We start from the raw sequence: 112,153 nt of genomic DNA, 5'->3' as shown, positions 1-112,153 counted from the left end.
TGCGCTGAGGCGGGTTCTCAGCGAGTGGTCCAGCCGCTGCCGCGCGCCTTTGGGCGTGGGGTGGCGGTTGGGCTGTTTCATGGGCAGTTGCGGTCGGGGCCGGCGAGGTGTTGCCGGCGGATGTGGGAGTGGCTGAGATGGCGGACGCTGATCCGTGGCTGGTGATGGGGCTGGGGAATCCGGGCCCGGAGTATGCGCGTAATCGCCACAATGTGGGGTTCATGGTGGCGGATTTGCTGGCGGAACGGATGGGGGGCCGTTTCAAGGCGCACAAGGCGCGGGCGCAGGTGGTGGAGGGGCGTTCTGGTGCGCCGGGTCCGTCGAGTCGTCGTGTGGTGGTCGCGAAGCCGTTGTCCTTCATGAATCTGTCGGGTGGGCCGACGACGGCGTTGCGGGATTTCTACAAGGTGCCGGTCGGCAACATCATTGCGATTCATGATGAGTTGGATATTGATTACGGTGCGTTGCGGCTGAAGCTGGGTGGCGGTGACAACGGTCACAACGGTTTGAAGTCGATCACGAAGTCGCTGGGTGCGGAGTATCACCGGGTGCGGTTCGGGATCGGGCGTCCGCCGGGTCGTATGCAGGTGGCGGATTTCGTGCTGAAGGATTTCTCTTCGGCGGAGCGGCGCGAGCTGGATTACTTCGTGGACCGTGCGGCGGATGCGGTGGAGACGCTGATCGTGGATGGTTTGGAACGGGCGCAGAGTACGTACAACTCCTGAATGGGACAGCGGGGGTCAGGCTCTGACGAACCGTTGTCCGAGGTTGACCGGGTGCGGGTTATGGCCAAGGATCGCCGCCATGTCCACAAGCAGTACGCGCACCAGTTCGGTCAGACGCAGTCGTACCCGGCGGGTCGGGGAGAGCGCCTATGGGGCGCTGCTTCTCGCCCGGGTCGGGCTGATGGGTCTGCTGGCGTTGCTTCTGTTGGTGGCCGGGGTGTGGACGTCGTGGCACACGGCGCAGTACGCGATGCTCGTCAAGGCGCGGGAGCGCGGAATGATGACGGTGTCGGCGTGTGAGGGTGAGCGGTGCACCGGCTCGTATGCGCCGACGGGGGGCGACGGCCGGCCCCTGGCGAAGGTGACGATCGCGCAGGCTGCGGCGCCGGACAAGGGTGAGCGGGTCGAGGTGACGGTCGAGCCGGGTACGACACATGCGGTGCGGACCGGGACGGCCGGGATATTGCATGCGTGGGTGCCGTTCGCGGGATCGTTGCTGCTGGCGGCGCTGGTGGTGGCCGGGGGGATGCGGCTGCGGCGTACGGCGTGGGTGATGGGGTTGTTGGGGGCGGTGTTGTTGGGCGCGGCGTTCGCGGCGCTGTAGGGCAGATAGGGCAGCGGCCCGTCCTCTTCGGTGAGAGGACGGGCCGCTGCCGTGTGCGGGGGTGGGGTCAGCCGGTGTTGCGCAGTCCGGCGGCGACGCCGTTGACGGTGAGCAGCAGGGCCCGGGCGAGGACCGGGTCCGGCTCCTCGCCGCGCTCGGCGGCGCTGCGCTGGCGGTGCAGCAGCGAGACCTGGAGGTAGGAGATCGGGTCGAGGTAGGCGTCGCGGATGTGGAAGGTCTGCCTGAGGACCGCGTTGGAGTCGAGGAGTTCGGTCTCTCCGGTGACGCGCAGGACCTCGGCGACGGTGAGCTCGTGTTCGGCCTTGATGACGTCGAAGACGTGCTTGAGGTGGTCGGGCACGAGGGTGTCGACGTAGTGCTGGGCGATCCGCAGGTCGGTCTTGGCCAGCGTCATGGTGACGTTGGACAGGAAGTTGCGGAAGAAGTGCCAGTGCTCGTGCATCTCGTCGAGGACGCTGTCGAGTCCGGCTTCCCGGGCGGCCTTGAGGCCGGTGCCGACGCCGTACCAGCCGGGGACGATCTGGCGGGACTGGGTCCAGCCGAAGACCCAGGGGATGGCGCGCAGTCCGTCGAGGCCGGCGCCGGAGTCGGGGCGGCGCGACGGGCGCGAGCCCAGGTGGAGCTCGGCGAGCTGGTCGACGGGCGTGGAGGCGAAGAAGTACGCGGGCAGGTCGGGGTCTTCGACGAGCCGGCGGTAGGAGCCGTGGGCCGCCTCGGAGACGGTTTCCATGGCGGCGTCCCAGCGGGCCAGGGCCTCGTCGGACTGCCGGGGGGCGGTGTGCAGGGCGGAGGCCTGGAGCGTGGCGGCGACCGTCAGCTCCAGGTTTTCCCGCGCCAGCGACGGCACGAGGTACTTGTCGGAGATGACCTCGCCCTGTTCGGTGACCTTGATCTCGCCTTCGAGGGTCCCGTAGGGCTGGGCGAGGATCGCGTCGTGGGAGGGGCCGCCCCCGCGGCCGACGGTGCCGCCGCGGCCGTGGAAGAGGCGCAGCCGTACGCCGTGCCGGTGGGCGACGTCGCGCAGCAGGCGCTGGGCGCGGTGGATCTCCCACTGGGAGGTGGTGATGCCGCCGAACTTGGAGGAGTCGGAGTAGCCGAGCATGACCTCCTGGACGTCGCCGCGCAGGGCGACCAGGCGCCGGTAGGAGGGGTCGGCGAGCATCTCGTCCAGCAGCTGGTCGGCGATCTTCAGCTCGTCGGTGGTCTCCAGCAGCGGCACGATGCCGACCTTGGCCCAGCCGGCGTGCAGGTCGATCAGTCCGGCCTCGCGGGCGAGGACGGTGGCGGCGAAGACGTCGTCGGAGCCGGCGCACATGGAGATGATGTAGGACTCGATGACCTCGGGGCCGAAGGTCTCCTTGGCCTTGAGGATGGTGCGGAAGACGCCGAGGGTCTTGGCGCCGGCCTCGTCGAGCGGGGCCGGGGTGGGGGCCAGCGGGCGGCGGGAGCGCAGTTCCTTGGCGAGGAGCTTGCGGCGGTAGTCGCGCGGCATGTCCGCATAACGCCAGGATTCTTCGCCGAGGCGGTCGAAGAGCTGGCCGAGCGCGTGGTGGTGGGCGTCGGCGTGCTCGCGGATGTCCATGGTGGCGAGCTGCAGGCCGAAGGCGGCGATGGTGCGCAGGGTGCGCTCCAGGCGGCCGTCGGCCACCAGACCGCCGCGGTGCTCGCGCAGCGAGGTCTGGATGAGGGCGAGGTCGTCGAGGAGTTCCGCGGTGCCGAGGTAGTCGCGGCCGGGGACGTGGGGCGTGTCGCCGGCGAGGCGTTCGCGGGTGTTGACGAGCTTCTGCCGGATGCAGGTCGCCTTGAGCCGGTAGGGCTCCTCGCTGTTCAGCCGCTTGTAGCGGGGGCTGATCTCCGGGAGGAGGTCGAGGTCGCGCTGGAGGGATTCCAGCAGCTCGTCGGTGGCTCCGCAGTTGCGGATGGAGTTGGACAGGGCGCCGCGCAGCTCGTCGATGTGCTCCAGGGCGTCGGTGATGCCGTGCTCGTGCTGGAGGAGCAGGACGTCCCAGGTCACCTGGGGGGTGACGTTGGGGTTGCCGTCGCGGTCGCCGCCGATCCAGGTGCCGAAGGTGAGCGGGCGGGTGCCGGCGGGCAGCTCGGTGCCGGCCCGCTCCAGCTCGGCGGCCAGGTCTTCGAGGACGTCGCCGACCGCGCCGCGCCCCAGCTCGTCGAGGTAGTAGATGGCGTTGCGGGCCTCGTCGGTCGGCTCGGGGCGGGCGACGCGCAGCTCGTCCGTCTGCCAGATGAGGTCGATGTTCTCGGCCAGGCGGAGGTCGGCGCGGCGGCGCTCGGGGTCGGCGCTGTCCAGCAGCTCGGCGACCTTGCGGAGCTTGGTGAGGACGGAGCGTCGGGCGGCCTCGGTGGGGTGCGCGGTGAAGACGGGGCGCACACCGAGGTGGCGGGCGGTCTCCCGCAGATGCTCGGGGTCGGCGTCCTTGAGCATGTCGGCGGTGCGGGCGAGGATGCCGCCCTCGGCGGCGCGCTTGGCGCCCAGCTCACGGCCGCGGTGGACCTGCTCGCTGACGTTGGCGAGGTGGAAGTACGTGGAGAAGGCGCGCACCAGCTTGGCGGCGGTCGCCAGGTCGGTGTCGCCCAGGAGCCGGGCCGCGGCCTCGCCGTCGGAGCGGGTCAGGGCGCGAACCCGCTCGACGAGGTCGAGGAGGTCCTGACCTTCCTGTCGTACGAGGGTCTCGCCGAGGAGGTCGCCGAGACGGCGGATGTCGGCGCGCAGGGCGACGTTGTCGCTCCGGCCGGGGTCGAGGCTCTCGACGGGCGCGATCTCGGCTGGAGTGTTGTCGGCACGGCTCACAGGTGCGGCTCCTTGCAGCGATCAGGGGCGTCGTACCGCGGCTCGTGGAGGGGTGCCGGCGGGCGACGGGTGGGCAGGTCTGATGCGGGCGGGTTGCGGACCGCGCTGTCCGACGTCCCCAGGATAGGTCTGCCCAGTGTCAGCGGATCACACCGTCCGCTGGGTGGGCATCTGCGTCGCAGGTGGGAGGTGTGGCGCCTGTCACGGCCTTGCCCGTGGCGGCGGCACTGCCATACTTACGAGACCGTAGGTTACGGTCCCGTAGCCGTAGCCGTGCCCCCGAGCCCCCCGACGAGGGACACCATGACCGCTGGTCCTGAAGCCGTAGAAGATCCCCCGATTCCTGCCGATTCGTCCGCCGGTCCCGCCGGCGCCCCGTCCGCGACGCTGGGCGGCGAGCAGCGCCGGTCGGTCGAACAGATCACCCTCCTGCTCTTCATCACCGTCCCGTTCGTGGCGCTGGTCGCCGCGGTCCCGCTGGCCTGGGGCTGGGGGGTGAGCTGGCTGGATCTGGCGCTGATGGTGGCGATGTACTACATCGGCTGCCATGGCATCACGATCGGCTTCCACCGCTACTTCACGCATGGTTCGTTCAAGGCGAAGCGGCCGCTGCGGATCGCGTTGGCGATCATGGGGTCGCTGGCCGTCGAGGGCCCGCTGGTGCGCTGGGTGGCGGATCACCGCAAGCACCACAAGTTCTCCGACGCCGAGGGCGACCCGCACTCCCCGTGGCGCTTCGGCGAGACGGTGCCGGCCCTGACGAAGGGCCTGTGGTGGGCGCACATCGGCTGGATGTTCGACGAGGAGCAGACCTCGCAGCAGAAGTACGCACCGGACCTGATCAGGGACGATGCGATCCGTACGATCTCCCGCCAGTTCGTCCTGTGGACAACGGTGTCGCTGATGATCCCGCCGCTGGTGGGCGGTCTGGTGACCTGGTCCTGGCAGGGTGCGCTGACCGCCTTCTTCTGGGGTTCCCTGGTCCGCGTCGCGCTGCTGCATCACGTCACGTGGTCGATCAACTCCATCTGCCATGCGGTGGGCAAGCGCCCCTTCAAGTCCCGCGACCGCTCCGGGAACGTGTGGTGGCTGGCCGTGCTGTCCTGCGGCGAGTCCTGGCACAACCTGCACCACGCGGACCCCACCTCTGCCCGGCACGGTGTGATGAAGGGGCAGCTGGACTCCAGCGCCCGGCTGATCCGCTGGTTCGAGAAGGCGGGCTGGGCGTATGACGTCCGGTGGCCGGACGCGTCCCGTATCGATGCCCGACGCGCGGAGGTGGCCACCGGGGGTACCTCCCGCCGGTAGGCGGGGAAGGCATGATTGACGGGTGGCGATCGACAACAGCAGCGCGAGCAACAGCAAGGGCAAGCCCTCCTCGGCCGCGGCGGGCACGCGGCGGGCCCGCAGGGTCCGGATGACGGGTGCGGAGCGCCGGGAGCAGCTGCTGGACATCGGTCGCACGCTCTTTGCCGAGCGGGGCTACGAGGGCACCTCGGTGGAGGAGATCGCGGCGAAGGCCGGGGTGTCCAAGCCGGTGGTCTACGAGCACTTCGGCGGCAAGGAGGGCCTGTACGCGGTGGTCGTGGACCGCGAGATGCGGCAGCTGCTGGACATGGTGACCGGCGCGCTGACCGCCGGACACCCCCGCGAACTCCTCGAACAGGCGGCGTTCGCGCTCCTCGACTACATCGAGACGTTCACCGACGGTTTCCGCATTCTGGTCCGCGACTCCCCGGTGGCCCAGTCCACGGGCACCTTCGCCTCGCTCATCAGCGATATCGCCACGCAGGTCGAGGACATCCTGGGCCTGGAATTCAAGGCCCGCGGCTTCGACCCGAAACTGGCTCCGCTCTATGCCCAGGCCCTGGTCGGCATGGTCGCGCTGACCGGCCAGTGGTGGGTGGACGCCCGTAAGCCCAAGAAGGCCGAGGTCGCGGCCCATCTGGTGAATCTGGCCTGGCACGGGCTAGGAAACCTGGAGGCGAAGCCGCGGTTGATAGGGCATCGGAAGAACTGAGCGACCGGGCCGGTGCACGGCCCTGATCGCACGGTGGCCGGCTGAACGGTCCCGTCCGCGCGGGCCGGGGCCCCCGAAAGGTCAGCCCTGCGGCTCCAGGAATTCCAGCCGGTTGCCCACCGGGTCGACCGCGTAGAAGCGCCGGTGGCCCGGCAGATGGTCGTCCCAGGTGACGGTGGCGCCGGCGGCGGCCAGGCGGGCGGCGAGGGCGTCGATGCCGTGGACGCGGAGGCCGGGGTGGGCTTTCTTCGAGGGGCGGAAGTCCGCCTCGACACCCAGGTGGAGCCGGGCCGTACCGGCCTCGAACCAGCATCCCCCGCGGGCCGCGAGCGCCGGGGGCTTCGGGATCTCCGTCATGCCGAGGAGACCCGCGTAGTAGGCGCGCAGGGCGTCTTCGGTGCCGGGGGGTGCGGCGAGCTGGATGTGGTCGAGGCCGGTGATCACGGCGTGTTCACCTCGGAGGGGTCGAGTCGGAGCACAGCGGCGAACTGGTGGGCACGGGGCGTCAGCCGGCCAGCGGTTTCCGGGCGATGGCGAAGATGCGGCGGAACGGGAAGACCGTGCCGTGCGGGCCGGTGGGGTAGGCCTTGCGGAGTGCGTCGCGGTATTCGGCGAGGAAGGCCTCGCGGGCGGCCGGGTCGTTCTCCAGGACGGTCAGTACGGGGCGCAGAGCGGTGCCCTTGACCCAGTCGAGGACCGGGTCGTCGCCCTCCAGGAGCTGGACGTAGGTGGTTTCCCACACATCGGCGGCGCAGCCGAGGTCGGTGAGGCGTTCAAGGTAGTCGGCCGGTTCGAGGATATGGACGAAGCGGCGGCCGTGGGTGGTGAGCCGTTCGCGCCACTGGGGGGCGTCGCACAGCTCGCCGAGGAGGGCGTGGCTGGGTGAGGTGAAGTTGCCGGGGACCTGGAAGGCGAACGTGCCGCCGGGAGCGAGGGCCTCGATCCAACGGGCGAAGGATTCCGGGTGGTTGGGGACCCATTGCAGTGCGGCGTTGGAGGCGATCAGGTCGTAGGTCTCCTCGGGCGCCCAGTCGGCGGCGTCGGCGAGGGCGAAGTCGAGATGGCCGCCGCCCGGGGTGGGGCCGGCGTGGTTCTCGGCTTCCTTGAGCATCTCGGGGGAGTTGTCGTATCCGGTGATGTGGGCATCGGGCCAGCGTGCGGCGAGCTGGGCGGTGACGTTTCCTGGACCGCAGCCGAGGTCGGCGATGCGGGCGGGGCGGTCCTGCCGGTGCAGGTCGGGTATCCGGGCGAGAAGGTCGTGGAAGGGACGGGTACGGTGCCCGGAGTGGCGGAGATATTGCTGCGGATCCCAGGTTGGTGCGTCATGCATGATCGAAACCCCTTTGCCGATGCAGGGCTGATACAAGGCTGGCACGGTCGGATTCGGGCCGTCTCGGCTGGAAACCGAGCCCCCGCCGACGATGCCCCATAGTCCAGTGAAATATATCTCGACGTCAAGAGACTTCATGTCGACAGACCCTTTACACTGATCGTCATGGAGGACGAGGTCGATCGACTGGTCGCAGCATGGCGCCGCGAGCGCCCGGACCTCGACGTGGAACCACTTGAGGTCCTCAGCCGCGTGTCCAGGCTGGCCAGACACCTTGACCGGGCCCGCCGCATCGCCTTTTCCGAGGTGGGCCTGGAGCCCTGGGAGTTCGATGTGCTCACCGCGCTGCGGCGCGCCGGGGCGCCGTATCAGCTCTCCCCCGGGGCGCTGCTGACGCAGACCCTGGTCACCTCGGGCACGATGACCAACCGCATCGACCGGCTCGCCAAGAAGGACCTGGTCGAGCGCCTGCCCGACCCCAGTGACCGGCGCGGAGTGCTGGTCAGACTGACGGCCGAGGGCCGCGACAAGGCCGATCAGTCGCTGGCCGGGCTGCTGATCCAAGAGCGCGCCATCCTCGCCGAGCTCTCCCGCCAGCAGCGCGGCGAACTGGCCGGGCTGCTACGGCGGTTGACGGGGCCTTTCGACAACATTCCGGGCTAGGGCGCGTCTCCGAAGTCCTGCCTGCCGCAGCGTCGGCTGCGGAAAACCAGGGACGAGGGAAACGGCGCGCGCCGCATTTGACGGCGCGTAAGCGGCTCGAATGCGCCCCATAAATCTGTACGCGCCCCTCTCCTCCCTCGTCCCCTTGCCCGCCGCTCGCCTCGTGGGCTTGGATCGCGCCATGAGCCAGCAGCACGCACCGCACCCGGCGAACGGCCCGTACGGCAAGCGGTTCGAGGGCCGTACAGTCCTGGTGACCGGGGCCGCCGCCGGGATCGGGGCGGCCACCGCCGACCGGCTGGCGGCCGAGGGCGCCGGCGTCCTGCTGCTGGACATCGACGACGCGCGCGGCGAACACACCGCGCGGCGGATCCGGGCGGCCGGTGGCCACGCCTCGTACGAGCACTGCGACGTGGCGGGCGAGGACGACTGGCGGCGGGCGGTCGAGGCGGCGCGGCGGCGCTACGGTCCGGTGGACGGGCTGGTCAGCAATGCCTTTCTGCCGTACGTGGCGGCCGCCGACCGCACCTCGCTGACGGACTGGGACCGGCAGCTCGCGGTCAATCTCACCGGCTCGTTCCTCGGCGTACGCGCCGCCCTGGAGGATCTGCGGGCGCGCGGCGGTGCGGTGGTGCTGACCTCGTCCGTGCATGCGCTGATCGGGCTGCCGGGGCGGCCCGCGTACGCCGCGGCCAAGGCCGGGCTGACCGGGCTGGGGCGTCAACTGGCCGTCGAGTACGGGCCGGAGGTACGGGTCAACAGCGTGCTGCCGGGCCCCGTGCTGACGGCGGCCTGGGACGGGATCGGCGAGGAGGAACGGCAGGCCAGCGCCGCGGAGACGGCGGCGGGACGGCTGGGGCGGCCCGAGGAGGTCGCCGCCGCCATCACCTTTCTGCTCTCCCCCGAGGCGTCGTTCATCACGGGCGCGAGCCTCGTCGTCGACGGGGGCTGGAGCGTGTACAAGAACTCTTCGTGAACCGGGCGGCGGGGCCGCGGGCCCCGCCCCGAGCTTCGATGCAGGGGGTCCGATGGGCATCCGATTCGGCGGCGACTACAACCCCGAGCAGTGGCCCGAGGAGGTGTGGGCCGAGGATCTGAAGCTGATGAAGGCGGCCCATGTCACCATGGTCACCGCCGGGATCTTCTCCTGGGCCAAGGTCGAACCCCGGCCCGGGGTATGGGACTTCGACTGGTTCGACCGCGTCATGGACGGGCTGGCGGGCGCCGGTATCGCCGTCTGTCTGGCGACCATGACCGCCTCACCACCACCGTGGCTCTCCCGCGCACACCCTGAGATCCTGCCCGAGGACGCCGACGGCCGGCGCCGCTGGCCCGGCGGCCGGCAGCACTACTGCCCCTCCAGCCCCGTCTACCGCGCCCACGCCGTGCGCCTGGCCGAACAGCTCGCCACCCGCTACGCCGGCCACCCGGCGCTCGCCATGTGGCACGTCGGCAACGAATACGGCTGCCACACCCGCCAGTGCTACTGCGAGGTGTCGGCCGACGACTTCCGGCGCTGGCTGCGCGACCGCTACGGGAGCGTGGCGGCGCTCAACGCCGCCTGGTCGACGGCCTTCTGGTCGCAGGCCTACGGCGACTTCGACGAGGTGCTGCCGCCGCGCACCGCGCCCACCTTCCCCAACCCCGCTCAGCAGCTGGACTATCTGCGCTTCGGCGACGAGGCCCTGCGCGCCTGCTATCTGGCCGAAAAGGCGGTGCTGGAGCGCATCACCCCCCAGGTTCCGGTCACCACCAATCTGATGCCGCAGCACAAGCCCGTCGACGCGTTCGCCTGGTCGGCGCACATGGACGCGATGGCGCTGGACTTCTACCAGGACCCGCATGCGTCCGACGACCACATCCGGGCCGGCTACGTCTTCGACCTGATGCGCTCGGCGCGCTCCGGGCAGCCCTGGATGCTGCTGGAGCAGGCGCCCGGCGCCGTCAACTGGCGGCCCCGCAACGGCCCCAAGCCGCCCGGCGCGATGCGGCTGTGGAGCTGGCAGGCGGTCGCACAGGGCGCGGATGCGGTGCTGTACTTCCAGTGGCGGCAGTCGCTGGGCGGCGCGGAGAAGTTCCACTCGGCGATGCTGCCGCACGGCGGCACCGACACCCGCATCTTCCGCGAAGTGTCCGATCTGGGGCGTGAGTTGGCGTCGTTGCCGGACATCGAGGGGACCCGGTCGCGGGCCGATGTGGCGCTGCTGGCGGACTGGCACAACTGGTGGGCGCTGGAGCTGGACTCCAAGCCGTCGACCGCGCTGGACCACTCCCGTATCGCGCTGGATCATTACCGTCCGCTGTTCGAGGCGGGCGTGGCCTGCGATGTGGTGCCGCCGCAGCGCGAGCTGTCCGGCTACCGGCTGGTCGTGGCGCCCAATCTGTATCTGCTCACCGCGCCCGATGCCGAGCGGCTGGCCGCCTATGTACGTGACGGCGGGCAGCTGCTGGTGTCGTTCTTCTCCGGGATCGTCGATGCGCACGACCGGGTACACCCCGGCGGGTATCCGGCCCCGCTGCGGGAGCTGCTGGGGCTGCGGGTGGAGGAGTTCTGGCCGCTGGACGAGGGCCGGTCGGTGGCGGTCGGCGACGGCAACTACAGCGGGCGGGCGGATCTGTGGTCGGAGGCCATCGACCTCGAAGGGGCCGAGGCGCTCGCCCGCTTCACGGACGGGGACCTCGCCGGCCGGCCCGCGGTGACCCGGCACTCCTACGGGCGGGGCACGGTCTGGTACGCCGGTACCCGGCTGGACGCGGCGCTGATGCGGGCCCTGCTGGACGACGTACGGGCCGCGGCCGGGGTGGCGCCCGTACTGCCGGGGCTGCCGGCGGGCGTCCAGGCCACCGTCCGCGAGGGCGCCGGCCGGCGGTATGTCTTCCTGCTCAACCACGGGGCGGAGACCGTGGAGATCGGGCTGCCGGCACCGATGCGGGATGCGCTGGCGGCGGCGGACGGGACGGGCGGGGCCGAGTCCGGGGCCGTCGACCGGGTCACGCTGGGGTCCCGGGGTGTGGCCGTACTGACGGACCCCGGCGCCACGGGCTAGACGCTCCCACGCTCGCGGCGGCATCGAGGCCCACAACGGGCCCCATGGGCCCCGCGAGCCACGGCCCCCGGTCACCCGGGGGCCGCCCGGCCCTCAGCGCCTCACGGCACCGGCACCGAGGCCGCCGCGGCCGCCGCCTCCAGTTCGACCGGGCCGACCCCGGCCCGGCGGGCCAGCGCGACCGCCGCGAGGGTGGAGTGCACCCCGAGCTTGCCGAGCACGTTCTGCATATGCGTACGCACCGTGTGCGGGGAGAGGAACAGCCGCTCGGCAACCGCCTTGCGGCCCAGGCCCGCCACCATGCAGCGCAGCACCTCGCGCTCGCGCGGGGTCAGCGACTCCACCAGCCGCTCGCTCTCGGAGCGGTGTTTGCGCGCCGCCGTCAGCTCCCGCAGCACACCGGTCAGCAGCGCGGGCGGCAGATGCGTCTCGTCGCGGAGGACCCCGCGGATGACGGCGAGCAGCCGGGAGAGCGAGCAGTCCTTGGCCACCCAGCCGGAGGCCCCGGCCTGCAGCGCGGCGGCCGCGCGGCGCGGGTCGTCTCGATCGGCGAGGACGACGGTGCGCAGATACGGATGGCTGGTGCGCAGGCCGGAGACCAGCGCGATGCCGTCCCGCGGGACGGCGCGCGGCACCGCGTCGCGGGCCGCGCCCTGCGCGGGCACCGCGAGCAGCGGCGCGGCAAGGTCGGCGTCCGCGAGCAGCACGTCGAAGCGGCGGCCGTCGGTGACCGCCCGGTCGAGATTGCGCAGCGCCGCGGGAGCACTGCCCGCGGCCGCGACGTCCACGTCCTGTTCCGCGGCGAGCGCGGCCGCCAGGGATTCGGCGAAGATGCGGTGGTCGTCGACCACCAGAACCCGGATGCGTTGCACAGAGACCCCCTGTCTCGGTGAACGGACCATAGCGGGCACGACGCCCGGATTGAAGATCGCCTCAGCCGCACGGCCGCCGCCGTGCCGACATGACTACCCCACCCCGGGCGCCGTACCCGAACGGTCTCGCCCCCTGATCGGCACCGGCCCCCACCGGTGCAGGATCCCAGCGTACGGACGGGTTGCGGCAAGGGGAGGTGATTGGCGAAACTGCCCCTCCACCCGGGCCGTTCGGCGCCCGTCCGGTGGCCGCGCGCCGCCCGGCACGCCCTACTCGATGCGGTGTGCTCCCGCGCTCGGGACGGCCTCGAAGATCCGCGGGGCGGCATGGCCGGCCGCCGCGAAGGCCTCGGTGACGGCGGCTGCGACGGCCGTCGCGTCGGCCTCCTCGACCAGCACGATCGCCGAGCCGCCGAAGCCGCCGCCGGTCATCCGGGCCCCGAGGGCGCCCGCCGCCCGGGCGGTGTCGACGGCGAGATCGAGTTCGCGGCAGGAGATCTTGAAGTCGTCGCGGAGCGAGGCGTGGCCGGCCGTCAGCAGCGGGCCGATGGCGCGGGTGCGGCCCGCGTCGAGGCGGGCGATGACCTCTTCGACGCGGTGGTTCTCGGTGACGATGTGCCGGACGAGGGCCTGGTCGGCGGGCTCGTCGGCCAACTTGGCCAGGGCCGCGGGCAGATGCGCGTACGGCACATCGCGCAGGGCTCGCACACCGAGCGCCCGCGCGCCGCGCTCACAACCGGCGCGCCGCTCGGCGTATGCGCCGTCGCCCAGCTCATGCTTCACCCGGGTGTCGACGACGAGGAGCCGCAGCCCCTCCCCCGCCAGGTCGAACGGGATCTGACGCCGGGTGAGGTCGCGGGTGTCGAGGAAGAGGGCATGGCCCTCGGTGCAGCAGGCCGCGGCGGTCTGGTCCATGATCCCGCAGGGCACGCCGACGAAGGCGTTCTCGGCCCGCTGGGCGAGCTGGGCCAGCCGCTGCGGCTCCTGGCCGAGCGCATACAGGTCGTTCAGGGCCAGCGCGGTGACGATCTCCAGGGCGGCGGAGGAGGAGAGCCCGGCGCCGGTCGGCACCGTGCTGTCGTAGTGCAGATCCGCGCCGCCGACGGGCAGCCCGGCCTCCCGCATCGCCCAGACGACACCGCCCGGGTAGGCGGCCCAGCCGCCGCTCCGCTGCGCTCCGCCCCGGCTCTGTTCCAGCGCGTCGGAGGCCGAGCCCGGGGCCGGCCGCAGCTCGTCGATGCGCAGTTCGGCGATGCCGCCGTCGGCGCCGCCGGAGTGCAGCCGCAGCACCCCGTCGGTGCGGGCCGAGGCGGCGGCGAGGGTGGTGTGCGGGAGGGCCAGCGGCATCACGAAGCCGTCGTTGTAATCGGTGTGTTCACCGATCAGGTTGACCCGGCCGGGCGCCGCCCAGGTGCCCGTGGGGGCGGCGCCGTACACCGCGGCGAATTCCTCCGCGGCGTGCTGAGCGCTGTGCGGGCGCTCGGTGGTCGGGGTGGCGGCTCCGTGAGCGGTCATCAGGACTCCTTTGTCCGGTCGAGGTGCTGCGCGAACTGCCAGGCATCGGCGACGATTCCGGCGAGGTCGGCGCGGCTGGGCCGCCAGCCGAGGCGGTCGACTGCGGTCCGGGCGGAGGCCACCAGCACGGCGGGGTCGCCGCCGCGGCGCGGCGCGGTGATCTCGGGGATCGGGTGCCCGGTGACCTTGCGGACGGTCTCGATGACCTCGCGGACGGAGAAGCCGTTGCCGTTGCCGAGGTTGCAGATCAGATGCTCGCCCGCGGTGGCGGCGTCGAGGGCGAGGAGGTGGGCCTCGGCGAGGTCGGCGACGTGGATGTAGTCGCGTACGCAGGTGCCGTCGGGGGTGGGGTAGTCCTCGCCGAAGACGGAGATCGCCTCGCGCTTGCCCCGGGCGACCTGGAGGACGAGCGGGATGAGGTGCGACTCGGGGTCGTGGCGCTCGCCGCAGGTGCCGTAGGCGCCGGCGACATTGAAGTAGCGCAGCGAGACGGCGGCCAGGCCGTGGGCCGCGGCCTCACCGCTGATCATGTGGTCGACGGCGAGCTTGCTGGCACCGTACGGGCTGGTGGGCGCGGTCTCGGCGGACTCGGTGATCGGGGTGGACTTCGGCTCGCCGTAGGTGGCGGCGGTGGAGGAGAAGACAAGGGTACGGACCCCGGCGTCGCGCATCGCGGCGAGCAGGTCCATGGTGCCGCCGACGTTGTTGCGCCAGTACTTCTCGGGGTCCACGACGGACTCGCCGACCTGGGAGAAGGCGGCGAAGTGCAGCACCGCGTCGTAGGAGGGGTCGAGCCACTTCGCCGCGTCCTGGATGCGGCCCTCGATGAAGTGGGCACCGGCGGGGATGCCCTCGCGGTGGCCGGTGGACAGGTCGTCCAGCACGGTCACCTCGTGACCGGCTTGCAGCAGATGCGCCGCAACGACGCTGCCGACATATCCCGCACCGCCTGTGACCAGGTACTTCTTGCTCACTCGCTCGCTACCTCTCGCAGTCGCTCGGCCGCGGCCTCCGGCGGCACATCATTGATGAACACGTTCATGCCGGATTCGGAACCCGCGAGGAACTTCAGCTTGCCGGAAGTGCGGCGAATGGTGAAAAGCTCGAGGTGCAGCGCGAAATCGCCCCGGTGCTCGGCGCGCAGCGGCGCCTGGTGCCAGGCCGCGATGTACGGCGTACGGGCGGCGCCGGCCGCCCGGGGACCGCGGACGCCGCCCTCTTCCCTCCCGTCACCCCACCCACCGAAGATCCGGTCGAAGCGCCGCAAGACTTCCAGATAGATCTGTGGGAATTCTGTGCGCGCGGCGTCGTCGAGGGCGAGCAGGTCGGGGACCCGGCGCTTGGGGTAGAGGTGCACCTCGTAGGGCCAGTGGGCGGCGTACGGGACGAAGGCCACCCAGTGCTCGCCTTCGAGGACGACCCGGCGGCCGTCGGCCAGCTCGCCGGCGACCACCTCGTCGAAGAGGTTGCCTCCTCCGGTGGCCGCGCGGTGCTCCGCGAGCGAGGTGAGCATGCGCGCGGTGCGCGGGGTGACGAAGGGGTACGCGTAGATCTGGCCGTGCGGATGGCCCAGGGTGACGCCGATCTCGGCACCGCGGTTCTCGAAGCAGAAGACCTGCTCCACTCCGGGGAGCTGGGACAGCTCCGCGGTCCGGTCGGTCCACGCTTCCAGGACCAGGGCGGCCTGCTCCTCGGTGAGGTCGGCGAAGGAGGCGTCGTGGTCGGAGGTGAAGCAGACGACCTCGCAGCGGCCGCTGTCGCCGGCGAGGGACGGGAAGCGGTTCTCGAAAACGGCGACGTCGTAGTCGGCGGCGGGAATCTCGGAGAACCGCCCGTCACGGGAGGGGCACAGCGGGCACTCGTCGGCCGGGGGGTGGTAGGTGCGGGCCTGGCGGTGTGAGGCGATGGCGACGGAGTCGCCGAGGAGCCGGTCGTGGCGGATCTCGGAGGCGGTGGCCACGGGGTCGAGGGGGCGCCGGTCGACCGCATCGCGTACGACGTCGTCCCGCGAGTCGTAGTAGATGAGCTCCCGGCCGTCCGCCAGCCGGGTCGACGTCTTCTTCACGGGAGCTCCTCACCTCCGACCAAACACAAACAAACACAATGAAGCACAACTAAACAGATGCGTCAACGCGGGGGCCGAGGGCGGCTCCTTGACGAACTCCGGGCAGGCATTCCCGACATACCGGCCACCCCGATCACGAAAGCGCAACTGAACCAAACAAAAGTATTCAGTTTCCCGAGGACCGCGCGTAGCTTTTTGTGCGTTCCGATCGCACAAAGATGTGTCCTCCGGGGGCCGCGCTCCCGGACCCCCGCGAAATGAGTCGCCCATGATCACCCTGGCCGAGGGGCTACGGCTCCCCACCAACGGGCTCGATTACACGATCCTGGCCATCTACTTCGTCGTCGTCCTCGGCATCGGATTCGCGGCCAAACGCAGCGTGAAGACGAGCCTGGACTTCTTCCTCTCCGGGCGGTCCCTGCCTGCCTGGGTCACCGGCCTCGCCTTCGTCGCCGCCAACCTCGGCGCCACCGAGATCCTCGGGATGGCCGCCAACGGTGCGCAGTACGGGGCCTACACCGTGCACTGGTACTGGATCGGCGCCATCCCGGCGATGGTCTTCCTGGGCCTGGTGATGATGCCGTTCTACTACGGCTCCAAGGTCCGCTCGGTGCCCGAGTTCCTGCTGCACCGCTTCGGGCCCTCCTCGCACCTGCTGTCCTCGGTGATCTTCGCCGTCTCCTCGGTGCTGATCGCCGGCGTGAACCTGTACGCCATGGCGATCGTGCTGCAGGCGCTGCTCGGCTGGCCGCAGTGGGTCGCGATCGTCATCGCCGGCGTCTTCGTCCTGGCGTACATCACCATCGGCGGCCTGTCCTCGGCGATCTACAACGAGGTGCTGCAGTTCTTCGTCATCCTCGCCGCGCTGATCCCGCTGACCATCGTCGGCCTCAAGCGCGTCGGCGGCTGGCACGGGCTGACCGACTCGCTGACCTCCTCACACGGGGACGCGTTCCTGACCGCCTGGAAGGGCACCGGCATCGGCGAGGCCAACCCGCTGGGCGCGAACTGGCTCACCATCGTCCTGGGCCTCGGCTTCGTGATGAGCTTCGGCTACTGGACCACCAACTTCGCCGAGGTGCAGCGCGCGCTGTCCGCGAAGAACCTCTCCGCCGCCAAGCGCACCCCGCTGATCGCCGCCTTCCCCAAGATCTTCATCCCGCTGGTGGTGGTCGTCCCCGGCCTGATCGCGCTGGTCATGGAGCCGACGCTGGGCAAGTCCAAGGACGGGCTGCAGTACAACGACGCGATCCCGGTGCTGATGCGGGACCTGCTGCCCAACGGTGTGCTGGGCATCGCGGTGACCGGTCTGCTCGCCGCCTTCATGGCCGGTATGGCCGCCAATGTGTCGTCGTTCAACACGGTCTTCACCAACGACATCTGGGGCGCGTACCTCAAGAAGGGCCGCGAGGACGCGTATTACCTCAAGACGGGGCGCGTGGTCACCGCCGTCGGCGTGCTGATCGGTATGGGCACCGCCTTCATCGCCTCGTCCTTCAGCAACATCATGAACTACCTGCAGACGCTCTTCTCCTTCTTCAACGTGCCCCTGTTCGTCGTCTTCATCATCGGCATGTTCTGGAAGCGGACCAGCGCCGCGGCCGGGTTCTGGGGTCTGCTGTCCGGCACGGCCGCCGCGATGGTCAACTACTTCTGGCTCTACAAGCAGGGCATCATCGCGATCCCCTCCGAGCAGGGCGCCAACTTCGTCTCCTCGATCGTGGCGTTCGTCGTCGGCGCGCTGGTGATGCTGGTCGTCACCCTGATCACCGAGCCCAAGCCGGTCGAGTCGCTGGCGGGCCTGGTCTACGGGTCCCGGTCCCCCGGCATGGAGGAACTGCCGGCCGAGGGCGACGACGCCTGGTACCGCAAGCCGGCCCTGCTGGGCTGGGGTGCGATCGTCCTCGCCGCCATCTGCTACATCCCGTTCTCCTTCTGAACCTGCCTGAACCAGCGGAGTTGACGCACCATGAGTGACTACCAGCACGAGGTCGAGGAGCTGGAACGCGAGTCCGCGACCGCCGCGCGACTCTTCGACGTACGGCGCATCATCGGCGGCCTGTTCGTCGTCTACGGGGTGATCGTCACCATCGCCGGTCTGACGGCCTCGGACGCGGACCTCAAGAAGGCCCAGGACATCAACATCAACCTGTGGACGGGCCTGGGCATGCTCGCCCTCGGCCTGTTCTTCCTCATATGGCTGAAGCTGCGGCCGGCCGTCCCGCCGACGGCCGAGGAACTGCAGGCCGGGATCGAGGACGGGCCCGCCGAAGGCTGAGCGCAGCGCTGTTCAGAGCGGCGGCGGGACCGGCTCGTCCGGACCCGCCGCCGCGGCGCGCGCGGCACGGCCGCCCGCCGCCCGGTCCAGCAGCCCGGTGCGCGCCGCCAGGGCCGCGGCCTCCAGCCGGGAGCCCACCTCCAGCTTCATCAGCACCCGCTGCACATGCGTACGCGCCGTACTCGGCGCGATGTCCATCCCCGCCGCGATCAGCCGGGTGTCCTCGCCGTCCGCGACCCGCATCAACACCTCGACCTCGCGCGGGGTGAGCAGCTCCAGCAGCCGCGCGCCCTCGTCGTCCGGCTGCGCCGCGGGGTGCAGCAGCTCCTCGAAGGCCTGTTGCAACAGCTGCGGCGAGACCGCCGACTCCCCCGCCCGCGCCTTCATCATGGCGCGCTCCACGCCTTCGATCCGCTCGTCGTTACGGACGTACCCGGAGGCCCCGGCCGCGAAGGCGGCGGCGATACCGCGCGGGCTGGGGACCGGCCCCAGCACCACCACCGCGACCTGCGGCCGCTCCTTCTTGATCCGTACGATCGGGTCGAAGGCCCCCGGCCGGGCCGGCGCGGCGGTCCCCAGCAGGCACACCTCGGGCGCCCGGCTCACCACCAGCTCAGCGGCCCCGGCGCTCGGCGCGGCCGCCGCCAGGACACGGTGCCCGCGCAGCTTCAACGCCGAGGCAAGCGCCTCCGCGAGCAGACGATGATCGTCCACCACCATGAGCCGCACGCCCATCGAGCAACCCCCTCCACCCCGGCAGGCCCCGGCGCGACCCCCTGCCGGGCCGCTCGTCCCCGGGAAGCTACACGCTCGGCTGCGATACCGCGCCCCCTACCGGGAAGAAGCCCCCGGAATGCTGGAATCCCGGCCAATCTGGGCTGGTTGCCGCTGTTACGGAGGCCTGTGCCGGGCTCACAGGGCGGGGCGCAGGGCCGGGATTCAAGGCCGGTATGCCGGGCGTTTTCCCGGCACACCGGTGGGACGTTCGCGAACCGTGCCCTGCAGGTGGGTAGCGCACAGGACGACGTATCGGCGGAAAGCGGTTGTTTCCTTGGAGAGTTGAGGGCGCGACAGGCAGCCCTGAGGCAATCCAATAGCGAGCAGGACCGACCGCACACCAGGCGCATCCGCCGCCATGCCGCTCGTCGAACTCCACTCAACCTTGTTGAAGTCAAAAAGAACCAGCGTCCGGTTTTTCGCCGAAGTGCCTTTGCCGGCACTGTCAGTGCCGTATGCGAAAGTAGGTTCGGTAGTTGAGGGGAATCGGGGGAGGGATCGATCCGTCATGTCATTGGCCGACGAAGTAGCGGCAGCTCACGCAGGACATCCGAATCCAGCCGCGCTGGTGGGTGAGTTGCGCCGGACGTCGGTATTGGTCCCGATTGTTAACGACTCACTCATGTCAGCCGAGTTGACCGGTATCCGTTGGTTGTACGCCTTCTCCGACGAGCAGGAACTGGCCCGCTTCGCCGTGGCCCGAGGCGCCGGCCCCGAGGTCGAGCTGCCCTACGTCCGCGCGGTCGGTGCGCGGCTCCTGGACGTCGTCATCCCCGCCATCGAGGGACCGGCGGGCGTGGTGCTGGACGCGGGCAGCGCACAGACGATGGTGTTTCCGCCGGTCAGCGGCATCGTCCCGGACTCCGTGTCAGTCGATCTCACCGAGCCGGGTGAGGCCGGAGGCCGGCCCGGTGCACCCACGGCCGGGGGTGCGGCATGACATCCGCCGAGGGCTACGAGCTCGACCCGGCTGCCCTGAATCAGGTCACCAAGGGCATCCACGACTCGATCGCGGAACTGAAAGAGCTGGGCTTCGACACCAGCGCCCAACTCGGCCAGGGATTCGACAAGCTGACCCTCTCCGGCATGGAGGCCGGGCATGCCGATGTGAGTTCCGTATTCGATTCGTTCTGCGAACGCTGGGGCTGGGGCGTTCGCCTGCTCATCCATGAAGCCAACGAATTCGCGCGCCGTCTTGATTTGACAGCCGGGCTTTATCACGAGCAGGAGCAGTACGTTTCGACGACGTTGAAGGTCGGGGCGAATGCCGTGCTGATGGGTGACCCGACGATGACGGAGGAAAAGCTGAAGCACCGTACGTGGGGGCAAGTCCGCGACGACAACGCGATCACCCAGTTCAAGGACGCGGACTGGGACCCCACCTCGACCGAGTCCCGCAAGGCATTTCAGGAAGTCGGGCAAGCGGCGGACCAGACGGGCAAGGACTTCTCGACGTCCAAGTGGGCGGGCGATGTGGACCACAACTGGGCCTTGCGGCCACTGAAAATGCCCCGTGCCGGCCAGGCGCAGGCCGACGACCACGACGGATCCTGAGTCTCCGTTGCACCGCCACTTCTGCACATCCACTGCTGCACAGCACCACTGGGGGGTTGAGAACCGATGGGCCTCGGCGACATTCTCGGGGACGTCAAGGACGGCATCAATTCCGCGGCCGATACGGTCGGCGGCGCCGTCGATGGCGTAAAGGAAGCGGCCGGCGAGGCGGTCGACTACGCCACGGACAAAACCGCCGACGCTCTCGACTACGTCGGTGCGGACGGTGCGGCCAAGACCGTCCGCTCGGCCGGTGACGACGTCGCCGATGCACTGGGCGCGCAGGTCGATGAGCGGCAGTTGGGCGAGAGTGACGACCCCAAGGAGCTGATCCACGGCGACGTCGCGAAGATCAATGAATCCGCCGCGCACCTGAAGGACTTCTACGCGGCCTTCGAACGCGTCGGCCAGGGAATCCGCAAACTGGACGCCGGATCCTGGAAGGGAAAGGCCGCCGACAGCTTCCACGAGAAGTTCGACGTGCACCCCAAACAGTGGATGCGCACCGCGGACGCCTGTGAGTCGGCGTGGAAGGCCCTCGATTCCTACGCCGAGACGGTCTCCTGGGCCCAGAAGAAGGCCCAGGCGGCCATCGACGCCTGGCAGGCGGCCGAGGACAAGAGCAAGAAGGCGTACGACGCCTACCGCCACAAGGTCGATACATACACCGCGAAGGCCGACGCCTACAACGCCGCGCGGGACCAGGGTTCCGACCCCGGTCCCAAGCCCGACGAGCCCGGCGACTTCGACGACCCCGGCGACCACGGCCGCGAGGCGGCGCAGGAAATCCTCAAGAACGCCCGCAGCCAGCGCAACGAAGCGGCCGCCAAGGCGCAGCACGCTCTCAAGGGTGCCCTGGAACACGCCCCACAGGCACCGAAGTTCACCACCGAGGCGTCCCTCGACACCGTTGACGGCATCGCGGCCGGCGGCATGAACCTGATGCACGTCGTCGGTGGTGTGGGCAAGGGCTTCGTCGAAACGGTCAATCTGGCCCGCACTCTGAACCCGATGGAGCCATACAACATGGCCCATCCCCATATGTACCTGGCCAACGTCGCCAAAACCGGACTGGGCCTGGCCAGTTCAGCCGCCCACCCCGGCCGTCTGGTCAAGGGGATGATCGGCGAGGGCTGGGGCAGCGACCCGGGTGATGCGCTCGGGAAAGTCATCGCCAACGCCATCGGAGGCAAGGGCGCCGGCGCCATCGGCAAGGGCATCGTGAAGGCGGGGGCGAAGGACGCGGTCAAGGGGGCTGCGCGGACGGCGGTCAAGGACGGCGGCAAGCGCACCGTCATGGACCGGGCCCGCAAACTCTGGGAGAGACCGGATTGCGGCGACCCGGTCGACTCAGCCACTGGCCGGATGATCCTCCCGCAGACCGACATCACCCTCCCCGGCAGCCTCCCCCTCACTTTCACGCGTACCTTCGAGTCGTCCTACCGCACCGGCCGCTGGTTCGGCCCTACGTGGATGAGCACCGTCGACCAGCGGCTGGAGATCGACGCCGAAGGCGTCATCCTCATCGGCGAAGAAGGCAGTTTCCTCCTCTACCCGCACCCGGCCGTAGGCGTGCCCACCCTCCCCACCGAGGGCGACGGCCATCCCCTGGAGCGCACCCCGGACGGCGACTACCTCCTCACCGACCCGGTCACCGGCACCCGCCGCTACTTCACCACCTACACCGAAGACCTCGCCGTCCTCGACGAGATATCGGACCGCCGCGGCAACCACCACACCTTCGACTACACCGAAGACGGCACCCCCACCGCCATCACCCACAGCGCCGGCTACCGCCTCCTGCTCACCACGGACGAGGGCCGCATCACGGCCCTGCACCTGGCGGGCGCGGCTCCCGACGGCTCCGACCAATTGCTGATGACGTACGGCTACGACGACGCCGGCAACCTCATCACCACCACCAACTCCTCGGGCCTTCCGCTCCGCTTCACCTACGACGACCACGGTCGGATCACGTCCTGGACCGACACCAACGACACCAGCTACTCCTACACTTACGACGATCAGGACCGCTGCATCTGGCAGAGCGGTGAAGAGGGCCACATGCGCGGCCACTTCGCGTGGGGTGACCCCGACCCCGTAACGGGCCTGCGCACCAACCGTCACCGCAACTCACTGGGGCAGGTCACCACCTACCTGGTCAACGAACGCCACCAGATCGTCGCGGAGACCGACCCCACCGGCTCCACCACCCGCACGGTCCGCGACGCCAAACACCGCATCATCTCCACCACCGATGCCCTCGGCCGCACCACCCGCTTCACCTACGACGACGAGGGCCGCCCTACCGTCGTCGCCCTCCCTGACGGCTCCACCGCCACCACCAGCTACAACGACTTCAGCCTGCCCCTGGCCACCACCGGTCCGGATGGCACCACCTGGGCCCACACCTACGACGCCGACGGCAACCGGACCTCCACCGCCGACCCCACCGGCGCCACCACCACCTACACCCACGACGCCCGTGGCCACGTCTCCTCGGTCACCGACGCCCTCGGCAACACCACCCGCCTCTACTGCAACGAGGCCGGTCTGCCTCTTAGCGTCACCGATCCACTGGGCGCCACCACCCACTACCGCCGCGATGCCTTCGGCCGCACCACCTCCGTCACCGACCCGCTGGGCGAGACAACACACATGGTGTGGACAGTGGAGGGGAAGCTCGCCGCGCGCATCGATGCGTCCGGCGCCACCGAGGAATGGACCTACGACGGTGAGGGCAACCGTCTCACCCACACCGACGCCGTCGGCCAGACCACCCGCTTCGAGTACAGCCACTTCGACCTGCTCACGGCCCGCACCGACCCCGACGGCGTCCGCCACGAGTTCACCCACGACACCGAACTCCGCCTCACCCAGGTCACCAACCCCCAGGGTCTGACCTGGAACTACACCTACGACGGCGCCGGCCACCTCATATCCGAAACCGACTTCGACGACCGCGTCCTGGCCTACACCCATGACGCCGCTGGGCAACTCGCCACCCGCACCAACGCCTTGGGCGAGGTGACGGCCTACACCCGCGACACCCTCGGCCGCATCACCCACAAGGACGCCGCCGGTCTCGTCACCACCTACGTTCACGACACCAGCGGCAACTTGCACCAAGCGGCCAACCCGGACGCCACCGTCACCTACACCCGCGACATCCTGGGCCGCGTCACCGCCGAGACGGTCAACGGCCGCACGATGACGTTCACCTACGACGCCCTGGGCCGCCGCACCTCCCGCACCACCCCCACCGGCCACACCACCACCTACACCTACGACGCCGCCGGCAACCGCACCGCCATGGACGTCGCCGGCCACGTCCTCACCTTCGACCACGACGCCGCCGGCCAAGAACTCACCCGCACCATCGGCGAGAACCTCACCCTCGCCCACGCCTGGGACTCCACCGGCCGCCTCACCAGCCAATCCCTCACCACAGCAGCCACCGGCACACTCCAATCCCCCACCGGGGCAACCGGGCCGGAGAACTCTGCCGCCGCCCAAGCCCAACGGGTCCTCCACCGCGGCTACACCTACCGCCCCGACGGCAACCTCACCGCGATCGACGACTCCCACACCGGCCGCCGCACCTTCGACCTCGACCGCGCCGGCCGCGTCACCGCCGTCCACGCCACCGACTGGACCGAGACCTACGCCTACGACGAAGCCGGCAACCAAACCCACGCCACCTGGCCCGACCGCCACCCCAACCCCTCAGCCCGAGGCGACCGCACCTACACGGGCACTCGGATCACCCGCGCCGGCGCCATCCGCTACGAACATGACGATCTCGGCCGCGTCACCCTGCGCCAGAAAACCCGCGTCTCCCGCAAACCTGATACTTGGCACTACACCTGGAACGCCGAAGACCGTCTCACGTCCGTCATCACCCCTGACGGCACCACCTGGCGATACCTGTACGACCCGTTCGGGCGCCGGGTCGCGAAACAGCACATGGCAAGCAATCTAGTGACGATCGCTGAGCAGGTTGACTTCACCTGGAATGACGCTACCGTCGTCGAACAGGTCACCAACGTTGCCGGCGCACGTGAAGAAATCGCCCTAACTTGGGATCATCAGGGGCTAACCGCTCTGACGCAAAGCGAGCGCAAGATTCTTCGTGCGCAGTCGACCGAAATGCCTCCAGAAGTGGTCGATCAGCGCTTCTTCAGTATCGTCTCCGACCTCGTTGGCGCGCCGACCGAATTGGTCTCAGCTGAAGGCACTGCCTGGCGCCGCTGCGCCACTCTATGGGGAGAAACGTCCTGGCCCACAGAGGCCACGGCATACACGCCCCTCCGTTCCCCTGGGCAGTATTTCGATTCAGAGAGCCAACTCCATTACAACGTACGTCGCTATTACGACCCCACGGCAGCCCGATACCTGTCATCCGACCCACTAGGCCTCCCCCCCGCCCCTAACCCCGTAGCGTATGTGCATAATCCGGTTACTTGGATTGATCCACTGGGCCTAAAGCCATGCAAAATCCGTGTGTCAGCGGTGGATCAAGACTGGGCAACGAAGGGTGCACACGTCCATGTGCCAGCAGGGAAGGGGAAGAAGGTGTGGGAAGATGAAGTGCGAATCACCATCAATCCCGAAGGGGAACTTGTCGGGCACCCGATCCGCATGGCAAGGACGGGTTGGGCCTCAGAAAAGAGCGTAGAGAGGGCTGTCGACGCCTTGCACGACGACCCTAAGCTTCGCGCGGACTTCATCTCGAAAGCCACGGAAGCCCGGCAGCACATGCTGGATCACAACTGGGGATTCGCAGAAAACCGCGGCAACGAAATGAAATCAATCATCGATTACCTGGAAGGCCTGAAGTGAACGGAATTGATTTCCTTTCGGAATTCGTGATGACGGGAAGCCTGTGTGGGCTGAGAGTTGACGATCCGGTGGGCGATGTGGATCGAGCCATACAGGGTGACTACATCGACGCAGTAGACGGCGGAGGTCTAGTGATGCGTCGAGATTACGGGTTTATGGAGTTTGGCTTCAACTCTCACTCGGAATTTGGGTGGGTATTGAAGGGGTGCGGCATCCAACTACACAGGCTCCCGTACAGCCCGGACCTGCTGGAGGAATTGAGAGAAAATATGGGGATTGATTTCCAGCCTTACACCACTTGGGAGGAGCTGAGTCAAGGGATTTCCCGCCGCGGCGGGAAAGGCATGGAAGCCAGCGATCAGGACACCTTCCTTAAGTACCGGATGTCCAGCACAAAGGTTTCCGTAATCGTGAACAACGTGAAAGAGGTACGTGACGATTACGTTGGATACGGCGACGTATGGGCTGTGCATCTAGGGTAGCTCCGGAAGAGTCTCGAGCGATCTGAGCGTATTTTTCCTCGCTGGAACGGGATTCTGAAGGCTGGTTCCCATCTTTGGCCATCCGTCCCCTACGTTCAGCTTGGCACTACCCGAACCCGGGACGGGGTGAGCGGGCCGCGTTCTCGAACGACCACGAGGTGCCGGATATCGACTCCAGGTAGGCGTCGGCGCTGATGACGAAGGCGTTCCAATGGCGCCAAGCACTGCCCGGCACTCGGGAGCCGAGTGGGCTGGCCCGTGACGCCGAGCATGAGGCTCAGGAAGACTGCCAGCCTTCGGACGTCATCAAAATACTGCCGGAGGAGCGGGACCTCGGGGTGAAACTGACATGTTCAACAAGTACTTCTCAGGTTCGGCCGTGCCTCGGAAAAGGAAGAAGTAGATGACAACACCACAGCAGCCACCAAGTGGTCTTGGGCAGGCGCCGGGTTACGGTGCGCCCCAAGGGATGCCGCCGCAACCCGGTCAGCCGGCCGGATATCCGATGGGGGCGGCCCCCGGCGGTCCGGCCCCGTACGGGCAACAGCCTCACCCCGCCGGTCCGGCCCCATACGGGCAGCCGGCGCCCTACGGACAACAGCCCGGGCCTTACGGAATGCCGCAGCAGGCGCCCCCGTTCGGGTACGGCGGGCCCGGTATGCCGCCGCCCATACCGCCCAGGCGGAAAGCCGGGAAGGTGTGGGGGATCATCGGTGCCGTTGCCGGTGTGCTGGTGATCGGGACGCTGGCGTCAGCGGGGGTGTTCCGCGGCGGCGGGAGTTCTTCGGGCGGGTCCGCCGGGCCGAAGTACCGGATCACGGTGCCGCAAACACTGGCAAGCGGGGAGTACAAGCTCGCCAAGGACATATCCCAGCAGGCCGGCAGTGCGGTGCCGCATGACGGGGCCAATGAGCACGGCATCAAGGCAGCGGGCGGGCAGTACTCGTCCGGCACCAAGTCGCTGGTGATGCTGGGTCTCTACGGCGCTATCGACGATCCCGAGACGACCGTCGACCACACGATCCGTGGCATGACGAGCGACGGTAAGACGGAAGTGGCCGTGGCGGACAAGGAGTTCACACCCAGCGGGGGCGGAGATGCGCTCTCCTGCGGTGTGGATGTGCGGACGGAGATGGGACAGAAGGTCACCCTGCCGTTCTGCGTCTGGGCCGATTCCAGCACGAGCGGGAATGTCGCCGAAACCGACGCGGCGCAGCTGGCCAAGGATCCGCGGTCCGTCGACCTTCAGGAATTCGCCGACAAGGCGGCCAGGATTCGCAGTGAGGTCAGGAAACCGCTGGGGTAGCTCCTCGCCGTCGCACGTAGAGCACCTCCCCTGAAAGTGCCACCGATCACCGTGTGGTCACCACGTCGCTTTCCCACGGTGACCAACACGGTGATCGGCGGCGCTTCAGGAGCCGCCGCCCCGTCCGTCCCGCTACGCCTCCTCCGCCAACTCCAGCCACCGCATCTCCAGCTCGTCCTTCTCCGTGCTCAGTTCGCGGAGCTGGGCGTCGAGGCCGGCGACCTTCTCGAAGTCCGTCGCGTTTTCGGCGATCTGGGCGTGGAGCTTGGTCTCCTTGTCGCCGAGCTTGTCCAACTGGCGCTCGATCTTCTGGAGTTCCTTCTGGGCGGCGCGGTTGACGGCGGCGGCCTTCTTGGGGGCCGCGGTCTGCTGGGCGGGCACCGGTGTCGCGGCCTCGATGACCTTACGGCGGCGGTCCAGGTACTCGTCCAGGCCGCGCGGCAGCATCCGCAGGGTGGCGTCGCCGAGCAAGGCGTGGACGCGGTCGGTGGTGCGCTCGATGAAGTAGCGGTCGTGGCTGATGACGATCAGCGAGCCGGGCCAGCTGTCGAGCACGTCCTCCAGCTGGGTCAGGGTCTCGATGTCGAGGTCGTTGGTGGGCTCGTCGAGGAAGAGGACGTTGGGCTCGTCCATGAGGAGGCGGAGGATCTGCAGGCGGCGGCGCTCACCGCCGGAGAGGTCGCCGACCGGGGTCCACTGCTTCTCCTTGGTGAAGCCGAACTTCTCGCACAGCTGGCCGGCGGTCATCTCCCGGCCCTTGCCCAGGTCGACCCGCTCGCGCACCTGCTGGACGGCCTCCAACACCCGCAGCGTCGGGGGGAGTTCGCCGACCTCCTGGGAGAGGTAGGCCAGCTTGACGGTCTTGCCGACGACGACGCGGCCGGCGACGGGCTGCGTCTCGCCCTGCGTCCAGGCCGCCTGGGCCAGCGCCCGCAGCAGCGAGGTCTTGCCGGCGCCGTTGACGCCGACCAGGCCGATCCGGTCGCCGGGGCCCAGCTGCCAGGTCAGATGCTTGAGCAGCAGCTTCGGGCCCGCCTGGATGCTGACGTCCTCCAGCTCGAAGACCGTCTTGCCCAGTCGCGAGCTGGCGAACTTCATCAGTTCGGCGTTGTCGCGGGGCGGCGGGACGTCCGCGATCAGTTCGTTGGCGGCCTCGATGCGGAAGCGGGGCTTGCTGGTGCGGGCGGGGGCGCCGCGCCGCAGCCAGGCCAGCTCCTTGCGCATCAGGTTCTGCCGCTTGACCTCTTCGGTGGCGGCGATCCGCTCCCGCTCGGCCCGTGCGAAGACGTAGTCGCTGTAGCCGCCCTCGTACTCGTGGACATCGCCGCGCTGGACGTCCCACATCCGCGTACAGACCTGGTCGAGGAACCAGCGGTCGTGGGTGACGACCACGAGGGCGGAGCGGCGGGCACGCAGATGGCCGGCCAGCCAGGAGATGCCCTCGACGTCCAGGTGGTTGGTGGGCTCGTCGAGGACGATCAGGTCCTGTTCGGCGATCAGCAGCTTGGCGAGCGCGATGCGGCGGCGCTCACCGCCGGACAGCGGACCGATGACGGTGTCCAGGCCCTGGGTGAAGCCCGGCAGGTGCAGATCGCCGAAGAGACCGGTCAGCACGTCGCGGATCTTGGCGTTGCCGGCCCACTCGTGGTCGGCGAGATCGCCGATGACCTCGTGCCGGATGGTGGCGGCCGGGTCGAGGGAGTCGTGCTGGGTGAGGACACCGAGGCGCAGGCCGCCGTTGTGGGTGACCCGGCCGTTGTCCGGGTCCTCCAGCTTGGCGAGGATCCGGATCAGGGTGGTCTTGCCGTCCCCGTTGCGTCCGACGACGCCGATCCGGTCCCCCTCGTTGATGCCGAGCGAGACACCGTCGAGCAGGGCACGGGTTCCGTACACCTTGCCGACGGCTTCCAGATTGACGAGGTTCGTGGCCATTCCGCTCCTGCACTTCAGATCGATCGACCTTCCCAGCCTAGTCGGCGCAGGGAAGGGCCCCGCCCGGTGCCGGAGATCCCCCATCGGCGGCCGGGCAGACGCGACACATGAGTACGGGGTGAGTACGTCTACCGATGGCAGCGGCGCCCGGTGGGCATACCGTCCCCACATGGGCAATGACCAAGCACCGGCCGCTCTCCCGCCGCTCGACGAGCCCCGGTCCGACGTGGGCTCCTTCGTGCTCCGCTTTCTGGTCGGCACGATCCTGGTGGGGCTGGCCGGGCTCACCGCGCTGACCGCGCCGATGCTGGTGATGGCGAGCGACAGCTGCTTCGTCGGTGACACCCGCATCATCTGTTCCGCCGGCGGCCAGCGGGCCGTCGTGTACATCCCGGTACTCGCCGCCGCTTCGTCCGTGCTGCTGACGGTTCGGGGCCTGGCCCTCCGGCGCCCGGCGACGGTGCTCGCCGCGCTCTGCCTGCTGGTGCTCGGCTGGCTGGCCGCGCTGATCCTCATGGGCGGCTGAGGCGCCGCGGGCCGGGTTGGATACCGTGCCCGCCATGGCATCCGACAGGGACATGGCAGCGGTGACGGAACGCGGGCTGGTGTACGGCCCGAGCGGCAAACAGCTGGACGCCCACCGTCCGGCGGAGGCATCCCGGCCGGCGCCGACCGTGCTGCTGTGGCACGGCATCGGGCCCGACGAGCGCGACGTTCTCGAACCGCTGGCGCGGACGGCGGCGGCGCAGGGGCTGCTGGTCCTCGTACCGGACTGGCGCTCGGACGCCGCGGACGGCGGCCGGGCCCAGCTGCTGGAGTCGCTGGCGTTCGCCCGCAAGGAAGCGGGCGGGCTGGGCGGCGACGGGGAGTCGTTCGTGCTCGCCGGCTGGTCGGCCGGTGCGCCGGCCGCGCTGGGCGTCGCACTGCGGCCCGAGGTGGCGGACGGCCGGCGGCCGGCGGCGGTGGTGGGCCTGGCGGGGCGCTATGACCTCGCGGCCCGCACCACCGGGAGCGTTCCGCTCGACGACCTCGCCGCGGGTCTGGCCCCGGGCGTACCGGTCCATCTCGTCCACGGGGCCCATGACTCCGTCGTGGACCCAGGCCTCTCGCGCGACCTCGCCGGTGCGCTGCGCACCGCGGGCCTGCCGGTGACCTGCCAGGAACCGGAGACCGACCATGCCGGCGTGATCATGACCGAGTACGACCCCGCGCTGAACCGCTGCCGCCCGACGGCGGCGGAACACGCCCTGCGGGCCGGGCAGTTGGTGGCCGGAGTGCTGGCGTCCGCCGTCTGAGACGCCGGCTACACCGGCGTCGCGCCCGGCGCCGGTGAGTCCGCCACCCGCACCGCGCGGCAGGTCCCGGACGCCAGCAGCGCCTGCGCCACCTGCGGTGCCGACTCGGCGTCCTTGACCAGGAAGGCGGTCGTCGGCCCGGAGCCGGAGACCAGCGCGGCCAGCGCGCCGGCGGCGGTGCCGGCTTCCAGGGTCGCGGTCAGGGACGGACGCAACGAGAGCGCAGCGGACTGCAGGTCGTTGGTGAGGGCCGCGGCCAGCGCGGTGGCGTCGCCGGACTCCAGGGCGGCCAGCAGCTCGGGGGCGGCCTCGGGTTCCGGGACCTCGGTCCCGGCCGTCAGCCGGTCGAACTCGCCGTAGACGGCCGGGGTGGACAGCCCGCCGTCGGCGACCGCGAAGACCCAGTGGAAGGCGCCCCCGACGGGGAGCGGGGTCAGCAGCTCGCCGCGGCCGCGGCCCAGGGCCGCGCCGCCCACCAGGCTGAACGGCACATCGCTGCCCAACTCGGCGCAGATGTCGAGGAGTTCGGTTCGGGTGGCGCCGGTGGACCAGAGGGCGTCGCAGGCCAGCAGGGCGCCGGCGGCGTCCGCGCTGCCGCCCGCCATGCCGCCGGCGACGGGGATGTCCTTGGTGATGTGGAGGTGGACGTGCGGCTCGATGCCGTGGCGGGCGGCGAGCAGTTCGGCGGCGCGGGCCGCCAGGTTCGTCCGGTCCAGCGGGATCTGGTCGACGTCATGGCCCTCGGCGGTGATCCGCAGGGTGTCCGCGGGGGTGGCGGTGACCTCGTCGTAGAGGCCGACGGCGAGGAAGACGTTCGCCAGGTCGTGGAAGCCGTCCGCGCGGGCGGCGCCGACGGCCAGCTGGACGTTGACCTTGGCCGGTACCCGGACGGTGATCGAGGTGGCGGTCGTCTCGGTCATGCGGTGGCTCCCCCTGCCTGCCGGATGCCGGGCGCCCCGCCCGGTCCCTTGTGCTCGGCGATCCGCGCGAACTCCTCGACGGTCAGCGCCTCACCGCGGGCCTGCGGCGAGACGCCCGCGGCGACCAGCGCGGCCTCGGCCGCGGCGGCCGAGCCGGCCCAGCCCGACAGCGCGGCCCGCAGTGTCTTACGGCGCTGTGCGAAGGCCGCGTCGACGACGGCGAAGACCTCGTCACGGCTCGCCGAGGTCTCCACCGGCTTGTCGCGCCGGACGAGGGAGACCAGACCGGAGTCGACGTTGGGCGCGGGCCAGAAGACGTTGCGGCCGATGGCGCCGGCCCGCTTGACCTCGGCGTACCAGTTGGCCTTCACCGACGGCACGCCGTAGACCTTGTTGCCGGGGCGGGCGGCCAGCCGGTCGGCGACCTCGGACTGCACCATGACCAGGGTGCGGTCGATGGTGGGGAAGGTCGCGAGCATGTGCAGCAGCACCGGCACGGCGACGTTGTAGGGAAGGTTGGCGACCAGCGCGGTCGGCGCGGGGCCGGGCAGCTCGGTGACGTGCATGGCATCGCTGTGCACCAGCGCGAAGCGGTCGGCGCGCTCGGGCATCCGGGCCGCGACGGTGGACGGCAGCGCGGCCGCCAGCACCTCGTCGATCTCGACGGCGATGACCCGGTCGGCGGCCTCCAGCAGCCCCAGGGTCAGTGAGCCCAGGCCGGGGCCGATCTCGACCACGACATCCTCGGGCCGGACCTCGGCGGTCCGCACGATCCGGCGGACGGTGTTGGCGTCGATGACGAAGTTCTGGCCGCGCTGCTTGGTGGGACGGACACCCAGCGCGGCGGCCAGCTCGCGGATCTCGGCGGCGCCCAGCAGGGGACCGGAATCGTCGGTGGTGCTCTTGCTCATGCCAAACCCTCGCTGCGCTCGTTCACCCGTGAAGCTTACGGCCGCAGACCGGCCACGGGCTCGCCCCCCGGGTGATGTAGAGCTTCTTGGCCCGGTAGGTCTGCTCCCGGGAGGGTGCGTCCTGCGGCCGGCCGCGGCCGCCGAGGGCCCGCCAGGTGGCGACGTCGAACTGGTAGAGCCCGCCGTAGGTGCCCGAGGCATCGACGGCGCCCGGCCGGCCGCGCGCCTCGCACTGCGCCAGCGCATGCCAGGCGAGGTGGTCGGCGCCGCGCACGGAGAGCGGCAGCTCCTTGGTACCGAGGTGCACGATCTGCGGGCGCGGGGCGTGCACGACCTCGGTGTGCAGCCGCTTCGGTTTCTGTTTGACGCCGTTGACGGTGCGGACCCGGTAGGTGACCCGCCGCACGCCGGCCCGGCCCTGCTGGACGACCGCCACGGTGCCGCGGGCCAGCCCGGGGTCGGTCCGCCGGACCGTACGGAAGGGGATCGGCTCCTCGCGGACCTTCTTGGAGCCGGTGATCCGCAGCACGGAGACGGTCTGGCCCTCGCGCGGGAAGCTGTCCGGCGGCACCGAGGTGGTGTCCTGGTCGCGCAGCGCGAGGCCGGCCTCGGCCAGCGCCTCGCGGACGGTGGCGGCATTGGTGCGTACCCGGTGTTCGCGGCCGTCGGCGACGATGACCACCGAGCGTTCGGTGCGTACCGCCAGCTCCATGCCGTGCTGCTCGATCCGCCGGGAGCGGGAGGCCGACAGATAGGCGCCCTCGGCCCGTACGCCGAGCTGGTGGAGCGCGCCGGCGACGGTGTCCGCGGTGGTCCACACCTGGCGGCGCTGTCCGTCGATGGTCAGCACGACCGGGCGGCCGTGCCGGACGACGATCTCGTCACCGCTGCTGAGTCCGGTGCCGGGGGCGGGCGCGACGAGGTCGTGGGCACCGATGCCGAGGTGCTCGTCGGCCAGCAGATCGTCGACGTCGTCGGCGAAGGTGTGCAGGGTGCGCGGGGTGCCGTCGACGGTGAGCCGGACCGCCTTGTCGTGCGCGATGAAGGCGGTGGTGCCGCCGGCGAGGAAGGCGACGACCAGGGCCCGGGGCAGCAGCCGGCGCAGCGCTTCGGGGCGTTCGGCGCGGCGTCTACGACGGCCGCGCGCGGCGCGGTGGCTGCTCTGCGAATGACTCACGGCGCGCTCCACATGCCACGGGATGCGGTTGACGGCCGGAATGTAGCGGAGTGTCGGTGACTCTCCAAAGTCGGTCCGATACGGAAAGTGGCCACATCGGGGGACGCCGGGGGTCCCGCGGCAGGGCCGCGAGGCCGTCAGCGGCCGGTCCGGGCAACGGTGGCGGCCCTTTCAGTAGCCGAAGGCACGCGCCGTGTTCGCCGCGATGGCGGTGGCCAGTGCGTCTTCGGTCATGGCCTTGACGTCGGCCATCGCCCGCAGCGTGACCGGAACGAGGTACGGGGCGTTGGCCCGTCCGCGGTACGGGGCGGGAGTCAGGAAGGGGGCGTCGGTCTCGACCAGGACCAGCTCGGGCGGGGCGACGGCGAGGGCGTCGCGCAGCGGCTGGGCGTTCTTGAAGGTGACGTTGCCGGCGAAGGACATGAAGTAGCCGGCCGCGGCGCAGACCTTGGCCATCTCGGCGTCGCCGGAGTAGCAGTGGAAGACGACCCGTTCGGGGGCGCCCTCCTCACGCAGGATCCGCAGCACATCGTCGTGCGCCTCGCGGTCGTGGATGACCAGGGCCTTGCCGTGCCGCTTGGCGATCTCGATGTGCGCGCGGAAGGACCGCTCCTGGGCGGCCATGCCCTCGGGCCCCGTACGGAAGTGGTCGAGACCGGTCTCGCCGACGCCGCGGACCTGCGGCAGCGCGGCCAGCTCGTCGATCCCGGCGAGCGCGGCATCGAGCGCGGCGTCGCCGCCCGCCTGGCGGGCACCCTGCCGCGACCAGCCATCGGGGTCGCCCAGCACGATCCGTGGGGCTTCATTGGGGTGCAGCGCGACGGTGGCGTGCACGCTCTCGTGCGCGGCCGCGGTATCGGCGGCCCAGCGCGAACCGGCCAGGTCGCAGCCCACCTGCACGACGGTGGTCACTCCGACGGAGGCGGCCTTGGCGAGCGCCTCCTCGACGGTGCTCTCCTGCATGTCGAGGTGGGTGTGCGAATCCGCGACCGCCACCCGAAGCGGTTCGGGCAGCGGCGGCGGGGTGTTCTTGTCCTGCGGTGCCATGGCCGCGATCCTACGAGGGCCGTGGCGCGGACCTCACTTGCGGTGGTGCTGGAAGGGGTGCAGCAGGTCGGAGAGGTGCCAGTGGTGGCGTCCGGGGTCCTCGGCGGTGCCGCCGGCGCGGTCCGGGTCCGCCCCGGGGGCCGGTTCCTTCCTCTTCTCGCTGCCGTGCTGGCGCTGATGCATGCTCGCGATCGCGTCGGAGACCATCGAGACCTGGCCGGAGCGCATGATGCGTACGACGTTGCTGCCGCAGTTCCGGCAGGTGGGGCAGGTCAGCGGGGACGGGACCCGCTCGCCGTCCGCGTAGTAGACGACATGGGTCGCACCCTTGCCGTCGACCTGGTGGACTATCTCGTACGCCTGCTCCCAGCCGTGGCCGCACCGCATGCAGGCGAAGGCATACGCCTCGTGCGCGGCGGCGTCGGGCCGGGGAAGGGGGTGCTCTGCGCCGGTGGTGGAAATGCCGGTGGTCTTGGCGAACTCGCTCATGTGCGCTCCTCTTGTCCGCTGGACAAGGTCTTCGGGAACCGTTCGTCCCTCGTCCAGTGGACGCCTTCGGCGCGCACAGCGCAGCCCTTCACCGACGCTATTGGCCCAGATTTGGCCGACGGTAGGAAAATCACCTCAACGCGCCGACCTGCGCTTTACCTTTCCGGTCAGCCGTTTACCTTCTGATGAGTCGCTTTTCGCCCGGCGCCGCGCATCAATTCTTCGCGGGGTCTTTCGCGGCGTTCTTCGCCGGGGCCTTCTCGGCGTTCTTCGCCGCGACCACCGCGTCGAAGACCTCCCGCTTGGGCAGCCCGGCGTCCGCGGCGACCGCGGCGATGGCCTCCTTGCGGCGCTCCCCGGCCTCCTCACGGACCCGCACCCGGCGCACCAGCTCGTCGGCGTCCAGATCCTGCGGCCCGCTCTCCGGGGCGCCCTCGACGACGATGGTGATCTCGCCGCGTACCCCCTCGGCCGCCCAGGGCACGAGCTCGCCCAGCGGCCCGCGCTTGACCTCCTCGTACGTCTTGGTCAGCTCACGGCACACCGCGGCGCGCCGGTCGGCACCGAAGATCTCGGCCATCGCGGCGAGGGTGTCGTCCAGACGGTGCGGGGCCTCGAAGTAGACGAGGGTGCGCCGCTCGTCGGCGACCTCGCGCAGCCGGGAGCGCCGCTCGCCGGCCTTGCGCGGCGGGAACCCCTCGAAGCAGAAGCGGTCCACCGGCAGACCGGAGACGGCCAGCGCGGTGAGCACCGCGCTGGGGCCCGGTACGGCGGTGACCTTGATGCCGCGCTCGACCGCCGCGGCGACCAGCCGGTAGCCGGGGTCGGAGACGGAGGGCATGCCCGCGTCGGTGACCAGCAGCACCCGTGCCCCGCCGGCCAGCGCGTCGGCCAGCTCGGGTGTCCGCGCCGCCTCGTTGCCCTCGAAGTACGACACGACCCGCCCGGAGGGCTGGACGTCCAGCGCCTGGGTCAGCCGGCGCAGCCGCCGGGTGTCCTCGGCGGCGATCACGTCGGCGGCGGCCAGCTCGGTGGCGAGCCGCGGCGGCGCGTCCGCGATCTCCCCGATGGGCGTCCCTGCAAGTACCAGCGTTCCAGTCACCTGCCCATCCTCCCAGGACGCCGCCGCGCCCCGATCCGTCGGTCTCCCGCGGTGGCGCTCCCCACCGGTCCACAGGCGGCTTCCCTACGATGGGCCGGGTGACGAGTGACACCACCGCGACGGACGCCGCCGCGCAGCACGCCCCGGAGCCGGCCGGGCAGCCCCCCGTGTGGCAGCGGCGACTGCGCCGCTTCGGGTATCCCGTCCGCTCGCGGGCCGATGTCAGCGCGCGGCTGGTCCCCGCCTTCCCCGAGCCGAGCGGTCGCCTGTGGGCGGTGTTCGGCGCGGGCCCGGACGCCGCGGCCCGGCTGGCACGCTGGTCGGGCTGGGCAGGTCCCCTGCTGGTGACGCTGTTCGCCGGGGTGCTGCGGTTCTGGAACCTCGGCAGCCCGCGGAAGGTGATATTCGACGAGACGTACTACCCGAAGGACGCCTGGTCGCTGCTGCAGTACGGCTACGAGGGCACCTGGGCCAAGAACGCCAATGACGCGCTGGTCGGGCATCCGCCGCAGCTCCTGCTCTCGCCCGAGCACTCGTATGTCGTCCATCCGCCGATGGGCAAGTGGCTGATCGCGCTCGGCGAGTGGGCGTTCGGGATGAACCCCTTCGGCTGGCGGTTCATGGTGGCGCTGCTCGGCACCCTCTCGGTGCTGCTGATCTGCCGGATCGGCCGCCGGCTGATGCGGTCGACGGCGCTGGGCTGTCTGGCGGGCGCCCTGCTGGCGGTGGACGGTCTGCACTTCGTGATGAGCCGGACCGCGCTGCTCGATCTGATCGTGATGTTCTGGGTGGTGGCGGCGTTCGGCTGCCTGTTGGTGGACCGGGACCGTACCCGGGCCCGGCTGGCGGCGGCGCTGCCGCTCGGCCCGGACTCCCTGGCCCGCCCGGACGCCGCGGTCGGCGACCGGCTGCGGCTGGGCCTGCGCCCGTGGCGGCTCGCGGCCGGGCTGTGCCTGGGCCTGTCCGCCGCGACGAAGTGGAACGGCCTTTACTACCTCGCGGCGTTCGCCCTGATGTCGGTGCTGTGGGACGTCGCGGCCCGCCGTACGGCAGGCGCCCGGCACCCGTTCCGCTCGGTCGTCCGCCGCGATGCCCTGCCCGCTTTCGGCGCCACCGTCGTCGTCGCCGTCGCCACATATCTCGCGTCGTGGTCGGGCTGGCTCGCCACCAAGGGCGGCTACTACCGCGACTGGGCGACCACACCGGACGGCCGGACGGGCGGCTGGACCTGGCTGCCGGACTGGCTGCGCAGCCTGTGGCACTACCAGACCGAGGTCTACTCCTTCCACACCGGACTGACCACACCGCACACCTATCAGTCCAATCCGTGGAGCTGGCTGGTCCTGGGCCGCCCGGTCTCGTACTTCTACGAGGACCCCAAGGCCGGCCAGGACGGCTGCACGGCGGCCGAGGGCTGCGCCCGCGAGGTGCTGGCGCTGGGCACCCCGCTGTTGTGGTGGGCGGCCTGCTTCGCGCTCCTCTATGTCCTCTACCGCTGGCTGTTCAAGCGCGACTGGCGGGCCGGGGCGATCGTCTGCGGGGTCGCGGCCGGCTATCTGCCGTGGTTCCTCTACCAGGAGCGGACCATCTTCCTCTTCTACGCGGTGGTGTTCGTCCCGTTCCTGTGTCTGGCGCTGGCGATGATGATCGGCGCGCTCATCGGTCCGCCGGGCTCGACCGAGCGCCGCCGCACGATCGGTGCGGTCGGCGCCGGCGTCCTGGTGCTCCTGATTGTGTGGAATTTCATCTACTTCTATCCGGTCTATACGGGTATGCCGATCCCGAAGTCGGCCTGGCACAACCGGATGTGGTTCGACACCTGGGTGTGAGCCGCCGGCGCCGGTCCGGCGATCAGGGGCGGTCCGGCGCCAGTTCGACAACTCTGTAACAGCTGTACAACAGCGCGTCACCGGACCGTGCCCTGATCGAGACTCGCGACCTCCCCGTGTCCCTTAGAGTGCGAGGCACGTTCTTGTGTGCGTATCCAAGGACGAGGCTCTGGGAGGGAATCGGTGGCATGCGCCGTGAGGTGAAGTACGGGCTGATCGGCGGATCGGTGGCCCTGGTCGCGGGAGTCGTGGGCGGCTTCACGCTGTTCGGCGGCTCGGACGAGTCGCCGCAGGCGGTCAGGTCGGCGGACGGCAAGTCGGGCGACAAGGGGACCAAGGTGCCGACCGGCCCGGTGTCGGCCAAGGAAGTCCGGACGACGTCACAGGAGTTCCTGACCGCCTGGCAGTCCGGCGACGCGGCCAAGGCGGCCGGGCTGACGGACAACCCGGAGAAGTGCAAGAGCGCGCTGGAGTCCCTCGGCAAGCAGGCGCGGTTCTCGAAGACGACCCTGACGCCGGGCACGCCGACGGGCGGCAAGGTGCCGTACACCGTCGCCGCGCAGATCGACTTCAAGGGCACCAAGGCGGCCTACTCGTACCGCACCTCGACGACCGTGCAGCGCGACAAGACCACCGGGAAGCCGCAGATCGCCTGGCAGCCGACGATGCTGCACCCGGGCCTCGCCAAGGGCGACGAGCTGCGTACGGGCGAGGCCGAGGCGCCGCCGATCAAGGCCGTGGACCGCAACGGCGCCGCGCTGACCCCCGAGGCGCATCCGGCGCTGGCCGGGGTGCTGGACAGCCTGCGGGACAAGTACGGCGACAAGACCGACGGCAAGCCCGGTGTGGAGCTGTTCATCCACCGCGCCAAGAGCGCCAAGCCGGCCGACCAGTTGCCCGACAAGACGCTGAAGGTGCTCTCCAAGGGCACGCCGGGCACGCTCAAGACCACCCTGGACGCCAAGCTGCAGGCGGCGGCCGAGCAGGCGGTCAAGGGCAAGAAGTCCGCCTCCGCGGCCGCGGTCAAGCCCAGCACCGGCGAGATCCTGGCGCTGGCCAACTCCCCGGAGAAGGGCTTCAACATGGCGACCCAGGGGTCGCTGGCCCCCGGCTCGACGATGAAGATCGTGACCTCGGCGATGCTCATGGACAAGGGCCTGACCTCGCCGAACAAGCCGCACCCGTGCCCCAAGTACGTGACGGTCGGCGGCTGGAAGTTCCAAAACCTCGACAAGTCCGAGATCAAGCACGGCACCTTCGCGCAGAGCTTCGCGGCGTCCTGCAACAACGCCTTCATCTCGCAGGCCAAGGACCTCAACGACGACGATCTGACGAACGAGGCCCGGGACGCCTTCGGCATCGGCCTGAACTGGCAGACCGGCATCCCCACCTTCGACGGCGCGGTGCCCGTGCAGCACGACGCCCAGATGGCGGCCTCGCTGATCGGCCAGGGCGGGGTGCGGATGAACCCGCTCAATGTCGCCTCGCTCTCCGCGACGGTGCGGGCCGGCTCCTTCCACCAGCCGTACATCGTCTCGCCGTCGCTGGACCACCGGACGCTCGCCAAGGCCGCCCGCACGATGAAGCCGGCCACCCTCAGCGGCCTGAAGTCGCTGATGAAGCTGACGGCGACCTCTGGTACGGCCGCCGAGGCGATGGCCGGGGTCGGCGGTGACGTCGGCGCCAAGACCGGCTCCGCCGAGGTCGACAACCAGAAGAAGCCCAACGCCTGGTTCTCCGCCTACCGCGACGACCTCGCCGCGGCGGCCGTCGTCCCGGCGAGCGGCCACGGCGGCTCCAACGCGGGCCCGGTGGTCCGCGCCATCCTCACCGCCGGCTGACGAGGCGGGGCACCCGTCGGGGTACCTCTCATCTCATCGACCGGATTCCGTTCGCATGGCCCGTACAGCTTTCGCTAGCGTGCGGGCCATGAGCGATTCCCGGTCCGGCACCACCCCGGAAACCACCCACGCCACGGCTCACCCCCGCTTCGCCGAAGCGCTCGCCGAACTGGGCCTGACCGTCGACGTCCGCGGCTTCCCCGAGGCCACTCGCACCGCCGCCGAGGCCGCCGCGGCCATCGGCTGCGACCTCGCCCAGATCGTCAAGTCGCTGATCTTCACGGCGGACCGGGAGCCGGTCCTGGTCTTGGTGGACGGCGCCGCACGCGTCGACGTGGAGCGCGTACGCACGGAACTCGGGGCCGCACAGGTCGGCCGCGCCGACGCCGGTCTCGTCCGCGAGACCACCGGCTACGCCATCGGGGGCGTACCGCCCTTCGGTCACCGCACCCGCACCCGCGTGCTGGCCGACCGCGGACTGCTCGCGCACGACACGGTCTGGGCCGCCGCCGGCACCCCGCACGCCGTCTTCCCGCTCGACCCCGCGGCCCTGATCGAGTACGCCCAGGGCCGGGTCGTGGACGTGCGCGAGCGCACCGCGTGACCCCGCTCGTCGTCGCGGCCGTCCTGATAGCCGCCATCACCCACGCCAGCTGGAACGCCATCGCCCACGGCATACGCGACCAGCTCCTGGCCTTCACCCTGGTCGGCGGCGGCGGTGCGCTCTGCGGCCTCGCCATGGCCGCCGTCACCCCGCTGCCCGCCGCCGGTGCCTGGCCCTTCCTCGCGGCCTCCGCGGTGCTGCACATCGTCTACCAGGCCCTGCTCATGCAGTCGTTCCGCCTGGGCGAATTCGGCCAGATGTACCCCATCGCCCGCGGCACCGCGCCGCTGGTCGTCACGGTCCTGGCCGCCGTCTTCGTCCACGAGGTCCCCAACGGCTGGGCACTGGCCGGTGTCGCCCTGGCCTCCGCCGGGCTGGTGGGCGTCGCCCTCTGGGGCATCCGGGGTTCCGGCACCAAGCCGCACTGGCCGGCCCTCGTCGCCGCCCTCGCCACCGGCCTGTCCATCGCCTCGTACACCACCGTCGACGGCCTGGGCGTACGCGCCTCCGGCACCCCGCTCGGCTATATCGCCTGGCTGATGATCCTCGAAGGCATCGTCATCCCCGTCTACGCGCTCGCCACCCGCCGCCGCCAACTCCTCACCGAGCTGCGCCCCATCGCCCTGCGCGGCCTGGCCGGCGGTGTGCTCTCCGTCTTCGCCTACGGCCTGGTCCTGTGGGCCCAGACCCGCGCCCCGCTCGCCCCCATCGCCGCCCTGCGCGAGTCGTCCATCATCGTCGGCGCCGCCATCGGCGCCCTCTTCTTCAAGGAACGCTTCGGCGCCCCCCGCATCGCCGCGGCAGGCTTGATGGTCATAGGCATCGGCCTGATGCTCCACACCGGCTGAGCCCCCCGCGGCGTCCGCTCACTCCTCCCGCAACGCCCTGAGCAACTCCCCGTTGGTGACCAGCAGCCCGCCGTCCACCGGCAGCGGCCCGCGCAGAAGCTCGGCCGCGTCGTGGTGCGGCCGAGCTTCTGGTTTTTGGTTTTCTCCTGCTCCCCACCGGGGTGAGGCCCACAACGGACAGAGGGGGCGGGGCCGCAGGGGTGGTGTGCGGACGTAAAGCGCAGCAGTCCGCACACCCACCCCGGAGGCTCCGCCACCGGCACCCACCACCCAGACCGGGCCCCACCCCACAACCCCACCCGCCCCCGCCAAAGGCGGGAAAAGAACAACAGAAACAAAAACGGCGGGTCACCCGGCAACGTGGGAACCCTCAGCGCCGTGGCGCGACGGTCACCTCGACCCGCTGGAATTCCTTCAGTTCCGAGTACCCCGTCGTCGCCATCGCCCTGCGCAGCGCACCGAAGAAGTTCATGGAACCGTCGGGGACCGTGGACGGCCCCAGCAGCACCTCCTCCGTGGTGCCGACCGCACCGAGGTCCATCCGCTTGCCGCGCGGCACATCCTCGTGCACGGCCTCCATGCCCCAGTGGTGGCCGCGGCCGGGCGCGTCCGTGGCACGGGCCAGCGGGGAGCCCATCATCACGGCGTCGGCGCCGCAGGCGATCGCCTTCGGGAGGTCGCCGGACCAGCCCACCCCGCCGTCGGCGATGACGTGGACGTAGCGGCCGCCGGACTCGTCCATGTAGTCGCGGCGCGCGGCCGAGACATCGGCGACCGCGGTCGCCATCGGGACCTGGATGCCGAGGACGTTCCGCGTGGTGTGCGCGGCGCCGCCGCCGAAGCCGACCAGCACACCGGCCGCGCCCGTACGCATCAGGTGCAGCGCGGCGGTGTACGTGGCACAGCCGCCGACGATGACCGGGACGTCCAGCTCGTAGATGAACTGCTTGAGGTTCAGCGGCTCGGCCGCGGAGGAGACGTGCTCGGCGGAGACCGTGGTCCCGCGGATCACGAAGATGTCCACGCCCGCGTCGACGACAGCCTTGGAGAACTGCGCCGTACGCTGCGGCGACAGCGCGGCGGCGGTCACCACGCCCGCGTCCCGCACCTCCTTGATCCGCTGCCCGATCAGCTCTTCCCTGATCGGCGCGGCGTAGATCTCCTGGAGCCGCTTGGTGGCGGTGGCGCCGTCCAGCTCCGCGATCTCGGCGAGCAGCGGCTCCGGGTCCTCGTACCGGGTCCAGAGGCCCTCCAGGTTGAGGACGCCCAGGCCGCCCAGCTCACCGATACGGATCGCGGTCTGCGGGGAGACCACCGAGTCCATGGGAGCGGCCAGGAACGGCAGCTCAAAACGGTAGGCGTCGATCTGCCAGGCGATCGAGACCTCCTTCGGGTCGCGGGTGCGGCGACTGGGTACGACGGCGATGTCGTCGAATGCGTATGCCCGGCGGCCGCGCTTGCCGCGCCCGATCTCGATCTCAGTCACGTGTGTGGCCTTTCCCTCTACGTCTGCGATTCCAGTATCCCCGACACACCGAAGCCCGCGGCCGGGGAGCGGCCGCGGGCTTCACGGTAGGGCCGTGCTAGCGACGTGTGTAGTGACGCGCCTCAGTGGTCATCCGACCCCCCGATCCGAGGGATCTCAGCGACGCGAGTAGTTGGGCGCCTCGGTCGTCATCTGGATGTCGTGCGGGTGGCTCTCCTTGAGGCCCGCGGAGGTGATGCGGACGAAGTGGCCCTTCTCCTTGAGCTCGGGGATGTCGGCGGAGCCGACGTAACCCATGGAGGCACGCAGGCCGCCGACGAGCTGGTGGGCGACCGAGGAGAGCGGGCCGCGGTAGGGCACCTGGCCCTCGATGCCCTCGGGGACCAGCTTGTCCTCGGAGAGGACGTTGTCCTGGAAGTAGCGGTCCTTGGAGAAGGACCGCCCCTGGCCGCGGGACTGCATCGCGCCCAGCGAGCCCATGCCGCGGTACGACTTGAACTGCTTGCCGTTGATGAAGACCATCTCGCCGGGCGACTCCTCGCAGCCGGCCAGCAGCGAACCCAGCATGACCGTGTCCGCGCCGGCCGCGATGGCCTTGGCGATGTCGCCGGAGAACTGCAGACCGCCGTCACCGATCAGCGGCACGCCCGCGGCGTTCGCGGCCTTCGCCGCCTCGTAGATCGCGGTGACCTGCGGCACCCCGACGCCGGCGACGACGCGGGTGGTGCAGATGGAGCCGGGGCCGACGCCGACCTTGATGCCGTCGGCACCGGCGTCGATCAGCGCCTGGGCGCCGTCACGGGTGGCGACATTGCCGCCGACGACATCGACGCTGATGTTGGACTTGACCTTGGCGATCATGTCGAGGATGCCGCGGCTGTGGCCGTGCGCACTGTCGATGACGAGGAAGTCGGCACCGGCCTCGACCAGCGCCTGCGCCCGGTCGTACGAGGCGTCGCCGACGCCCACCGCCGCACCGACGACCAGCCGGCCCTCGGCGTCCTTGGCGGCGTTCGGGTACTTCTCCGCCTTGACGAAGTCCTTGACCGTGATCAGGCCCTTGAGCACGCCCGCGTCGTCGACCAGCGGCAGCTTCTCGATCTTGTGGCGGCGCAGCAGCTCGATGGCGTCCTCGCCGGAGATGCCGACCTTGCCGGTGACCAGCGGCATCGGCGTCATGACCTCGCGGACCTGCCGGCTGCGGTCCATCTCGAAGGCCATGTCGCGGTTGGTCACGATGCCCAGCAGCTTGCCCGCGGCGTCGGTGACCGGCACCCCGCTGATGCGGAACTTGGCACACAGCGCATCGGCATCGGCGAGCGAGGCATCCGGGCGGACCGTGATCGGGTCGGTGACCATGCCGGACTCGGAGCGCTTGACCAGATCGACCTGGTTGGCCTGGTCCTCGATGGACAGGTTGCGGTGCAGTACGCCCGCGCCACCCTGCCGCGCCATGGCGATGGCCATCCGTGCCTCGGTGACCTTGTCCATCGCCGCGGACAGCAGCGGGATGTTCACCGCGACGTTGCGCGAGACCCGGGAAGCGGTGCTCACCGCGTTCGGCAGCACCTCCGACGCACCGGGCAGCAGCAGCACGTCGTCGTATGTCAGCCCGAGCATGGCGAATTTGGCGGGCATACCGTCGACGTTGTCACTCATGACACCTTCCCCAATGCTCTTGCCTCAGCGCGGACTCCCATGCTAACGGCCTAATGAAGTGTCCCATTCCACGAGCGATGAGGGCCTTGTCACTTGTGGCTTTCTACGGCGATATACCGCCGCCCGCGCGAGGATCTGCTACTGCTCGGCGAGCGCCCGCAGCCTGCTCAGCGCACGATGCTGGGCGACCCGTACCGCCCCGGGCGACATCCCCAGCATCTGCCCGGTCTCCTCGGCCGTCAGCCCGACGGCGACCCGCAGCAGGACCAGCTCACGCTGATTCTCCGGAAGATTCGCCAGCAGCTTCTTGGCCCATTCGGCGTCGCTGCTCAGCAGCGCCCGCTCCTCGGGGCCGAGGGAGTTGTCCGGCTGCTCGGGCATCTCGTCGGACGGCACGGCCGTGCTGCCCGGATGCCGCATCGCGGCCCGCTGCAGATCGGCGACCTTGTGGCCGGCGATGGCGAAGACGAACGCCTCGAAGGGCTTGCCGGTATCGCGGTAGCGCGGCAGCGCACAGAGCACCGCGACACACACTTCCTGCGCCAGGTCCTCGACGAAGTGCCGGGCGTCACCCGGCAGCCTCGACAGCCGGGTGCGGCAGTAGCGCAGGGCGAGGGGATGCACATGGGCCAGAAGATCGTGGGTGGCCCGCTGGTCACCCTCGACGGCACGTGCGACGAGAGCGCCGATTTCCTGCTTCCCGTCATCACGCATCGGACCATGGTGCCTTGGTGCCCCACGATCCGCGGCATCAGGTCCGTACTTGTGCACTGAAGCGTTATGCGCGGCAGGTGCGCCGGCTGTCATGTCCTGCGCCCTCCCCTCGTGCCCGACCGACCCGTCCCCGAGGAACTCCATGCCTCAAGGATGCGTCACCGCGCGGCGAATCGGACCGCCGGCGAACGCGGCGGCTGGCGGGGCACCCGACCGCCCCGCCCGCCGCAGGGCGGGCGGGGATCTTCACCTCCCCGCATCGCTGCACGTCACAACGCCTTAGCGGACCAGTCCCCAGCGGAAGCCGAGCGCCACCGCATGCGCCCGGTCGGAGGCGCCGAGTTTCTTGAAAAGGCGCCGCGCGTGGGTCTTGACCGTGTCCTCCGACAGGAAGAGCTCACGGCCGATCTCGGCGTTCGAACGGCCGTGGCTCATGCCCTCCAGCACTTGGATCTCGCGCGCGGTCAGCGTCGGCGCGGCACCCATTTCGGCGGACCGCAGCCGGCGCGGGGCGAGCCGCCACGTCGGGTCGGCCAGCGCCTGGGTCACCGTCGCCCGCAGCTCGGCGCGCGAGGCGTCCTTGTGCAGATAGCCGCGGGCACCGGCGGCGACCGCGAGCGCGACACCGTCCAGATCCTCGGCCACCGTGAGCATGATGATCCGGGCGCCGGGATCGGCGGACAGCAGCCGGCGCACGGTCTCGACACCGCCGAGACCGGGCATCCGTACGTCCATCAAAATCAAATCCGAGCGATCGGCACCCCAGCGGCGGAGGACTTCCTCGCCGTTGGCCGCGGTCGTCACACGCTCGACGCCGGGCACGGTCGCAACCGCCCGACGGAGCGCCTCTCGGGCAAGCGGGGAGTCGTCGCAGACGAGGACGGATGTCATGACCGCCCTCCGCAGCTGATGCGCGTCACCTTGAGCCTCCAGGCTGGTACGTATCGTCACCTGTGCGATTGGCGGCCTCGGACATCTGCCCGACGGCTACCTCTGCCAATCGCCTCCGCACTCTCAACGACGGTCACTCGAAAGAGTTACGGCTTCGGCGACCGAGTTCAGCACGCTCCGTGAGGAGCCGGATACGCAGACGACTCATCGGGCGACCGGCATTCGCGCGTGCACCCTATGCCCTATTTGGCTCTCTTTCTTCCATTTTCATGGTGACTATGACTAGATTCGCAATGAGTCATATTTACATCTACTTCGACAGTAGATGTACCGTCGTGAGCACCGAGCCCGAATCAGCACCGCTTCGAGGGGACAAGCAATGGCAGATTTCTCCCGCCTCCCGGGCCCGAACGCAGACCTCTGGGACTGGCAGCTGCTCGCCGCCTGCCGCGGTGTGGACAGCTCGCTCTTCTTCCATCCCGAGGGTGAGCGCGGAGCGGCCCGCAGCGCGCGTGAGACATCGGCGAAGGAGGTGTGCATGCGCTGCCCGGTACGGGCCGAGTGCGCGGCGCATGCGCTGGCCGTCCGTGAGCCCTACGGGGTGTGGGGCGGCCTGACGGAGGACGAACGCGAGGAACTCATGGGCCGGGCCCGCCACCGTCTGGTCCCCGCGTCCTCCATGACCGGTCCCGCAGGCATCTCCGGCGCCTGACCTTCAGGAGCGCATCGCCCCTGAAGAAACGTTCCTGCATGGCTGCACGGGTGCATGCCGCAGGGTTGTGGGGGGTGTGTGCACCCGTGAGCGGTGTGGGGCCGGTGTGGCCGGGCCCCTCGGACGGGCCTGACGGGCCGGTAGAGCCAGAAATTTCCGACGGAAGCGGCGGCCGGCGGCTACGGCCGGGCGCGAGCTGTTCCCCTCAGCGCCCCGCGGCATCCGCCAGCCGGTCGAGCGTCGCTTCCACGGCCGGGACCTGCGCCAGATCCGGCAGCGTGAGCGCGACGATCTCGCGGTGCACGGCGGGCTCCATCCGTATCGCCGTGGCCCCCTTGGGGCGTACCGACTCCAGGGTGAGCTCCGGCAGCGCGGCGACCCCCAGGCCCGCGCCGACCAGGCCGATCACCGCCGGATAGTCGTCCGTCGCGAAGTCGATACGCGGGGTGAAGCCCGCGCTCTCACAAACCTCCACCAGATGCCTGCGGCAGCGGGGGCAGCCCGCGATCCAGGCCTCGTCGGCCAGGTCGGCGAAGCGTGCGGTGCCCGCCTTCGCCAGCCGGTGGCCGTCCGGGACCAGCCCGATCAGCCGGTCCGCCAGGATCGGCCGGACCACCAGGTCGTCCCACTCCGCTCCGGCCACCGGATCCGCGCCGCGCACCTCCGGATAGCGGAAGGCCAGCGCGATCTCGCAGTCGCCGTTGCGCAGCATCTCGATGGAGCGCGGCGGCTCGGCCTCGACCAGCGAGACCCGGGTGCCCGGGTGTGCGGCGCGCATCTTCGCCAGGGCGGTCGGCACCAGCGTCGAGCTGCCGGAGGGGAAGGACACCAGCCGCACCCGTCCCGCGCGCAGGCCCGCGATGGCCGCGATCTCCTCCTCGGCGGCGGTGAGCCCGGCCAGGATGCCCACGGCGTGCCGGACGAGCGCCTCGCCCGCCTGGGTCAGCCTCATCTCGCGGCCCGCACGGACCAGCAGCGGGGTGCCGGCGGACTGTTCCAGGGCCTTCATCTGCTGGCTGACGGCCGGCTGGGTGCAGCCCAGCTCGCGCGCGGCGGCGGAGAACGAGCCGGTCCTGGCGACGGCACGCAGCACACGGAGATGACGGGCCTCGATCATGTATCGAGCATAAGGGAGTCTTGGGTTGATCAGGCAAAAATGAGTCGATGCTTTTGGGGCGGGACAGCCCTTAGCGTGGACCTGGATCGAGGGCACGCGTAAGGCGGGGACGCCCCGGGCCTCTCCATGAACCACGCCGATCGAGCGACGGAGCACCGTATGAAGCTGCTGACCGTGAATCTGGGCCGGCCCGCCCCGTCCGAGCACACCGACGCCGAGGGCGGCACGGGCATCGACAAACGGCCCGTGGACGGCCCGGTGGCGGTCACCGCCCCCGGCCCCAAGGGCACCGCAGGCAGCGGGCTGGCCGGTGACGCGGTGGTCGATCTGCGCCATCACGGCGGCGACGACCAGGCCGTTTACGCGTACGCGCGCGAGGACCTGGACGAGTGGCAGCGGGAGCTGGGCCGTGAGCTGGCCAACGGGTCCTTCGGCGAGAACCTCACCACGTCGGGCGTCGAGGTCACCGGCGCCCGCATCGGCGACCGCTGGCGGGTCGGCCCGCGGCTGCTGCTGGAGGTCACCTCACCGCGTATCCCCTGCCGCACGTTCCACGGGTGGATGGGCGAGCACGGCTGGATCAAGCGGTTCACCCAGGCCGCGGTGCCCGGCGCGTATCTACGCGTGATCGAGGCGGGCGAGATCCGCGCCGGGGACGCCGTCGAGGTGGTGCACCGTCCGGATCACGAGGTGACGATCGGGCTGACCTTCCAGGCCCTGACCACCCGGCGGGAGCTGCTGCCGCGGCTGCTGGAGGCGGATGGCGCGCTCCCGGAGGAGGCACGGCGCAAGGCGCTGAAGTACATGGCGCGACAGGAGGGTTGAGCCGCGGGGCGGTGCCCTGACCGGCTCCGCGGGCCGGGCGGGGGGCGGCCCCGGGACCCCGCGGGAGCCGGGCGGCGACGGGTCGTGCGGGCCGGGAGCGGTGAGCCCGCGGCCCGGTTGCCGGAGGGCCGAATGCCGGTCGTACGCGGGCGGCCGCGCCGCCGGGGGGAGGGGCGCGGGCCTTGTGCCCCGGGCGGATAGCGTGCCCGTATGACGACTGCATTGATCACGGGAGCGACGGCGGGCATCGGGGCGGCGTTCGCCCGGCGGCTCGCGAGCGACGGCCACAGCGTGGTGCTGGTCGCGCGCGACGAGAAGCGACTGCACGAGCAGGCCACCGAGTTGCACGACCGGCACGGCATCGAGGCCGAGGTGCTGAGCGCCGATCTGTCCACCGAGGAGGGCATTGCCGCCGTCGAGGCGCGGCTCTCGGACAACAAGCACCCGGTGGATCTGCTGGTGAACAACGCCGGTTTCGGCAACAAGGGCGAGTACCTCGAAGTCTCGATGGCCGACGAGCTGACGATGCTGAAGGTGCACTGCGAGGCGGTGCTGCGGCTGACCACGGCCGGGGTGCGCGGGATGCGGGACCGGCGGCGGGGCGCGGTGGTCAATGTGGCGTCGGTGGCGGCGTTCGTGCCGCGCGGCACCTACGGCGCGAGCAAGGCGTGGGTCGTGCAGTTCACCCAGGGCGCCGCGCGGGATCTGGCGGGCAGCGGCGTCCGGCTGATGGCGCTGTGCCCGGGGTTCGTGCGGACCGAGTTCCACCAGAGGGCCGGGATGGGGACGGACAGCATCCCCGGGTGGATGTGGCTGGACGCGGACAAGCTGGTCGATGCCGCGATGAAGGATCTGACGCGGGGTAAGTCCCTTTCCATTCCGGACCCGCGGTACAAGGCGCTCATGGGCGCCGTGAAACTGGCGCCCCGTGGGGTGCTGGGGGGTCTGACGTCCCGTACCGGCCGTAAGTACGGGCCGCGCTGACGCGGGGTTACTTCCTGCGGTGCCGGGAGCGGTGCCGTGCGGGCGTGCCGTTCCGCTGCGGGCCGGGCGGGGTGGCGGGCGGCCTCCGGACGCCGGTCCAGGACTGCCGCTCACGTCCTGGACCCGGGCCCCTCCCGCCCGGCGTCTCCCGTGGGCGGGTGGGGCAGGGCCAGCCGAGCGGTGGTGCCGTCGTGCCAGGTGACATGGATGTCGTGGCCGGTGAGGCGGGTGGTCGCGAGGGTGTGTACGGGGGCGGGGTCCGGGTCCCCCGTCAGGGATGCCAGGGCCACGAAGAGGGTGCCCCCGGGGCCGGGTGTGGTGCTGCCCTCCAGGACGGCGGTTTCGGTGCCGGGGCCGAAGAGGGTGCTGCCCGTCGGGGTGCGGCGGGGCGGGGTGTCGTACCCGTGGACGGGGTGGAGTTGGGCGGTGGGGCCGTCGGGCGTGGTGGCCCAGCCCGTCTGGCATACGCGGGTGCCGGGGGTGGCGCCGGTGACCAGGTGGGCGCGGAGTTCGGCGCGGCCGTGGACGAGGGTGGCGGACAGGATCCGGATGCCCGGCAGGTCGCTGCCGTCGGCGTGACGGGGTGTGTGGCCGGAGGAGGCCCAGTCGGGGCCGGCCGCGTGAGGGGTGGCGGGGCCGCGGGTGGTGGGGCGGCCGTCGATGAGCAGGCCGAAGTGGTTGTCGGGCAGGTGCGGACCCTCGGCGGTGGGCGTGGTGGGGCCGGTGCGGGTGGAGTAGGCGAAGCGGTCGTAGCAGGGGTCGGGGGCGGCGCGGGTGGAGTTGCTGCCGTGGTTGTGGAGGCGGACCAGGCCGTCGGAGGCGGTGGACTGGAGGAGCAGACCGGTGGGGCCGAGGGGGTGGGCGGCATCCGCGGTTTCGGCGGGGAGGGGGGCCTCGGGGTCGGTCCAGGCGGGGTGGCCGGCGGGGAGCAGGAGGCCGACGAAGCCCTTGGCCACCCAGTAGGGCGAGGCCGGTCCCGAGTAACTCTGGAGCATCGGTGCATAGGGGCCGTACCAGCCGAGCGGGAGCAGGCCGTCCTCGGTGACGGCGCCACGGTCGAGGAAGTGGCGCAGGGTCCCGGAGGCGAGGCGGCGGGTGGCACCGGGGGTGAGCGGGGTGTGGCCGGTGAGGGCGCCCAGCCAGGGGGCCGCGGTGGCGGCGAAGCGGTAGGTGAGGGAGCGGCCGAACGGCAGGGGCGCACCGTTGGCGTCGAAGAGGCGGGTGTAGCCGTCCAGTTGGGCGCGCAGGCGGGCACCGTAGGTGGCCAGGAGCGTCCGGTCGGCGCCGAGGTGGGCGTGCAGGACCGGGTAGAAGTGCATCGCCCAGGCGTTGTAGTGGTCGAATGCGCGGTTGTCGCCGTCCGAGTACCAGCCGTCGCCGCGGTACCAGTCCTCGATACGGGTCAGCGCGCGGTCGATGGCGGCCTGCGCGCGGACGGTCTCGATGCCCGCCGCGTGGAGGAAGCCGCCGACGGTGAGGCCGAAGAGCCACCAGTTGTTGTCCACGGGGGACGGGCCCAGGGCGGGCAGCAGCCAGTCGACGACGCGGGCGCGGACGCCGTCGTCGAGGGTGTCCCACAGCCAGGGGCGGGTCAGCCGCAGGCCGAGGGCGAGCGAGGCGGCTTCGACACGGGCCTGGCGGACGGCGTCGATACGGGGCCAGGAGTCGGGGTCGGCGGGCGCCAACTCGCGGGCGGTGGTGGGGCTTTCCGTACCGGCGGCCAGGCCTTCCGCGTAGCGGGCGAGGTGGGCGTGCGGGTCATGGCCGTTGCTGCCGGCGACTCTGAGGGCGGCGAGCAAGAACGTCCGGGCGAAGCCTTCGAGGCCGTCCGAGCGGGGGCCGGAGGAGCTGGGGCGGGCGCCGGGCAAGGCGATCAGGCCGTGGCGGGGGGAGGCGTGGCCAGCGGTGGCGTGGAGCAGCCCGTCGGCCGTCGCCTCCCAGTGGGCGCGGGTCCAGCCCGTGTACGCGCTGCGGCGGCGGTCCTCGGGCGGGAGGGGGAAGGGGAGGGACGGGGAAGGGCGGGGCGGGTGAAGCCGAGAGGGCCGGGGGCGTTCGGGGCAGGGCTCGGGCATGGCTTCCCCTGGGGCGGTGGGCGGCGGCCGGGCGACGGAATCCTTCAGCCGCGGCCGGCACCCCGTCAATCGAACGCACGGGGAAGGGCGTCGAAGGACCGGTCGGCGGGAAAGCCCCTCTCGCCGCCGACAGCGGCACCTGGACGAACGACGACGGGCGACCGGGCAGGAGCACTGTTGATGCTTATCCAACCCATCCCTGAAAAGGCCTCCGGACCTGCGGAAATGCCGTTCGTCCGGCCCGCCCTGCTGCTGTCGATGGGCCCCGGCATCGCCGGCCGGCTCCTCGACGCCGGCCACCACACCCGCCTCACGGCCCTCGTCCGTACCGACCCGGGCCTCGTCGCACACGAGCTGGCCGACCCCACCCCCGAGGTCGCCGCCGCCCTCGCCGACGCCGAGGTGCTCCTCACCTGCTGGGGCGCCCCGCCGCTCACCGGCCGGGTGCTGGACGCGGCCCCGCGGCTGCGCGCCGTCGTGCACGCGGCCGGATCGGTCAAACACCACATCACCGACGCCTGCTGGGAGCGCGGTATCGCCGTCTCCTCGGCCGCCGCCGCCAATGCGCTCCCGGTCGCCGAGTACACCCTCGCCGCGATCCTCTTCGCCAACAAGCGCGTGCTGCACTCCGCCCACCGCTACCGCGGCCTGCGCACACCGCACGACTGGCACCACGAGCTCGGCGCCGCGGGCAACTACCGCCGCACCGTCGGCGTCATCGGCGCCTCCCGCATCGGCCGCCGCGTCATCGAGCTGCTGCGCCCGTTCGATCTGCGTGTCCTGCTGCACGATCCCTATGTGGCCGACGCCGACGCGGCCCGGCTCGGCGTACGGCCCGTCCCCCTCGACACGCTCTGCGCCGGCAGCGACATCGTCACCGTGCACGCCCCGCAGCTGCCCGCCACCCGCCATCTGCTCGGCGCCCGCGAACTGGCCCTGCTGCCCGACGGCGCGACCTTGATCAACACCGCCCGCGGCTCGCTGATCGACGGGGCGGCGCTGCTCCCCGAGCTGGTCTCCGGCCGCCTGCACGCCGTACTGGACGTCACCGAGCCCGAGCTCCCGCCTGCCGATTCGCCGTTGTACGAGCTGCCGAACGTCCTGCTCACGCCCCACGTGGCGGGGTCGCTGGGCACCGAACTCCACCGCCTGGCCGACCACTCCCTCGACGAACTCGAACGCTACGTCCGGGGCCGCCCGTTCACCGATCCCGTACGGCCGGAGCATCTGCACCACTCGGCCTGAACGGCCCGGAGCGGCGGCAGCGGGTGGCCCGGGCCGGAGGGCACCGTGCCACACAACCGGACCGGAGGGGCCCGTCCCCCGCACAAACGGAGAACCCGGCCCCCGCACACGGCAGGGACCGGGTCTCGTACGTCAGGCAGCAAGCTGCCCGGCGTGTTGCGTCAGTGCGCGTGCCCGTGGCCGTGACCGGCCTCGGCCGGCTCGTCCTCGGCGGGCTTCTCGACGACCAGGGTCTCGGTCGTCAGAAGCAGCGAGGCGATCGACGCGGCGTTCTCCAGGGCGGAGCGGGTGACCTTCACCGGGTCGATGACGCCGGCCTTGACCAGGTCGCCGTACTCGCCGGTGGCGGCGTTGAAGCCGTTGCCCTTGTCCAGCTCGGCGACCTTCGCGGTGATGACGTAGCCCTCGAGGCCGGCGTTCTCCGCGATCCAGCGCAGCGGCTCGACGACGGCGCGGCGGACGACGGCGACACCGGTGGCCTCGTCACCCTCCTTGCCCAGGGAACCTTCCAGCACCTTGGCGGCGTGGACCAGGGCGGAGCCACCACCGGAGACGATGCCCTCCTCGACCGCGGCGCGGGTCGCGGAGATGGCGTCCTCCAGACGGTGCTTCTTCTCCTTGAGCTCGACCTCGGTGGCCGCACCCACGCGGATGACGCAGACGCCACCGGCGAGCTTGGCGAGGCGCTCCTGGAGCTTCTCGCGGTCCCAGTCCGAGTCCGTGGACTCGATCTCGGCCTTGATCTGGTTGACGCGGCCGGCGACGTCCTCGGACTTGCCGCCACCGTCGACGATGGTGGTGTCGTCCTTGGTGACGGTCACGCGGCGGGCGGTGCCCAGCACGTCCAGACCGGCCTGGTCGAGCTTGAGGCCGACCTCCTCGGCGATGACGGTGGCACCGGTGAGGGTGGCGATGTCGCCGAGCATGGCCTTGCGGCGGTCACCGAAGCCGGGGGCCTTGACGGCCACGGCGTTGAAGGTGCCACGGATCTTGTTGACGACGAGCGTCGACAGGGCCTCGCCCTCGACGTCCTCGGCGATGATCAGCAGCGGCTTGGAGGCACCGGCCTGGATGACCTTCTCCAGCAGCGGCAGCAGGTCCTGGATCGAGGCGATCTTGCCCTGGTGGATCAGGATGTACGGGTCCTCGAGGACGGCCTCCATACGCTCCTGGTCGGTGACCATGTACGGCGAGAGGTAGCCCTTGTCGAAGGCCATGCCCTCGGTGAAGTCCAGCTCCAGACCGAAGGTGTTGGACTCCTCGACGGTGATGACACCGTCCTTGCCGACCTTGTCCATCGCCTCGGCGATGAGCTCGCCGACCTGCTTGTCCTGCGCGGACAGACCGGCCACGGCGGCGATGTCGGTCTTGTCGTCGATCGGACGGGCGGTCGCGAGGAGCTCCTCGGACACGGCCTTGACGGCGGCGTCGATGCCCTTCTTCAGGGCGGCCGGGGAGGCACCGGCGGCGACGTTGCGCAGGCCCTCGCGGACCAGCGCCTGGGCCAGCACGGTGGCGGTAGTGGTGCCGTCACCCGCGATGTCGTTGGTCTTGGTCGCCACCTCCTTGACGAGCTGGGCGCCCAGGTTCTCGTACGGGTCGTCGACCTCGACCTCACGGGCGATGGTGACACCATCGTTGGTGATGGTCGGGGCACCGAACTTCTTGTCGATGACGACGTTGCGGCCCTTGGGGCCGATCGTCACCTTGACCGTGTCGGCGAGCTTGTTGACGCCGCGCTCAAGGGCGCGACGGGCGTCCTCGTCGAACTTCAGGATCTTCGCCATGGGTTGCTTCAAGTCCTCTCATTGCGATCCTCGGCCACGACGTGGGGACCGCTGTCGCTCAAACGAACTGCGCCCCTGCCCCGGGTTGATTAGACGCGGGAACCAGGGGCGCAGATCACGGCAAAACTGGGTGACTTACTTCTCGACGATCGCGAGCACGTCGCGAGCCGAGAGCACGAGGTAGTCCTCGTTGTTGTACTTCACCTCGGTGCCGCCGTACTTGCTGTAGAGCACAACGTCGCCGACCTTTACGTCGAGCTCGATGCGCTTGCCGTCCTCGACACGGCCCGGGCCCACGGCCAGGACAACGCCCTCCTGGGGCTTCTCCTTGGCGGTGTCCGGAATGACCAGGCCCGAAGCCGTGGTCTGCTCGGCGTCGAGCGGCTGGACCACAATGCGGTCCTCAAGCGGCTTGATGGCAACCTTGGAGCTGGTGGTCGTCACGATCCGACCTCCCCCTTCGGAGATCTCACGGGGTTAACTGTCTGAGGTGGCGACCAGGTCGATCCGTCGTCGCGGGTGCCGGACCTGCCCGTCGCTGTGTGTCTGGCACTCGCCAGTGGAGAGTGCCAACGCCGAGACTATGACGCGGTTAGCACTCGGTCAAGCGGAGTGCCAGCGCGGCGGGGTGGGCTTCCACCCACGCCGGTTGACCGGCCGTACGAAGGCATGGCCTCCGGAGGTCCGCAGCCCGCCGGCCAGGGCCGACCCGCGGCGGGATCGGGGCGGGCCGGGAGCCGGGTGACGAGCAGGTTCCTATCAAATCGGACACACCTTCCCGTTCCCTCGCAACCACGCCACCGGCTGCCTCGTCTACCTCCCCGACTGCCGGGCCGACGAACCGGGCACCCCCGGCCGGCCGGCGGCCTGGACGATCAGTGGCGGAGGAACCGCGTGCGTGGACAGACCAGCGTTCCCCGGGCACCCGGGAAACCGGAGAGCGACGCCGAGCGCACCATGACGTTCGCCGCGCTGGCCCGGGCACCGGACCGCCGGCGGACCGAGGCATGGCTGCTCGCCCTCGCCGTGCTGATCGCGGACTTCGGCTACGCCTGCACCGGCCTGTCGATGACCGGCCGACTGCCCGGCGGGCTGACCGGCTTCGCCGTCAGCATGTTCTTCGTGGCGCTGGTCCCGCATCTGGTCCTGCGCCGTTTCGCGCCCCGCGCCGATCCGTTGATCCTGCCGCTGGCGACGCTGCTGACCGGAATCGGCCTGGTGCTGCTGCACCGCCTGGACATCACCTATGCGCAGACGCCCCGGCTGAAGATCGCCGAGGCGGCGAGCGGGCAGCTGGTGTGGACGGTGATCGGGGTGGCCGTCTGTATCGCGATCCTGCTGGTGCTGCGCGATCACCGCATGCTGCAGCGCTACATCTATCTGACGATGGTGGTCGCGCTGGTGCTGCTGATGGCCCCGGCCTTCTTCGGCGCCGACATGTACGGCGCCAAGCGCTGGATCCTGCTCGGGCCGCTGTCGCTGCAGCCCGGCGAGTTCGTGAAGATCATGATCTCGGTGTTCTTCGCCGGCTATCTCACCGTCAACCGCGATGCGCTGGCGCTGGCCGGCCGCCGTGTCCTGGGCGTCCAGCTGCCCCCGGGACGACAGCTCGCACCGATCTTCACCATCTGGGTGATCAGCCTGCTGGTGCTGGTCTTCGAACGGGACCTGGGCACCTCGCTGATCTTCTTCGGCGTCTTCGTGATCATGCTGTACATGGCTACCGAGCGCACCAGTTGGGTGCTCTGCGGCCTGGCCATGGCCGCGGTCGGCGCCACCGTCGTCGGCTCCACGGAACCGCACGTCAAGGGCCGCATCATGGCCTGGCTGCATCCGATGGACATCTTCCTGCCCAAGGCACAGAGACCACCGGGCCTGATCTCCGACCAGGCCGCGCAGGCGCTGTTCAGCTTCGGCAGCGGCGGCATCTCGGGCAGCGGACTGGGCCGGGGCCACCCGGAGCTGATCGGCTTCGCCGGCAACAGCGACTTCATCCTCACCACCGTCGGCGAGGAGCTGGGGCTGGCCGGGGTGATGGTCGTGATCATGCTGTACGTGCTGCTCGCACAGCGCGGACTGCGGGTGGGCCTGACCGCCCGCGACCCGTTCGGCAAGCTGCTCGCGGTCGGGCTCTCCGGGGCACTGCTGCTGCAGGTCTTCGTCGTCGCCGGCGGCGTCACCGGCCTCATCCCGCTGACCGGCAAGGCCCTGCCGTTCCTCGCCAAGGGCGGCTCCTCACTCGTCGCGAACTGGGTGATGGTGGCACTGCTGCTACGGATCAGCGACCATGCGCAGCGGCGGCGCGAGCCGGTCTGAATTCTTCCCACGTTGTCGACTGTCCCGCCGTGATGGTTTCGCGCCGTTGCGCCTGCGGCCCTTCCCACGCTTTCGGCTCTCCCGCCGTGATGGTTTCGCGCCGTTGCGCCTGCGGCCCTTCCCACGCTTTCGGCTGTCCCGCCGTTGTGCCTGCGGCCCTTCCCACGCTTTCGGCTGTCCCGCCGTTGTGCCTGCGGCCCTTCCCACGCTTTCGGCTGTCCCGCCGTGATGGTTTCGCGCCGTTGCGCCTGCGGCGGGCGTGGGTTCGTCGGGTGCGGTGACGGCCCTACGGACTTCGTCCTTCGGTCCGTCCCCTCCCGTGGGTGGGTGGGAGAGGTGAGCGGGGGCGGGCGTTGTGTGTCCCGTTTCCCTGTGCTTGCGTCCACAGGGCGCGCCTGATCACTCACGCTTGCCCCCACCGGCCTCTTCCCACCCACCCACGGGAGGGGACGCGCCGCAGGACGGAGTCCGGAGGAGCGGCACCGCACCCGACAACACCACGCCCGCCGCAGGCGCAACGGCGAGACGGGGCACGGCGGGACAGTCGACAACGCGGGAAGGGCCGCAGGCGCAACGGCGAGACGGGACACGGCGGGACAGCCGACAACGCGGGAAGGGCCACAGGCGCAACGGCGGGACAGCCGACAACGCGGGGAGAGCCACAGGCGCGGCGGGACAGCCGACAACGTGGGGAGACAATGACACCGTGAACGACCTCGACACCTTCGTCGCCCTGCTCGCCCCGGAGGGGCAATCGCTGCTGGCCGAGCTGCGTGACCACGACCCGGCGGACGAACTGGCCACCGCGACCCGGCTGCGCCGCGATCACCCCGCGCCGCTGGTCTCCGCCGCGCTCGGCCAGGCCCGGCTGCGGCAGCGCGCGGCGGCGAAGTTCGGCGCGGACGCGCGGCTGATGTACTTCACGCCGAACGGCGTCGAGCAGTCCACCCGCGCCACGGTCGCCGCCCACCGCGCCGCCCGGCTCGCCGCACTGGGCATCCGTACGCTGGCCGATCTGTGCTGCGGCATCGGCGGCGACGCGATCGCGCTGGCCCGGGCCGGGATCCGGGTGCTGGCCGTCGACCGTGACCCGCTGGCCTGCGCCGCGGCCCGGGCCAACGCCGAGGTCCTGGGGCTCGCCGAGCTGATCGAGGTGCGCTGCGCGGATGTGACGGAGGTGGACACCGCCGGATATGACGCGGTGTTCGTGGATCCGGCGCGGCGCAGCAAGGCGAGGGGCGGCCGCATCTTCGATCCCGAGGCGTACTCGCCGCCGCTGTCGTGGGCCGTCGAGACGGCCCGTACGGCGCCGGTCGCGGCCCTGAAGATCGCGCCTGGGGTGCCGCACGACGCGCTGCCCGAGGACGCCGAGACGGAGTGGATCTCGGACGGCGGCGACGTCAAGGAGGCCGTGGTGTGGTTCGGCACGGCGGAGGGCGGGGCGGCCCGGCCCACGCCGGGCGGCCGCCGCGCCACTCTGCTCCCGGCCGGGGACTCCCTGCTCGGCGCCGGGCTGCCGGACCCCGAGCCGGGGCCGGTCGGGGACTGGCTGTACGAGCCGGACGGGGCGGTGATCCGCGCCCATCTCGTCGCGGATGTCGCCCGGCAGATCGGCGGGCGGCTGATCGATCCGACGATCGCGTACCTCACTGCGGACCGCCTGGCCGAGACGCCGTATGCGACCGCCTACGCGATCACCGATGTGCTGCCGTTCCACGTCAAGAAGCTCAAGGCGCTGCTGCGGGAGCGCGAGGTCGGGATCGCGGTGATCAAGAAGCGTGGCTCGGCGGTGGAGCCGGAGGAGCTGCGCAAGAAGCTGAAGCTCGGCGGCGGCCGCAACTCCTGCACGATCTTCCTGACCCGGGTCGACGGCGCCCCCACGATGCTGCTGGGGCACCCGGCGGCGGACGCGCCCTGACCGGTGTTCACGCCAGGTCGGTGAGGTCCTCGGCGTAGATCTGGGAGAGCGGCTGCGGGCCGACGTACTGCTGGCAGGTGCACTGGCCCGCCTCGTACTGCACCGGCTTGTGGTCGGCGTCCCAGGCGACCGCCACCTCCACCAGCTCATGACACTTGCCCTTTTTGTCATGCTTGGCGAGGTGGTGGGTGCAGCCGCACACCGGCTGCGGTGGCTGCTGCGCGGCGGCCAGCTCGTGCCGCTCCTGACGGGCGGTCTTCAGCCGCTCCATCTTGCGTTCGTGCCGCGTACGCAGCGCCGTACGGGCGGTGTCGGCGACCTTCGCGAAGCCGCCCGCCATGAAGAAGATGAAGACCCACCAGAACCAGTCCACAGCCTGCCGCCTCCCCACGTGCGCGCCCGGTGCTGCAGTCAGGGTAAGACCTCGGGGCGGAGGGGCGGGCCAGGGGAGGCGCGAGGACTCGCAGAACGACAAAACGAGCCCTCGCCCGGCCTCAGGAGTAGAGGTTGTGCTTGCTCATCTCGTGGACGTGGTCGTGGTCATGGTGGTGGGCGGCCGCGGCGGGCGGGTCATCGGGAACCTCACCGGGCACATGCGGTTCGGTGACCGGCAGGGACGAGTCGGCGGAGAGGTCCCAGGCGGAGGCCGACCGGCCCCGTGCCACCATCTCCGCGCCCAGGGCGGCGACCATCGCGCCGTTGTCGGTGCACAGCTTGGGCCGCGGCACCCGCAGGGTGATTCCGGCGTCCTCGCAGCGGCGCGCGGCCATCGCCCGCAGCCGGGAGTTGGCCGCGACCCCGCCGCCGATCATCAGGTGGTCCACGCCGTTGTCCTTGCAGGCCCGGACGGCCTTACGGGTCAGCACATCCACCACGGCCTCCTGGAAGGACGCCGAGACATCCGCCACCGGCACCTGCTCGCCGGCCGCCCGCTTGGCCTCGATCCAGCGGGCGACGGCCGTCTTCAGGCCGGAGAAGGAGAAGTCGTAGATCGGGTCGCGGGGTCCGGTCAGCCCGCGCGGGAAGCGGATCGCGTCCGGGTTGCCCTCGCGGGCGTAGCGGTCGATGACCGGGCCGCCGGGGAAGCCGAGGTTCAGCACCCGCGCGATCTTGTCGAACGCCTCGCCCGCCGCGTCGTCGATCGTCGAGCCCAGCGGCCGGACGTCGGAGGTGATGTCCGGGGCCAGCAGCAGCGACGAGTGGCCGCCGCTCACCAGCAGCGCCATCGTCGGCTCCGGCAGCGGGCCGTGCTCCAGCTGGTCGACGCAGATGTGCGAGGCGAGGTGGTTGACGCCGTACAGCGGCTTGCCGAGGGCGTAGGCGTACGCCTTGGCGGCCGAGACACCGACCAGCAGCGCGCCGGCCAGGCCCGGTCCCGCGGTGACCGCGATCCCGTCCAGGTCGGAGGCCGCGACCCCGGCGTCCTTCAACGCCCGCTGGATGGTGGGAACCATCGCCTCCAGGTGGGCGCGCGAGGCCACCTCCGGCACCACACCTCCGAAGCGCGCATGCTCGTCGACGCTGGAGGCGACCGCGTCGGCGAGGAGGGTGTGGCCGCGGACGATGCCGACGCCGGTCTCGTCGCAGGAGGTCTCGATGCCGAGGACGAGCGGTCCGCCGCGTGAGTCAGCCATGAGTGTCAAGTTCCTTGTACGGAGGGTGCTTCGGAGGAGGTCTGGGTGGTGCGGCGCATGACGAGGGCGTCGATGTTGCCGGGCTGGTAGTAGCCGCGGCGGAAACCGATCGGCTCGAAGCCGAAGCGCTCGTAGAGGCGCTGGGCGCGAAGGTTGTCGACCCGCACCTCCAGCAGCACCTCGTGGCATTCGAAGTCCGTTGCGGCACCGAGGAGTTCGGTCAGCAGCCGGGCGCCGAGGCCGGTGCCCCACTGGTCGCGGGCGGTCGCGATGGTCTGGATGTCGCCGGTGCCGTCGACGGCGGCCAGGCCGCCGTAGCCGACCAGCCGGCCCGCCCGCCCGTCGCCCGACCGCCGCCCCTCATCGGCGCCGCTGCGCGGCGGCACCTCCAATTCGGCGACGAGGTAGCGGCGGGTGGCGTACGGCCCGCGCGCATGGGCCAGCTCGGACCAGAACATGCCCGGCGACCAGGCGTCCTCGGGGAAGAGCTCCCGCTCCAGCTCCAGCACCGGCGCGAGGTCCCACCAGCGCATCTCGCGCAGCACCGCGGCGGGCTGCGGGGTACCACCGCGCGGCGGAGCCGCCGAGGGGCGCTGGTCGGGCGACGGGCGGGTGGTCACTGGGGAGTGACCACCTTGTAGTTGGCGGGCACCTGGGCATCCGGGCGGCGCAGATACATCGGCTGCGGGGGCGGCAGCTCCTCGCCGGCGGCCAGCTTCCCGGCGGCCAGCGCGGCCAGCGCCCCGGCGGACTGGTGCTCGGGGGCCTCGCGCCGTACGCCGGTGAAGACCGTGTCGTAGAGCAGTGCGCCCGCGCCCACGGCGGGGACGCCGGCCACCTGGTCGGCGATGTCCGCGGGACGGTCGACGGAGGGCTCGGTCAGGCGGGTGATCGTGCGGGGCGCGGCGGAGTCGCTCGTCGAGGGGCCGGCCGCGTAGCGCGCCCAGTAGACCTCCTTGCGGCGGGCGTCGGTGGCCACGACGAACGGCTCGGTGAGTCCGGAGGCATGGGCGAGGCCGTCCAGGGTGCACAGGCCGTGGACGGGTACGCCGAGCGCCGCCCCGAAGGTCGCGGCGGTCACCAGGCCGACCCGCAGCCCGGTGTACGGTCCCGGGCCCACGCCGACCACGATGTCGCTGACCGCGTCGAGTTTCAGGCCGGCCTCGGCCAGCACCCGGTCGACGGCGGGCAGCAGCAGCTCGCCGTGCCGGCGCGCGTCCACCTGGCGGGACTCGGCGAGGACCCGGGTGCCGTCGTGGAGCGCGACGGTGACGGCGGGGGTGGCGGTGTCAAGAGCTAGCAGCAGCACGTCCTTAAGACTACGGCTCGGCCGGTGGTATCTGTCGCGGTGCTACCGTCGCCCCCGTAGCCCAGCAGCAAGCAGCCCGGCATTCCAAGGCCCGGGGCTCCCCGCCGACGGCAGGGAGAGGGAGGAAAGGTGGCACAGCGGTGCCCGCTAAGAGCAGCATGATCGTCACCGCGCTGACCACGGCTGCCGTGGTCGTGGTCGGTGTGCTCGGCTACCAGGCCGCGGCGTCCGCCCCGGACACCCTCACCCAGGCCCGCAAGGACAGCCACCGCAACGCGCCCAAGAGCCGCCCGGAGCGCAGCGGCAAGAAGGACAAGGCCCCCGCTCCTGCCGAGGTCCCCGCGGCGTCCGGCAAGGGCCGGCGGATCGTCTACTCGCTCGACGCCAAGCGGGTCTGGCTGGTCGGCGGGAACGACAAGGCGCAGCGGACGTTCACGATCGCGCCGAGCACGGTGAGCCCACCGCTGGGGCAGTACGCGGTCGGCTCGCGCTCGGTGAGCGTCACGGGCTCGGACGGCATCGCGATCGAGCATGTGGTGCGGTTCGCCGATGTGGACGGCGTCACCGTCGGCTTCAGCGCGGCCGTCGACGGCTCCATGCCCCGGGCGGACTCGTCGAAGAAGACCGGCGGCATCCGTGAGTCGCGGGCCGACGGCAAGGCGATGTGGGACTTCGCACTGCACGGCACCAAGGTCGTCGTGGTCTCCTGACCGCGCGGCCCGTCCATTCGCCCCTATGGGCTACGCCGCGTCGCGGCCTCCGGTGGACGCGGTCCCGGCCTCGCCCTCCGCTTCCGGCCCGTCCGCCGGCTTCGCGGGCTTGCCCTGACGGGCTTCCTCGGCGCCGGGCGGCGTGGAGACGACGCTGGCCGCGGCGCACGCCGCCAGCAGTTCATTCATGGTCGGCGTCTCGCGCGCCTCATGCTCGGCGCGCCCGGCCGCCACGATGGGGGTGCTCCCGCGCCCTTCAGACGTGGGGGAGGGCTGGTGGGCCGACATGGACGCCTCCCGGGGCTCCTGGGACGAGCGACAGACGCTGGGCTCGCTACTTAGGCTGACCTAACTGGGGTCTCCACCCATGTCACCACGCCCGGCACCAGGTATGCAACATCTTACCGACGGCTTGTCGGAAACTACCGGACGGGGATGGCCGGATCGGAGACCGGCCGGGCCGCTGCCCGAGCCGCCTCCAACGCCGTCAGCACGCCTCCGACGGCGTCAGCAGGTCTCCAGCGCGGGCAGGCCGGCATCCGCCCAGCGCGCACCGAGGCCGGTGACCGTCACCTCGCGCACATCGTCCACACCCTCTGCCAGTGCCCCGTCCGCACCGCCCGGCGCCTCGGCTCCCACGGCGCGCCCGATGACCACATGCAGCCGGTCCTCGGACAGCTCCTCGACCTTGCCCTCGCCCCACTCCACGATCACCACCGACTCCGGCAGCGAGACATCGAGGTCCAGGTCCTCCATCTCGTCCAGCCCGCCGCCGAGCCGGTACGCGTCGACGTGCACCAGCGCGGGGCCGCCGGTCAGCGAGGGGTGCACCCGGGCGATGACGAAGGTGGGCGAGGTCACGGCGCCGCGCACGCCCAGCCCCTCCCCCAGGCCGCGGGTCAGCGTCGTCTTGCCCGCGCCCAGCTCACCGGTGAGCAGAACCAGGTCGCCGGGGCGCAGCAGCGGGGCCAGCCGACGACCCAACTCCTGCATCTGTTCGGGGGACTTGACGGTCACGTGCGCAATCGCTCCGGTGGTGCTCATGCCGCAAATGGTACGTCCCGCCCGTCACCCGGCCACCGCCCCTCGACGACGCCGCTGCGGGGCGGCGGACCTGCCCCGTCGCCCGGCCCGGCCCCTCGGCGGCGCCGCCGTACCCCGGCGGAGCTGCCGCGACGGTCTGCCGGGGGGCATCGCGGCCCCCGGCAGACCCCCGGCGTCTCAGGCGCGGGCGTGCCGCGAGCTGCGGGCCGCCGCGCTCGCCCGCTCCACCAGCGACACCAGATGCTCATTGACCAGCTCGGGACGCTCCAGCATCACCAGATGCCCGGCGCCCGGGACACACACCAGCTCCGCGTCGGGCAGCATCTCGGTGATCGTCCGGCTGTGGTCGGCGGGAGTGATCAGATCGCTCTCCCCGGCGAGCACCAGCGCGGGCACCGCGTCGTACGCCACCAGCGCCTCGGTCTTGTCGTGCACCGCGAACGCCGGGAAGAACTCGGCGACCACATCGATCGGGGTCGCCTCGATCAGCCGCTCGCCGAACCGCGCGATACCCGGGTCCACCTTCTCCGGCGTCCCGAACGAATACCGCTTGATCAGCCCCGCGAAGAGGTCGGCGGTGGCCCGCCGCCCGCGCTCGACGATCTCCCGCTGCCAGCCCAGCGCCTTGAGGACGCCCGGCGCGAGCCAGTGGAAGGCCTTGACGCCCATGGACGGCAGCCCGAAGCCGACCTCGCTGAGCCGGCCGGCGGAGGTGCCGATCAGGGCCACCCCGACCACCCGCTCCGCGACGTACTCGGGGAACTGGTCGGCCAGCGCCATCACCGTCATCCCGCCCATGGAGTGCCCGACCAGCACGATCGGCCCCTCGGGGACCGCGGCGTCCAGCACCGCCTTCAGATCCCGGCCCAGCAGGTCGATGGTGACCGGTTCCGTGCCGTCGATCTGGCCGTGGCCGCGCGACGAGCGGCCGTGGCTGCGCTGGTCCCAGTGGACGGTGCGCACCGTGCCGCGCAGCGCCGACCGCTGGAAGTGCCAGGAGTCCTGGCTCAGGCAGTAGCCGTGGCTGAACACGACGGTGGGGGCCACGGAGCGCCGCCCGAGCGCCGCGGTCAGCCGCTTGCGCAGACCTCCCTGGGCCTCCTGCGCGGCGCGGGCCTCCTTGCCGCGGACCGGCTTGGCGGACCGGTCGTGCTTGCCGTGTTTGCCGTGCTTGCCGTTCACCGCCGGCTTGGCGGCCCCGTCGTCCTTCTCCGGCGGGCCCGGCTCGTCGACCTCGTAGTACAGCTCGGTGCCGTCCTCGGCGATCGCGGCGCCCGGAGTGCCGCGCAGCGTGCCGTACGGGCCGGACGCGTCCAGCGCGAGCCGGGCGCGGCGCCGCATCCCGCGGCCGACCGTCATCCGCTCTATCGCCACACCGGCCGCGGCACCCGCAGCGACCACACCGATTGCCGCACCGGCGACACCGGCGTGCCGGCCCGCCCGCGCCCAGTTGCCGGCCACCTCGGCCGCCGTCTCGACCGCCTGCGCGGCGGCTTCCTGTCCCTCGGTCATGCCGTACCCCCCGTGAGCGCGCTGTCTCCTTCGGCTTCGGTCCGTGTGCCGCTGTCCACATAGACGCGTGGCACCCGGGATCCGATCCGGGTGACGATTTCATAGCCGATGGTTCCGGCCACGCGGGCCCAGTCCTCCGCGGTCGGCTCACCGCGGTCCCCGGGGCCGAACAGCACCGCCGGATCGCCCGGCTCGGCGCTGTCGCCGCCCAGGTCGACCACGAACTGGTCCATCGCGATCCGCCCGGCGACCGTCCGCCACTTGCCGGCGACCAGCACGGGGCCGGCGCCGGAGGCGTGCCGCGGGATGCCGTCGGCGTAGCCGAGCGGAACCAGCGCCAGGGTGGTCTCGCCGGGCGTCGTGTACTGGTGCCCGTACGACACGCCGTGGCCGCCCGGGACGCGCTTGACCGACGCGAGCGCGGCCTCCAGGGTCATCGCCGGCCGCAGCCCGAAGTCCTGGGACGTACCGAGCTCGGGGCTGGGCGAGATGCCGTAGATGCCGATGCCGGCGCGGACCAGGTCGAAGTGCGCCTCGGGCAGCGTCAACAGCGCCGGGGTGTTGGCGATATGCCGTACCTCGGGGCGCAGCCCGGCCGTCTCGGCGGTCTTCAACGCCTCGTGGAAGACGTCCAGCTGGGCGGCGATCGAGGGGTGGCCGGGCTCGTCGGCGCAGGCGAAGTGCGACCAGACGCCGGTGACGGTCAGTGTGCCCTCGGCCTCGGCGGCGCGGGCCGCGGCGGTCAGTTCCGGCCAGTCGGCGGGCTGGCAGCCGTTGCGGCCGAGGCCGGTGTCGACCTTGAGCTGGACACGGGCGGTGCGACCGCACGCCCGGGCCGCCGCGGTCACCTCGCGCAGCGCCCACAGCCCGCTCACCGCGACGTCGATGTCCTCCTCGACGGCCCGTTGCCAGGGGCCGCCCGGCGTCCACAGCCAGCACATCAGCCGCCCGGTGTCACCGGCCGCACGCAGCGCGAACGCCTCCTCGGGCAGCGCCGTGCCCAGCCAGCCCGCGCCGGCCTCACGGGCGGCGCGCGCGCAGCGCACCGCCCCGTGTCCATAGCCGTCGGACTTGACCACGGCCATCAGCTCTGCCCGGGGTGCACGGTCCCGCAGCGCACGGACGTTCGACCGCACGGCGGCGACGTCGATGGCGGCACGGGCACGCTTCGCTGTCTCGTTCATCCCCCTCAGTGTCGCAGGCGAGGTTGCGGCGCCCCGGGGGACGGGCGGGGAAACCGTGCTCACACGCCGGGTTTCCGCCCCCAGACGTACACGATGTCCTGCTTCTTCAGCAGATCCCACAGCTTCTGTGCATCCGTCCATGTGAGATTGACGCAGCCGTGCGAGCCGGGCCCCTGGTAGATGTCGTCGTAGACGGCATGCAGTGCCTCCCCGCGGTCGAAGAACTGCGCGAACGGCATGGACGTGTGGTAAAGGTTGGAAATGTGCCTTCTGTGCCGTAGATAGATCCGGTACGTACCGGTACGGGTCTCCATCGTCGGCGCACCGGAGCGGATCGCCACCGGGTCGAAGATCACCCGCCCGTCCTGCTGCACCCACAGCAGCTGCCGGTTCAGATCGACACACACGGTCCGCTCACGACGGTCGGGGCAGTGACCGGCCCGGTTGGGGTCCTTCTTGGCCCGCATCAGCCGCACCATCGCCCCCGTGACCGACCCCGCGAATCCGGACGCCGGCACAATGCGGTGCGCCTGCTGGAACCGCCGGATCGCCCGGCAGTCCCCCGCGCTCTGCCGCCCGTCCACCTCCCGCCGCAGATAGCGCTCCGTCTGCCGCTGGTAGGGCCCGGTGGACCGGCTGCACGCCACCGACCTGGTGCCGTGGTGCACCACCTCGGACTGCGGCACGTACTCGATGTGCCACTGCGTCCCGCGCGCCGGTGCCCGGCCGGACGTCTCGCGCGAGACACCGGGAACCAGGCCGGCGACCGCGTACGAGACGGGCTCGGCAACCGCGCGCGAGACGGGCGACGGTGCCACGGCCACCGCGGGCGGCCCGGCGACAACGAGCAGCAAGGCGCAGACCAGCAGCGCCGGAAGAGTGCGTTTCATGCCCTCACGCATGCCGTGGCCACGCGGCCGTACCGCCCGCCGACCGCCAGGTTCGCCCTGGTGCCCGCCCCATTCCCCCGCCGGGCGTAACGCCGGCCGGTCTGTTTCTGTCAGCCCGTCACATCCCGCCAGGCCGCGGCCAGATGGCCCGCAACGTCCGAGGCCAGGATCGGCGCGCCGGCCGGCCCGGCGGCCTGCCGGGCCGCCAGCCCGTGCAGATAGGCGCCGACCGACCCCGCGTCACGCGCGGTGAGTCCCGCGGCGAGCAACGACCCCGTCACCCCCGACAGCACGTCCCCACTCCCGGCCGTCGCCAGCCAGCTGGTCCCCGTGGGGTTGACCCGCACCGGCCCATCCGCCTCCGCCACCAGCGTCGTCGAGCCTTTGAGCAGCACCGTGGCGCCGTACCGCGCCGCCAACTCCCGTACGGATGCCAGCCGTGCCGCCTCGACCTCCTCGCGTCCGCGTCCGAGCAGTGCGGCGGCCTCCCCCGCATGGGGCGTCAGCAGGGTCTCGGCCGTGCGCTCCGCGACCCGCTGCGGCGTCAGGAACCGCAGCCCGTCCGCGTCCACCAGCACCGGAACCTCCGCGGCCAGCACGTCGTCCAGCGCCTCCGATTCCTCGCCGATGCCCGGACCGATGACCCACGACTGCACCCGGCCCGCCTTGTCCGGCGGCCCGGCATGCACCAGCGTCTCCGGAAAGTGCGCCAGCACCGCCTCGGCGGCCGGCCCGACATAGCGCACGGCCCCCGCGCCGCCCCGCAACGCACCCGCCACCGCGAGCACCGCCGCCCCCGGATACCGCGCGGACCCCGCGACCACCCCGACCACACCCCGCCGGTACTTGTCGCTCTCGGGTGCCGGGCGCGGCAGCAGATCGGCCACGTCCGCATGCTGCAGCGCCTCCGCCTCGGCCTCCTCCGGCAGCGTGAGCCCGATGTCCACCAGCCGCAGCGCCCCCGCCCGCTCCCGCGCCGGATCGATCAGCAGCCCCGGTTTGTACGCCCCGAACGTCACCGTCGCGTCGGCCCGTACGGCCTCCCCGCGCACCTCACCGCTGTCCGCATCCACACCACTGGGCAGATCGACGGCCACCACCGGAGCCGACTCCCACGCCGCACGCGCCAGTTGTGCCGCCTCCGGGCGCAGCCCGCCCCGCCCCCCGATCCCGACGATCCCGTCCACGACCAGATCGGCCCGCGCGATGTCCCCCCGCGCATCGGCCGAGACCCGCCCCCCGGCCGCCCGCAGCGCGGCGAGCCCGCCCTGGTGGGCCCGTTCGGGCGAGAGCAGCACCGCCACCACCCCGGCTCCCCGCCGCGCCAGCCGGGCACCGGCGTACAGCGCGTCCCCGCCGTTGTCGCCGCTGCCCACCAGCAGCACCACCCGGGCTCCGTACACCCGCCCCACCAACTCCGCACAGGCAACGGCCAGTCCGGCCGCCGCCCGCTGCATCAGGGCCCCTTCGGGCAACCGGGCCATGAGCTCTCGCTCCGCGGCCCGCACGGTCTCCACGCTGTAGGCAGTCCTCATACCGACAAGTCTCGCCCCTCGCCCGCGGGGTGCGGGGGATTTCCCCTCCCCGCAAAGACGGCGCCCGCCCACCGGCGAGCGGGGACGGGCGCCACAGGGCCTCACGCCTCGGCGATCACCACGGCGGAGGCGACCCCCGCGTCATGGCTCAGCGATACGTGCCACGTACGGACCCCGAGCTCCTTCGCGCGTGCCTCGACGGTCCCGCGCACCCGCAGCCGCGGCTGCCCGCTGTCCTCGACGTACACCTCGGCATCGGTCCAGTGCAGCCCGCCTGGTGCCCCGAGCGCCTTGGCCACCGCCTCCTTGGCGGCGAACCGCGCCGCCAGCGAGGCGATGCCGCGACGCTCACCGCTGGGCAGCATCAGCTCCTCCTCGATGAACAGCCGCTGCGCCAGCTCCGGCGTACGCTCCAGCGCCGCGCCGAAGCGCTCGATCTCGGCGACATCGATCCCGACCCCGATGATCACTCCACCGTCACCGACTTGGCGAGGTTGCGCGGCTGGTCGACCTCGTTGCCGCGGGCGGTGGCCAGCTCGCAGGCGAACACCTGCAGCGGGACCGTGGACACCAGCGGTTGCAGCAGCACCGGCGTCCGCGGAATCCGCACGAGATGATCGGCGTACGGCACCACCGTCTCGTCGCCCTCCTCCGCGATCACGATCGTCCGTGCGCCCCGGGCCCGGATCTCCTGGATGTTCGACACGATCTTGTCGTGCAGTACGGAGCGGCCGCGTGGCGACGGCACGACCACCACCACCGGCAGATCGTCCTCGATCAGCGCGATCGGCCCGTGCTTGAGCTCCCCGGCCGCAAAGCCCTCGGCGTGCATGTACGCGAGCTCCTTGAGCTTCAGCGCGCCCTCCAGCGCCACCGGATAGCCCACGTGCCGGCCGAGGAACAGCACGGTGTTCTTGTCGGCGAGGGAGCGCGCCAGCGCCCGTACCGGCTCCATCGTCCCGAGCACCTGCTCGACCTGGGTGCCGATGGCCGCCAGTTCGCGCACCACGGCCCGGATCTCGTCGCCCCACTTCGTGCCCCGTACCTGCGCGACGTACAGCGCCACCAGGTAACAGGCCACCAACTGGGTCAGAAACGCCTTCGTGGAGGCCACCGCGACCTCGGGCCCGGCGTGCGTGTACAGCACCGCGTCCGACTCCCGCGGGATGGTCGAGCCGTTGGTGTTGCAGATGGCGAGCACCTTCGCGCCCTGCTCGCGCGCATGGCGCAGCGCCATCAGGGTGTCCATGGTCTCGCCGGACTGGCTGATGGCGATGACCAGCGTGTGCCGGTCCAGGATCGGGTCGCGGTAGCGGAATTCGCTGGCCAGCTCGGTCTCGCAGGGGATCCGGGTCCAGTGCTCGATCGCGTACTTGGCGATCATCCCCGCGTGGTACGCCGTCCCGCACGCCACGATGACGACCTTGTCGACCTCGCGCAGCACCGCGGGCGGGATCCGCACCTCGTCCAGGGACAGCACCCCCGAGGCGTCGATCCGGCCCAGCAGGGTGTCCGCCACGGCCTTCGGCTGCTCGGCGATCTCCTTGAGCATGAAGTAGTCGTAGCCGCCCTTCTCGGCGGCCGAGGCGTCCCAGTCGACGTGGTACTCGCGTACCTGCGCGGGCGCGCCGTCGAAGTCGGTGACCGTCACCCCGTCCCGGCGCAGCTCCACGACCTGGTCCTGGCCCAGCTCGATCGCCTCCCGGGTGTGCGCGATGAACGCCGCCACATCCGAGGCGAGGAACGCCTCGCCGTCCCCGACCCCCACCACCAGCGGCGAGTTCCGGCGCGCCCCGACCACCACGTCCGGCTCATCGGCGTGCACCGCGACCAGCGTGAACGCGCCCTCCAGCAGCCCGCACACCTGACGCATCGCCTCGGCCAGCTCACCGCAGGACGAGTAGGCCTCGGCGAGCAGATGCGCCACGACCTCGGTGTCCGTCTCGGACGTCAACTCGTGCCCGCGGTCGGTGAGTTCGGCGCGCAGTCCGGCGAAGTTCTCGATGATGCCGTTGTGCACGACGGAGACCCGGCCGGCGTTGTCCAGATGCGGATGGGCGTTCTCGTCGGTGGGGGCACCGTGGGTGGCCCACCGGGTGTGCCCGATACCGGTCGAGCCGGCCGGCAGCGGACGGTCCGCCAGCTCCTTCTCCAGATTGGCGAGTTTGCCGGCTTTCTTGGCCGCTGCCAGCCCGCCATCGGCCAGCACGGCGACACCCGCCGAGTCATAGCCGCGGTACTCCAGCCGCTTCAGCCCGGCCAGGACGACGTCAAGGGCGCTCTGCCCGCCCACATATCCCACGATTCCGCACATGAAGGCAGCGTACGCCGCGGGCCGATCAATACCCTCGCGCTATCCGGTGGTGTGCCTCACGCACCGTCTCCAGGAACTCCTCGTCCGCCTCCGCGTCCGCCCCGGGACCGCCGCCCGGCTCATGACGCTCCAGGAAATCGGCGAGGTCCTCCCCCAGATCCTCGTCCGGCAGTTCCTCCGCCAGCTCGGCGTACACCCGCGCGGCGAATCCGTCCGATGCGGCATCCGCCCCCCGGCCGCCGGTCGCGCTTCCCGTTCTCCCCCACGGCCGCTGTCCCAGCAGACCGGCCCTACGCGCTCGCACCCGCACCCCCTGATTCGTCCACGGCCCGCAGTCGGGCCGCTCCCCGCCGCCGACCGTACCGGGCAAAATCCCTCGGGTACAGACAGCCGGGGCGAGAAACACCCAAGCCCGCCCCGACGTCCACAAGCCGCTCGCCGAAGGCCCCGGCCGGGGCACCCCGAGATGAACGGCGTGTGGCAGCTGCGCACAATGGGCGCGTGCCCCTGACGACCGATCCGCAGCAACGACGCCGCGCCGACAGCTCTCCGTACGTCGATCTGACGCGCGCGCAGTGGAGTGCCCTGCGGGAGAAGACCCCGCTGCCCCTGACGGCCGACGAGGTCGAACGTCTGCGGGGCCTGGGCGATGTCATCGACCTCGACGAGGTACGCGATGTCTACCTCCCGCTGTCCCGGCTCCTCAACCTCTATGTCGGCGCCACCAGCAATCTGCGTGGCGCGCTGAACACCTTCCTCGGCGACGTGGGCGGCGGCCCCCAGCCCGGCACCCCGTTCGTCATCGGGGTCGCGGGCAGCGTGGCGGTCGGGAAGTCCACCACCGCGCGGCTGCTGCAGGCGCTGCTGGCCCGCTGGCCCGAGCATCCGCGGGTCGAGCTGGTCACCACCGACGGGTTCCTCTTCCCCAACGCCGAGCTGCACCGCCGCGGCCTGATGTCCCGTAAGGGCTTCCCGGAGTCGTACGACCGGCGGGCACTGACCCGCTTCGTCGCCGATGTGAAGTCCGGCAAGGCCGAGGTCACCGCGCCCGTCTACTCCCACCTGATCTACGACATCGTGCCCGGCGAGCGGCTGACCGTGCACCGCCCGGACATCCTCATCGTCGAGGGCCTGAACGTCCTGCAGCCGGCGCTGCCCGGCAAGGACGGCCGCACCCGCCTCGGGCTCGCCGACTTCTTCGACTTCTCCGTCTACGTCGACGCCCGCACCGCGGACATCGAGAAGTGGTACCTCGGCCGCTTCCGCAAGCTGCGCGAGACGGCCTTCCAGAACCCGTTCTCGTACTTCCGCAAGTACACCCAGGTCTCCGAGGACGAGGCCCTCGACTACGCCCGCATGATCTGGCGCACCGTCAACAAGCCCAACCTGCAACAGAACGTCGCCCCCACCCGCGGCCGCGCCAACCTGGTGCTGCGCAAGGGTCCTGACCACAAGGTGCAGCGGCTGTCGTTGCGCAAGCTCTAGGGAGTCGCCCGCCGTGCTGCATCTACGCCTGATCGTCCCCGCGGACCGTACGGACGAGGTGTTCCGGCTGCTGGAGACGACCGTCGGAGCGACCCATCTGGTGGTGCTGACCGGGGCGGCCCGCGACCCGCAGGGCGATGTCGTGATGTGCGATGTCGCACGGGAGGCCGCCGACGGTCTGCTGGCCCATCTCCGGGCGATGGAGCTGGACCGGACCGGTTCGATCGCGCTGGAGAACATCGATCTGTCGCTGTCCCGGCAGGCCGACCGGGCGGCGGACGACGCCCCCGGCGAGGGCGTCGACGCCGTGCTGTGGGAGTCGCTGACCGAGGCCACCCACGAGGAGTCCACGCTCTCCGCGACCTACCTGGCGTTCCTGACGGTCGCCACGATGATCGCGGCCTGCGGTGTGGTCCTCGACAACGCGATCCTGATCGTCGGCGCGATGGCCGTGGGCCCGGAGTTCGGCCCGCTCGCCGGTGTCTGCACCGCGCTCGTCCGGCGGGCCCCACGGCTGGCCTGGCGCTCCCTGGTGGCGCTGCTCGTGGGGTTCGCGGTGGCGATGGTGGTGACGGTGGGCTTCAGCCTCTTCATGGACGCGGTGGGCCTCTTCCACGCCGAGGACCTGGCGGCCGACCGGCCGAACACCAACTTCATCTACCGGCCCGACTGGTTCTCGTTCGTCGTCGCCGTGCTCGCCGGTATCGCCGGGGTGCTGTCACTGACGTCCGCGAAGTCGGGCGCCCTGGTCGGGGTGGCGATCTCCGTGACCACCGTCCCGGCCGCCGCCAACGCCGCGGTCGCCATCGGCTACCAGGAGTACGGCCAGGCCTGGCACTCCATGGAGCAGCTGCTGCTGAACCTCGTGGGCATCCTCCTGGCGGGCACCCTGACGCTGACCACCCAGAAGCTGCTGTGGGCCCGGCACGGCACCGGGCCGCGGCCGCACTAGCGAGGTCCGGCCGGCAACGGCAACGGCCCTGCCCGACGCCGGACAGTGCCGCCGCCGGGCAGGGCCGGAAGGTCAGGGTCTAGCCGAGCGCCGACTTCACCGCGTCGGCCAGCCGCTCGGCCACCGCCCGCGCCTGCTCGATGTCCGCGGCCTCCACCATCACCCGCACCAGCGGCTCCGTGCCGGACGGCCGCAGCAGCACCCGCCCGGTGGCGCCCAGTTCGTGCTCCGCCTCGGCGACCGCCGCGGTCAGCTCGTGAGAGCTGGTCACCCGCGACCTGTCGACGTCGGGGACGTTGATGAGGATCTGCGGCAGCCGCTCCATGACGCCCGCGAGCTCGGCCAGCGTCCGGCCGGTCGCGGCGACCCGGGCCCCCAGCATCAGACCGGTCAGGGTGCCGTCACCGGTGGTGGCATGGTCCAGCACGATCACGTGCCCGGACTGCTCACCGCCCAGCGCGAAGCCGTGCGCCTTCATCTCCTCCAGGACGTACCGGTCGCCGACCGCGGTCTGGACGAGGCCGATGCCCTCGCGCTCCATGGCGAGCTTGAAGCCCAGGTTGGACATCACGGTGGCGACGGCGGTGTTCTTGCGCAGCATCCCCGCGTCGCGCATCCCGACGGCGAGGACGGCCAGGATCTGGTCGCCGTCGACCTCGTTGCCCTCGTGGTCCACGGCCAGGCAGCGGTCCGCGTCACCGTCGTGGGCGACGCCGAGGTCGGCGCCGTGCTCGACCACGGCCGCACGCAGCAGCTGGAGGTGGGTGGAGCCACAACCGTCGTTGATGTTCAGGCCGTCGGGGTCGGTGCCGAGCGTGATGACATCGGCGCCGGCCCGCGCAAAGGCCTCGGGCGAGACCCGCGCCGCCGCACCGTGGGCACCGTCGATGACGATCTTCAGCCCGTCCAGACGGTTGGGCAGGACGCCGACGAGATGCGCGACATAGTTGTCGAAGCCCTCGTCGTAGACGGTGACCCGGCCCACGCCGGCGCCGGTCGGCCGCTCCCAGGGCTCACCGGAGCTGTGTGCGCGGTAGGTCTGCTCGATGCGGTCCTCCAGCTCGTCGGCGAGCTTGTGACCGCCGCGGGCGAAGAACTTGATGCCGTTGTCGGGCATCGGGTTGTGGCTGGCGGAGAGCATCACGCCGAGGTCCGCGCCGAGCGAGCCGGTCAGATACGCGACCGCCGGGGTCGGGAGTACACCCACCCGCAGCACGTCCACGCCGGCGCTGGCCAGGCCCGCGACGACCGCGGCCTCCAGGAACTCCCCGGACGCGCGTGGATCGCGTCCGACCACCGCCACCGGCCGGTGACCTTCGAAGGTGCCCACTTCGGCGAGTACATGCGCCGCAGCGACCGACAGACCGAGCGCCAGCTCCGCCGTCAGATCCGCATTGGCGACGCCGCGCACACCGTCCGTGCCGAAGAGTCGTCCCACTGGTGTCCTCCGAGTAGATGAGCTTGGACCAGAGCATTAAGTCCAGGTATACGCCCCTGGTCCCGGATAGCCGAACGCCCCGGCAGCACGGAATGGTGCCACCGGGGCGTTCGCCAAGAGCTGCATGGTGCAGCGCGCGGTTAGCGCTTGCTGTACTGCGGCGCCTTACGGGCCTTCTTCAGACCGGCCTTCTTGCGCTCGACCGCACGGTCGTCACGCTTGAGGAACCCGGCCTTCTTCAGCGTGCCGCGGTTGTTGTCGACGTCCGCCTCGTTCAGCGCACGGGCCACGCCCAGGCGCAGCGCACCGGCCTGGCCGGAGATGCCGCCGCCGGAGATGCGGGCGACAACGTCGTAGCGGTTGTCGAGCTCGAGCACCTTGAAGGGCTCGTTGACTTCCTGCTGGTGCACCTTGTTGGGGAAGTAGCCCTCAAGGGTGCGACCGTTGATCTTCCACTGGCCGGTGCCCGGAACGATCCGGACGCGGGCGATGGCGTTCTTGCGACGGCCCAGGCCGGCGGCCGGCTGCGGGTCGCCGAAGCGGGAGGCGAGGGACTCGGAGGTGTACTCCGACTCCACGACCTCGGTCTCAGTGGTGTATTCCTCGACGGCGTCGTCGTTCTCGATGACGGTCTCGGGAGTGGTCTCGGCCACGATGCTCCTCAGAATTCTCTGTCGTCTTAGGGGGTGGCCGGACTTACTGCGCGACCTGGGTGATCTCGAACGGGACCGGCTGCTGCGCAGCGTGCGGGTGCTCGGCGCCCGCGTAGACCTTCAGCTTCGAGAGCATCTGACGGCCGAGGGTGTTCTTGGGGAGCATGCCCTTGATGGCCTTCTCGACGGCCTTCTCGGGGTTCTTGTCGAGCAGCTCGTCGTAGCGGACGGAGCGCAGACCACCCGGGAAGCCCGAGTGGCGGTAAGCCATCTTCTGGGACCGCTTGTTGCCGGACAGGTGCACCTTGTCGGCGTTGACGATGATGACGAAGTCGCCCATGTCAACGTGCGGCGCGTAAACGGGCTTGTGCTTACCCCGCAGGAGGGACGCGGCCTGGCTGGCCAGACGGCCCAGGACAACGTCCTGCGCGTCAATGATGTGCCACTGGCGCTGGACATCGCCGGGCTTGGGGCTGAACGTACGCACGGTTAGCCTTCGCTTCTTCAGAGGTGGGGTATCCCCTGGCCGTGAGACCTGGGGGAAGGGTCCTGTACTGGTCACCACGATCGATCACACCAGCAGGAGCGGCACTACGGGTGACGCAACCCGATCGTCCGTCGCTGGTCATCGGCCCGGTGGACCGCGTAAGGGCCCCCTCACGTGAGATAGAGCAAGCCAATACGCATAACGAACAGGCAGAATACCGGCCCGGCCCCGGTGGGGTCAAAACGCCCCCCGAACCGGCGTGCGGTATCGGCCCGCCGACGCCTCCCCGGTCACCGAGGGTATCGGCCGCCACACGGTACCCACCCGCACCGTCTCAGGCGTCACCAGCGCAACGACACCGATGCGCCGCCGGCGCTCCCGGGGCCACCACCGGCGCGCCGCCGCCCCCGGACACCACCGGCGCGCCCTACCGCTCCCGCGCCACCCGTCGCTCGTCCCACACCGGCTCCGCCGTCTCCCGGACCCTCCCGTCCGAGCCGAACACCAGGAACCGGTCGAAGGACCGCGCGAACCACCGGTCGTGCGTCACCGCCACCACCGTCCCCTCGTACGCCTCCAGCCCCTCCTGCAGCGCCTCCGCCGACTCCAGGTCCAGGTTGTCCGTCGGCTCGTCGAGCAGCAGGGCGGTCGTGCCGGACAGCTCCAGCAGCAGGATCTGGAAGCGTGCCTGCTGGCCGCCGGAGAGCCGCTCGAAACGCTGCTCGGCCTGCTTCTCCAGCTCGTAGCGGCGCAGCGCCGACATGGCCTGCCCCTTGTCCCTGGCGTGCTCGGTCCACAGGATGTCGAGCAGGGTGCGGCCCAGCAGCTCGGGGTGGGCGTGGGTCTGCGCGAAGTGACCGGGGACGACCCTGGCCCCCAGCTTCCACGCCCCGGTGTGCGGGACGGGGTTCTGCTCGTCCCCGGCCAGCAGGCGCAGGAAGTGGGACTTCCCGGAGCCGTTGGAGCCGAGGACCGCGACCCGCTCGCCATAGAAGATCTCCAGGTCGAACGGCCTCATCAGGCCGGTCAGCTCCAGGCCCTCACAGGTGAGGGCCCGTACGCCGGTGCGCCCGCCGCGCAGCCGCATGGTGATGTCCTGCTCGCGCGGCGGCTCCGGCGGCGGCCCGGCCTCCTCGAACTTCCGCAGCCGGGTCTGCGCCGCCGCATAGCGCGAGGCCAGCTCATGGCTGACCGAGGCCGCCTGCCGCAGCGAGATCACCAGCTTCTTCAGCTGCGCATGCTTCTCGTCCCAGCGCCGCCGCAGCTCCTCGAAGCGGGCGAAGCGCTCCTTGCGCGCGTCGTGGTAGGTGTCGAAGCCCCCGCCGTGCACCCATACGTCGGAGCCCGCGGGCCCCGGCTCGACGCTGACGATCTTCTCCGCGGCACGGGCCAGCAGCTCCCGGTCGTGCGAGACGAACAACACCGTCTTACGGGTCGCCCGCAGCTGCTCCTCCAGCCACCGCTTGCCCGGCACATCCAGATAGTTGTCCGGCTCGTCCAGCAGCAGCACCTCGTCCGTGCCGCGCAGCAGTGACTCCAGCACCAGCCGCTTCTGCTCGCCCCCGGACAGCGTGCGCACCTGCCGCCACTGCGCCTTCTCGTACGGCATCCCCAGGGCTGCCGTCGTGCAGATGTCCCAGGCCGTCTCGGCCTCGTAGCCGCGCGCCTCGGCCCAGTCGCTGAGCGCCTGGGCATAGGTCATCTGCGCGGCTTCGTCATCGGCGGTCATGATCGCCAGCTCGGCGGCGTCCACCGCGGCCGCCGCCTCCCTGATCCGCGGCTGCGCCACGGAGACCAGCAGGTCACGCACCGTGCGCTCGTCCCGTACGGATCCCACGAACTGCGGCATCACGCCCAGCCCGCCGCTGACCGTCACCGCCCCGCCGTGCGGCTGCAGCTCCCCCGCGATCAGCCGCAGCAGCGTCGTCTTGCCCGCCCCATTGGCTCCCACCAACGCCACCGACGCGCCTTCCCCCACCCGGAAGGACACATCTCCCAGCAGGACCCTCCCGTCCGGCAGGTAGTACTCCAGATGTCCGGCCTCAAGATGTCCCATGGACGGGATTGTGACCGGCCTCCAAGCGTTCCACCAACCCCATTAGGATGCGCGGCATGAGCTTTGGGCAAGGGGGGCCGTTCGACGGCCCCGGGGGTTCTTCGTCGTCCACTCCGGACTGGGGTGCACTCGCCGAGGAGAGCGAGGCGCAGTCCCGCCACAAACGCCGGCTGTGGATCGGCGGCGGAGTACTGGCGGCCCTCGCGGTGGCCGGCATCGTCAGCGTCGCCGTCATGGCCGGCGGCGGTGGTTCGTCGGGCGGCAAACCGACGGCGTCGCCCACGGCGTCCGACCAGGCCGCGGCGCCGGACGACAAGCCGTCCTTCCCCGACGTCTCCGTGCCGCCCCCGCCCAACCCGCGGGACTACATCTCCGACCCCAAGAAGGACAGGGCGCCGCTCACCCCGGCCACCCTCTTCCCGCAGAAGAGCATGGTCGTCGGCGAGCACACCTATCCGCGCACCAAGACCGCCACCGCCAAGGACTGCACCGCCGCCGCCCAGGGACCGCTCGTTTCCTCGCTGTCCCACAACGGCTGCAGGCAGCTGCTGCGCGCCACGTACGCCAAGGGCGGCGTCGCGGTCACCATCGGCATCGCGGTCTTCGATTCGCCCGCCAACGCCGCCAAGGTCATGAACGAGAACAAGGCCAACCTCATGCCGCTGCCCGGCGGTGGCGTCCCCGCGGACTTCTGCCAGGGCACGAAGTGCCGGATGGCGACCAACGCCACCGGCCGCTACGCCTACTTCACGATCGCCGGCTACCTCAACGGCAAGGACGTCACCGGCACCGAGACCAAGGCCCGGCAGATCGCCCGGGACGGCGGCGCCTATGCGTTCAGCCAGATCACCCAGCGCGGCAAGGACCAGGCCGCGAAGGTCGCCGAGCAGCAGCTGCAGGACGCCCGGAAGAAGGCCGGCAAGTCCTGACCGCCTTCGGTGGCGCCGCCCTTCCCGGCGGCGCCACCACCGAAGCCGGTCAGGACACCGCTCAGCAGCAGCCGCCCCCGGGCAGCGTCCGCTTGTTCCGCGCCTCCTGGTTGCGCGCCATCAGCAGCTCATCGGCCGGGTAGCCGACCTCCTCCAGCGTCAGCCCGTGCGGCCGTACGACATGGACGGCGGAGTCCCGTACCCCGGCGGCCAGCACCTTCCCGGGCCACTCCACCGGCCGGTGCCCGTCGCCGACGAACAGCATCGCCCCCACCAGCGACCGCACCATGTTGTGGCAGAAGGCATCCGCCCGCACGGTCGCCGTGATGATCCCGTCCGCCCCGCGCGTCCAGCTCAGCTCCTGCAGCGTACGGATCGTCGTCGCGCCTTCCCGCCGCTTGCAGTACGCCGCGAAGTCGTGCTCCCCCAGCAGCGGCCGCGAGGCCTCGTTCATGGCGTCGACGTCCAGTTCCCAGTCGTGCCACAGCACATGGCCGCGCAGCAGCGGGTCCACGCCCCCGTGGTGATCGGTCACCCGGTACGCATACCGCCGCCAGATCGCCGAGAACCGCGCATTGAACCCGTACGGCGCCTCGGCCAGCCGCCACACCCGCACATCCTTCGGGAGCCGCCCGGCCAGCCGCCGCAGCAACTTGTCCCGGTGCTCGGCCCACACCGCCTCCGGCAGGTCCACGTGCGCCACCTGCCCCCGCGCATGCACCCCCGCGTCCGTCCGCCCAGCCACGGTGAGCTCATACGTCTGTCCGGACCGTGTCACCGTCCGCAGCGCGTCCTCGATCTCCCCCTGCACGGTCCGCCGGCCACCGGCCTGCTTCGCCCACCCGGAGAAGTCCTTTCCGTCGTAGGAAAGGTCCATCCGCACCCGGACGAACCCGGGCTCCACTTCGTCACTCACGACAGCAATCCTCCCTCACACCGTGGGCAGTCCTTCCGCACGGGCGAAACCCGTGGTCACAGCGGCCCCGCCGCCACCCGCCGGAACCCGCCCGCGCACACGAAAGCGGGCCCGCCCCGAAGGGCGGACCCGCTCACGCAAGGCAGGACTCAGGCGTCCTTCGACTCCTCGGTCACCTCGGCGGCCTCGGCCGCCTCCGCGTCCTTGGCCGCACGCTTGGTCGCGGCCTCGGCCTCACCGGTGGCCTGCTGGGCCACGGTCAGCGCCTCCACCAGCTCAATGACAGCCATGGGAGCGTTGTCGCCACGACGGTTACCGATCTTGGTGATGCGGGTGTAGCCACCCGGACGGTTCTCGAACCGCGGGGCGATCTCCGTGAAGAGCGTGTGCACGACGCTCTTGTCCGAGATCAGCTGCATGACCTGACGGCGGTTGTGAAGGTCGCCCTTCTTCGCCTTGGTCACCAGACGCTCCGAGTACGGACGCAGACGACGGGCCTTGGCCTCGGTCGTCGTGATGCGGCCGTGCTCGAAGAGCGCGGTGGCCAGGTTGCGCAGCATCAGACGCTCGTGCGCAGCGCTGCCGCCCAGACGGGCACCCTTGGCGGGCTTCGGCATGGTGTTTCTCCTTCTTTGCTGCACCGGCCGTATCAGGTACCGGTGTCAGTTCCCACGAGGCGGGCGCCCCGCGGAAGATCACACGTCTGAGGCCCGGGACACGGCCCGGGCCCCGGACGGACAAACTCAGTACTGCTCGGTCTCCACGAACCCGGCGTCCGCGTCGTCGTCCGCGCCGAAGGCGTCGGCGGCGGCGGTCGGGTCGAATCCGGGCGGGCTGTCCTTGAGGGCCAGGCCCATGCCGGCCAGCTTCGCCTTGACCTCGTCGATCGACTTCGCACCGAAGTTGCGGATGTCGAGCAGGTCGGCCTCGGAGCGCGCCACGAGCTCACCCACGGAGTGGATGCCCTCACGCTTGAGGCAGTTGTACGAGCGGACCGTGAGCTCCAGCTCCTCGATCGGCAGCGCCAGGTCGGCGGCCAGGGCGGCGTCCGTGGGGGACGGGCCCATGTCGATGCCCTCGGCGTCGATGTTGAGCTCACGCGCCAGACCGAACAGCTCGACCAGGGTCTTACCGGCGGACGCCATGGCGTCACGCGGGCGCATGGCCTGCTTGGTCTCGACGTCGACGATCAGCTTGTCGAAGTCGGTGCGCTGCTCGACACGGGTCGCCTCGACCTTGTACGTGACCTTGAGCACCGGCGAGTAGATGGAGTCGACCGGGATACGGCCGATCTCCTGGCCCACCTGCTTGTTCTGGACGGCGGAGACATAGCCGCGACCGCGCTCGACGGTCAGCTCCATCTCCAGCTTGCCCTTGCCGTTGAGGGTGGCGAGGACCAGGTCCGGGTTGTGCACCTCGACACCGGCCGGCGGGGCGATGTCAGCAGCGGTGACCAGGCCGGGGCCCTGCTTGCGCAGGTACATCACGACCGGCTCGTCGTGCTCCGAGGAGACGACCAGCTGCTTGATGTTGAGGATGAGGTCGGTGACGTCCTCCTTGACGCCCGGCACGGTGGTGAACTCGTGCAGGACACCGTCGATGCGGATGGACGTGACCGCCGCACCCGGAATCGAGGACAGGAGGGTACGACGCAGGGAGTTGCCGAGGGTGTAGCCGAAGCCCGGCTCCAGCGGCTCGATCACGAACCGGGAGCGGTATTCGTCGACGACCTCTTCGGTCAACGAGGGACGCTGAGCAATCAGCATGGTGTTCGATCCTTCAGTCGTGGACGCCCGCTATTTGACGTCCGCTGTACTGACAAGGGTACGGGCGGCACGGCGCCATTGGCTCCGTACCGCCCCCACCGGTCAGCTCTTACTTGGAGTAGAGCTCAACGATCAGCTGCTCCTGCACCTGGGTGTCGATCACCTGGCGCTCGGGCATGCTGTGCACGAGGATCCGGAGATTCGACGGGATCGCTTCCAGCCAGGCCGGAACGGTCCTGTCGCCCGCCTCGGCCTGCGCCACCGCGAACGGGGTCAGGTTCCGAGAGTTCTCGCGGACCTCGATGATGTCGTTCGCAGCCACCCGAGCCGACGGAATGTCGGTCTTGCGGCCGTTCACGGTGATGTGTCCGTGACGGACCAGCTGACGGGCGTGGTCGCGGGACTTGGCGAAGCCGGCCCGGTAGACCACGTTGTCGAGACGAGTCTCAAGGATGCGCAGAAGGTTCTCACCGGTCTTGCCGGTCTTCTGGTTCGCTTCCTTGTAGTAGTTCACGAACTGCTTCTCCAGGACACCGTAGATACGGCTGCACTTCTGCTTCTCACGAAGCTGGAGCAGGTACTCGCTGTCCTTGGTGCGCCCGCGACCGTGCTCACCCGGGGGGTAAGGACGAATCTCGATCGGGCACTTTGCGCTCTCGCACTTGCTCCCCTTGAGGAAGAGCTTCTGCTTCTCCCGACGGCAACGCTTGCAGTCGGCCCCGGTGTAACGCGCCATATTGTTTTGTCTCCTACTTCAGCTGGTCAGACGCGGCGGCGCTTGGGCGGGCGGCATCCGTTGTGCGGAGTGGGGGTGACGTCCTGGATCGAACCCACCTCGAGGCCGGTGGCCTGGAGGGAGCGGATCGCGGTCTCACGGCCGGAGCCGGGACCCTTGACGAAGACGTCGACCTTGCGCATGCCGTGCTCCTGCGCGCGGCGGGCGGCCGACTCGGCGGCCATCTGCGCGGCGAAGGGGGTGGACTTGCGCGAGCCCTTGAAGCCGACGTGGCCGGCAGAGGCCCAAGAGATCACGTTGCCCGTGGGGTCCGTGATCGAAACGATCGTGTTGTTGAACGTGCTCTTGATGTGAGCGTGCCCGTGGGCAACGTTCTTCTTCTCCTTGCGGCGCACCTTCTTGGCGCCGGCCGTACGGCCCTTCGGAGGCATTCATTACTCCCGTGGAGGTGGTCGGTCCTACAGCGAAGACCGCTGATGAGCGTCCTGCTGAGGACTACTTCTTGCCCGGCTTCTTCTTGCCGGCGATCGCGCGACGCGGACCCTTGCGGGTACGGGCGTTCGTGCTGGTGCGCTGACCGTGCACCGGCAGACCGCGGCGGTGACGCAGACCCTGGTAGCAGCCGATCTCGACCTTGCGGCGGATGTCGGCCTGGATCTCGCGACGGAGGTCACCCTCGGTCTTGAGGTTGTTGTCCACGAACTCGCGGATCTTGACGAGGTCTTCCTCGGCCAGGTCGCGAACACGGGTGTTCGGGTCCACGCCGGTGGCGGCGAGGGTCTGCTGCGACAGCGTCCGCCCGATACCGAAGACGTAGGTGAGGGCGACCTCCACACGCTTTTCGCGCGGGAGATCAACGCCTGCGAGGCGTGCCATTGATGTGGCTCCTGATGGCTATTCGGAGGTCTTCCGCAGCACCGTTCCCGTAAGACTCTGCAGAATTACGAGCCGGGTCCCCGGCCTCCGAGCCGGGGGTGTCGTCCCCACGCGAGTGATGCGGGGGTCGGGTGACTGCGTATGTACGTATGTGATTGCGTCGCGCGAAAACTGCGAAATGCAGGTGGTCGGCGTGCGTCAGCCCTGGCGCTGCTTGTGGCGCAGGTTGTCGCAGATGACCATGACCCGGCCGTGACGGCGGATCACCTTGCACTTGTCGCAGATCTTCTTGACGCTCGGCTTGACCTTCATGGGATGTGAGGTTCTCCGGGTCAGTGCCGTCACCCCACGGGAGCGGGGCGCCGACAAGATCTACTTGTAGCGGTAGACGATCCGGCCACGCGTCAGGTCGTACGGAGAAAGCTCCACCACGACCCGGTCATCCGGGAGGATACGGATGTAGTGCATCCGCATCTTGCCGCTGATGTGCGCGAGGACCTTGTGACCGTTCTGGAGCTCCACCTTGAACATGGCGTTCGGGAGGGACTCGATCACGGTGCCCTCGATTTCGATGGCACCTTGCTTCTTGGCCACGCTTCGCCCTTCGAATCGGCTACCTTGATCGACACTCCCGCACCTCGCCCTCAACCAAGAGGGCATACGGATGCACGAGAGCCGACGCGTCAGTCTACGCCAGTGCCTAGGAAAAGACGAATCCAGGATTATTGCCCACCCTGGGAGATCATTACGCCACCGCCCTCTCCGGAGCGGTCGGCTCAGGCGGTGGGGCGGGCTCCCCCGGCCCTTAAGCGGAAGGGTCGGGCGCCGTGGTGATGCCCAGCTCGGCCAGCTTGGCCTTGCCGCCGTCCGGCGCGGTCAGCACCAGCGGGCCATCCTCGGTCAGCGCGACCGAGTGCTCCCAGTGCGAGGACCAGCTGCCGTCGTTCGACTTGACCGTCCAGTCGTCGTCGAGGACGTGGGTCTTGGCCGTGCCGAGATTGACCATCGGCTCGATGGCGATGCAGAAGCCGGGCACCAGCTTCGGTCCGCGGCCGCGCTTGCGGTCGACGTAGTTCAGCAGATGCGGGTCCATGTGCATCTGCGAGCCGATGCCGTGGCCGCCGTAGTCCTCGACGATGCCGTACTTACCGCCGGCCGGCCGCGGCTGGCGGCGGATGTAGCCCTCGATCGCCTTGGAGATGTCGACCAGCCGGTTGCCCTTGGCGACCGCCGCGATGCCCGCCCACATCGACTCCTCGGTGACCCGGCTCAGCTCGACCAGCTCTGCCGAGTGACCGGACCCGACGAAGGCGGTGTACGCCGCGTCGCCGTGCCAGCCGTCGATGATCGCGCCGCAGTCGATGGAGATGATGTCGCCGTCCTGCAGCACCGTCTCGGTGTCGGGGATGCCGTGGACCACGACATCGTTGACCGAGGTGCAGATCGTCGCGGGGAAGCCGCCGTAACCGAGGAAGTTCGACTTCGCTCCGTGCTCGGCGAGCACCTTGCGTGCGGCGTCGTCCAGGTCCTTGGTCGTGGCGCCGGGCACCGCGGCCTTCCGGGTCGCCGCGTGAATGGCGGCGACCACCAGCCCCGCCTCGCGCATCTTCGCGATCTGCTCGGGGGTCTTGATCTCCACCATTACGGCTGGCGCCTTCCTGAACCGACTACAACGCTTGTCCGGCGGTCATCACGACCGCCCCGTACACGATACGGCCGCGGTACCCCTTGCGGGGACCGCGGCCGTATCGGAAGCCGTGCGGTGCTACGCGTCCCGGGACGGCAGGGCCGCCATGGCCCGCCGGGTGACCTCGTCGACCTTCCCCATTGCCGGGATGGTGACGACCAGGTCCTGGTCCTTGTAGTAGTCGATGATCGGCTCGGTCTCCGTGTGGTAGACCTCCAGCCGCTTGCGCACGGTCTCCTCGCGGTCGTCGTCCCGCTGGTACAGCTCGCCGTCGCAGGTGTCGCAGACACCCTCGCACTCCGGCTTGTTGTACTCGGCGTGGAAGACATGGCTGCTGTCGCGGCGGCAGATGCGCCGGCCGGCGATCCGCTTGACGACCTCGTCCTCCGGGACCTCCAGGTCCAGGACGGCGTCCAGCTTGAGGCCCTTGTCCTTGAGGTACTCGTCCAGCGCCTTGGCCTGGCCAAGGTTGCGCGGGAAGCCGTCCAGGAGGAAACCATTGGCCGCGTCGGGCTGTTCCATACGGTCCTCGGCCATCGCGATGGTGACCGAGTCGGGCACCAGATTGCCGGCGTCCATGTACGACTTCGCCTCGCGGCCGAGGGGCGTGCCCTGGCTGATGTTGGCGCGGAACAGGTCCCCCGTGGAGATGTGCGGGATCTCGAGGTTCTTGGCAAGGTACGCAGCCTGCGTACCCTTGCCGGCCCCCGGGGGTCCGACGAGGACGATTCGCATCAGCGGAGGAACCCTTCGTAGTTGCGCTGCTGAAGCTGGCTCTCGATCTGCTTCACGGTCTCCAGGCCCACACCCACGATGATGAGGATGCTCGTCCCGCCGAACGGGAAATTCTGGTTCGCGTTGAAAAGCACCAACGCCACTGTTGGTACGAGCGCGATCAGCCCCAGGTACAGCGAGCCCGGCCACGTGATCCGGTTGAGCACGTAGCTGAGGTACTCGGCCGTCGGGCGACCAGCCCGGATACCCGGGATGAAGCCACCATACTTCTTCATGTTGTCGGCAACTTCTTCGGGGTTGAAGCTGATGGCGACGTAGAAGAAGGCGAAGAACACGATCAGCAGGAAGTACGTAACGATGTAAACCGGGTGATTTCCCTTGGTGAAGTTGGTGGCGATCCACGTCGCCCATGCCGCCTTCGACCCGCTGAACTGTGCAACGAGGGCTGGAATGTAGAGCAGCGATGACGCGAAGATGACGGGAATCACACCCGCCTGATTCACCTTGAGCGGGATGTACGTGGACGTACCGCCATAGGACCGGCGGCCGATCATCCGCTTCGCGTACTGCACCGGGATGCGCCGCTGGGCCTGCTCGACGAAGACCACCAGGGCGACCATCGCCAGGCCCACCGCGATCACCGCGAAGAACTCGATCCAGCCGTCGGCCAGCTTGCCGGTGAGCTTGATCTGCCACAGCGCGCCCGGGAAGCCGGCAGCGATCGAGATGAACATCAGGATCGACATGCCGTTGCCGATGCCGCGGTCGGTGACGAGTTCACCGAGCCACATGATCAGGCCGGTGCCGGCGGTCATCGTGATGACCATCGTGATGGTGGTGAAGATCGAGTCGCTGGGCACGATCTCGCTGGCGACCGGGCAGCTCTGGAAGAGCGCACCACTGCGGGCGGTGGCCACCAGGCCGGTGCCCTGCAGGATGGCGAGCGCCACGGTCAGATAGCGGGTGTACTGGGTGATCTTCCCCTGCCCGGACTGCCCCTCTTTCTTGAGGGCTTCCAGCCGCGGAATCACCACGGTCAGCAGCTGGAGGATGATGCTCGCCGTGATGTACGGCATGATCCCCAGCGCGAAGATCGTGATCTGCAGCAGCGCACCACCGCTGAACATGTTCACCAGGGCGAACAACCCGCTGTTGCCGCCGGCCTGCTTCATGCAGGTCGCGACGTTCGCGTAGTTCACCCCGGGGACCGGGACATGTGCGCCGATCCGGTAGAGCACCACGATGCCCAATGTGAACAGCAGCTTCTTGCGCAGGTCGGGCGTCTTGAACGCTCGGGCGAACGCGGTGAGCACGGTGCCTCCTGCGCCCCTCGCCTTGAATGCGAGAGGTGACGGTCTTGAGGATCGACGAATACTTGGCGGCCAGAACCGCACGGGCAGGGCTCGTACGGCGGGGTTCCGGGGCCATGCCCCGAAAAATAACAGTGCATGCCACCTTACCGGCGAGCCTACCCCCGTGGAACGACCAACCGGGGATGCCCCAAACGATGGGCATCCCCGGTCAGTTGAGCCAGCGAACTCAGATGAGCTCGGTGACGGTGCCGCCGGCAGCGGCGATCTTCTCCTTGGCGGAGCCGGAGACGGCGTCAACCGTCACCTGCAGCGCCACGGAGATCTCGCCGGCGCCCAGCACCTTGACGAGCTCGTTGTTGCGCACCGCGCCCTTGGCGACCAGGTCGGCCACCGTGACCTCGCCACCCTGCGGGTAGAGCGCGGCCAGCCGGTCCAGGTTCACGACCTGGAACTGCTTGTGGGCGGGGTTCTTGAAGCCCTTCAGCTTCGGGAGACGCATGTGGAGGGGCATCTGCCCGCCCTCGAAGCGCTCCGGAACCTGGTAACGGGCCTTCGTGCCCTTGGTACCACGACCAGCAGTCTTACCCTTGGACGCCTCACCACGACCGACACGGGTCTTGGCGGTCTTGGCACCCGGGGCAGGACGGAGGTTGTGGACCTTCAGCGGGTTGGTCTCCGCCATGTCAGTCGACCTCCTCAACCGTCACGAGGTGGCGGACGGTGTGCACCATTCCGCGGAACTCGGGGCGGTCCTCCTTGACAACCACGTCGTTGAGCCGCTTGAGGCCCAGCGAACGAAGGGTGTCGCGGTGGTTCTGCTTGCTACCGATGAAAGACTTCGTCTGCGTGATCTTGAGGTGCGCCATCACGCGGTCACCCCGGCACGCGCCCGCAGCAGAGCGGCGGGAGCAACGTCCTCCAGCGGCAGGCCACGACGGGCCGCGATCTCCTCGGGGCGCTGAAGGCCCCGAAGCGCGGTCACCGTGGCGTGCACGATGTTGATCGGGTTCGACGAACCGAGCGACTTGCTCAGCACGTCGTGGATGCCCGCGCACTCCAGAACGGCACGCACGGGGCCACCGGCGATCACACCGGTACCGGGGGAAGCCGGCTTGAGCAGGACGACGCCCGCAGCCTTCTCGCCCTGGATGGGGTGAGGGATGGTGCCCTGGATACGGGGGACCTTGAAGAAGTTCTTCTTGGCCTCTTCCACGCCCTTGGCGATGGCAGCCGGAACTTCCTTGGCCTTGCCGTAACCGACACCTACGGTGCCGTCACCATCGCCCACCACGACCAGCGCGGTGAAGCTGAAGCGACGGCCACCCTTGACAACCTTGGCGACACGGTTGATCGCGACAACGCGCTCAACGTATGCGGTCTTCTCGGCGGCAGCGCCGCCGTCGCGACCCTTCCGGTCCCGCCGCTCGCCGCCACCGGCACCGCTCCCGCGGCGCTGGGGTCCAGCCATTGGATTTACCTCTCTCTGTTACGTCCGCTAGCTCCGGAACCGGGGCTTAGAACTTCAGCCCGGCTTCGCGGGCGGCGTCGGCCAGAGCGGCAATCCGCCCGGCGTACTGCTTGCCACCACGGTCGAACACGACGGCCTCGACACCGGCGGCCTTGGCACGCTCGGCGACCAGGGAGCCGACCTTCTTGGCCTGAGCGCTCTTGTCGCCCTCGCCACCACGGATCGACGCGTCCAGGCTCGACGCCGAGGCCACAGTGTGGCCCGCGATGTCGTCGATGACCTGCGCGGTGATGCCACGGTTGGACCGCGTCACCACCAGACGCGGACGCTCCGGGGTACCCGAAATCCGCTTACGGATGCGGATGTGGCGCCGCTTTGCGGCGGCACGCTTGTAAGCGTCGCCCTTGGCGATCTTCACACCGTATGCCATGGCTTACTTACCAGCCTTTCCGACCTTGCGGCGGATGACCTCGCCGGCGTACTTGACGCCCTTGGCCTTGTACGGGTCAGGCTTGCGCAGCTTGCGGATGTTCGCCGCAACCTCGCCGACCTTCTGCTTGTCGATGCCCTCGACGCTGAGCTTGGTCGGGGACTCGACCTTGAAGGAGATGCCCTCGGGCGCCTCGACGACGATGGGGTGGCTGTAGCCCAGGGCGAACTCCAGGTTGGAGCCCTTCGCCTGGACGCGGTAACCGACACCGCTGATCTCGAGCGCCTTGCTGTAGCCCTGGGTCACGCCGGTGATCATGTTCGCCACCAGCGTGCGGGACAGGCCGTGCAGGGCCTTGTTCTGACGCTCGTCGTTCGGGCGGGAGACGGTGACGACACCGTCCTCACCCTTGGCGACCTCGATGGGCGCCGCGACGGTGTGCGAGAGGGAACCCTTGGGGCCCTTCACCGCGACCGTACGGCCCTCGATGGTGACGTCCACACCAGCGGGAACCTGGATGGGCAGCTTGCCAATACGCGACATTAGCTATTCCTCCGTTCCCTGGTTACCAGACGTAGGCGAGGACTTCCCCACCCACGCCCTTCTTGCTGGCCTGCTGACCGGTCAGGAGACCGTGGGACGTGGAGATGATCGCCACGCCCAGGCCGCCGAGGACCTTCGGCAGGTTGGTGGACTTTGCGTAGACCCGCAGGCCCGGCTTCGAGATCCGCTTGATGCCGGCGATCGAGCGCTCGCGGTTCGGGCCGAACTTCAGCTCGAGGACGAGGTTCTTGCCAACCTCGGCGTCCTCGACGCGCCAGCCGGTGATGTAGCCCTCCTGCTGGAGGATCTCCGCGATGTGCGACTTGATCTTGCTGTGCGGCATCACGACGTCGTCGTGGTATGCCGAGTTCGCGTTACGCAGACGGGTCAGCATGTCTGCGATGGGATCAGTCATGGTCATGAATTGGCCTTCGGCCTCTCTCGCCGGGGTTTCCTATGTGCGCCATCCCTCTCCCCGATCAGAGTCGGGACGGGTGCGGCGCGGGGACCTACGGCGTAGTAAGCGACTTTATGCGGGCGCGGCCCGCGGTCGGTCTCGGGCGGCGGTGCGCCCAAACCCTTCTACCCTACGGGAAAGAAGAGGTGGGCGCCCGCCGGCCGAATGCTTACCGAGAGCCCTGGTCGTCCCAATTAAGGGATTACCAGGAGCTCTTGGTCACGCCCGGCAGCTCGCCACGGTGAGCCATCTCACGAAGGCACACGCGGCACAGGCCGAACTTGCGGTAGACGGAGTGCGGACGGCCGCAGCGCTGGCAACGCGTGTACGCGCGGACAGCAAACTTCGGCTTACGAGCCGCCTTAGCGATCAGAGCCTTCTTCGCCACGGTCAGTTCTCCTTGAACGGGAAGCCGAGGTGACGAAGCAGGGCGCGGCCCTCATCGTCGTTGGACGCCGTGGTGACCACGGTGATGTCCATGCCCCGCGTCCGGTCGATCTTGTCCTGGTCGATCTCGTGGAACATGACCTGCTCCGTGAGACCGAAGGTGTAGTTGCCCCGACCGTCGAACTGCTTCGGGGACAGACCACGGAAGTCGCGGATGCGCGGCAGCGCGAGCGACAGCAGGCGGTCCAGGAACTCCCACATGCGGTCACCACGGAGGGTGACGTGGGCACCGATCGGCTGGCCCTCACGCAGCTTGAACTGCGCGATGGACTTACGGGCCTTGGTGACGGCCGGCTTCTGTCCGGTGATCGTGGTGAGGTCGCGGATGGCGCCCTCGATCAGCTTGGAGTCGCGGGCGGCGTCGCCCACACCCATGTTGACCACGATCTTGGTCAGACCGGGGATCTGCATGACGTTCTCGAGCGAGAACTCGTCCTTCAGCTTCCCGGCGATCTCTTCGCGGTAGCGCGTCTTGAGACGCGGCGCGTTGGTGGTGGCAGTCATCAGATGTCCTCACCGGTCCGCTTGGCAACGCGGATCTTGTTGCCCTCGTCGTCGAAGCGGTACCCGACGCGGCTGACGACCTTGTTGCCGTCCTTCTCCACCACGAGCTGAACATTGCTCACGTGGACAGGGGCTTCGGTCGTCACGATGCCGCCGGTCTTCGAACCACGAGCGGACTGTCCGGCCTTGGTGTGCTTCTTGACCCGGTTGACACCCTCGACCAGGACACGGTCCTCGCGGGGGAAGGCCTGGATGACCTTGCCCTGCTTGCCCTTGTCCTTACCGGTGATGACCTGGACCAGGTCGCCCTTCTTGATCTTCATCGGTTACAGCACCTCCGGCGCGAGCGAGATGATCTTCATGAACTTCTTCTCGCGCAGCTCCCGGCCCACGGGGCCGAAGATGCGGGTGCCGCGGGGGTCGCCATCGTTCTTGAGGATGACGGCCGCGTTCTCGTCGAAGCGGATGTACGAGCCGTCCGGACGGCGGCGCTCCTTGACGGTGCGAACGATGACCGCCTTGATGACGTCACCCTTCTTCACGTTGCCACCGGGGATCGCGTCCTTCACGGTGGCGACGATGACGTCACCGATGCCCGCGTAGCGGCGACCGGAACCACCGAGAACACGGATGCAAAGGATCTCCTTCGCACCAGTGTTGTCGGCGACACGCAGTCGCGACTCCTGCTGGATCACGTCTATCTCCTGTTTGTCTGCCGGTTCCCGGCAGGGGCTTTCCTCTGATGAGGCGAGCCCCTGCCGAGCCTGGCGGAACTGTTCCTAGGGGGTCCCCCTAGGAGGGATTACTTGGCCTTCTCGAGGATCTCGACGATGCGCCAGCGCTTGGTGGCGGACAGCGGCCGGGTCTCCATCAGGAGGACACGGTCGCCGACGCCGGCAGCGTTCTGCTCGTCGTGCGCCTTGAGCTTGTTGGTACGGCGGATGACCTTGCCGTACAGCGCGTGCTTGACACGGTCCTCGACAGCGACGACGACGGTCTTGTCCATCTTGTCGCTGACGACGAGACCCTCACGGGTCTTGCGGAAACCGCGCTCGTTCGTCTCAGTCACATTCTTCTCGCTCATCAGGCGCTCTCCACCGTCTCGATGCCCAGCTCGCGCTCACGCATCAGGGTGTAGATCCGGGCGATGTCCTTACGGACGGACTTGAGCCGACCGTGGTTCTCGAGCTGTCCGGTCGCCGCCTGGAAGCGGAGGTTGAACAGCTCCTCCTTGGCCTCACGAAGCTTGCCGACGAGGTCCTCGTCATTCAGCTCGCGCAGCTCGGTCGCCTTGATACCGGCCGCCATCACGACTCACCTGCCTCGCGCCGCACAATGCGGCACTTCATCGGAAGCTTGTGGGCGGCGCGGGTCAGCGCCTCCTTGGCAACCTTTTCGTTCGGGAAGGACAGCTCGAACATCACCCGACCGGGCTTGACGTTCGCGACCCACCACTCCGGAGAACCCTTACCGGAACCCATGCGGGTTTCGGCCGGCTTCTTCGTGAGCGGGCGGTCCGGGTAAATGTTGATCCAGACCTTGCCGCCACGCTTGATGTGACGGGTCATCGCGATACGAGCGGACTCGATCTGACGGTTCGTCACGTAAGCCGGGGTGACGGCCTGAATGCCGTACTCACCGAAGGCCAGCTCGGTGCCACCCTTGGCCATACCACTGCGCTTCGGGTGGTGCTGCTTGCGGTGCTTGACCCTGCGAGGGATCAGCATGTCGGTCAGGCCTCCGTTCCGGGGGTCTCCGCCGGAGCAGCGGCAGCAGCCTCGGCCTTGGGGGCCTCGGCAGCGCCGGTCTGCTGCTGCGGCTTGCGGCCACCACGGCCGCCACGCTCGCCACCGCGACGCGGGCGGTCGTTGCCGCCACCGCGGGCCGGGCGGTTACCCGCACGGGCGGCAGCGTTCTCGGCACGCACCTCGGCGATGTTCTTGACGTCGCCCTTGTAGATCCAGACCTTCACACCGATACGGCCGAAGGTGGTCTTGGCCTCGAAGAAGCCGTAGTCGACGTTCGCGCGGAGCGTGTGCAGGGGCACACGGCCCTCGCGGTAGAACTCCGAGCGGGACATCTCGGCGCCGCCGAGACGGCCACCGCACTGGATCTTGATGCCCTTGGCGCCGGCCTTCATCGTCGACTGCATGCTCTTACGCATGGCGCGACGGAAGGAGACGCGGGAGGAGAGCTGCTCGGCGACGGCCTGGGCCACGAGCTGAGCATCGGTCTCGGGGTTCTTGACCTCGAGGATGTTCAGCTGGACCTGCTTGCCGGTCAGCTTCTCCAGCTCGCCGCGGATGCGGTCGGCCTCGGCGCCGCGGCGGCCGATGACGATGCCCGGACGAGCGGTGTGGATGTCAACGCGGACGCGCTCACGGGTGCGCTCGATCTCCACCTTGGAGATACCGGCGCGCTCCATGCCCTTCGTCATCATGCGACGAATGGCGACGTCTTCCTTGACGTAGTCCTTGTACAGCTTGTCGGCGTACCAGCGCGACTTGAAGTCGGTGGTGATGCCGAGCCGGAACCCGTGCGGGTTAACCTTCTGGCCCATTACCGGGTTCCTTCCTTGCTGCTGACGACCACGGTGATGTGGCTGGTCCGCTTGCGGATCCGGTAGGCACGGCCCTGGGCACGCGGACGGAACCGCTTCAGGGTCGGGCCCTCGTCGACGAATGCCTCGGAGATGACGAGGCTGCCGGCGTCGGTGTGGTCGTAGTTGTGCGCGGCGTTGGCAATGGCGCTGTCCAGCACCTTGCCAACCGGCACGCTCGCGGCCTGCGGGGCGAAACGCAGGACCGCCTGAGCCTCCGTGGCATCCATGCCACGGATAAGGTCCACCACGCGGCGGGCCTTCATGGGCGTGACGCGGATGTACCGCGCCTGGGCCCTGGCTTCCATGGTTGTCCCTTCGGTGTCAGTCATAGTCTTCGCACTCCGCCGATCAACGACGCCGCGACTTGCGGTCGTCCTTCTCGTGGCCGCGGAAGGTGCGGGTCGGCGCAAACTCGCCGAGCTTGTGGCCGACCATCGACTCGGTGACGAACACCGGGACGTGCTTGCGGCCGTCATGCACCGCGATCGTGTGGCCGAGCATGGCCGGGACGATCATGGAGCGGCGGGACCAGGTCTTGATGACGTTCTTGGTGCCGGCATCGTTCTGAACATCCACCTTCTTGGAAAGGTGGTCGTCGACGAAGGGCCCCTTCTTGAGACTGCGCGGCATCTAAACCCGCTCCTAGCGCTTCTTGTTCGTCTTGCGGCGGCGGACGATGTACTTGTTGCTCGCCTTCTTCGGCGAACGAGTACGACCCTCCTTCTGACCCCACGGCGAGACCGGGTGGCGACCACCGGAGGTCTTGCCCTCACCACCACCGTGCGGGTGGTCGACGGGGTTCATCACGACACCACGCACGGTCGGGCGGACGCCCTTCCAGCGCATGCGGCCGGCCTTACCCCAGTTGATGTTCGACTGCTCGGCGTTGCCGACCTCGCCGACAGTGGCGCGGCAGCGCACGTCGACCAGGCGGATCTCACCGGACGGCATACGAAGGTGGGCCATGCGGCCCTCCTTCGCCAGCAGCTGCACGGAGGCGCCGGCCGAGCGGGCGAACTTCGCACCGCCGCCCGGACGCAGTTCGATCGCGTGGATCGTCGTACCCACGGGGATGTGACGCAGCGGCAGGTTGTTGCCCGGCTTGATGTCGGCGCCAGCGCCGTTCTCAATCCGAGCACCCTGCGCCAGGCCACGGGGCGCGATGATGTAGCGCTTCTCGCCGTCTGCGTAGTGCAGCAGCGCGATGCGCGCGGTGCGGTTCGGGTCGTACTCGATGTGCGCGACCTTGGCCGGCACGCCGTCCTTGTCGTGACGACGGAAGTCGATCACTCGGTAGGCGCGCTTGTGGCCACCGCCCTGGTGGCGAACGGTCACACGACCGGCGTTGTTACGGCCGCCCTTGCTGTGCAGCGGGCGGACCAGCGACTTCTCCGGCGTGGACCGCGTGATCTCGACAAAGTCGGCGACGCTGGAGCCACGACGGCCCGGGGTCGTCGGCTTGTACTTGCGGATACCCATTTCTCAGTCCTCGTCCGATTCCGGACGACTCGGACTCCGTTAGGAGACCGGGCCGCCGAAGATGTCGATACGGTCGCCCTCGGCGAGGGTCACGATGGCGCGCTTGGTGTCGGCGCGCTTGCCGTAACCGGTGCGGGTGCGCTTGCGCTTGCCCTGCCGGTTGATCGTGTTGACCCCGGTGACCTTGACCGAGAAGACCGCCTCGACGGCCTGCTTGATCTGGGTCTTGTTGCTGCCGGGCGCGACGATGAACGTGTACTTGTTCTCGTCCAGCAGCGCGTAGCTCTTCTCCGAGACAACCGGCTTGACGAGCACGTCACGCGGGTCCGAGAAGGTCTTGCTGGTGACGACGGCCTCAGTCATCAGGCGTCGCTCCCTTCGGTCTCAGCGGCCTTGGGGCCAGACACGAAGGACTCGAAGGCGGCCTTGGTGAAGACCACGTCGTCGGAGACGAGCACGTCGTACGTGTTCAGCTGGCCCGGCTCCAGGATGTGAACCTGGGGCAGGTTGCGGGCGGACAGCCACGCGGCCTCGTCGCTGCGCTCGGCGACCAGGAGCACGTTCTTGCGCTCGCTGACCTTGCCGAGAAGAGTCTTGGCGGCCTTGGTGGAGATGTCGCCCTCGACCACGCCGGCAACGACGTGGATGCGGCTGTTGCGGGCCCGGTCGGTGAGGGCACCGCGCAGGGCGGCAACCTTCATCTTCTTCGGGGTCCGCTGGCTGTAGTCACGCGGCACGGGGCCGTGGACGATGCCACCGCCGGCGAACTGCGGCGCGCGGGTCGAACCCTGACGCGCACGGCCGGTGCCCTTCTGGCGGTACGGCTTCTTGCCACCGCCGCGGACCTCGCCGCGAGTCTTGGTCTTGTGCGTGCCCTGACGGGCAGCGGCCAGCTGTGCGACAACGACCTGGTGGATCAGCGGAACGCTGACCTTCGCGTCGAAGATCTCCGTGGGGAGCTCGACGGTACCGGCCTTGTCGCCTGCCGGCGAAAGGATGTCAATGGTGCTCATCGGTTACCTCAGGCCCCCTTGGCCGCGGTACGGACCAGGACGAGGCCGCCGTTCGGACCAGGAACTGCGCCCTTGATGAGCAGCAGACCCTTCTCCGCGTCAACGGCATGGACGGTCAGGTTCTGGGTGGTGACCCGCTCATTGCCCATACGGCCGGCCATCCGCATGCCCTTGAACACACGGCCCGGGGTGGCGCAGCCACCGATGGAGCCAGGCTTACGGTGCACACGGTGGGCACCGTGGGAGGCCTTGCCGCCATGGAAGCCGTGACGCTTCATGACACCGGCGAAGCCCTTGCCCTTGCTCTTGCCGGTCACATCCACCTTGACGCCGGACTCGAAGGTCTCAGCGGTCACTTCCTGGCCGAGGGTGTACTCACCGGCATCGGTGGTACGAACCTCGACGAGGTGGCGACGGGGGGTGACGTCGGCCTTCGCGAAGTGGCCCTTGAGGGGCTTGTTCACCTTGCGCGGGTCGATCTCGCCGAAGGCGATCTGGACGGAGTCGTAACCGTCCTGGTCATTGGTACGCACCTGGGTAACGACGCAGGGGCCGGCCTTCACCACGGTCACCGGGACGACACGGTTGTTCTCGTCCCAGACCTGGGTCATGCCGAGCTTCTCGCCCAGGATGCCCTTGATCTGCTTAGCCATCTCTTCCGCGCCTCTCAGAGCTTGATCTCGATGTCAACGCCGGCCGGAAGGTCCAGGCGCATCAGCGAGTCAACGGTCTTGGGCGTCGGGTCGAGGATGTCGATCAGGCGCTTGTGCGTGCGCATCTCGAAGTGCTCGCGCGCGTCCTTGTACTTGTGCGGCGACTTGATGACGCAGTACACGTTCTTTTCAGTGGGCAGCGGCACCGGGCCCGCGACCGACGCACCAGTACGGGTCACCGTCTCGACGATCTTCTTCGCCGAAGAGTCGATGACCTCGTGGTCGTAGGCCTTGAGCCGGATGCGGATCTTCTGTCCCGCCATGGCTACTTCGTAGTCCTGTCTCTCGTAACGCTCTGGGACCCGGTGTGCTGTGCTCCCTGGGAACCACCGTTCTTCTCCGACCCACGCGGTCGGGCGTGTCGCACCCCTTCCCGTAAATCTCCGTAAAGGAGATCCTTCAGAAGGAGTAGGCAGGGGAAGAACACCCACCGGACGCCTGGCCGAGGCACCCCGCTGACGCTTCCCGGAAGATTCCCGTATTTCCGGCCCTGAGAAGGGACGACGAATACCTGGGACTCGCTTCCGGTCCTCCCGGCGAGAGGCGCGCAGCATCGGCACTCAACCGAGCAACCTGGACAGTGTGCCATACCCCGGACGCCTAAGGCCAATCGGGACCCAACTGTCAAGGAGCCCCGCCCACCTGATGGTGGACAGGGCTCCTTGCCGTGCTTTTCGGGGCAGCGCCCCGCACCCCCGGCCCGAGGGCCGGAAGCTACCGGATCACCCGGATCAGCGAAATTACTTCGTGATCTTGGTGACCTGGCCGGCGCCGACGGTCCGGCCACCCTCACGGATGGCGAACTTCAGGCCCTCTTCCATCGCGACGGGCTGGATGAGCTCAACGGTCATCTCAGTGTTGTCGCCCGGCATGACCATCTCGGTGCCCTCGGGGAGGGTCACGACGCCGGTCACGTCGGTGGTACGGAAGTAGAACTGCGGGCGGTAGTTGTTGAAGAAGGGGGTGTGACGGCCACCCTCGTCCTTCGACAGGATGTACGCCTGGGCCTCGAACGAGGTGTGCGGCGTGACCGAACCCGGCTTGATGATGACCTGGCCGCGCTCGACGTCCTCGCGCTTGATACCGCGAAGCAGCAGACCGACGTTCTCACCGGCCTGGCCCTCGTCGAGGAGCTTCCGGAACATCTCGATACCGGTGACCGTGGTGGTGGTCTTCTCGGTCTTGATGCCGATGATGTCGACGGTCTCGTTGACCTTGAGGACACCACGCTCGATACGACCGGTGACAACGGTGCCACGGCCGGTGATCGTGAAGACGTCCTCGATCGGCATCAGGAACGGCTTGTCGACGTCGCGCTCGGGCTGCGGGATCGACTCGTCGACGGCGTTCATGAGCTTGAGGACGGAGTCGCCCCACTCCTTGTCGCCCTCGAGCGCCTTGAGCGCCGAGACCTTGACGACCGGAACGTCGTCGCCCGGGAACTCGTACTCGGAGAGGAGCTCACGGACCTCGAGCTCGACGAGCTCCAGGATCTCCTCGTCGTCCACCATGTCGGCCTTGTTCAGGGCGACAACGATGTACGGAACGCCGACCTGGCGGGCCAGGAGCACGTGCTCCTTGGTCTGCGGCATCGGGCCGTCGGTGGCGGCAACCACGAGGATGGCGCCGTCCATCTGCGCCGCACCCGTGATCATGTTCTTGATGTAGTCCGCGTGACCGGGGCAGTCGACGTGGGCGTAGTGACGGTTCTCCGTCTGGTACTCGACGTGCGCGATCGAAATCGTGATACCGCGCTGGCGCTCCTCAGGAGCCTTGTCGATCTGGTCGAAGGCCGAGGCCTCGTTCAGGTCCGGGTACGCGTCGTGCAGCACCTTGGTAATGGCGGCCGTGAGGGTCGTCTTACCGTGGTCAATGTGACCGATGGTGCCGATGTTGACGTGCGGCTTAGTCCGCTCGAACTTCGCCTTCGCCACTGGTTCCTCCTGAAGTGGTTCTGTACGCCTTACTCATCGGCGCCAGGTGATCTTTGCTGGGATGCCGGCTGACGGGGCAATCCTCACGGATTGCGGGGATTACCCCATCAGACGGTGTCAAGCCTAAAGCGTGTTCCGACTCTCGGGAGACGGAGCTATTCGCCCTTGGCCTTCGCGATGATCTCCTCGGCGACGTTCCGGGGAACCTCGGCGTAGGAGTCGAACTGCATCGAGTAGCTTGCGCGACCCGAGGTCTTGCTGCGGAGGTCGCCGACGTAGCCGAACATCTCCGACAGGGGGACCAGGCCCGTGATGAGCTTGGCGCCGCTGCGCTCCTCCATGGACTGAATCTGTCCACGGCGGGAGTTGATGTCGCCGATCACATCGCCCATGTAGTCCTCGGGCGTGGTGACCTCGACCTTCATCATCGGCTCGAGCAGGGCCGGGGAGGCCTTGCGCGCGGCCTCCTTGAAGGCCATCGAACCGGCGATCTTGAAGGCCATCTCCGAGGAGTCGACCTCGTGGAACGCACCGTCGAGCAGCGTGACCTTGACGCCGGTCAGCGGGTAGCCGGCGAGAACACCGAACTCCATGGCCTCCTGGCAGCCCGCGTCCACGGACGGGATGTACTCCCGCGGGATACGGCCACCGGTGACCTTGTTCTCGAACTCGTAACCGTCGCCCTCGAGGGGCGCGATCGCGATCTGCACCTTCGCGAACTGGCCGGAACCACCAGTCTGCTTCTTGTGCGTGTAGTCGAGACGCTCGACCGGCTTGCGCAGGGTCTCGCGGTACGCGACCTGCGGCTTGCCGACGTTGGCCTCGACCCGGAACTCACGCTTCATACGGTCGACCAGCACGTCGAGGTGCAGCTCGCCCATACCCGCGATGATGGTCTGGCCGGTCTCCTCGTCGGTGTGCACCTGGAACGAGGGGTCCTCTTCGGCGAGTCGCTGGATGGCGACACCCAGCTTCTCCTGGTCGCCCTTGGACTTGGGCTCAATGGCGACCTGGATGACCGGGGCCGGGAACTCCATCGATTCCAGGATGACCGGGTTGCCCGCGTCGCAGAGGGTCTCACCGGTGGTGGTCTGCTTCAGACCCATGACGGCGACGATGTCACCGGCACCCACCGACTCGATCTCCTCACGCTTGTTCGCGTGCATCCGGTAGATCTTGCCGATGCGCTCCTTCTTGCCCTTCACCGAGTTCTGCACCTGCGAGCCGGCCTCAAGGCGGCCCGAGTAGATGCGGATGAAGGTGAGCTTGCCCAGGTGGGGGTCGCTCGCAATCTTGAACGCCAGAGCGGCCAGCGGCTCGCTCTCGGACGGCTGGCGCTTGATGATCTCTTCCGGGTCCTTGACGGAGTGGCCTTCGATGGCCTCGACGTCGAGGGGGGAGGGGAGGTAGCGCACAACCGCGTCGAGCAGGGGCTGCACGCCCTTGTTCTTGAACGCGGTACCGCAGAACACCGGGGTGACGGTGGTGTTCTCGGCCTTGCCCGAAGCGATGGTGATCCGACGGATCGCCGCGTAGAGCTGCTCCACGGTGGGCTCCTGGCCCTCCAGGTACAGCTCCATGCTCTCTTCATCGTTCTCGGCAACGGCCTCGAGCAGCTTGCCGCGCCACTCGTCGGCAGCCTCGATGTGGGTGTCCGGGATGTCGACGGTGTCGTACATCTCACCCTTGGCGGCCTCGGCCGACCAGACCAGGGCCTTCATCGTCACGAGGTCGACGACGCCCTTGAAGTCGGCCTCGGTGCCGATCGGGAGCTGCATCACGATCGGGGTCGCGCCGAGGCGGTCCACGATCATGTCGACGCAGCGGTGGAACTCGGCACCCGTGCGGTCGAGCTTGTTGACGAAGCAGATACGCGGAACGCCGTAGCGGTCCGCCTGACGCCAGACGGTCTCGGACTGGGGCTCGACACCGGCAACGCCGTCGAACACCGTCACCGCACCGTCCAGGACGCGCAGCGAGCGCTCCACCTCGACCGTGAAGTCGACGTGGCCCGGGGTGTCGATGATGTTGATGGTGTTGTCGACGTCTTCCAGCGGCCAGTGGCAGGTCGTCGCGGCAGACGTGATCGTGATGCCGCGCTCCTGCTCCTGCTCCATCCAGTCCATCGTGGCAGCGCCGTCGTGGACCTCACCGATCTTGTAGGAAACGCCGGTGTAGAACAGGATCCGCTCGGTGGTGGTCGTCTTGCCCGCGTCGATGTGGGCCATGATCCCAATATTGCGGACCTTGGCCAGGTCAAGCGAAGTGGTGGCCATAGTGGCTCAATCTTCTCTCGGTCTCGATGTGGGTTGCGACTACCAGCGGTAGTGCGCGAAGGCCTTGTTGGACTCGGCCATCTTGTGCGTGTCCTCACGCTTCTTGACCGAAGCGCCGAGGCCGTTGGAGGCGTCGAGCAGTTCGTTCATGAGGCGCTCGGTCATGGTCTTCTCGCGGCGGGCGCGGGAGTAGCCCACGAGCCAGCGGAGCGAGAGGGTGCCGGCACGGCCGGGCTTGACCTCGACCGGGACCTGGTAGGTCGCGCCACCGACACGGCGGGACTTGACCTCGAGGGTCGGCTTGATGTTCTCGAGCGCGCGCTTGAGCGTGATGACCGGGTCGTTACCGGTCTTCTCGCGCAGACCCTCCATGGCGCCGTAAACGATGCGCTCGGCGGTGGAGCGCTTTCCGTTCAGCAGCACCTTGTTGATGAGGGAGGTCACCAGAGGAGAACCGTAGACCGGGTCAATGATGACCGGGCGCTTCGGGGCGGGGCCCTTACGAGGCATTCTTACTTCTCCTTCTTGGCGCCGTAGCGGCTGCGAGCCTGCTTGCGGTTCTTGACGCCCTGCGTGTCGAGGGAGCCGCGGATGATCTTGTACCGAACACCCGGCAGGTCCTTCACACGGCCGCCACGCACGAGCACGATCGAGTGCTCCTGGAGGTTGTGGCCCTCACCCGGAATGTAAGCGGTGACCTCGATCCCGCTGGTCAGACGCACACGCGCGACCTTACGCAGGGCCGAGTTCGGCTTCTTCGGGGTGGTCGTGAAAACACGCGTGCAGACGCCACGGCGCTGGGGGGAACCCTCGAGCGCGGGCGTCTTGTTCTTCTCGACCTTGTCCTGCCGGCCCTTTCGGACCAGCTGCTGGATCGTAGGCACCGTTTCTCCGGTTTCTGTGTGCCAGTCTCGGTAAAGCTAACCTGGAACATTCCCCGACCCACGCGGTCGGGTGTGTCGAATACTGCAGTCCGATCCCTCGCTGGAACGAGTGAGGCGGCAGATTGCGGTGTCAAAACCTGGCTTCCGTGCTGTGGCTCTCCGGCCAGAGGCTGTGGAGATTGCGCGCACGGCAGCCCAGGGACACCCCAGGCACAAGGTCAGAGCGTACCTACCGCATGGGCTGCGGTCAAAACAAATGCACACGCGAAGGACACGCCGGACTCGTCACGGCGTTGCGGTCACCGTAGTGCGCTCGGCGACCGTACGGAAGAAGGCGCCACGCCCCCGCAACACACCGCGGCCGCGCACCGCCCGCCGGTGGCCCCGGCCCGCGGACCGGTCAGAGGTTGACCGCCGCCGTCAGGATGAAGACCAGCAGGAACAGCACCCAGCCGCCGATCGCCAGCCAGCCCAGCACCAGCCCCGTAATCGCCTGGCCATCCCCGCGCTCCCCGGTGCGGCGGATCTCGGCGCGCGCCTTGTGTCCCAGGATCACCGCCGGAATCGCCGTCAGCCCCCACGTCACCGGCGTCATGATCCCGCAGACCAGCGCGCCCGTCGCCGAGCTGTTGGTGTGCACCGGCACCGGCATCTGCATCGGCATGAACGTCGCCGGCACCATGGGCCGCTGCGGCACGAACTGCGCCTGCGGTACCGGCCCCTGCGGAAGATCCGCCACCAGCATCTGCAGCTCGGCGTGCGTCTGTGCCTTGTAGGCCCGTCCGATCCGCTGCTCGTACTCCGGCTGCTGCAGCCGCCCCTCGGCGAACCCCGCCTTGAGCACATCGACCGCCCGCTCACGATCGGCGTGCGAGGCACGCATGGCAGGCACCTGATTCGACGGCTGAGCCGGCTGCCCGCCCTGCCACGGCTGGAATGCCACTTCGCGAACCTCCCCCCGCTCGACAGTACTCTCCATCTTCTCATCAGAGACGCAGCAATGGGAGGACAAGTTCCCCCGCGCGGCCCCCGACCCGGTGGGGGCCGGACAACGCCGCAGGGCGGCCACCCCGCGAGGGATGGCCGCCCTGTTGCTGTCGTACGGACCGGGCTTACTGGTTGTACGGACCGTAGTCGTAGTCCTCCAGCGGGACCGCCTGGCCGGAGCCGGTGCCGAAGGGCGAGTAGTCGATGTCGTCGTAACCGACGGCCGAGTACATCGCGGCCTTGGCCTCTTCGGTGGGCTCGACCCGGATGTTGCGGTAGCGGGACAGGCCCGTACCGGCCGGGATGAGCTTACCGATGATGACGTTCTCCTTGAGGCCGATCAGGGAGTCCGACTTGGCGTTGATCGCCGCGTCGGTCAGGACCCTGGTCGTCTCCTGGAAGGACGCCGCCGACAGCCAGGACTCGGTGGCCAGCGAAGCCTTGGTGATACCCATCAGCTGCGGACGGCCGGAGGCCGGGTGGCCGCCTTCCGCCACGACACGACGGTTCTCGCCCTCGAACTTCGTGCGCTCCACCAGCTCGCCCGGCAGCAGCTCCGCGTCGCCGGACTCGATGATCGTCACACGGCGCAGCATCTGCCGGATGATGATCTCGATGTGCTTGTCGTGGATCGCCACGCCCTGGCTGTTGTAGACCTTCTGGACCTCGCCGACCAGGTGGACCTGGACGGCGCGCTGGCCGAGGATCCGCAGCACGTCGTGCGGGTTGACCGCACCCACGGTCAGCGGCTGACCGACGGTGACGTGGTCGCCCTCGCCCACCAGGAGACGGGCACGCTTGGAGACGCCGTAGGCGGTCTCGTCGCTGCCGTCGTCCGGGGTGACGACGAGCTTCTTGGTCTTCTCGGTCTCCTCGATCCGGACGCGGCCGGCCGCCTCCGAGATCGGGGCGACACCCTTGGGCGTACGGGCCTCGAAGAGCTCGACGACACGCGGCAGACCCAGGGTGATGTCGTCACCGGCCACACCACCGGTGTGGAAGGTACGCATCGTCAGCTGGGTGCCGGGCTCACCGATGGACTGGGCGGCGATGATGCCGACCGCCTCACCGATGTCGACCAGCTTGCCGGTGGCCAGCGAACGGCCGTAGCAGAAGGCACAGGTGCCGACCGCGGACTCACAGGTCAGGACCGAGCGGGTCTTGACCTCCTCGACGCCCGCGTTGACCAGCGCGTCGATGAGCACGTCACCGAGGTCGACGTTCGCCGGAGCGACGACCTTGCCGTCGACGACGACGTCCTCGGCCAGCATGCGTGCGTAGACGCTGGACTCGACGTCGTCCGCCTTGCGCAGGACGCCGGCGGCATCCTTCGAGGCGATCCGCAGCTTGAGGCCACGCTCCGTGCCGCAGTCCTCCTCGCGAATGATGACGTCCTGGGAGACGTCGACCAGACGACGGGTGAGGTAACCGGAGTCGGCGGTACGCAGAGCGGTGTCCGCCAGACCCTTACGGGCACCGTGCGTGGAGATGAAGTACTCCAGCACGGACAGACCCTCGCGGAACGACGCCTTGATCGGACGCGGGATGGTCTCGTTCTTCGCGTTCGACACCAGACCACGCATACCGGCGATCTGCCGCATCTGCATCATGTTTCCTCGGGCACCCGAGTCAACCATCATGAAGATGGGGTTCGTCTTGGGGAAGTTCTCATTCATCGCCTCGGAGACCTCATTGGTCGCCTTGGTCCAGATGTTGATCAGTTCCTGAGTGCGCTCGTCCTTGGTGATCAGACCGCGCTCGTACTGCTTCTGGACCTTCTCGTCCTGGGCCTCGTAGCCCGCGACGATGGCCTTCTTGGCCTCCGGCACGACGATGTCCGAGACGGCGACGGTGACGCCGGAACGGGTCGCCCAGTGGAAGCCGGCCGCCTTCAGGTTGTCGAGCGTCGCCGCCACGATGACCTTCGGGTAGCGCTCTGCCAGGTCGTTGACGATCGCGGAGAGCTGCTTCTTGCCCACCGAGTAGTCGACGAACGGGTAGTCCTCGGGCAGCAGCTCGTTGAAGAGCGCACGGCCCAGGGTCGTCCGCAGCCGGAAGCTGTCGCCCTGCTGCCACTCGGGCTCGCCCTCTTCCGGAACCGGCGGGGTCCAGCCACGGGGCGGGACGGTGCCGATCGGGAAGCGGATGTCGACCTTCGCCTGGAGCGAGAGCTCCTTGGCGTCGAACGCCATGATCGCCTCGGCGGCGGAGCCGAACGCGCGGCCCTCACCGATGACCTTGCGCTCCTCTTCATCCGTGGTGAGGAAGAAGAGGCCGAGCACCATGTCCTGGGTCGGCATGGTGACCGGACGGCCGTCGGCCGGCTTGAGGATGTTGTTCGAGGACAGCATCAGGATGCGGGCCTCGGCCTGGGCCTCCGCGGACAGCGGGAGGTGGACGGCCATCTGGTCACCGTCGAAGTCCGCGTTGAACGCGGTGCAGACGAGCGGGTGAATCTGAATGGCCTTGCCCTCGACCAGCTGCGGCTCGAAGGCCTGGATGCCCAGACGGTGCAGGGTGGGTGCACGGTTCAGCAGCACCGGGTGCTCGGCGATGACCTCTTCGAGCACGTCGTAGACGACCGTGCGGCCGCGCTCGACCATGCGCTTCGCGCTCTTGATGTTCTGCGCGTGGTTGAGGTCCACCAGGCGCTTCATCACGAACGGCTTGAAGAGCTCCAGCGCCATGGCCTTGGGCAGACCGCACTGGTGCAGCTTGAGCTGCGGGCCGACGACGATGACGGAACGCGCCGAGTAGTCGACTCGCTTACCGAGCAGGTTCTGACGGAACCGGCCCTGCTTACCCTTCAGCATGTCGCTGAGGGACTTCAGCGGACGGTTACCGGGACCGGTCACCGGGCGACCACGGCGGCCGTTGTCGAACAGCGCGTCGACGGCCTCCTGCAGCATCCGCTTCTCGTTGTTCACGATGATCTCGGGGGCACCGAGGTCAAGGAGACGCTTGAGGCGGTTGTTGCGGTTGATCACACGGCGGTACAGGTCGTTCAGGTCGGAGGTCGCGAAGCGGCCACCGTCCAGCTGCACCATCGGACGCAGGTCCGGCGGGATCACCGGGATGCAGTCCAGCACCATGCCCTTGGGGCTGTTGCGGGTCTGCAGGAAGGCGGAGACGACCTTGAGGCGCTTGAGCGCACGGGTCTTCTTCTGGCCCTTGCCGGTACGGATGATCTCGCGGAGGCGCTCGGCCTCCTCGTCGAGGTCGAAGGTCTCCAGGCGCTTCTGCAGGGCAGCGGCACCCATGGAGCCGTCGAAGTACGTGCCGAAGCGGTCACGCAGCTCGCGGTAGAGCAGCTCGTCGCCCTCGAGGTCCTGGACCTTGAGGTTCTTGAAGCGGTTCCACACCTCGTCGAGACGGTCGATCTCGCGCTGCGCACGGTCGCGCAGCTGCTTCATCTCACGCTCGGCACCCTCGCGCACCTTGCGGCGCACATCGGCCTTGGCACCCTCGGCCTCGAGCTCGGCCAGGTCGGTCTCGAGCTTCTTGGCGCGGGCCTCCAGGTCGGAGTCGCGACGCTGCTCGATCTGCTGACGCTCGACGGAGACATGCGCCTCCAGCGAGGGCAGGTCGCGCGTACGGCGCTCCTCGTCCACCCACGTGATCATGTAGGCGGCGAAGTAGATGACCTTCTCGAGGTCCTTGGGCGCGAGGTCCAGCAGGTAGCCCAGCCGGCTCGGCACGCCCTTGAAGTACCAGATGTGGGTAACGGGAGCGGCCAGCTCGATGTGACCCATCCGCTCACGACGCACCTTGGCGCGAGTGACCTCGACGCCACAGCGCTCGCAGATGATGCCCTTGAAGCGGACGCGCTTGTACTTACCGCAGTAGCACTCCCAGTCCCGGGTCGGACCGAAGATCTTCTCGCAGAAGAGTCCGTCCTTTTCGGGCTTGAGGGTGCGGTAGTTGATGGTCTCGGGCTTCTTGACCTCGCCGTGGCTCCACTGACGGATGTCGTCAGCGGTGGCCAGACCGATCCGGAGCTCATCGAAGAAGTTGACGTCGAGCACTATGCGTCAATCCCTCTCAGGGTTGTAAGTCTGTGGTCTGAAACGGGGGTCTTGGGGCCGACGGAACCCAGCGGGCTGGGCTCCGTCAGACTCCCGTCAGACCTCTTCGACGCTGCTCGGCTCGCGCCGGGACAGGTCGATGCCGAGCTCCTCCGCTGCGCGGAAGACGTCCTCGTCGGTGTCGCGCATCTCGATGGACATGCCGTCCGAGGACAGCACCTCCACGTTGAGGCACAGGGACTGCATTTCCTTGATGAGCACCTTGAAGGACTCGGGAATGCCGGGCTCGGGGATGTTCTCGCCCTTGACGATGGCCTCGTAGACCTTCACGCGGCCGGTGACGTCGTCGGACTTGATCGTCAGCAGCTCCTGGAGGGCGTATGCGGCGCCGTAAGCCTCCAGCGCCCACACCTCCATCTCACCGAACCGCTGGCCACCGAACTGAGCCTTACCACCCAGCGGCTGCTGGGTGATCATGGAGTACGGACCGGTCGAACGCGCGTGGAGCTTGTCGTCGACCAGGTGGTGGAGCTTGAGGATGTACATGTACCCGATCGAGATCGGGTCCGGGAACGGCTCACCGGAGCGGCCGTCGAACATCCGCGCCTTGCCGGAACCCTTGACCATCCGCTCGCCGTCGCGGTTCGGGATCGTCGACTCGAAGAGGCCGGAGATCTCGTCCTCGCGCGCACCGTCGAACACCGGGGTGGCGACGTTGGAGCCGGGGGCGACCTCGTCGGCGGAGATCGAGTGGAGACGCTTCTTCCACTCCTCCTCGGCACCCTCGACCTTCCAGCCCTGGCTGGCGAGCCAGCCGAGGTGGATCTCCAGGACCTGTCCCGGGTTCATTCGGGACGGGACACCCAGCGGGTTGAGGATGATGTCGACCGGGGTGCCGTCCTCCAGGAACGGCATGTCCTCGACCGGCAGGATCTTCGAGATGACGCCCTTGTTGCCGTGACGGCCGGCGAGCTTGTCACCGTCGGTGATCTTACGCTTCTGCGCGACATAGACGCGGACCAGCTGGTTCACGCCCGGGGGCAGCTCGTCGCCCTCTTCGCGGTCGAAGACGCGGACGCCGATGACCTTGCCGATCTCACCGTGCGGCACCTTCAGCGAGGTGTCGCGCACCTCGCGCGCCTTCTCACCGAAGATCGCGCGGAGCAGGCGCTCCTCGGGGGTCAGCTCGGTCTCACCCTTGGGCGTGACCTTGCCGACGAGGATGTCGCCGGCGACGACCTCGGCACCGATACGGATGATGCCGCGCTCATCGAGGTCGGAGAGGACCTCCTCGGAGACGTTCGGGATGTCCCGGGTGATCTCCTCGGGGCCGAGCTTGGTGTCACGGGCGTCGACCTCGTGCTCCTCGATGTGGATCGAGGAGAGGACGTCGTCCTGCACGAGGCGCTGCGACAGGATGATCGCGTCCTCGTAGTTGTGGCCCTCCCACGGCATGAACGCCACGAGCAGGTTCTTGCCGAGCGCCATCTCGCCTTCGTCCGTGGACGGACCGTCGGCGAGGACCTGGCCCTCGATGACCCGCGCGCCCTCGTCCACGACGACCTTCTGGTTGAAGGAGGTGCCCTGGTTGGAGCGGGTGAACTTGGCGACGCGGTACGTGGTGTACGTGCCGTCGTCGTTGGCGACGGTGATGTAGTCCGCGGAGACCTCCTGGACCACACCGTCCTTCTCCGCCTTGATCACGTCACCGGCGTCGACCGCACAGCGGTACTCCATGCCGGTGCCGACCAGCGGCGCCTCCGCCTTGATCAGCGGAACGGCCTGGCGCATCATGTTCGATCCCATGAGCGCACGGTTGGCGTCGTCGTGCTCAAGGAACGGGATCATGGCGGTCGCGGCCGACACCATCTGGCGCGGCGAGACGTCCATGAAGTCGACCTCGTCGGCCGGGACCAGGTCGACCTCGCCACCACGGCGGCGGACCAGGACACGCTGCTCGGAGAACCGCATGTCCTCGGAGAGCTTCGCGTTGGCCTGGGCGATCAGGAAGCGGTCCTCCTCATCAGCGGTGAGGTAGTCCACCTCCTCGGTGACCTGGCCGTCGACGACCTTGCGGTAGGGCGTCTCGATGAAGCCGAAGACGTTGACCCGGCCGTAGGAGGCCAGCGAGCCGATCAGACCGATGTTGGGACCTTCAGGGGTCTCGATCGGGCACATACGGCCGTAGTGCGAGGGGTGCACGTCACGGACGTCCAGGCCGGCCCGCTCACGGGAGAGACCACCCGGGCCGAGCGCCGACAGGCGACGCTTGTGGGTCAGACCCGACAGCGGGTTGGTCTGGTCCATGAACTGGGACAGCTGGCTGGTGCCGAAGAACTCCTTGATGGAGGCGACGACCGGCCGGATGTTGATCAGGGTCTGCGGCGTGATCGCCTCGACGTCCTGGGTGGTCATGCGCTCACGCACGACGCGCTCCATACGAGCCAGACCCGTGCGGACCTGGTTCTGGATGAGCTCGCCGACGTTGCGCAGACGACGGTTGCCGAAGTGGTCGATGTCGTCGGTCTCGACGACGATCGAACGACCGGACTCGCCCATCGTCTCGGTCTCGCCCGCGTGCAGCTTGACCAGGTACTTGATCGTCGCGATGACGTCATCGGTGGTCAGCACGCCGGCGTCGAGCGGCTCGTCGCCGCCGAGCTTCTTGTTGACCTTGTAGCGGCCGACCTTGGCGAGGTCGTAGCGCTTGGGGTTGAAGTACAGGTTCTCGAGCAGCGTCTGCGCGGCCTCACGGGTCGGCGGCTCGCCCGGACGCAGCTTGCGGTAGATGTCGAGCAGCGCGTCGTCCTGGCCCTGGGTGTGGTCCTTCTCCAGGGTGGCGCGCATGGACTCGTACTCGCCGAACTCCTCGAGGATCTGCTCGGTCGTCCAACCGAGAGCCTTGAGCAGAACGGTCACGGACTGCTTGCGCTTGCGGTCGATGCGCACACCGACCATGTCGCGCTTGTCGATCTCCATCTCCAGCCAGGCACCCCGGGACGGGATGATCTTGGCCGAGAAGATGTCCTTGTCGGACGTCTTGTCGATGGAGCTGTCGAAGTACACGCCCGGCGAGCGGACCAGCTGCGAGACGACGACACGCTCGGTGCCGTTGATGCAGAAGGTGCCCTTGTTCGTCATGAGCGGGAAGTCGCCCATGAAGACCGTCTGGGACTTGATCTCGCCGGTCTCGTTGTTCGTGAACTCCGCGGTGACGAAGAGCGGAGCCGCGTACGTGAAGTCGCGCTCCTTGCACTCGTCGATGGAGTTCTTCGGGGGCTCGAAGCGGTGGTCGCGGAACGTCAGCGACATCGACCCGGAGAAGTCTTCGATCGGGGAGATCTCTTCGAAGATCTCTTCAAGACCGGACTTGGTGGGGACTTCCTGCCCACTCTCCAGCGCAGCCTCGACGCGACCCTTCCATGCGGCATTGCCGAGCAGCCAGTCGAAGCTTTCGGTCTGCAGCGCAAGGAGGTTCGGAACCCCGAGGGGCTCCTTGATCTTCGCAAAAGAGATGCGCAGCGGGGCGGTGCTGTCGCCGTTGTTCGTATTGGCAGTCGAGGCGTTGCGCGAGGCGGCCAAGAGGGGGTCCTTCCGAGGGCTCGGACTCACTACGCGCGTACCGGTCCCGAATCGAGCAGACTGAGGGAAAGCCCAGATCAGGGCGGTTCATTCAGCTTTGCTCGGGCTCGGGTATGCCCCTGGTGACGGGCAGGGAGCAGCTAACAGGCAGCGCAAAGGGTCAGTGTAGCCACTTGGCACACTGATGTCCAGAGCGAGTTTCCGGAGACCGGTTCAGCAGCGTGATACCGATCTTCTCCCTCCGGGAGGTCATGCCCTCCGCGCCGGAGGAGCTCCTCGTTGTTCTTCTCTACGCCCATTGCCCTGCGCCTGCCGAAAGCCCTGCGCCAGTGGCGCACACCGATGCTTCCCTCTTCGTCGGCGATCCATGCCTCGAACCCTGGATCGCTTCTGCGTCGCGTCCCGAGAATTGCGCGCCGCGTCCGGTTCGTCAAGGCCCCCCACCTCTGGGAGATCGTCACATGGGGGCACGTCCGGGCAACGATGATCACCATACTCGCACGCAGGCGCGAGACAATGCAGCCGTGGCGAGCACGCCGAAGGGCGACCACCCGCATGGGTGATCGCCCTTGGCTGGTGTCCGAAGCGCCTCAGGCGCCGTGGACGTGAGTCAGAGACTCAGTGGGGTCACTTGACCTCGACGGAGGCGCCGGCGCCCTTGAGGGACTCGGCAGCCTTCTCCGCGGCGTCCTTGGCGACCTTCTCGAGGACCGGCTTCGGGGTGCCGTCGACGAGGTCCTTGGCCTCCTTCAGGCCCAGGGAGGTCAGCTCACGCACGACCTTGATGACCTGGATCTTCTTGTCGCCCGCACCGGTGAGGATGACGTCGAACTCGTCCTGCTCCTCGACCTCGGCGGCCGGGGCGCCGGGGACGCCGGCGGCGGCAACGGCGACCGGGGCAGCGGCCTCGACGTCGAACTTGTCCTCGAACGCCTTCACGAACTCGGAGAGCTCGATGAGGGTCATGCCCTCGAACTGCGCGAGCAGGTCTTCCTGGCTGAGCTTCGCCATGGTGGCGGTCCTTCCACTAATTCGGCTGGTGCCGGATGTACATGTCTGGCGGGCGTACTACGGGCCCGCTGGGCGTCCGAGTGATTACTCGGCAGCCTCGGCGGGAGCCGGCGTACCGGCACCGCCCTGCTCGACCTTGCTGCGAAGCGCGTCCGCGGTGCGGGCGAACTTCGTGAGGGGGGCCTGGAAGGTCGCCGCGGCCTTGACCATGGACGCCTTCATGCCACCCGCCAGCTTGGCGAGCAGAACCTCACGGGACTCGAGGTCCGCAAGCTTCTTGATCTCGTCGGCGGACAGCGCCTTGCCGTCAAGGACACCGCCCTTGATGACGAGAGCGGGGTTTTCCTTGGCGAAGTCACGAAGACCCTTCGCCGCCGTGACCGGGTCACCGGTCACGAAGGCAACAGCGGTCGAGCCCTTGAGGTGCTCGTCCAGCTGAATCCCGGCCTCCTTGGCCGCGATCTTGGTCAGCGTGTTCTTCACCACACGGTACTGAGCGTTCTCGCCGAGAGAACGACGCAGCTCCTTGAGCTGCGCCACAGTCAGTCCGGTGTAAGAAGTCACAACAGCTGCGTGGGAGTCACGGAGCTTCTCAGTGATCTCCGCAACGGCTGCGTTCTTGTCAGACGTCGCCATGAGCCTCGGCCTCCTTCCGGGTGATGAGGACCGCGCAGAAGGGGCTGGGCAAAACAAACGCCCCGGCGCAGGCGCACGGGGCGTACTCGACCGAGCGGAATCCGTCCGGGAGTTCATCCATACACACCTGCGCAGGCCGTCCGCAGCTAGCGGATCCTTCGGCCACCACACGTCCGGGACCGGACGCGCAGAGACAACCAGCGGTCTTTGGCTTCTGGGAAAAGATACGGGAGCAGGATGCAGTCAGGCAAATCGGCGTGGGGGGGGGGGGGGGGGGCGCCCCCCCCCCCCCCCCCCCCCGGGGGGGGGGCCCCGGCGGGGCCCCCGGCGGGGGCCCGCGGGGGCCCCCCCCCCGCGGGGCCCCCCCCCC

The 112,153-nt window shown here is 69.5% G+C and carries 111 protein-coding genes; 30 read left to right on the top strand and 81 right to left on the bottom strand.

Annotated elements, in window-relative coordinates; genetic code table 11:
* The first annotated feature begins 137 nt into the window (after nt 1-137).
* Nucleotides 138-725: an aminoacyl-tRNA hydrolase gene (gene pth, locus ACWGI6_RS03600; protein WP_453265925.1), complete on the top strand. Its 588-nt coding sequence runs from the start codon at nt 138-140 to the stop codon at nt 723-725.
* A 79-nt stretch (nt 726-804) separates the two neighbouring features.
* Nucleotides 805-1,329, top strand: coding sequence for a hypothetical protein (locus ACWGI6_RS03595; protein WP_453265924.1), 525 nt, complete (start codon nt 805-807; stop codon nt 1,327-1,329).
* A 67-nt stretch (nt 1,330-1,396) separates the two neighbouring features.
* On the opposite strand, the gene ppc is transcribed toward ACWGI6_RS03595, so the two are convergent.
* Nucleotides 1,397-4,129, bottom strand: a complete 2,733-nt coding sequence (ppc, locus tag ACWGI6_RS03590) for a phosphoenolpyruvate carboxylase (protein ID WP_453265936.1) — start codon at nt 4,127-4,129, stop codon at nt 1,397-1,399.
* Nucleotides 4,130-4,462: 333 nt separating this feature from the next.
* On the opposite strand from ppc, the gene ACWGI6_RS03585 reads away from it, so the two are divergent.
* Both ACWGI6_RS03585 and ACWGI6_RS03580 read left to right on the top strand, forming a co-directional pair.
* Complete coding sequence (locus ACWGI6_RS03585) at nt 4,463-5,467, top strand: acyl-CoA desaturase (RefSeq protein WP_453265923.1); 1,005 nt, start codon at nt 4,463-4,465, stop codon at nt 5,465-5,467.
* Between the two features lie 22 nt (nt 5,468-5,489).
* On the top strand, nt 5,490-6,179 hold the full coding sequence (locus tag ACWGI6_RS03580) for a TetR family transcriptional regulator (RefSeq protein WP_393908509.1): 690 nt from the start codon (nt 5,490-5,492) through the stop codon (nt 6,177-6,179).
* Nucleotides 6,180-6,260: 81 nt separating this feature from the next.
* Here ACWGI6_RS03580 and ACWGI6_RS03575 read toward each other — a convergent pair whose 3' ends face one another.
* Complete coding sequence (locus tag ACWGI6_RS03575) at nt 6,261-6,623, bottom strand: VOC family protein (RefSeq protein WP_453265922.1); 363 nt, start codon at nt 6,621-6,623, stop codon at nt 6,261-6,263.
* Nucleotides 6,624-6,684: 61 nt separating this feature from the next.
* Nucleotides 6,685-7,509: a trans-aconitate 2-methyltransferase gene (locus ACWGI6_RS03570; protein WP_453265921.1), complete on the bottom strand. Its 825-nt coding sequence runs from the start codon at nt 7,507-7,509 to the stop codon at nt 6,685-6,687.
* 165 nt (nt 7,510-7,674) lie between these two features.
* Here ACWGI6_RS03570 and ACWGI6_RS03565 point away from each other — a divergent pair, with 165 nt between their 5' ends.
* The 3 genes from ACWGI6_RS03565 (at nt 7,675) to ACWGI6_RS03555 (ending at nt 11,219) form a co-directional block, all read left to right on the top strand.
* Nucleotides 7,675-8,172, top strand: a complete 498-nt coding sequence (locus tag ACWGI6_RS03565; RefSeq protein ID WP_030082551.1) for a MarR family winged helix-turn-helix transcriptional regulator — start codon at nt 7,675-7,677, stop codon at nt 8,170-8,172.
* A 181-nt stretch (nt 8,173-8,353) separates the two neighbouring features.
* A complete protein-coding gene (locus tag ACWGI6_RS03560) occupies nt 8,354-9,148 on the top strand; it encodes an SDR family NAD(P)-dependent oxidoreductase (protein WP_453265920.1) in 795 nt (264 codons plus the stop codon).
* Between the two features lie 52 nt (nt 9,149-9,200).
* Nucleotides 9,201-11,219, top strand: a complete 2,019-nt coding sequence (locus ACWGI6_RS03555; RefSeq protein WP_453265919.1) for a beta-galactosidase — start codon at nt 9,201-9,203, stop codon at nt 11,217-11,219.
* Between the two features lie 101 nt (nt 11,220-11,320).
* Here ACWGI6_RS03555 and ACWGI6_RS03550 read toward each other — a convergent pair whose 3' ends face one another.
* The 4 genes from ACWGI6_RS03550 to galT all read right to left on the bottom strand — a co-directional run bounded on the left by ACWGI6_RS03550 (nt 11,321) and on the right by galT (nt 15,671).
* Nucleotides 11,321-12,091 (bottom strand): LuxR C-terminal-related transcriptional regulator, encoded by a 771-nt coding sequence (locus tag ACWGI6_RS03550; protein WP_393908504.1) that lies wholly within the window; start codon nt 12,089-12,091, stop codon nt 11,321-11,323.
* Between the two features lie 270 nt (nt 12,092-12,361).
* On the bottom strand, nt 12,362-13,606 hold the full coding sequence (gene galK, locus ACWGI6_RS03545) for a galactokinase (RefSeq protein WP_453265918.1): 1,245 nt from the start codon (nt 13,604-13,606) through the stop codon (nt 12,362-12,364).
* Entirely contained in the window at nt 13,606-14,580 is a 975-nt protein-coding gene (galE, locus tag ACWGI6_RS03540; RefSeq protein WP_453265917.1) for a UDP-glucose 4-epimerase GalE, read from the bottom strand. Before galE ends, galK begins: the two co-directional genes overlap by 1 nt.
* A complete protein-coding gene (gene galT / locus ACWGI6_RS03535) occupies nt 14,577-15,671 on the bottom strand; it encodes a galactose-1-phosphate uridylyltransferase (protein WP_453265916.1) in 1,095 nt (364 codons plus the stop codon). The genes galE and galT overlap by 4 nt, the downstream gene beginning before the upstream one ends.
* Nucleotides 15,672-15,939: 268 nt before the next feature.
* Here galT and ACWGI6_RS03530 point away from each other — a divergent pair, with 268 nt between their 5' ends.
* A complete protein-coding gene (locus ACWGI6_RS03530; RefSeq protein ID WP_453265915.1) occupies nt 15,940-17,610 on the top strand; it encodes a sodium:solute symporter family protein in 1,671 nt (556 codons plus the stop codon).
* A gap of 30 nt (nt 17,611-17,640) precedes the next feature.
* Nucleotides 17,641-17,949, top strand: coding sequence for a hypothetical protein (locus ACWGI6_RS03525; RefSeq protein WP_453265914.1), 309 nt, complete (start codon nt 17,641-17,643; stop codon nt 17,947-17,949).
* Between the two features lie 12 nt (nt 17,950-17,961).
* Here the strand turns inward: ACWGI6_RS03525 and ACWGI6_RS03520 are convergent, their stop codons facing one another.
* On the bottom strand, nt 17,962-18,684 hold the full coding sequence (locus ACWGI6_RS03520; RefSeq protein WP_453265913.1) for a response regulator transcription factor: 723 nt from the start codon (nt 18,682-18,684) through the stop codon (nt 17,962-17,964).
* 400 nt (nt 18,685-19,084) lie between these two features.
* Between ACWGI6_RS03520 and ACWGI6_RS03515 the strand changes: the two genes are divergently transcribed.
* The 5 genes from ACWGI6_RS03515 to ACWGI6_RS03495 all read left to right on the top strand — a co-directional run bounded on the left by ACWGI6_RS03515 (nt 19,085) and on the right by ACWGI6_RS03495 (nt 26,910).
* Nucleotides 19,085-19,666 (top strand): SseB family protein, encoded by a 582-nt coding sequence (locus ACWGI6_RS03515; RefSeq protein ID WP_453265912.1) that lies wholly within the window; start codon nt 19,085-19,087, stop codon nt 19,664-19,666.
* Nucleotides 19,663-20,280 carry a hypothetical protein gene (locus ACWGI6_RS03510; RefSeq protein ID WP_453265911.1) on the top strand — a complete coding sequence of 206 codons (618 nt, stop codon included), beginning with the start codon at nt 19,663-19,665 and terminating at the stop codon, nt 20,278-20,280. The genes ACWGI6_RS03515 and ACWGI6_RS03510 overlap by 4 nt, the downstream gene beginning before the upstream one ends.
* 66 nt (nt 20,281-20,346) lie before the next feature.
* A complete protein-coding gene (locus tag ACWGI6_RS03505) occupies nt 20,347-25,122 on the top strand; it encodes a putative T7SS-secreted protein (protein ID WP_453265910.1) in 4,776 nt (1,591 codons plus the stop codon).
* Nucleotides 25,119-25,604 (top strand): hypothetical protein, encoded by a 486-nt coding sequence (locus ACWGI6_RS03500; RefSeq protein WP_453265909.1) that lies wholly within the window; start codon nt 25,119-25,121, stop codon nt 25,602-25,604. Before ACWGI6_RS03505 ends, ACWGI6_RS03500 begins: the two co-directional genes overlap by 4 nt.
* Before the next feature lie 658 nt (nt 25,605-26,262).
* Nucleotides 26,263-26,910 carry a hypothetical protein gene (locus ACWGI6_RS03495; protein WP_453265908.1) on the top strand — a complete coding sequence of 216 codons (648 nt, stop codon included), beginning with the start codon at nt 26,263-26,265 and terminating at the stop codon, nt 26,908-26,910.
* Between the two features lie 132 nt (nt 26,911-27,042).
* On the opposite strand, the gene ACWGI6_RS03490 is transcribed toward ACWGI6_RS03495, so the two are convergent.
* Complete coding sequence (locus ACWGI6_RS03490) at nt 27,043-28,842, bottom strand: ABC-F family ATP-binding cassette domain-containing protein (RefSeq protein WP_453265907.1); 1,800 nt, start codon at nt 28,840-28,842, stop codon at nt 27,043-27,045.
* Nucleotides 28,843-29,011: 169 nt separating this feature from the next.
* On the opposite strand from ACWGI6_RS03490, the gene ACWGI6_RS03485 reads away from it, so the two are divergent.
* Together ACWGI6_RS03485 and ACWGI6_RS03480 are read left to right on the top strand one after the other, a co-directional pair.
* Nucleotides 29,012-29,368 (top strand): hypothetical protein, encoded by a 357-nt coding sequence (locus tag ACWGI6_RS03485; RefSeq protein WP_453265906.1) that lies wholly within the window; start codon nt 29,012-29,014, stop codon nt 29,366-29,368.
* A gap of 34 nt (nt 29,369-29,402) precedes the next feature.
* A complete protein-coding gene (locus ACWGI6_RS03480) occupies nt 29,403-30,137 on the top strand; it encodes an alpha/beta hydrolase (protein ID WP_453265905.1) in 735 nt (244 codons plus the stop codon).
* An 8-nt stretch (nt 30,138-30,145) separates the two neighbouring features.
* Here the strand turns inward: ACWGI6_RS03480 and ACWGI6_RS03475 are convergent, their stop codons facing one another.
* From ACWGI6_RS03475 to rsmI, 6 genes are all read right to left on the bottom strand, one after another.
* Complete coding sequence (locus tag ACWGI6_RS03475; RefSeq protein WP_453265904.1) at nt 30,146-31,057, bottom strand: 4-(cytidine 5'-diphospho)-2-C-methyl-D-erythritol kinase; 912 nt, start codon at nt 31,055-31,057, stop codon at nt 30,146-30,148.
* Nucleotides 31,054-31,968 (bottom strand): 16S rRNA (adenine(1518)-N(6)/adenine(1519)-N(6))-dimethyltransferase RsmA, encoded by a 915-nt coding sequence (gene rsmA / locus ACWGI6_RS03470; RefSeq protein ID WP_453265903.1) that lies wholly within the window; start codon nt 31,966-31,968, stop codon nt 31,054-31,056. The genes ACWGI6_RS03475 and rsmA overlap by 4 nt, the downstream gene beginning before the upstream one ends.
* A 22-nt stretch (nt 31,969-31,990) precedes the next feature.
* On the bottom strand, nt 31,991-33,145 hold the full coding sequence (locus ACWGI6_RS03465) for a ubiquitin-like domain-containing protein (RefSeq protein WP_453265902.1): 1,155 nt from the start codon (nt 33,143-33,145) through the stop codon (nt 31,991-31,993).
* Between the two features lie 171 nt (nt 33,146-33,316).
* Nucleotides 33,317-34,192 carry a TatD family hydrolase gene (locus ACWGI6_RS03460; protein ID WP_453265901.1) on the bottom strand — a complete coding sequence of 292 codons (876 nt, stop codon included), beginning with the start codon at nt 34,190-34,192 and terminating at the stop codon, nt 33,317-33,319.
* 33 nt (nt 34,193-34,225) lie between these two features.
* On the bottom strand, nt 34,226-34,681 hold the full coding sequence (locus ACWGI6_RS03455; RefSeq protein WP_453265900.1) for a hypothetical protein: 456 nt from the start codon (nt 34,679-34,681) through the stop codon (nt 34,226-34,228).
* Between the two features lie 214 nt (nt 34,682-34,895).
* Nucleotides 34,896-35,783: a 16S rRNA (cytidine(1402)-2'-O)-methyltransferase gene (gene rsmI, locus ACWGI6_RS03450; RefSeq protein WP_453265899.1), complete on the bottom strand. Its 888-nt coding sequence runs from the start codon at nt 35,781-35,783 to the stop codon at nt 34,896-34,898.
* 89 nt (nt 35,784-35,872) lie between these two features.
* Here rsmI and ACWGI6_RS03445 point away from each other — a divergent pair, with 89 nt between their 5' ends.
* The 4 genes from ACWGI6_RS03445 to ACWGI6_RS03430 all read left to right on the top strand — a co-directional run bounded on the left by ACWGI6_RS03445 (nt 35,873) and on the right by ACWGI6_RS03430 (nt 40,905).
* Nucleotides 35,873-37,612 carry a dolichyl-phosphate-mannose--protein mannosyltransferase gene (locus ACWGI6_RS03445; RefSeq protein WP_453265898.1) on the top strand — a complete coding sequence of 580 codons (1,740 nt, stop codon included), beginning with the start codon at nt 35,873-35,875 and terminating at the stop codon, nt 37,610-37,612.
* A 188-nt stretch (nt 37,613-37,800) separates the two neighbouring features.
* Nucleotides 37,801-39,453: a penicillin-binding transpeptidase domain-containing protein gene (locus tag ACWGI6_RS03440; protein WP_453265897.1), complete on the top strand. Its 1,653-nt coding sequence runs from the start codon at nt 37,801-37,803 to the stop codon at nt 39,451-39,453.
* Between the two features lie 88 nt (nt 39,454-39,541).
* The gene (locus ACWGI6_RS03435; RefSeq protein WP_453265896.1) at nt 39,542-40,057 is read left to right on the top strand and encodes a YbaK/EbsC family protein; all 516 of its coding nucleotides are present in this window, start codon (nt 39,542-39,544) and stop codon (nt 40,055-40,057) included.
* A complete protein-coding gene (locus ACWGI6_RS03430) occupies nt 40,054-40,905 on the top strand; it encodes an EamA family transporter (protein WP_453265895.1) in 852 nt (283 codons plus the stop codon). Before ACWGI6_RS03435 ends, ACWGI6_RS03430 begins: the two co-directional genes overlap by 4 nt.
* Nucleotides 40,906-41,275: 370 nt before the next feature.
* Here ACWGI6_RS03430 and ACWGI6_RS03425 read toward each other — a convergent pair whose 3' ends face one another.
* From ACWGI6_RS03425 to ACWGI6_RS03410, 4 genes are all read right to left on the bottom strand, one after another.
* Nucleotides 41,276-42,391 (bottom strand): GuaB3 family IMP dehydrogenase-related protein, encoded by a 1,116-nt coding sequence (locus ACWGI6_RS03425; RefSeq protein WP_453265894.1) that lies wholly within the window; start codon nt 42,389-42,391, stop codon nt 41,276-41,278.
* 156 nt (nt 42,392-42,547) lie between these two features.
* Nucleotides 42,548-44,050, bottom strand: coding sequence for an IMP dehydrogenase (guaB, locus tag ACWGI6_RS03420; RefSeq protein ID WP_453265893.1), 1,503 nt, complete (start codon nt 44,048-44,050; stop codon nt 42,548-42,550).
* Nucleotides 44,051-44,188: 138 nt separating this feature from the next.
* Nucleotides 44,189-44,764 (bottom strand): sigma-70 family RNA polymerase sigma factor, encoded by a 576-nt coding sequence (locus tag ACWGI6_RS03415; RefSeq protein ID WP_393906348.1) that lies wholly within the window; start codon nt 44,762-44,764, stop codon nt 44,189-44,191.
* 279 nt (nt 44,765-45,043) lie between these two features.
* On the bottom strand, nt 45,044-45,655 hold the full coding sequence (locus ACWGI6_RS03410) for a response regulator transcription factor (protein WP_003948568.1): 612 nt from the start codon (nt 45,653-45,655) through the stop codon (nt 45,044-45,046).
* Between the two features lie 379 nt (nt 45,656-46,034).
* Here ACWGI6_RS03410 and ACWGI6_RS03405 point away from each other — a divergent pair, with 379 nt between their 5' ends.
* Nucleotides 46,035-46,367, top strand: a complete 333-nt coding sequence (locus ACWGI6_RS03405) for a WhiB family transcriptional regulator (protein WP_453265892.1) — start codon at nt 46,035-46,037, stop codon at nt 46,365-46,367.
* Nucleotides 46,368-46,572: 205 nt separating this feature from the next.
* On the opposite strand, the gene ACWGI6_RS03400 is transcribed toward ACWGI6_RS03405, so the two are convergent.
* Entirely contained in the window at nt 46,573-47,484 is a 912-nt protein-coding gene (locus ACWGI6_RS03400; RefSeq protein ID WP_453265891.1) for a LysR family transcriptional regulator, read from the bottom strand.
* A 159-nt stretch (nt 47,485-47,643) separates the two neighbouring features.
* On the opposite strand from ACWGI6_RS03400, the gene ACWGI6_RS03395 reads away from it, so the two are divergent.
* Both ACWGI6_RS03395 and ACWGI6_RS03390 read left to right on the top strand, forming a co-directional pair.
* Nucleotides 47,644-48,309: an MOSC domain-containing protein gene (locus ACWGI6_RS03395; RefSeq protein WP_453265890.1), complete on the top strand. Its 666-nt coding sequence runs from the start codon at nt 47,644-47,646 to the stop codon at nt 48,307-48,309.
* Nucleotides 48,310-48,519: 210 nt separating this feature from the next.
* Complete coding sequence (locus ACWGI6_RS03390) at nt 48,520-49,293, top strand: SDR family NAD(P)-dependent oxidoreductase (protein ID WP_453265889.1); 774 nt, start codon at nt 48,520-48,522, stop codon at nt 49,291-49,293.
* A 110-nt stretch (nt 49,294-49,403) separates the two neighbouring features.
* Here the strand turns inward: ACWGI6_RS03390 and ACWGI6_RS03385 are convergent, their stop codons facing one another.
* Nucleotides 49,404-51,365 carry a DUF2264 domain-containing protein gene (locus ACWGI6_RS03385; RefSeq protein WP_453265888.1) on the bottom strand — a complete coding sequence of 654 codons (1,962 nt, stop codon included), beginning with the start codon at nt 51,363-51,365 and terminating at the stop codon, nt 49,404-49,406.
* 180 nt (nt 51,366-51,545) lie between these two features.
* Here ACWGI6_RS03385 and ACWGI6_RS03380 point away from each other — a divergent pair, with 180 nt between their 5' ends.
* Nucleotides 51,546-52,610 (top strand): hydroxyacid dehydrogenase, encoded by a 1,065-nt coding sequence (locus ACWGI6_RS03380; RefSeq protein ID WP_453265887.1) that lies wholly within the window; start codon nt 51,546-51,548, stop codon nt 52,608-52,610.
* A 161-nt stretch (nt 52,611-52,771) separates the two neighbouring features.
* Here the strand turns inward: ACWGI6_RS03380 and groL are convergent, their stop codons facing one another.
* Entirely contained in the window at nt 52,772-54,397 is a 1,626-nt protein-coding gene (gene groL / locus ACWGI6_RS03375; protein ID WP_453265935.1) for a chaperonin GroEL, read from the bottom strand.
* Nucleotides 54,398-54,532: 135 nt separating this feature from the next.
* Nucleotides 54,533-54,841 carry a co-chaperone GroES gene (gene groES, locus ACWGI6_RS03370; protein ID WP_159744894.1) on the bottom strand — a complete coding sequence of 103 codons (309 nt, stop codon included), beginning with the start codon at nt 54,839-54,841 and terminating at the stop codon, nt 54,533-54,535.
* A gap of 513 nt (nt 54,842-55,354) precedes the next feature.
* Here groES and ACWGI6_RS03365 point away from each other — a divergent pair.
* Complete coding sequence (locus tag ACWGI6_RS03365; RefSeq protein ID WP_453265934.1) at nt 55,355-56,713, top strand: FtsW/RodA/SpoVE family cell cycle protein; 1,359 nt, start codon at nt 55,355-55,357, stop codon at nt 56,711-56,713.
* Between the two features lie 706 nt (nt 56,714-57,419).
* A complete protein-coding gene (locus ACWGI6_RS03360; RefSeq protein ID WP_453265886.1) occupies nt 57,420-58,631 on the top strand; it encodes a class I SAM-dependent methyltransferase in 1,212 nt (403 codons plus the stop codon).
* A 7-nt stretch (nt 58,632-58,638) separates the two neighbouring features.
* Here the strand turns inward: ACWGI6_RS03360 and ACWGI6_RS03355 are convergent, their stop codons facing one another.
* From ACWGI6_RS03355 to tsaB, 4 genes are all read right to left on the bottom strand, one after another.
* Nucleotides 58,639-59,004, bottom strand: a complete 366-nt coding sequence (locus ACWGI6_RS03355) for a hypothetical protein (RefSeq protein WP_393906355.1) — start codon at nt 59,002-59,004, stop codon at nt 58,639-58,641.
* 121 nt (nt 59,005-59,125) lie between these two features.
* Nucleotides 59,126-60,265, bottom strand: a complete 1,140-nt coding sequence (gene tsaD, locus ACWGI6_RS03350; RefSeq protein ID WP_453265885.1) for a tRNA (adenosine(37)-N6)-threonylcarbamoyltransferase complex transferase subunit TsaD — start codon at nt 60,263-60,265, stop codon at nt 59,126-59,128.
* A 5-nt stretch (nt 60,266-60,270) separates the two neighbouring features.
* Nucleotides 60,271-60,885 (bottom strand): GNAT family N-acetyltransferase, encoded by a 615-nt coding sequence (locus ACWGI6_RS03345; RefSeq protein WP_453265884.1) that lies wholly within the window; start codon nt 60,883-60,885, stop codon nt 60,271-60,273.
* On the bottom strand, nt 60,882-61,574 hold the full coding sequence (gene tsaB, locus ACWGI6_RS03340; protein ID WP_453265883.1) for a tRNA (adenosine(37)-N6)-threonylcarbamoyltransferase complex dimerization subunit type 1 TsaB: 693 nt from the start codon (nt 61,572-61,574) through the stop codon (nt 60,882-60,884). Before tsaB ends, ACWGI6_RS03345 begins: the two co-directional genes overlap by 4 nt.
* A gap of 140 nt (nt 61,575-61,714) precedes the next feature.
* Between tsaB and ACWGI6_RS03335 the strand changes: the two genes are divergently transcribed.
* On the top strand, nt 61,715-62,284 hold the full coding sequence (locus ACWGI6_RS03335; protein WP_453265882.1) for a hypothetical protein: 570 nt from the start codon (nt 61,715-61,717) through the stop codon (nt 62,282-62,284).
* 30 nt (nt 62,285-62,314) lie between these two features.
* Here the strand turns inward: ACWGI6_RS03335 and ACWGI6_RS03330 are convergent, their stop codons facing one another.
* From ACWGI6_RS03330 to ACWGI6_RS03290, 9 genes are all read right to left on the bottom strand, one after another.
* A complete protein-coding gene (locus tag ACWGI6_RS03330) occupies nt 62,315-62,572 on the bottom strand; it encodes a hypothetical protein (protein WP_453265881.1) in 258 nt (85 codons plus the stop codon).
* Between the two features lie 219 nt (nt 62,573-62,791).
* A complete protein-coding gene (tsaE, locus tag ACWGI6_RS03325) occupies nt 62,792-63,328 on the bottom strand; it encodes a tRNA (adenosine(37)-N6)-threonylcarbamoyltransferase complex ATPase subunit type 1 TsaE (protein ID WP_393906361.1) in 537 nt (178 codons plus the stop codon).
* Between the two features lie 177 nt (nt 63,329-63,505).
* On the bottom strand, nt 63,506-64,840 hold the full coding sequence (locus tag ACWGI6_RS03320; RefSeq protein WP_453265880.1) for an alpha/beta fold hydrolase: 1,335 nt from the start codon (nt 64,838-64,840) through the stop codon (nt 63,506-63,508).
* The gene (gene alr, locus ACWGI6_RS03315) at nt 64,837-66,024 is read right to left on the bottom strand and encodes an alanine racemase (protein ID WP_453265879.1); all 1,188 of its coding nucleotides are present in this window, start codon (nt 66,022-66,024) and stop codon (nt 64,837-64,839) included. Before alr ends, ACWGI6_RS03320 begins: the two co-directional genes overlap by 4 nt.
* Nucleotides 66,025-66,083: 59 nt before the next feature.
* Nucleotides 66,084-66,914 carry a L,D-transpeptidase gene (locus ACWGI6_RS03310; protein WP_453265878.1) on the bottom strand — a complete coding sequence of 277 codons (831 nt, stop codon included), beginning with the start codon at nt 66,912-66,914 and terminating at the stop codon, nt 66,084-66,086.
* A 110-nt stretch (nt 66,915-67,024) separates the two neighbouring features.
* Complete coding sequence (locus tag ACWGI6_RS03305) at nt 67,025-68,449, bottom strand: NAD(P)H-hydrate dehydratase (protein ID WP_453265877.1); 1,425 nt, start codon at nt 68,447-68,449, stop codon at nt 67,025-67,027.
* Between the two features lie 101 nt (nt 68,450-68,550).
* Nucleotides 68,551-68,919 carry a holo-ACP synthase gene (locus ACWGI6_RS03300; RefSeq protein WP_393906366.1) on the bottom strand — a complete coding sequence of 123 codons (369 nt, stop codon included), beginning with the start codon at nt 68,917-68,919 and terminating at the stop codon, nt 68,551-68,553.
* On the bottom strand, nt 68,916-70,763 hold the full coding sequence (glmS, locus tag ACWGI6_RS03295) for a glutamine--fructose-6-phosphate transaminase (isomerizing) (RefSeq protein ID WP_453265876.1): 1,848 nt from the start codon (nt 70,761-70,763) through the stop codon (nt 68,916-68,918). The genes ACWGI6_RS03300 and glmS overlap by 4 nt, the downstream gene beginning before the upstream one ends.
* Nucleotides 70,764-70,788: 25 nt before the next feature.
* Nucleotides 70,789-71,067: a hypothetical protein gene (locus ACWGI6_RS03290; protein WP_453265875.1), complete on the bottom strand. Its 279-nt coding sequence runs from the start codon at nt 71,065-71,067 to the stop codon at nt 70,789-70,791.
* A 197-nt stretch (nt 71,068-71,264) separates the two neighbouring features.
* On the opposite strand from ACWGI6_RS03290, the gene coaA reads away from it, so the two are divergent.
* Both coaA and ACWGI6_RS03280 read left to right on the top strand, forming a co-directional pair.
* Nucleotides 71,265-72,248: a type I pantothenate kinase gene (gene coaA / locus ACWGI6_RS03285; RefSeq protein ID WP_393906369.1), complete on the top strand. Its 984-nt coding sequence runs from the start codon at nt 71,265-71,267 to the stop codon at nt 72,246-72,248.
* A 13-nt stretch (nt 72,249-72,261) separates the two neighbouring features.
* Nucleotides 72,262-73,200, top strand: a complete 939-nt coding sequence (locus tag ACWGI6_RS03280; RefSeq protein WP_453265874.1) for a DUF389 domain-containing protein — start codon at nt 72,262-72,264, stop codon at nt 73,198-73,200.
* 79 nt (nt 73,201-73,279) lie between these two features.
* Here the strand turns inward: ACWGI6_RS03280 and glmM are convergent, their stop codons facing one another.
* The 4 genes from glmM to ACWGI6_RS03260 all read right to left on the bottom strand — a co-directional run bounded on the left by glmM (nt 73,280) and on the right by ACWGI6_RS03260 (nt 77,834).
* Nucleotides 73,280-74,638, bottom strand: coding sequence for a phosphoglucosamine mutase (glmM, locus tag ACWGI6_RS03275; protein WP_453265873.1), 1,359 nt, complete (start codon nt 74,636-74,638; stop codon nt 73,280-73,282).
* 140 nt (nt 74,639-74,778) lie between these two features.
* On the bottom strand, nt 74,779-75,291 hold the full coding sequence (gene rpsI, locus ACWGI6_RS03270) for a 30S ribosomal protein S9 (protein ID WP_453265872.1): 513 nt from the start codon (nt 75,289-75,291) through the stop codon (nt 74,779-74,781).
* A gap of 43 nt (nt 75,292-75,334) precedes the next feature.
* On the bottom strand, nt 75,335-75,778 hold the full coding sequence (rplM, locus tag ACWGI6_RS03265) for a 50S ribosomal protein L13 (protein WP_393487445.1): 444 nt from the start codon (nt 75,776-75,778) through the stop codon (nt 75,335-75,337).
* A 427-nt stretch (nt 75,779-76,205) separates the two neighbouring features.
* A complete protein-coding gene (locus ACWGI6_RS03260) occupies nt 76,206-77,834 on the bottom strand; it encodes an ABC-F family ATP-binding cassette domain-containing protein (protein ID WP_453265871.1) in 1,629 nt (542 codons plus the stop codon).
* 56 nt (nt 77,835-77,890) lie between these two features.
* Here ACWGI6_RS03260 and ACWGI6_RS03255 point away from each other — a divergent pair, with 56 nt between their 5' ends.
* Nucleotides 77,891-78,763, top strand: a complete 873-nt coding sequence (locus tag ACWGI6_RS03255) for a hypothetical protein (RefSeq protein ID WP_453265870.1) — start codon at nt 77,891-77,893, stop codon at nt 78,761-78,763.
* 61 nt (nt 78,764-78,824) lie between these two features.
* Here the strand turns inward: ACWGI6_RS03255 and truA are convergent, their stop codons facing one another.
* The 41 genes from truA to rplJ all read right to left on the bottom strand — a co-directional run bounded on the left by truA (nt 78,825) and on the right by rplJ (nt 111,783).
* The gene (gene truA / locus ACWGI6_RS03250; RefSeq protein ID WP_453265869.1) at nt 78,825-79,679 is read right to left on the bottom strand and encodes a tRNA pseudouridine(38-40) synthase TruA; all 855 of its coding nucleotides are present in this window, start codon (nt 79,677-79,679) and stop codon (nt 78,825-78,827) included.
* A gap of 149 nt (nt 79,680-79,828) precedes the next feature.
* Complete coding sequence (gene rplQ / locus ACWGI6_RS03245; protein ID WP_393906375.1) at nt 79,829-80,296, bottom strand: 50S ribosomal protein L17; 468 nt, start codon at nt 80,294-80,296, stop codon at nt 79,829-79,831.
* Nucleotides 80,297-80,422: 126 nt separating this feature from the next.
* The gene (locus tag ACWGI6_RS03240; protein WP_003956430.1) at nt 80,423-81,445 is read right to left on the bottom strand and encodes a DNA-directed RNA polymerase subunit alpha; all 1,023 of its coding nucleotides are present in this window, start codon (nt 81,443-81,445) and stop codon (nt 80,423-80,425) included.
* Nucleotides 81,446-81,554: 109 nt separating this feature from the next.
* On the bottom strand, nt 81,555-82,181 hold the full coding sequence (gene rpsD, locus ACWGI6_RS03235; RefSeq protein ID WP_393906376.1) for a 30S ribosomal protein S4: 627 nt from the start codon (nt 82,179-82,181) through the stop codon (nt 81,555-81,557).
* Between the two features lie 26 nt (nt 82,182-82,207).
* On the bottom strand, nt 82,208-82,612 hold the full coding sequence (gene rpsK, locus ACWGI6_RS03230; protein ID WP_004571845.1) for a 30S ribosomal protein S11: 405 nt from the start codon (nt 82,610-82,612) through the stop codon (nt 82,208-82,210).
* A gap of 64 nt (nt 82,613-82,676) precedes the next feature.
* On the bottom strand, nt 82,677-83,057 hold the full coding sequence (gene rpsM / locus ACWGI6_RS03225; RefSeq protein ID WP_168479930.1) for a 30S ribosomal protein S13: 381 nt from the start codon (nt 83,055-83,057) through the stop codon (nt 82,677-82,679).
* Between the two features lie 198 nt (nt 83,058-83,255).
* Nucleotides 83,256-83,369 (bottom strand): 50S ribosomal protein L36, encoded by a 114-nt coding sequence (rpmJ, locus tag ACWGI6_RS03220; protein ID WP_003956441.1) that lies wholly within the window; start codon nt 83,367-83,369, stop codon nt 83,256-83,258.
* Between the two features lie 60 nt (nt 83,370-83,429).
* Complete coding sequence (gene infA / locus ACWGI6_RS03215; protein ID WP_003956442.1) at nt 83,430-83,651, bottom strand: translation initiation factor IF-1; 222 nt, start codon at nt 83,649-83,651, stop codon at nt 83,430-83,432.
* A gap of 211 nt (nt 83,652-83,862) precedes the next feature.
* Nucleotides 83,863-84,699 (bottom strand): type I methionyl aminopeptidase, encoded by an 837-nt coding sequence (gene map, locus ACWGI6_RS03210; RefSeq protein ID WP_453265868.1) that lies wholly within the window; start codon nt 84,697-84,699, stop codon nt 83,863-83,865.
* Nucleotides 84,700-84,822: 123 nt separating this feature from the next.
* On the bottom strand, nt 84,823-85,479 hold the full coding sequence (locus ACWGI6_RS03205; protein WP_453265867.1) for an adenylate kinase: 657 nt from the start codon (nt 85,477-85,479) through the stop codon (nt 84,823-84,825).
* Nucleotides 85,479-86,792 (bottom strand): preprotein translocase subunit SecY, encoded by a 1,314-nt coding sequence (gene secY, locus ACWGI6_RS03200; protein WP_453265866.1) that lies wholly within the window; start codon nt 86,790-86,792, stop codon nt 85,479-85,481. The genes ACWGI6_RS03205 and secY overlap by 1 nt, the downstream gene beginning before the upstream one ends.
* A gap of 226 nt (nt 86,793-87,018) precedes the next feature.
* Nucleotides 87,019-87,474, bottom strand: coding sequence for a 50S ribosomal protein L15 (gene rplO, locus ACWGI6_RS03195; RefSeq protein ID WP_453265865.1), 456 nt, complete (start codon nt 87,472-87,474; stop codon nt 87,019-87,021).
* A 1-nt stretch (nt 87,475) separates the two neighbouring features.
* Complete coding sequence (gene rpmD / locus ACWGI6_RS03190) at nt 87,476-87,658, bottom strand: 50S ribosomal protein L30 (protein WP_030074796.1); 183 nt, start codon at nt 87,656-87,658, stop codon at nt 87,476-87,478.
* Nucleotides 87,658-88,260 (bottom strand): 30S ribosomal protein S5, encoded by a 603-nt coding sequence (rpsE, locus tag ACWGI6_RS03185; protein WP_393906380.1) that lies wholly within the window; start codon nt 88,258-88,260, stop codon nt 87,658-87,660. The genes rpmD and rpsE overlap by 1 nt, the downstream gene beginning before the upstream one ends.
* 46 nt (nt 88,261-88,306) lie before the next feature.
* On the bottom strand, nt 88,307-88,690 hold the full coding sequence (gene rplR / locus ACWGI6_RS03180; RefSeq protein ID WP_086717614.1) for a 50S ribosomal protein L18: 384 nt from the start codon (nt 88,688-88,690) through the stop codon (nt 88,307-88,309).
* Between the two features lie 3 nt (nt 88,691-88,693).
* Entirely contained in the window at nt 88,694-89,233 is a 540-nt protein-coding gene (gene rplF, locus ACWGI6_RS03175; RefSeq protein WP_393906381.1) for a 50S ribosomal protein L6, read from the bottom strand.
* A gap of 22 nt (nt 89,234-89,255) precedes the next feature.
* On the bottom strand, nt 89,256-89,654 hold the full coding sequence (gene rpsH, locus ACWGI6_RS03170) for a 30S ribosomal protein S8 (protein ID WP_129295746.1): 399 nt from the start codon (nt 89,652-89,654) through the stop codon (nt 89,256-89,258).
* Between the two features lie 238 nt (nt 89,655-89,892).
* The gene (locus ACWGI6_RS03165; protein ID WP_004571834.1) at nt 89,893-90,078 is read right to left on the bottom strand and encodes a type Z 30S ribosomal protein S14; all 186 of its coding nucleotides are present in this window, start codon (nt 90,076-90,078) and stop codon (nt 89,893-89,895) included.
* A gap of 2 nt (nt 90,079-90,080) precedes the next feature.
* Nucleotides 90,081-90,641 (bottom strand): 50S ribosomal protein L5, encoded by a 561-nt coding sequence (rplE, locus tag ACWGI6_RS03160; RefSeq protein WP_086717611.1) that lies wholly within the window; start codon nt 90,639-90,641, stop codon nt 90,081-90,083.
* Nucleotides 90,641-90,964 (bottom strand): 50S ribosomal protein L24, encoded by a 324-nt coding sequence (gene rplX / locus ACWGI6_RS03155; RefSeq protein ID WP_453265864.1) that lies wholly within the window; start codon nt 90,962-90,964, stop codon nt 90,641-90,643. The genes rplE and rplX overlap by 1 nt, the downstream gene beginning before the upstream one ends.
* 3 nt (nt 90,965-90,967) lie before the next feature.
* Nucleotides 90,968-91,336, bottom strand: coding sequence for a 50S ribosomal protein L14 (rplN, locus tag ACWGI6_RS03150; RefSeq protein ID WP_003992364.1), 369 nt, complete (start codon nt 91,334-91,336; stop codon nt 90,968-90,970).
* A gap of 107 nt (nt 91,337-91,443) precedes the next feature.
* Nucleotides 91,444-91,725 (bottom strand): 30S ribosomal protein S17, encoded by a 282-nt coding sequence (rpsQ, locus tag ACWGI6_RS03145; protein ID WP_006604882.1) that lies wholly within the window; start codon nt 91,723-91,725, stop codon nt 91,444-91,446.
* Nucleotides 91,725-91,949 carry a 50S ribosomal protein L29 gene (rpmC, locus tag ACWGI6_RS03140; RefSeq protein WP_030074787.1) on the bottom strand — a complete coding sequence of 75 codons (225 nt, stop codon included), beginning with the start codon at nt 91,947-91,949 and terminating at the stop codon, nt 91,725-91,727. The genes rpsQ and rpmC overlap by 1 nt, the downstream gene beginning before the upstream one ends.
* Complete coding sequence (gene rplP, locus ACWGI6_RS03135) at nt 91,949-92,368, bottom strand: 50S ribosomal protein L16 (protein ID WP_006604880.1); 420 nt, start codon at nt 92,366-92,368, stop codon at nt 91,949-91,951. The genes rpmC and rplP overlap by 1 nt, the downstream gene beginning before the upstream one ends.
* A 5-nt stretch (nt 92,369-92,373) precedes the next feature.
* Nucleotides 92,374-93,201 (bottom strand): 30S ribosomal protein S3, encoded by an 828-nt coding sequence (rpsC, locus tag ACWGI6_RS03130; protein WP_359010258.1) that lies wholly within the window; start codon nt 93,199-93,201, stop codon nt 92,374-92,376.
* Entirely contained in the window at nt 93,201-93,548 is a 348-nt protein-coding gene (rplV, locus tag ACWGI6_RS03125) for a 50S ribosomal protein L22 (RefSeq protein ID WP_184575744.1), read from the bottom strand. The genes rpsC and rplV overlap by 1 nt, the downstream gene beginning before the upstream one ends.
* A gap of 43 nt (nt 93,549-93,591) precedes the next feature.
* Complete coding sequence (gene rpsS, locus ACWGI6_RS03120; protein ID WP_018090899.1) at nt 93,592-93,873, bottom strand: 30S ribosomal protein S19; 282 nt, start codon at nt 93,871-93,873, stop codon at nt 93,592-93,594.
* A 12-nt stretch (nt 93,874-93,885) separates the two neighbouring features.
* The gene (gene rplB, locus ACWGI6_RS03115; RefSeq protein WP_030074780.1) at nt 93,886-94,722 is read right to left on the bottom strand and encodes a 50S ribosomal protein L2; all 837 of its coding nucleotides are present in this window, start codon (nt 94,720-94,722) and stop codon (nt 93,886-93,888) included.
* 39 nt (nt 94,723-94,761) lie between these two features.
* Nucleotides 94,762-95,085, bottom strand: a complete 324-nt coding sequence (gene rplW, locus ACWGI6_RS03110; protein ID WP_393906383.1) for a 50S ribosomal protein L23 — start codon at nt 95,083-95,085, stop codon at nt 94,762-94,764.
* Nucleotides 95,085-95,735 (bottom strand): 50S ribosomal protein L4, encoded by a 651-nt coding sequence (rplD, locus tag ACWGI6_RS03105; protein WP_042155858.1) that lies wholly within the window; start codon nt 95,733-95,735, stop codon nt 95,085-95,087. Before rplD ends, rplW begins: the two co-directional genes overlap by 1 nt.
* A gap of 8 nt (nt 95,736-95,743) precedes the next feature.
* On the bottom strand, nt 95,744-96,388 hold the full coding sequence (rplC, locus tag ACWGI6_RS03100; RefSeq protein WP_030986140.1) for a 50S ribosomal protein L3: 645 nt from the start codon (nt 96,386-96,388) through the stop codon (nt 95,744-95,746).
* 14 nt (nt 96,389-96,402) lie between these two features.
* Nucleotides 96,403-96,711, bottom strand: a complete 309-nt coding sequence (gene rpsJ / locus ACWGI6_RS03095; RefSeq protein ID WP_014054162.1) for a 30S ribosomal protein S10 — start codon at nt 96,709-96,711, stop codon at nt 96,403-96,405.
* Between the two features lie 477 nt (nt 96,712-97,188).
* A complete protein-coding gene (gene tuf / locus ACWGI6_RS03090; RefSeq protein WP_127151661.1) occupies nt 97,189-98,382 on the bottom strand; it encodes an elongation factor Tu in 1,194 nt (397 codons plus the stop codon).
* Nucleotides 98,383-98,537: 155 nt separating this feature from the next.
* Nucleotides 98,538-100,658: an elongation factor G gene (gene fusA, locus ACWGI6_RS03085; RefSeq protein WP_393906385.1), complete on the bottom strand. Its 2,121-nt coding sequence runs from the start codon at nt 100,656-100,658 to the stop codon at nt 98,538-98,540.
* Nucleotides 100,659-100,697: 39 nt separating this feature from the next.
* Nucleotides 100,698-101,168 carry a 30S ribosomal protein S7 gene (rpsG, locus tag ACWGI6_RS03080; RefSeq protein WP_085925683.1) on the bottom strand — a complete coding sequence of 157 codons (471 nt, stop codon included), beginning with the start codon at nt 101,166-101,168 and terminating at the stop codon, nt 100,698-100,700.
* A 2-nt stretch (nt 101,169-101,170) separates the two neighbouring features.
* On the bottom strand, nt 101,171-101,542 hold the full coding sequence (gene rpsL, locus ACWGI6_RS03075) for a 30S ribosomal protein S12 (RefSeq protein ID WP_003948652.1): 372 nt from the start codon (nt 101,540-101,542) through the stop codon (nt 101,171-101,173).
* 400 nt (nt 101,543-101,942) lie between these two features.
* The gene (locus ACWGI6_RS03070) at nt 101,943-102,425 is read right to left on the bottom strand and encodes a DUF1707 and DUF4190 domain-containing protein (RefSeq protein ID WP_453265863.1); all 483 of its coding nucleotides are present in this window, start codon (nt 102,423-102,425) and stop codon (nt 101,943-101,945) included.
* 229 nt (nt 102,426-102,654) lie between these two features.
* Nucleotides 102,655-106,554, bottom strand: a complete 3,900-nt coding sequence (locus ACWGI6_RS03065) for a DNA-directed RNA polymerase subunit beta' (RefSeq protein WP_393906387.1) — start codon at nt 106,552-106,554, stop codon at nt 102,655-102,657.
* A 96-nt stretch (nt 106,555-106,650) separates the two neighbouring features.
* Nucleotides 106,651-110,136 carry a DNA-directed RNA polymerase subunit beta gene (rpoB, locus tag ACWGI6_RS03060; protein ID WP_393906388.1) on the bottom strand — a complete coding sequence of 1,162 codons (3,486 nt, stop codon included), beginning with the start codon at nt 110,134-110,136 and terminating at the stop codon, nt 106,651-106,653.
* Between the two features lie 627 nt (nt 110,137-110,763).
* Nucleotides 110,764-111,147 (bottom strand): 50S ribosomal protein L7/L12, encoded by a 384-nt coding sequence (gene rplL / locus ACWGI6_RS03055; protein ID WP_030986128.1) that lies wholly within the window; start codon nt 111,145-111,147, stop codon nt 110,764-110,766.
* Between the two features lie 84 nt (nt 111,148-111,231).
* Nucleotides 111,232-111,783, bottom strand: a complete 552-nt coding sequence (gene rplJ, locus ACWGI6_RS03050; RefSeq protein ID WP_393906390.1) for a 50S ribosomal protein L10 — start codon at nt 111,781-111,783, stop codon at nt 111,232-111,234.
* Between the last annotated feature and the right edge of the window lie 370 nt (nt 111,784-112,153).

Source organism: Streptomyces sp. NPDC054786 (genome assembly GCF_053611685.1).
Note: the sequence above shows the minus strand (reverse complement) of the source record. Positions and strands in the feature narration are given on the sequence as shown.

Excerpts from the sequence above, each read along its gene's own strand:
- rplL (WP_030986128.1), bottom strand. The coding sequence starts at position 111,147 with ATGGCGAAGCTCAGCCAGGAAGACCTGCTCGCGCAGTTCGAGGGCATG.
- ACWGI6_RS03405 (WP_453265892.1), top strand. The coding sequence starts at position 46,035 with ATGGCAGATTTCTCCCGCCTCCCGGGCCCGAACGCAGACCTCTGGGAC.
- ACWGI6_RS03510 (WP_453265911.1), top strand. The coding sequence starts at position 19,663 with ATGACATCCGCCGAGGGCTACGAGCTCGACCCGGCTGCCCTGAATCAG.
- ACWGI6_RS03445 (WP_453265898.1), top strand. The coding sequence starts at position 35,873 with ATGGGCCGGGTGACGAGTGACACCACCGCGACGGACGCCGCCGCGCAG.
- ACWGI6_RS03485 (WP_453265906.1), top strand. The coding sequence starts at position 29,012 with ATGGGCAATGACCAAGCACCGGCCGCTCTCCCGCCGCTCGACGAGCCC.
- rpsM (WP_168479930.1), bottom strand. The coding sequence starts at position 83,057 with ATGGCACGCCTCGCAGGCGTTGATCTCCCGCGCGAAAAGCGTGTGGAG.
- rpsC (WP_359010258.1), bottom strand. The coding sequence starts at position 93,201 with ATGGGCCAGAAGGTTAACCCGCACGGGTTCCGGCTCGGCATCACCACC.
- rplX (WP_453265864.1), bottom strand. The coding sequence starts at position 90,964 with ATGAAGATCAAGAAGGGCGACCTGGTCCAGGTCATCACCGGTAAGGAC.
- ACWGI6_RS03570 (WP_453265921.1), bottom strand. The coding sequence starts at position 7,509 with ATGCATGACGCACCAACCTGGGATCCGCAGCAATATCTCCGCCACTCC.
- rplC (WP_030986140.1), bottom strand. The coding sequence starts at position 96,388 with ATGGCTAAGCAGATCAAGGGCATCCTGGGCGAGAAGCTCGGCATGACC.
- ACWGI6_RS03255 (WP_453265870.1), top strand. The coding sequence starts at position 77,891 with ATGAGCTTTGGGCAAGGGGGGCCGTTCGACGGCCCCGGGGGTTCTTCG.
- rplF (WP_393906381.1), bottom strand. The coding sequence starts at position 89,233 with ATGTCGCGTATTGGCAAGCTGCCCATCCAGGTTCCCGCTGGTGTGGAC.
- ACWGI6_RS03240 (WP_003956430.1), bottom strand. The coding sequence starts at position 81,445 with ATGCTGATTGCTCAGCGTCCCTCGTTGACCGAAGAGGTCGTCGACGAA.
- ACWGI6_RS03365 (WP_453265934.1), top strand. The coding sequence starts at position 55,355 with ATGACGTTCGCCGCGCTGGCCCGGGCACCGGACCGCCGGCGGACCGAG.
- ACWGI6_RS03460 (WP_453265901.1), bottom strand. The coding sequence starts at position 34,192 with ATGGCACCGCAGGACAAGAACACCCCGCCGCCGCTGCCCGAACCGCTT.
- tsaE (WP_393906361.1), bottom strand. The coding sequence starts at position 63,328 with ATGAGCACCACCGGAGCGATTGCGCACGTGACCGTCAAGTCCCCCGAA.
- ACWGI6_RS03495 (WP_453265908.1), top strand. The coding sequence starts at position 26,263 with ATGCCGCCGCCCATACCGCCCAGGCGGAAAGCCGGGAAGGTGTGGGGG.
- ACWGI6_RS03555 (WP_453265919.1), top strand. The coding sequence starts at position 9,201 with ATGGGCATCCGATTCGGCGGCGACTACAACCCCGAGCAGTGGCCCGAG.
- ACWGI6_RS03400 (WP_453265891.1), bottom strand. The coding sequence starts at position 47,484 with ATGATCGAGGCCCGTCATCTCCGTGTGCTGCGTGCCGTCGCCAGGACC.
- ACWGI6_RS03520 (WP_453265913.1), bottom strand. The coding sequence starts at position 18,684 with ATGGGCGTGCGGCTCATGGTGGTGGACGATCATCGTCTGCTCGCGGAG.
- ACWGI6_RS03310 (WP_453265878.1), bottom strand. The coding sequence starts at position 66,914 with ATGAAACGCACTCTTCCGGCGCTGCTGGTCTGCGCCTTGCTGCTCGTT.
- ACWGI6_RS03070 (WP_453265863.1), bottom strand. The coding sequence starts at position 102,425 with ATGCGTGCCTCGCACGCCGATCGTGAGCGGGCGGTCGATGTGCTCAAG.
- rplP (WP_006604880.1), bottom strand. The coding sequence starts at position 92,368 with ATGCTGATCCCTCGCAGGGTCAAGCACCGCAAGCAGCACCACCCGAAG.
- rplW (WP_393906383.1), bottom strand. The coding sequence starts at position 95,085 with ATGACTGAGGCCGTCGTCACCAGCAAGACCTTCTCGGACCCGCGTGAC.
- alr (WP_453265879.1), bottom strand. The coding sequence starts at position 66,024 with ATGAACGAGACAGCGAAGCGTGCCCGTGCCGCCATCGACGTCGCCGCC.
- guaB (WP_453265893.1), bottom strand. The coding sequence starts at position 44,050 with ATGAGTGACAACGTCGACGGTATGCCCGCCAAATTCGCCATGCTCGGG.
- ACWGI6_RS03395 (WP_453265890.1), top strand. The coding sequence starts at position 47,644 with ATGAAGCTGCTGACCGTGAATCTGGGCCGGCCCGCCCCGTCCGAGCAC.
- rpsE (WP_393906380.1), bottom strand. The coding sequence starts at position 88,260 with ATGGCTGGACCCCAGCGCCGCGGGAGCGGTGCCGGTGGCGGCGAGCGG.
- ACWGI6_RS03480 (WP_453265905.1), top strand. The coding sequence starts at position 29,403 with ATGGCATCCGACAGGGACATGGCAGCGGTGACGGAACGCGGGCTGGTG.
- ACWGI6_RS03440 (WP_453265897.1), top strand. The coding sequence starts at position 37,801 with ATGCGCCGTGAGGTGAAGTACGGGCTGATCGGCGGATCGGTGGCCCTG.
- rpsQ (WP_006604882.1), bottom strand. The coding sequence starts at position 91,725 with ATGAGCGAGAAGAATGTGACTGAGACGAACGAGCGCGGTTTCCGCAAG.
- ACWGI6_RS03410 (WP_003948568.1), bottom strand. The coding sequence starts at position 45,655 with ATGACATCCGTCCTCGTCTGCGACGACTCCCCGCTTGCCCGAGAGGCG.
- ACWGI6_RS03565 (WP_030082551.1), top strand. The coding sequence starts at position 7,675 with ATGGAGGACGAGGTCGATCGACTGGTCGCAGCATGGCGCCGCGAGCGC.
- pth (WP_453265925.1), top strand. The coding sequence starts at position 138 with ATGGCGGACGCTGATCCGTGGCTGGTGATGGGGCTGGGGAATCCGGGC.
- rplB (WP_030074780.1), bottom strand. The coding sequence starts at position 94,722 with ATGGGTATCCGCAAGTACAAGCCGACGACCCCGGGCCGTCGTGGCTCC.
- ACWGI6_RS03505 (WP_453265910.1), top strand. The coding sequence starts at position 20,347 with ATGGGCCTCGGCGACATTCTCGGGGACGTCAAGGACGGCATCAATTCC.
- ACWGI6_RS03260 (WP_453265871.1), bottom strand. The coding sequence starts at position 77,834 with ATGGGACATCTTGAGGCCGGACATCTGGAGTACTACCTGCCGGACGGG.
- rplD (WP_042155858.1), bottom strand. The coding sequence starts at position 95,735 with ATGAGCACCATTGACATCCTTTCGCCGGCAGGCGACAAGGCCGGTACC.
- rpsD (WP_393906376.1), bottom strand. The coding sequence starts at position 82,181 with ATGGCGCGTTACACCGGGGCCGACTGCAAGCGTTGCCGTCGGGAGAAG.
- ACWGI6_RS03475 (WP_453265904.1), bottom strand. The coding sequence starts at position 31,057 with ATGACCGAGACGACCGCCACCTCGATCACCGTCCGGGTACCGGCCAAG.
- ACWGI6_RS03585 (WP_453265923.1), top strand. The coding sequence starts at position 4,463 with ATGACCGCTGGTCCTGAAGCCGTAGAAGATCCCCCGATTCCTGCCGAT.
- ACWGI6_RS03205 (WP_453265867.1), bottom strand. The coding sequence starts at position 85,479 with ATGCGAATCGTCCTCGTCGGACCCCCGGGGGCCGGCAAGGGTACGCAG.
- glmS (WP_453265876.1), bottom strand. The coding sequence starts at position 70,763 with ATGTGCGGAATCGTGGGATATGTGGGCGGGCAGAGCGCCCTTGACGTC.
- rplE (WP_086717611.1), bottom strand. The coding sequence starts at position 90,641 with ATGACTGCCACCACCAACGCGCCGCGTCTCAAGACGCGCTACCGCGAA.
- ACWGI6_RS03515 (WP_453265912.1), top strand. The coding sequence starts at position 19,085 with ATGCCGCTCGTCGAACTCCACTCAACCTTGTTGAAGTCAAAAAGAACC.
- ACWGI6_RS03305 (WP_453265877.1), bottom strand. The coding sequence starts at position 68,449 with ATGAGGACTGCCTACAGCGTGGAGACCGTGCGGGCCGCGGAGCGAGAG.
- rplR (WP_086717614.1), bottom strand. The coding sequence starts at position 88,690 with ATGGCATACGGTGTGAAGATCGCCAAGGGCGACGCTTACAAGCGTGCC.
- ACWGI6_RS03320 (WP_453265880.1), bottom strand. The coding sequence starts at position 64,840 with ATGACCGAGGGACAGGAAGCCGCCGCGCAGGCGGTCGAGACGGCGGCC.
- ACWGI6_RS03390 (WP_453265889.1), top strand. The coding sequence starts at position 48,520 with ATGACGACTGCATTGATCACGGGAGCGACGGCGGGCATCGGGGCGGCG.
- ACWGI6_RS03455 (WP_453265900.1), bottom strand. The coding sequence starts at position 34,681 with ATGAGCGAGTTCGCCAAGACCACCGGCATTTCCACCACCGGCGCAGAG.
- rpsG (WP_085925683.1), bottom strand. The coding sequence starts at position 101,168 with ATGCCTCGTAAGGGCCCCGCCCCGAAGCGCCCGGTCATCATTGACCCG.
- ACWGI6_RS03385 (WP_453265888.1), bottom strand. The coding sequence starts at position 51,365 with ATGCCCGAGCCCTGCCCCGAACGCCCCCGGCCCTCTCGGCTTCACCCG.
- ACWGI6_RS03490 (WP_453265907.1), bottom strand. The coding sequence starts at position 28,842 with ATGGCCACGAACCTCGTCAATCTGGAAGCCGTCGGCAAGGTGTACGGA.
- ACWGI6_RS03595 (WP_453265924.1), top strand. The coding sequence starts at position 805 with ATGTCCACAAGCAGTACGCGCACCAGTTCGGTCAGACGCAGTCGTACC.
- ACWGI6_RS03330 (WP_453265881.1), bottom strand. The coding sequence starts at position 62,572 with ATGTCGGCCCACCAGCCCTCCCCCACGTCTGAAGGGCGCGGGAGCACC.
- rplJ (WP_393906390.1), bottom strand. The coding sequence starts at position 111,783 with ATGGCGACGTCTGACAAGAACGCAGCCGTTGCGGAGATCACTGAGAAG.
- rpsH (WP_129295746.1), bottom strand. The coding sequence starts at position 89,654 with ATGACCATGACTGATCCCATCGCAGACATGCTGACCCGTCTGCGTAAC.
- ACWGI6_RS03525 (WP_453265914.1), top strand. The coding sequence starts at position 17,641 with ATGAGTGACTACCAGCACGAGGTCGAGGAGCTGGAACGCGAGTCCGCG.
- map (WP_453265868.1), bottom strand. The coding sequence starts at position 84,699 with ATGGTGGAGATCAAGACCCCCGAGCAGATCGCGAAGATGCGCGAGGCG.
- groL (WP_453265935.1), bottom strand. The coding sequence starts at position 54,397 with ATGGCGAAGATCCTGAAGTTCGACGAGGACGCCCGTCGCGCCCTTGAG.
- rpsJ (WP_014054162.1), bottom strand. The coding sequence starts at position 96,711 with ATGGCGGGACAGAAGATCCGCATCCGGCTCAAGGCCTACGACCACGAG.
- rpmJ (WP_003956441.1), bottom strand. The coding sequence starts at position 83,369 with ATGAAGGTCAAGCCGAGCGTCAAGAAGATCTGCGACAAGTGCAAGGTG.
- rpmC (WP_030074787.1), bottom strand. The coding sequence starts at position 91,949 with ATGGCGGCCGGTATCAAGGCGACCGAGCTGCGCGAGCTGAATGACGAG.
- ACWGI6_RS03435 (WP_453265896.1), top strand. The coding sequence starts at position 39,542 with ATGAGCGATTCCCGGTCCGGCACCACCCCGGAAACCACCCACGCCACG.
- rpmD (WP_030074796.1), bottom strand. The coding sequence starts at position 87,658 with ATGGCGCACCTCAAGATCACGCAGACGAAGTCTTTCATCGGTAGCAAG.
- rplV (WP_184575744.1), bottom strand. The coding sequence starts at position 93,548 with ATGGAAGCCAGGGCCCAGGCGCGGTACATCCGCGTCACGCCCATGAAG.
- ACWGI6_RS03415 (WP_393906348.1), bottom strand. The coding sequence starts at position 44,764 with ATGCGTGATGACGGGAAGCAGGAAATCGGCGCTCTCGTCGCACGTGCC.
- fusA (WP_393906385.1), bottom strand. The coding sequence starts at position 100,658 with ATGGCCACCACTTCGCTTGACCTGGCCAAGGTCCGCAATATTGGGATC.
- rplO (WP_453265865.1), bottom strand. The coding sequence starts at position 87,474 with ATGGCGGAGACCAACCCGCTGAAGGTCCACAACCTCCGTCCTGCCCCG.
- rpsK (WP_004571845.1), bottom strand. The coding sequence starts at position 82,612 with ATGCCTCCGAAGGGCCGTACGGCCGGCGCCAAGAAGGTGCGCCGCAAG.
- ACWGI6_RS03530 (WP_453265915.1), top strand. The coding sequence starts at position 15,940 with ATGATCACCCTGGCCGAGGGGCTACGGCTCCCCACCAACGGGCTCGAT.
- tsaD (WP_453265885.1), bottom strand. The coding sequence starts at position 60,265 with ATGGCTGACTCACGCGGCGGACCGCTCGTCCTCGGCATCGAGACCTCC.
- galK (WP_453265918.1), bottom strand. The coding sequence starts at position 13,606 with ATGACCGCTCACGGAGCCGCCACCCCGACCACCGAGCGCCCGCACAGC.
- ACWGI6_RS03560 (WP_453265920.1), top strand. The coding sequence starts at position 8,354 with ATGAGCCAGCAGCACGCACCGCACCCGGCGAACGGCCCGTACGGCAAG.
- rpsS (WP_018090899.1), bottom strand. The coding sequence starts at position 93,873 with ATGCCGCGCAGTCTCAAGAAGGGGCCCTTCGTCGACGACCACCTTTCC.
- rplQ (WP_393906375.1), bottom strand. The coding sequence starts at position 80,296 with ATGCCGAAGCCCGCCAAGGGTGCCCGTCTGGGCGGCAGCGCTGCGCAC.
- ACWGI6_RS03380 (WP_453265887.1), top strand. The coding sequence starts at position 51,546 with ATGCTTATCCAACCCATCCCTGAAAAGGCCTCCGGACCTGCGGAAATG.
- rsmA (WP_453265903.1), bottom strand. The coding sequence starts at position 31,968 with ATGAGCAAGAGCACCACCGACGATTCCGGTCCCCTGCTGGGCGCCGCC.